Raw genomic sequence first — 115,343 nt, forward strand, 5'->3', positions numbered from 1 at the left:
ATGAAATTGAAGAAATTAGTCTTAAGTTTATTATCTTTGTCAATGATGATGATCATGACAGGGTGTTCAAAAAAATATGAATTAATGAGTCATTATATTACAGGACCTTTTGATACCATTACAACATATATGTCTTATGTCAGTGGTGAAGATGAGTTTAATGAACAATGTGATTATATTGAAGAACAGTTGAATTATTATGATCAGTTGTTTGATAAATATAATACATATAATGGTATGAATAATTTAAAGACAATTAATGATAATGCAGGAAAAAAAGCTATTGAAGTGGATCAACCTTTGATTGATTTATTAAATTTAAGTATTGAAAGAAATCGAAAGATTTCTTCTAAAGTGAATATTGCTTTTGGAAGTGTCATTAATATCTGGCATGATTATCGTGAAGAAGCAGAAAGTCATGATGGTGTTGGTACGGTGCCAAGTGATGAGGAATTAGAAGAAGCCAATCAGCATACAAGTATTGATAGTATTGAAATTGATGAAAAGAAGAAAACAGTTTATATCAATGATGCTTTGGCGTCTATTGATGTGGGTGCGACTGCTAAGGGTTATGCAATTGAACTCATTAAAGATGGATTGATTGAAATGGGTGTTGATAATTTCTTGTTAAGTGGTGGTGGCAATGTAGCCAGTCATGGTCAAAGAAAGATTCAAAAAGAGGGAGAGTTTTATCTGGATGATTGTGCAGATAAATTCTGTGTTGGTATTGAATCACCTCAAGATGGAAATTATGCAGCCAGTGCAGATGATCCAGATAGTGAAAATGAAGCTGTATTGGTTGTACAGGGTGAGTCCATTGTGACAAGTGGGGATTATCAACGTTTTTATCAAGATGTCAATGGTGTTAGATACCATCATTTGATTGATCCAGAAACATTATATCCAGCTGTTCATTTTAGAAGTGTCAGCATTATTACAGAAGATAGTGGTTTGGCTGATTTCTTGAGTTCGGCAGTTTTTTTAATGGAATATGAAGAAGGATTGAAGTTAGTGAATTCATTAGATGGTGTTGAGGCTATCTGGTTATTGGAAGATGGTAAAATCAAAATGTCAGATGGTCTTAAAGATAATGATAATGTTTATATTATTGAAAAATCTAGATTGAAATAAGGGAGGAAATATGATGCAAAGTTATAAGACAAAAGGAACTTGTTCAAGTCGTATTGATTTTGATGTTGTGGATGGAAAGGTCACAGGTGTGAAATTTATTGGGGGATGTTCTGGAAATACACAGGGTGTTGCTAGACTTGTAGAAGGCATGAGTAAGGAAGAAGCCATTGCCAGATTGGAAGGGATTCGCTGTGGTGCGAAACCAACATCTTGTCCAGATCAATTAGCCCAAGCATTAAAACAAGCACAGTAGAACAGAAAAGTTCTACTTTTTTTGTCTTTTCTAGACATTTTTATCATATGATAAATTAGGTGATGTCTATGATGATACGTAGAATGAAAAAAATGCAGTTATTATGTGGTGTGTTTTTGATATTGCAACTTGTCTGTTTTCAATGGATCATACCTTTTCATTTGTTGGCAGTTTCAGTGAGTATCATTATTATTATGAATCAAAGATGGTTTAAGGTGATTCAACTGCAATATCATTTTTATTTGATTGTGTTATATTTTTATCGTTTATGGATTTTAAGTATAGAAAGTTTTTATTTTTTAGATTTGATTTATGTTGTCTTTTGTTTGTATATTGCGATTATGTTGATTCTTTTCTCTTTTCATTGTATCTTATAATGATTTTTTTTGTTATAATGTAGCATAAAGAGGAGGCGATTGTATGTTTGGACATTTGCAGGTTTATAGTGGTTACAGTTTTCAACAAAGTACAATATTAATTAAAGATCTAGTTTTAGCTGCAAAAGAAAAACATTTAGATGCCTTAGCTCTAACAGATAAAAATAATATGTTTGGTGCGATGGAATTTAGTGAAGCCTGTCTTCAAAATGGGATTAAACCTATTTTAGGAATGGAAGCCAGTGTTCTTATAGATGGTCAGATTTATCCTTTTATTCTTTTAGCTATTGATGATCAAGGCTATTTCGATCTCGTGCATATTTGTTGTGAAGTGAATTTAAGTAGTGATCGTGCGATTGCTTTAGATCAACTGGCTTTATATCATGAACATCTCTATGTGATTTCGGGATTAGAAGATGGAATTGTAGAACGTCATGTGGCCAAGGAAATGGAAGATGAAGCGATTAAGTATATGCGTTTGTTTCAAAAGCTTTTTCATGATCATTATTATATTATGTTACAAAATCATCATTTGAAAATGCAGGAAAAAGGCAATGAAAGAATGATGTCTTTGGCACATTATGTCAAAGTCAAAGTGATTTGTTCTAATGAAGTGCGTTATTTAAAAAAACAGGATGCTTTAGCTGTGGATTTATTACAGGCTTCGGCTCAAGGAATCACACTGGACGCACAATATCAGCCTTTGACACAGGAAAAGTATTTAAAAGATGAAAAGGAAATGGAAAGATTGTTCCCTCCAGAAATCATTGAAGAAACAAGACATGTCTGTACGACATGTAAGGCGACAATTCCTTTAAACGAAAAATATTTACCAACTTATCCTGTCCCTCATCAGGGGAAAGCGGTAGATTATTTAAGAAGTTTATGCCATGTAGGATTAAAGAAACGTTTTCAAAATCAAGAAATTCCTGTGACATATCAAAAACGTTTACTCTATGAATTGAAAATTATTCATGAAATGGGTTTTGATGATTATTTTTTGATTGTCTGGGATTATGTACGCTGGGCAAAGGTTCAAAAAATACAAGTAGGACCGGGCAGAGGAAGTGCAGCTGGAAGTCTGGTTGCTTATGTTTTAGGAATTACCAATATTGATCCTTTACGTTATGATTTATTGTTTGAACGTTTCTTGAATCCAGAACGTGTATCTATGCCCGATATTGATATAGATTTTCAAGATGATCGTCGTGATGAAGTGATTCGTTATGTCATTGATAAATATGGTAAGGATCATGCGGCACAAATTGTCACATTCAATACATATGGTCCTCGTGTGGCGATGAAGGAAATGGGAAAGGTCATGGGTGTCCCTTTGCCTCGTCTGGAACTCATCGCAAAGATGATACCGACTTCACCAAAGAATAAAAAGACTATTACACAGATGTATCAGTCTTCTGCTCAATTTCAATCTTTGATTAATCAAGATCAGCGTTTAAAGAAAATTGTAGGAGCAACAAGCATTATTGAACATTTACCACGTAATATTTCTACCCATGCGGCAGGGGTTATTTTATCAAAGCGTATTTTACATGAAGTTGTCCCTTTGGTTGTTGGTCCAACTTCTACATTAATGTGTCAATATTCTAAGGATTATATTGAAACAGCTGGTTTTTTGAAAATGGATTTTTTAGCATTGAAAAACTTGACAATGCTTGATTATATTTGTAAGGATATTGAACATAATCAAAAGATAAAAATTGTTTTAAATGAGATGCCTTTAGATGATCAAAAAACTTATCGTTTGATTTCTAAAGCAGATACTTTTGGTGTTTTTCAATTAGAATCTTATGGTATGCGTCATTTATTAAGACAGATGAAACCCTATTGTTTTGATGATATTGTGGCAGCTATTGCCTTGTTTAGGCCAGGACCAATGGAAAATATCCCGACTTATTTAAAACGTCGTTCACATCAAGAAAAAGTTGTATATCCTTTAAAAGAATTAGAACCTATTTTAAAATCAACTTATGGGATTATGGTGTATCAGGAACAGATGATGCAGGTTGCCCAAAAAATGGCAGGTTTTTCACTTGCGAAAGCTGATATACTAAGGAAGGCAACTTCTAAAAAAGAAACAGAATTGATGCATTCTATGAAAGAAGAATTTATAGCAGGTTGTCTAAAAAATGGATTTTCTCAAGAAAAGGCTCAAGAAGTATTTGGATTAATAGAGAAGTTTGCAGATTATGGTTTTAATAAATCTCATAGTGTTGCCTATGCTTATGTGGCTTATCAGTTGGCTTATTTAAAAGCCAATTATCCTCTGTATTTCTTTGCATCGATTTTATCGAATGAATTATCAAGTGAAAATACAAAAGTGCATTGTATTCAAGAGTGTAAAGCTTATCATGTTCGTATCTTACCACCTTCTGTGAATCATTCACAGGCACGTTTTATGGTGGAAGAAGGGCATATTCGTTATTCTTTATTGGCTATTAAAAATGTGGGATATGCAGGGTATAAGGCCATTATTGAAGAACGTCAAAAAGGTTTGTTTAAAGATATTTATGATTTTATGATGCGTATGGAAAATTCACATCTTTCTAAAAAGATGTTAGAATCATTAGTGGATGCCGGAGCTTTGGATGAATTTGGTTTATCACGCCAGACGATTTTAAAGAATCTCGATGCGATTAGGGATTATGGTCATTTAAAAGAAAATCTGGGGATTGAAGAAAAACCTGTTTTAACGATTTATCAAGATCATCTTGAAGAGAAATTAAATCGTGAAAAGGCTGTATTGGGTGTTTATTTATCGATGCATCCTTTAGAGTTAAAAAAACAGAAAATCAAAGTGTCCTATGTTAATGTGTCCAGTTTAGATGAATATGTGCATAGGACAGTGAATGTTGTCGTACAATTACAACGTGTGAAAAATATAACAGATCGTAAAGGTCAGGAAATGTGTTTTATTGAAGCAATGGATGAAACAGGAAGTTTGGATGGTGTTGTTTTTGCTTCAAGGTATAAGGACATAGGAATGATGTTAAAGAAAGGAAATATTTGTCTTATTCAAGGAAAAGTGGATATGAAAGATAAATTGTCTTTCATTGTGGATAAGGCAAGGGTGATTGAATAGATATGGAAGAATTAGTTTTGATTGATGGAAATTCATTGTTGTTTAAGGCCTATTATGCCACAGCATCAATGGGAAATTTAATGGTGAATAAAGATGGAATTCCAACGAATGCTGTGTTTGGTTTTGCCAATATGTTACAAAAGATATTAGAGCGTGAAAGTGCTTATGTTGTGGTCGCTTTTGATTATGGAAAAAAGACTTTTAGAAATGATTTATTAGATCAGTATAAAGCCACACGAAAAGAAACACCGGATGAATTAAAATGTCAATTTGCGATGGTGCGTGAGTTTTTAGAAGCTTATCAGATTCCTTATTATGAAATGGAAGGATATGAGGGTGATGATTTGATTGGGACATTATCCAAATTAGGTGAAGAACAGGGATTAACAGTTTCTATTTTTACAGGGGATAAAGATGCTTTTCAGCTTGTTTCCAATCAGACAACGGTTTATCGTACGGTTAAAGGAGTGACGCAATTAGATGTGTATACTCCTGCCACATTGGATGAAAAATATGGTTTAAAGCCTGATCAGATTCGTGATTTTCTTGGCTTAATGGGTGATAGTGCTGATAATATTCCTGGTATTAAGGGGGTTGGTGAAAAGACCGCTTTAAAACTGCTTCATGAGTATGGAACAATTGAAAATTTAAAGGAACATATGAATGAAATCAAAGGAAAGATGGGAGAAAAAATTCGTGAAAATATTGACTTAGGTCTTCAATCAAAAAAGATTGCGACAATTCTTCGTGATATTCCTATGACACTCGATTTAAATCAAGCCAGATATAATGGTTATGATTTTGAAAAATTAAAAGCTTTTTATACTCATTATGATATGAATTCACTTTTGAAAAAGATTTCCGTAGAATCAAGAAAAGAACAAAAGACAGATTTTCAATATGAAGTGGTTCATACGATGCCATTGATTCAAGAAGACAGCAGTATATTAGGTGCTATCTATGATCAAAATTATCATAAATCTATTGTCTTAGGTTATGCCCTTTATAATGCTCATCAAGCTTATTTTATAAGTTATGAAGATGCTTTAAAAGATCAGCAATTCTTGGATTATTTAAAAAATCCTCAATATCATAAATATAGCTATAATATCAAAGCACAGATTTTATCAGCAAAATGGAATGGGATTGAAATTCAAGGTATGGATTTTGATTTACAGTTAGCTTCATATATTTTAAATCCAAGTCTAAAAGATGAGATGAAATATATTGGAGATTATTATGGTTATACATCTTTACAATATGAAGAAGAAGTCTTTGGTAAAAATACGAAGAAACATATTCCAGAGATGGATTTACTTGCGAAACATACCATCTCAAAAGCTAAAGCCATTTATGAGTTGAAAGATCAGGCTATTGAAAAATTAAAGCAGGAAGATCAATATGATTTGTATCAGAATTTAGAATTACCTGTCACTTATATATTGGCGGATATGGAATATGTTGGAGCGAAGGTTGATGTCAATGTTTTAAAGAAGCTGGAACAGACTTTTGATGCTCAAATTAAAGAGATTGAAGAAGATATTTATACTTTGGCAGATGAAAAATTTAATATTGCTTCACCTAAACAGTTAGGAGATATTTTATTTGGTAAACTGGGTTTACCAAATGGTAAAAAAACTAAGAGTGGTTATTCCACATCACAGGATATTTTAGAAAAGATTGAAGATTTACATCCCATTGTTCCTTTGATTCAGCAATATCGTATGTTAACAAAATTATCATCTACTTATGTTAAAGGTTTACAGGAACAGGTTTTTGCGGATGGAAAAATACATACAATTTTTAATCAGGCTTTAACACAGACGGGTCGTTTATCTTCTATTGATCCAAATTTACAAAATATTCCTGTACGTCAGGAAGAAGGTAAACTGATTCGACAGGCTTTTGTTGCTAGTCATGATTATTTGGTTTCCTTTGATTATTCACAAATTGAGTTACGTATTTTAGCTCATCTGGCGAAGGTTAAATCATTGATTGAAGCTTTCCATCAAAATAAAGATATTCATACCCATACGGCAGCTTTGGTATTTAAAGTGAAAGATGAAGATGTGACACCACAAATGCGTCGTCAGGCAAAAGCTGTGAATTTTGGTATTATTTATGGTATGGGTGAATTTAGATTATCTAAGCAAATTGGTGTGACACTCAGTGAAGCGAGAGAATTTATTCGTCGTTATTTTGAAGAATATCCAGAAATCAAACAATATATGGAACGTGTTGTAGAAGACTGTAAACGTGATGGTTATGTTTCCACAGTTTTAAATCGTAAACGTTATATTCCTACAATTCATGATAAAAACTTTATGGTGCGTGAACAGGCGAAGCGTTTTGCGATGAATTCACCGATTCAAGGAAGTGGTGCTGATATTTTAAAACTGGCGATGATTCAAGTCGATCGTTTAATGAAAGAAAAACATATGAAATCTCAGATGATTTTACAGGTTCACGATGAATTGATCTTTGATGTATATAAAGATGAATTAGAAGATATGATGACAATGATTAAAACAGCAATGGAAAATGCTTTTCAAATGGAAGTCCCTTTAAAAGTCGATGGAGCCTATGCATCCAATTGGTATGATTTAAAATAGGTGACTTATGCCAGAACTACCAGAAGTTGAAACTGTCAGACGAACGTTAAAAAATTTTATTATAGGACGTCCAATTCTTGGAATAGATGTTTATTACTCACGTATAATAGTGGGCGATGTCAAACAATTTATTGAAGCTTTCACAGGGGAAGTTTTTTGTGATATTGACCGTGTTGGAAAGTATCTGATCTTTCAATGTCAAGAACATGCCTTTGTTTCCCATTTACGTATGGAAGGAAAGTTTCATATCGTTGATTCGGATGAACCAGTTAATAAACATACCCATGTTGTGTTTCATATGGATCATCATCAAGATTTAAGATATATTGATACCAGAAAATTTGGTCGTATGGAATGCGTTGATTTGCATCATTATCGTGAACAGATGCCTTTAAAGAAATTAGGTCCAGAACCTTTTGACATTACAGTTGAAGATTTGTATCAACGTTTACATCATTGTTCCTTACCTATCAAAACAGCTTTATTAGATCAAAGTATTATGTGTGGTATTGGAAACATTTATGCTAATGAGATTTGTTTTTATATGCATATGGATCCACGTACACGTGCTTCACGCTTATCGAAAAAAAGAGTCGCCGAATTAAAAGAGGTGGCTATCAATGTTTTAAATGATGCCATTCGTCAAGGAGGAACAACAATTCATTCCTTTGATGCTAATGGGATTCATGGACTATTTCAAGTTCAATTAAAGGTACATGGACAAAAAGAATGTTCTGTTTGTCATCATCCTATTAAGAAAGTGATGGTACATCAGCGAGGAACTTATTTTTGTCCCCATTGTCAAAAGAAACGTTATTAGAGGTGTTATTAATGAGTCGAGTTATTGGAATTACAGGGTCTATTGCAGTTGGAAAAAGTACAGTGACACAATATTTAAAAACACATGGTTATTGTGTCTTGGATGCTGATGAGATTTCTCATCAGGCTTTAGAAAAAGAAAGTCACTGTTATCATAAAATTGTAGAATGTTTTGATTGTCTGGATGACAATCAAAATATTTCTCGTCAAAAATTAGGACAAATTGTTTTTCATGATCCTCAACAAAAAGCCTTATTAGAAAGTATTATTCATCCCTATGTTCAAGAAATGTTAAAAAAAGGAATCGAACAATGTCAAGAACCGCTTGTTTTTTTAGATGTTCCTTTGTTATATGAAACACATATGGATACGATGTGTGATGATGTGATGGTTGTTTATGTTGATGAAAAAACACAGTTAAAGCGTTTAATGAAACGTAATCAGATAGATGAAAAACAGGCAAGATTGTTGATGAGTCAACAGATTTCAATTGAAAAGAAAAAAGAGATGGGGGATTATATTATTGATAATCGTCAGAATTTTGAAGATTTATATGTTCAAATAGAAAGAGTTTTAGAGGTTTTAAAAAATGAAATTGTACGTCACTGATCTTTATCGTGTAGAAATGCGTTATCCATTGGATGAAGTCCAAATAGATACACTTTATTATTTGTATCAGCCTTTCATTGGTTCAACAGCCTTGCAGGTTTATATGATGCTGGTGATGGAAGGAAAACGTATGCGACGTTTTATTGCACCATGTCCTCTTTCTCGCTTACTATCTTTTGTATCTATCAATATTATGGAACTGGAAAAAGCTTTGCGTTCACTTGAAGCGATTGGCTTATTAAAAAGCTATGTTAAACATGAACAGGATATCACCCAATATATATATCGTATCTATGCTCCTTTATCATTGAAGGCTTTCTTTAAGAATCAGATTTTATCATCATTGCTTCAGTTTTCATTATCACAAGAAGATTTTCAAAAAACATTACAATATTTTAAAATATCTTTAGAAAATTTAGAGGGTTATGAAGATGTGACAGCTAAATTTCAAGATGTGTTTACAATTGAACATCTCCATAAAGGAACACGTTTATTAAAGTATCAAGAAGAATTTGTACAACAGGAATCACAAAATGTAAAAGTTCAATATGATCGTGATTTGTTGTATCAAAGTTTAGCAGATTATCAGGTTAATCGTTCTTTATTAAGTCAAGAAGATTTGGACTATGCTGTAGAATTAGGATATGTTTATAGTGTGGATGCTTTGACTCTGGCTGGTTTGATAAAAGATGCAATGGAATCACAGGGATTGAATCGTCAACGCATAAAACAATCTATACAAAAGTACTTTGATATCCAACAATCATCTTCGTTACAGGAAATCTATCATAAACAACCCTTGCAGTTTCAAACACAGGAAGCCAGTGTTTCACCTCTCATCTTACATATGAAATATCTGGATACGATTACACCTTATGAATTGTTGAAGGAAAAACAGGGTGGAAAAGAGCCAGTCTATCATGATTTAATGATTGTGGAAACATTGATGGTGCAGTTGGGTTTAAAACCAGCAGTTGTTAATGTCTTGATTGAGTATGTATTAGGGAAAAATAATAATCGTTTATCAAAGCGTTATTGTGAGGCGATTGGAGCTTCATGGGCCCGTAAAAAAATTATGACAGCTATGGATGCTTATCGTGAATTAATGGATGCACCAGATGAAGAAGTAGTGGAAGATAAAAAAGAACCTGCAAGACAAGTATCTTCTGAGGAATTACAGGACTTATTGAATCAATTGAAGGAGGGACAATTATGAAAAGCGTAGCAGATATGATTTTTCAAAATGATGATATTCAAAAAATCAAATCAGAAAGTCAATATGCTTTACTCAAAGAAAAAAATATTCAGCATTTCTTAAAACAGAACCATTTAGATGCTTCAGTGATGGAAGATTACTGGGTGGAGTTTTTAGATTACAATGATGATTTTCATATTTGCCAATCCTGTCAGGGATTAGACTATTGTCCTAAAGAAACAATAGGTATGCAAAAGATGCTTTCTTACAATGATGGACAAATCATTTTAGAATTACAGAGCTGTCCTTATGGAAAAGCGATTGAAGCCAAAAGACAACTGTTAGATCATTTTGTGATGAGCAATGTTTCTCAGGAGTTGATGTTGACGGATTTATCTTCTTTAAAGCTGGTTCAAGATACACAGCATCTTACACCAGCCTGTCAAGATGCTTTGGTACAAATCTTAAAATATTCGCAAACACCAACTTCACAAGGTTTGTTTTTACATGGACCTATGGGAAGTGGGAAAACAACATTATTGGCTGGATTAATGAATTCATTAGCTAAAAAGGATAAACAGATTGGATTTATTCATTTTCCAACTTATCTGATTGATTTAAAGGCGAGTTTTTCTTCGGGGGATAATGCTTATGCGATGGATAAATTATTGAAAGTGGATTATTTATTGCTGGATGAAATTGGTGAAGAAAATATTACAGCGTGGTCTAGAGATGAAATTTTATTAACGATTTTATCATATCGTTTATTGAATCATTTGCCTACTTTTTTTACAAGTTTATATGGTTATAACGAACTAAAAAAGGTGTATACTTTAAAAAAAGGTGATGAAATTCGTGCAAATACAATTATTTCAAAATTGAAAGCGTTAAGCATTGAAATAATGCTTGACTGAACGAATTTGACGATATAGAATGTACTCGAAAGTGTAGAACACAACACCATTTTATGATAAAATAATAAGTAATAAAGCGAGAGGAGAAAAGTTATGGTTAAATGCATTGGAGTATTAACTTCTGGTGGAGATGCACCAGGAATGAACGCAGCGATTCGTGCTGTCACAAGAACTTGTTTAAACAGAGGAATTAAAATTTATGGAGTTAGACTTGGATATAAAGGACTTCATGATGGGGAATTTATTGAATTTGATAGTCATAGTACACGTAATATTATTAATATTGGTGGAACATTCTTAAAATCTGCTCGTTTCCCAGAATTTAAAGACCCTAAAGTCAGAGAAGAAGCCATTGAACAAATGAAAAAAGTTGGAATGGAAGCTTTGGTTGTTATTGGGGGAGATGGAAGCTATAATGGTGCTTTGAAATTAACAGAAATGGGAATTAACTGTATTGGTATTCCTGGAACAATAGATAATGATATCCCTGATACTGATTTTACAATTGGTTTTGATACAGCTTTAAATACAATTGTTGATGCATTGGATAAACTAAGAGATACATCTAGTTCTCATCAAAGATGTACAATCTTGGAAGTTATGGGAAGAAGATGTGGTGATTTAGCTGTTCATGCTGGACTTGCATGTGGTGCTGAAATGATTGTCACAAGTGAAAGTGGTTTTGATGAAGAAGAAGTCATTGAAACATTAAAACGTTCTAAAGCTTCTGATAAAAAACATGCGTTGGTTGTTATTACTGAACATATTACAGATGTTCATGAACTTGCAAAACGTGTTGAAGAAGCCACAGGATTTGAAACACGTGCCAATGTTTTAGGACATATGCAAAGAGGTGGACGTCCATCTGCCAGAGATCGTGTTTTAGCTACTCGTATGGGAATCAAAGCTGTTGAATTATTAGAAGAAGGTAAAGGTGGTCTTTGCATTAGTGATGTTAAAGGTGAAATTGTTGGACTACCAATTCAAGAAGTCTTAGGACATAAGCGTCAAGTCAATCAAGGTATTTACGAAGATGTATTAAAACTTCGTTAAATATAAACTAAGCTATAGGAGATTAATTGAGAATGAAAGATAAGATGAAGAAAACAAAGATTATTTGTACAATTGGACCTGCATCTGAAGATCCAAAAATGTTGAAAAAATTAGTTTTAGCAGGTATGAATGTTATGCGTTGTAACTTCTCTCATGGAGATCATGAAGAACATGGTAAAAAGATGCAGACAATGCGTGATGTCAATGCTGAACTTGGAACAAATTGTGCTATTTTATTAGACACAAAAGGTCCAGAAATCAGAACTGGTGATTTTGAAGGTGGATTTACTGAATTTAAAAAAGGACAAGTGTCTACAATCTGTGTAGAAGATATTGTAGGGACTGCTGATCGTTTTACAATCACATATAAAGATTTGTATAAAGATGTTAAACCTGGTGGATTTATCTTAGTTAATGATGGTCAAGTGGAATTATTAGTTGATCATGTTGAAGGTACTGACATTGTGTGTGTTTGTGCAAATGATGGTAAAGTTAAAAATAAACGTGGAATCAATGTTCCTGGTATTGAACTTGGATTTGATTTCATTTCTGAAAAAGATAGAGCTGACTTGGAATTTGGATGTCAACAAAATGTTGACTACATTGCTGCATCATTTGTACGTCGTCCTCAAGACGTATTAGATGTAAAAAAAGTTTTAGTTGAAAATGGAAAACCTGATATTCAAATCATCGCTAAAATTGAAAATAGCGAAGGTGTTGAAAAAATGGATGACATTATCAAAGTTGCTGATGGAATCATGGTTGCTCGTGGGGATTTAGGTGTTGAAGTTCCTGCTGAAGATGTTCCATTAATTCAAAAAGAATTAATCAGAAAATGTAAAGCAGCTGGTAAAGTTGTTATTACAGCAACACAAATGCTTGAATCTATGCAAGAAAACCCAAGACCAACTCGTGCTGAAGTGAGTGACGTTGCCAATGCCATCTATGATGGAACAGATGCTATTATGTTATCTGGTGAATCTGCACAAGGTAAATATCCAGAAGAAGCTGTTATGGTTATGAACAAAATTGCAATTAAAACAGAATCTACATTAGATTATGCTTCATTACATAGAAAAGCTGTCAGAACTGCATCTGATGATTCTTCTGAAGCTATCTGTATGTCAGTAGCTGAAATTGCAACAAAATTCAATGTTGCTGCCATCGTTGCATTTACAGAATCTGGATTTACAGCAAAGAAAATGTCTAGATATAGACCAGAATGTCCAATCATTGCGGCAACTCCATATGAAAAAACAACTAAGAAATTAGCAATTAACTGGGGTGTTAAATCAGTAACATGTAAACACATGGATACGACTGAAGGTTTATTAAACTTAGCTGAAGTGATTGCTAAAGAAAATGGTGTAAATGCTGGGGAAACAATTCTTGTGACAGGAGGAACTCCTGGTGTAGAAGGAACAACAAGTTATTTACAATTAATCACAGTTAAATAAATTTTCAATCAATTTCTATTGAAAGTATCACTTTGAAAGTGATACTTTTTTTCAAAATATAAAAATAGTCATCATTTATACACAATTTTATGCTATTTTAAATATTGAGGAAAGAATATTTTCTTTTTGAGAAAAAAGATATTTTTTCTTCAAAAGAAAGGTATGATAATCATGTTTCATGATGTTGGAAAAAAATTAAAGATTTGTGCTTATATATTCATCGTTTTTTATGTTTTTAAATCCATATGTTTTCAATTCCAGTTTATGTGGTCATTACAAAGTATGATGGTTTTGTTTATTGATTTTATTTTTGCTGTAGTGATTGCTTTGGTTATTTATGGCTGTGGATTGGTTATTCAGTTATTTGAAAATCGAAAGGTTTTATAAAAGTGTCAAAATTGACGGGGAGGGGGGTAAAAACCGTGACTTGTAAAGTATCTAAAATTTTGAAAATATGTGCTTATGTTTTTTTGATTGGAAGTATTGTACAACAAGGATATTCTATAGCAGCAAATACATCTTATTTAAATACAGGACAATTGATGGGAGTTCAATCAATGTTAATGATGTTGTGGTCTTGTTTTATCTCTCTATTGCTTTCGTTTGTTATTTATGGATTTGCTGAAATTGTAGAATATTATGAACTCATGAAAACAAAAGAAACAGATGTCTTGACAAATCAGAATAATGATGTAAAATAATTTTACAAGCGATGATTTAGGATATGTTTTTATAAGTGATTGGTTAGAGAGAAGATGGCTGGTGAAAATCTTGGATAGCTTATAAAAATACTCCCTAATAGCTACACTCGAAAGAGATTGTCGTATAACTGCGTTAAAGTTTTGAGGTTATCTACGGATAATGAATAAAGGTGGTACCACGAGATTTCGTCCTTTGGATGAAATCTCTTTTTTATGAGGAGATGACAACATGATAAAAGAATATTTGGAATTTCCTGCCATCAAACATGAAGCATCTATGAGGGCTTTCATTCAAGCTATGAAAGATGAAAATAATCCCTTTGGTATCAATGGTGCCGGTTCTTATAGAACGGAGAACACTTATCAACAATGGATTGCCAGAGAGAAAAAGAATCATTTAGGGATTGAACTGCAAAATGGTTATGTCCCGGCAACAGAGTTTCTTTATATTGTTGATGATGTTGTGGTGGGATGTATCAATATTCGGCATTGTTTAAATGAAGAACTCTTGCGTCATGGAGGGCATATTGGTTACTCCATTCATCCTTCTTATCGCCGTCAAGGACATGCGACAAGGATGTTGCAGGAAGCTTTAAAGTATTGTAAGCAATGGGATATTTTCCCAGTTTTAGTCACCTGCCATAAAGATAACATAGCATCTCGAAAAACAATTGAAAAATGTGGTGGAAAGTTTGAAAATCAGTGTGATGATATATTAAGATTTTGGATTGGAGGAAAAGAAAATGAGAGATTTTAAAAACGAAGAAGCACTCAATACATTAAATCACTCTTGTGCTCATGTTTTAGCACAGGCTGTGAAGCATTTATACCCACAGGCAAAATTCTGGGTAGGTCCAGTTGTGAGTGAAGGATTTTATTATGATATGGATTTAGGAGATCAGGTGATTACGGATGAAGATTTACCTAAAATTGAAAAAGAAATGAAAAAAATCTGTAAAGACGGAAAAAGAATTGTCAGAGAAGACATTTCTAAAGCTGAAGCTTTAGAAATGTTTAAAGATGATCCTTATAAATTAGATCTTATTGAAGGATTAGAAGATGGACAAATTAGCTGTTATCGTCAAGGAGATTTTGTTGACTTATGTAGAGGACCACATGTAGAAACAGTGAAGCTTTGTAAGAATTTTAAATTATTAAAACATTCTGGAGCTTATTGGAAAGGTGACAAGAATAACAAAGTCTTACAAAGAATTTATGGTGTTTGTTTCCCTACTGCTGAAGAATTACAGGAACATCTGGATTTCTTAGAAGAAGCGAAAAAAAGAGATCATAAAAAATTAGGAAAAGAACTTGATTTATTTATGATGAGTGAATATGCTCCTGGAATGCCATTTTTCTTACCACATGGTATGTTATTAAGAAATACATTGGAACAGTACTGGTATGAAGAACATGCCAAAGAAGGATATCAGTTCATTAAAACCCCAATCATGATGTCAAGAGAATTATGGGAAGTTTCTGGACATTGGGATAACTATAAAGAAAACATGTATACAAGTGAAGTTGATGAACGTGAATTTGCGATTAAACCAATGAACTGTCCAGGAAGTATGCTTGTTTATAAAAATAGTTTACATTCGTATAAAGATTTACCATTACGTATGGGAGAACTTGGACAGGTGCATAGACATGAAGCCAGTGGAGCTTTAAATGGTTTATTTAGAGTGCGTACATTTACACAAGATGATGCCCATATCTTTATGACACCTGATCAGATTGAAAGTGAAGTCGTACGTTTGATTTCATTTATTGATCGTGTTTATTCAAATTTAGGCTTACCATATGATATTGAATTATCAACTCGTCCAGAAGAAAAATATATTGGAGATTTAGAAATCTGGGAAAAGAGTGAAGCTGCTTTAGCAGCTGCCTGTAAAGCAGCTGGGAAAGATTTTAAAGTTAATCCTGGAGATGGAGCTTTCTATGGTCCAAAACTTGATTTCCATGTCAGAGATTCTTTAGGTAGAGTCTGGCAATGTGGAACAATTCAATTGGATATGAACTTACCAGAAAGGTTCGATTTAACTTATGTTGATCATCATGGTGAAAAAGTCAGACCAGTTATGTTGCACCGTGTGATCTTTGGATCTATTGAAAGATTTATTGGTATTTTAATTGAACACTTTGCCGGAGCATTCCCATTATGGTTAGCACCTACACAAGTTAAAGTGATTCCAGTTAAAAATGAATATCATTTAGATTATGCAAAAGAAGTTTATCAACTTCTAGAAGCGAAAGGTATTCGTGTGGAATTAGATGATCGTGAAGAAAAATTGGGTTATCGTATTCGTGAAGCACAAATGAAAAAGATTCCATATCAGTTAGTATTGGGAAATAATGAACGTGATGAAAGAACAGTGACTTATCGTCAGTATGGAGAACAAAAACAGACAACTGTATCATTGGATGAATTTGTTGATATGGTTTTAAAACAAATTGAAGAAAAATCAAGATAAGCGAGTGGAATGACTCGCTTTTTGATTGAAAAGAAAAAGTTATTTCATGACAATGAAATAACTTTCATTTTTTATTCATATAAAGCTGTTGATAAATAACGATCGCCACCATCAGGTAATAAAATAACAATATTTTTATCTTTGTTTTGAGGTTCTTTTGCAAGTTTTTGTGCTGCAAATAAAGCTGCACCAGAAGAAATACCTGTAAGTATACCTTCTTTTTTTGCGAGTTGACGAGCAGCTTGAAAAGCTTCATCAGTAGATACTGTGATAATTTGGTCATAAATATGCGTATCTAATGTTTCTGGAACAAAATTAGCTCCAATACCTTGAATCTGGTGAGGTCCAGCTTGTCCTTTGGAAAGAAGTGGGGAATCAGCCGGTTCTACAGCAACAATCTGAACTTGAGGATATTTTTCTTTTAAATAGTGACCAACACCACTGATTGTACCACCAGTTCCTATACCTGCCACAAAGATATCAATCTGACCTTCCATCTGCTGATCGATTTCTGGACCAGTAGAAAGATAATGGGCTTTAGGATTGCTTAAATTGGTAAATTGGCTTGGAATAAAACTGTGAGGAATATCTTTTGCTAATGCTTCAGCCTTCGCAATCGCCCCACTCATTCCCTCTTTACCCGGTGTTAAAACAAGCTTTGCTCCATAAGCTTTCATTAATTTTCTTCTTTCTTCACTCATGGTATCAGGCATAACGATGATCACTTTTAAACCTAAAGCACTACCAATAGCGCATAAACCAATGCCTGTATTTCCACTTGTAGGCTCAATAATTGTTGAGTCTAAATGAATTTGACCCGCTTCTAACGCATCCAATAACATTCTTTTAGCAACACGATCTTTCACACTGCCGGCTGGATTATAATATTCTAGTTTTGCGAAAAGATGAGCCTGTGTATCTTCTAACTTTTCAATATGATGTAATTGTAAGATAGGTGTTTGTCCAACCATATCTTGAATACTATGATAAATTTTCATGAGATCACTCCTTTATTTTGTTTCATTATAAAAAGTATAGTCAAAAAAAGCAAAGAATATGATAAAAGTTTTATCATGGAAAATGGAATATTCTTTACCAAAAGAGATTATTCTATGTTATAATGAAAAAACATAGAGGGAGGAATAAAAATGATTTGTTATGATAAAAATGATATCAAGGATTTAAGAAATCATGAAGATCAATACTACATGCCAAGTGCATTATTTGATACAATGCAGTATAAAATGGTACGTTTAGAAGTAAAATGGGCTTATGTTGCCTGTTTAAATGTCATGTTGAAAAGTCCATTATATGATAATAATGGAAATGCTTATATTCGTGATGATCATCCTCAAGTTATTGAAGTTTTAAAAGATTTGGCACATAAAAATGTTGATCAAGCCAAAATTGATGGATATCTTCAAGAATTAGAAGATTGTGGATTGCTTCAAAAAGAAGGTAAAAATATTTATTTGAAAAAAATTTCAAACATTTTCTAGGAGGTTGTTATGTTTCAGTTGATAGTGAAAAAAACGATTCCTAATTATCAATCAACACAAACACCAGAAGTTAGAGAAAAATATGGAACACTTTGCAGTGTTCTTTCTATTATATGTAACTGTATTATGGTTATCTTTAAATTATTGTTTGGCTGGATAACACATTCGGTGGCCATTCAGGCTGATGGATTGAATAATCTTTCTGATATGGGAAGTAATTTAGCGACGTTATTTGGTTTTAAACTGGCAGGAAAACACCCAGATAGTGACCATCCTTATGGACATGGACGTTATGAATATATTGCGGGTTTAATTATTTCTTTTTTGATTCTTTTAGTGGCTTTTTCTTCCTTGAAAGAATCTGTGATGAAAATTTTTGAACCAGAAACATTGTCTTTTACATGGGGTGCAGTGATTGTTTTGATTGTATCTATCATGATGAAATTATGGATGGCAAGCTTTAATAAAAAAGCGGGACATTTGATTGATTCAACATCATTAAAAGCTGCTTCTCAAGATAGTTTAAATGATGTATGTGCTACACTCGCTACATTGATTTCATTATGTTTAAGCTTAGTCACTGATTTACCTGTGGATGGTGTGATTGGTGTCATTGTTTCAGTGGTTGTGTTTAAATCTGGAATTGAAATCTTTAAAGATACGGTTGATCCTTTGCTTGGAAAGGCACCGGATAAGGATTTAGTTGATGATATTTATCAATATGTTTTGTCTTTTGATAAGGTTTTAGGTATTCATGATTTTATGTTACATGATTATGGCCCTGGTCGTCAATATATGACTTTTCATGCTGAAGTGGATAGTCATGAAAATATGATGGAAGTTCATGATCAAATTGATGTGATTGAAAGATCTTTATTAGAGAAGTACAATATTTTAACAACAATCCATATGGATCCTATTGATACTCATGATGCTTTAACGAATGATTTAAAACAACAGGTAGAAAAGATTGTAAAAAATATCAATGAACAATATAGTATTCATGATTTTCGTCTAGTGAAAGGACCAACACATATCAATCTTATTTTTGATGTGTTATTACCAGCTGATGATGAGGTTTCACATCATGATATTAAAAAGCAGATTATTGAAGCTGTGCAAAAAATGAATAAACATTATTTTTGTGTAATTCAAATTGATCATGCATTTTTATAAAAAATATTTGACAAATCTTTATAAACACGATAAGATATTATTAACAACAGTGAAAAGAAGAGTAGTTTATGATGATTCAATAGAGAGTTCTTGGCTGGTGGAAAAGAATGATGAGGCATAAATGAAGATGGTCTTGGAGTTTCATTAGTGAATCGTTAGCTAATGGCGGGTGTACCCGTTATCGTACTAGAGTATGTTGGTACTCGAAAAGGTTGTTGTAGTGATATAACAATGAATTAAGGTGGTAACACGGGTTATAACTCGTCCTTAGTAGGACGAGTTTTTTTGTTGATAGGAGGGATTGGATGATTGAATTAAGACATATACAAAAAGTTTTCCATACACCTAAAGGAGATATTCATGCCTGTCAGGATGTGAATTTAACCATTCAAACAGGGGAAATCTTTGGTGTCATTGGTTATAGTGGAGCAGGAAAATCAACACTTGTTCGTATAATCAATCAGCTTGAAAAGCAGACAAGTGGTGAAGTGATGATTGATGGAGAAGATATTTCTTTATTGAATCCAAAGGATTTAAGAAAGAAAAGAACAAAGATGGGAATGATTTTTCAGCATTTTAATTTATTGTGGTCAAGAACTGTTCAAAAGAATATTGAATTGCCATTAGAAATTGCTGGTGTTGATAAAGAGATTAGAAAAAAGAAAACGAGAGAATTGATTGAACTGGTTGGTTTACAGGGACGTGAAAATGCATATCCAAGTGAATTGTCTGGAGGACAGAAACAACGTGTAGGTATTGCCAGAGCTTTGGCTAACGATCCAAGTATTCTATTATGTGATGAAGCAACGAGTGCATTAGATCCGGATACAACGGAACAGATTTTAGATTTATTAAAAGATATTAATCGAAAGCTGGGAATTACGATTGTGATGATTACCCACCAAATGGAAGTTGTTCAAAAAATCTGTCATCGTGTCGCTGTGATGAGTGAAGGAAAAGTTGTTGAAGTAGGACGTGTGAAAGATATCTTTGAGCATCCTCAACATACTGTGACAAAACGTTTTGTGAGAGATATATCAAGTAAGATTGATGATGATAAACAAAATGAAAACTTAAAAAAGATTTATCCAAATGGTATTTTATTAAGATTAACATTTGATGAAGATATTTCTAGACAGCCGATTGTTTCTCGTGTGATGAAAGAAACAACATTAGATATCAGTATTGTTTCTGGAAATCTCACCAATACAATTGATAGTTCTTTTGGCGTATTGATTGTCAATGTTTTAGGAGGAACAAAACAGGATTATGAAAACATTATTCAAAAATTTCAAGACTATCATGTGATTGTGGAGGTGATATAAGATGAGTGAATTTTTCAGCCAAATTGATTGGGAGGCTATGCTTGTTGCGATTCAAGAAACATTCATCATGACTATTATTTCTTTGGTCATTGCAGTTATATTAGGTTTTATATTAGGAATTATTCTCTATATCACAAAAGAAGATGGACTTTATCCTCAAAAAATTGTACATCGTATCCTTGATTTTATTGTCAATTTATTTAGAGCAATACCATTCATTATTCTGATTTTCTTGCTTTTGGAAATCACTTTGATGACAATGGGAACAATGTTAGGTGTGAAAGGGGCTTTACCTGCATTGATTGTTTCCAGTGCCCCATTCTATGCCAGAATGTGTATGATTGCCTTAAGTGAAATTGATAAAGGAACCATTGAAGCCAGTAAAGCTATGGGAGCCAGTAACTGGCAGATTATTATAAAAGTCTTAATTCCTGAAGCTAAACCTGCTTTGGTATCAAGTATTACAGTAATGGGAATATCACTGGTTGGTTATACCGCTATGGCAGGATGTATAGGAGCTGGAGGACTTGGAAACTTAGCCTATATGTATGGTTATGTCAGACAGAATATGCCAGTTATGTATACGGCAACATTCTTTGTTTTGGTAATTGTTTTTATGATTCAGATTATTGGTGATTTAATTGTGAAAAAAATAGATAAGAGATAGGGAGGAAAACACATGAAAAAATTATTCACAGGAATTTTCGCATTATTTTTAGCTATTGGATTAACAGGTTGTGGATCAACAGAGAGTGAAAATACTTTAACTGTTTCAGCTACATTAGATCCTCATTCTAAAATTCTAGAGGAAGCAAAACCCATTTTAAAAGAAAAATATGATATTGATTTAGAAATTAAAGTATTGGATGATTATTATATTTTTAATAAATCACTAGATGCAGGAGAAGTAGATGCCAACTATTTCCAACATCGTCCTTTCTTTGAAGGAGAAGTTGAAGAACATGGCTATAAAATTGTAGAAGCTGCAGGTATTCATTTAGAACCATTTGGATTCTATTCAAAGACAATTGATAGTATTCAAAATATTCCAGACAATGCAGAAGTCATTATTTCTAATTCTGTTGCTGATCATGGAAGAATTTTAGGTATCTTAGAAGATGCTGGAGTGATTGAATTAAGCAAGGATGTAGATCGTCTTGAAGCCACAACAAAAGATATTGTTTCTAATCCTAAGAATTTAAAATTTACAGAAATTAAACCAGAATTATTAGGAACAACTTTCCAAAATGGCGAAGGAGATTTGGTTGCGATTAATGGGAATTATGCCCTTCAAGCTGGATTAAATCCAATGAATGATGCTTTAATTATTGAAGAAGTTGATGCAAGTAATCCATATGTCAATATTGTTGCTGTTCAAGAAGGACATGAAAAGGATGAAAAGATTCAAGCCTTAATTGAAGTCTTAAAATCTGATGAAATTAAACAATTTGTAGAAGATGAATATAAAGGTGCTGTTGTGATGGTAGATTAATAGTGGAGAAATCTCATTTCATAGCATAAATTTAAGATATAATCTTAGGTTTATGCTTTTTTTAATTATTGAATATTTTAGGTGAAATTATCATTAAGATATGCAATGAAATCCATAAAAATGTATATAATAAAGTTGACAGTATATTATTTATGTAGTACAATGTATTACGAAAGAGGTGGTTTTATGAGTTTTTCAATCAGACTTAATGCAGAGGAAGAGAAACTGTTTAAGAACTATGCTAATTTTCATGGAATTTCTTTAAGTGAAGCAATGAAAACTGCATTATTAGAAAAAATTGAGGAAGAATATGATATAGTGATTGCCCAGCAGGCACATGAGGAATATTTAAAAGATCCTGAAACAATATCACATGAAAATTTCATGAAGGAACTTGGTTTATGAGCTACAAAGTTGAATATTCAAAAGCTGCTCAAAAGCAAATTAAGAAAATGGATCGATATACGCAAGTCATGATTATGAGGTGGATAACAAAAAATCTTGTTGGCTGCACTGATCCACGAGTACATGGAAAGGGGTTAAAAGGAAATCTAAAAAACCAATGGAGATATAGAGTAGGTCATTATCGTATTTTATGTGACATAGAAGATGATAAGCTTATTATTCTTGTTATTAATGTTGGACATAGAAGAGAGATTTACAAATAGAATCTCTCTTTTGTTTTGATTAAAAAAAATCAAAAGAGATAGAGGAAAATTAAAAGGAGCATAACAAAAGCCGAACATAAAATAGATTAACGTAGAAATCTATCAGTTAGTAGTGGAAAAAGTAAATTATTACATATTATAGCTGTTTTAATGATACCTGAAAAAGTTATTTACAAGAAGGTTATTATAGGATATGAATGATAAATGCTTAATACTTTTAAGAAGATGGTAGGTGAAAAGTATGTCAATGATATTATTGATATGTTAGGTTTAACATGCCTTGACATGGCCAACCTATATTACTGATTTTATTACTCGTTATAATTGTATATAAAAAACTATTCATCTGATAGGTAAATAGAAAAAGAATGAATAAAAGAAGAAAGTATCCATAACATAAAGATATTTCATGATTATATTACAAGCTCATACATAATTAGAGATGAAATATATTTATAAACTATATAATAACATTTTCTTGTTTTCTGGTATATTTCATAAGATGATGATCATATTATGAAGTGTAGATATGATCTACAATATATTGTTAATCATTTATTGACAAAATTGGATACCTAATGTAAAGTTTTAGTAGAAAGAGAAATATATCTCTTGAAGAGTTGTCTAGAACAACACCTAGTGATCATACATTAAGTATGATTACTGCTTGAAGTGGTCACATTCTGCAAATATAAATCATATTTGATATGATTTACGAAGACATGGATACAAAGGTATCCTTTTTTTATGGGAAGAAATGTATTGTGAATAAAATAAGAAATGGGGGTATTTATTTAATTGATTTAAAAGGTAATGTTAATCCTGAATTTGGAATGAAATATTATTGTGTTTTAGTAAATACTATTGATAAAGATTTATTTTTAGCTTTTCCAACAACAATCTCTATAAAGTGAAGAAAAGAAGCTGGGACTTATATTTTAAAAATAGAATTATTGGTGAGTCAGATATAAATGAAAAAACAGATAATCATGACGTTGAGGGTTAATGATAAAAAATATATAAAACATAATTTGATTATTGAAATGATATCATAGAGTTAATTCATTTTAAAGATTGTTTTTTTAGAAAGGATGATTTTTATATCGGACTTTGATTAACTTGATTGAAATAACCTAAAAAATTTAGCTTACAGTGTCATAATTGGAATATTTAAGCAATCTTCTTGTATCATGGAAAGAAATGGAATCTAGTTAAAAAAAGAGATTGCACTTTTTAAAAGCAGAAAGAAGTAAGATATTGTCACTATCATAGGAAATGTCGTCACCGTTAAAATTTATGGTATCAAAATTGAAAATAGATAGTAGCACATTAGTGCTCATTGTATTATAGTTTGAACACCTATATTATACAGGAGCTTTTATTGTATATAAAAAACGATTCACTCAATGGGTAAATAAGACAAGAAAATGTCCATGAAATAAAGAAATTTCATAATTATATTATAAACTCATGAATAATTGAGATTATATAATAATAAAAAAGTTCTTATTATAGTTATATTATGTTAAATAAAGTAAGAATTTAAATAATAAAGAGAAATACATTGATGAAAGTCTTAGAAAAATGGTTATTGATAGAACAATCATAAAATGATGCAGATGATCTTTTAAATGAGAAAAAACACAACAATTTTTATGTCTTGAGTTGTATAGGAGGCGATAACGATGAATAACATAACTCATTTATCAAAGATGTTTGAATCAAATATAAGATTACAAATTATTGCTAGTTTATATCAAGGAGATCTTTCCTATAAAAAATTAAAAGAAATTTGTCATTGTACTGATGGAAATATGGCAACACATTTAAATAAACTTATTCAAAATCAATTTATTTTAAAGCATAAAGTCATATATAATGACAAACCTTTAACGACATATCATTTAACTAATTTTGGTAAAGATGAGTTTCAAAAATATGTTGCTGTATTGCAAAAAGCTATTGAACCAGTGACGGAAGAAGAGAATACCAACCATGATTAGTGAGCTGCTAATCCATTTTCAATTTAATGATTTTTTGTCAATAAAAAGAGGCTGTAACCTCTATAGAGTGAAATGACTCTATTTTGGTTGATGCCTCTTTCTTTATTGAATAGGTTCAAAATCTACAACACCATGTTTACATAATGGACAAATGAAATCTTCTGGAAGAACATCACCTTCGTAGACATAACCACAGATTTTACATACATAACCTTTTTTACCTTCTATTTGAGGTTTTGGTTTGACATGATTTTGATAATATGTATAAGTCATTGTATCTAAATCAGAAATCACACGGGCTTCAGTGACTTTACAAATGAACATACCATGTGTTTGTAAATCTACATAATCTTCAACTTCTAAAGACATAAATGCATTAATATAACGAGGTAAGAATGCAAGACCATTATCAGAATGTAATGGTTCAAAACCTTCAAATTTATTAACAGTACGACCACTTTGGAAACCAAATCTTTCAAAGATACTAAATGGAGCATCTACTGATAGACAGTTCACATTTAATTTTCCTGTTTGTTTAATGACATGATGAGAATAGTTTTGTTTATTGATATTGACCGCAACTCTATTTGGATTATCTGTTAATTGTGTCACAGTATTGACAATTAAACCATTATCTTGTTTTCCATCATTGCTTGTCACAACATATAAGCCATAACCAATCTTAAATAAAGCAGTCATGTCATGTTTATTTGCTTTATCATTAGATTTCGCAATGTAATCACGACATAATTCATCGCTTAATTTTTCAATTGCTTCACTGCTTTCACTATTTAATGCAGATTTAACAGTGATATGATTTTCTGCCCAAGTGATATTCTTACAATTTTCTAACATGGCTTTCATAACTTTACAAGCCATTGGTGCCCATGAACCATTTTCCATTAAAGCCACAGTACGATTCTGGAAGTTTCTTTCTGTTAAATGATGAATAAAGTCTTTCATGAATGGGAAAACATCAGCATTATATGTGACAGAAGCTAAAACAAGTTTACCATAGCGAAAAGCATCACTGACACATAATGCCATATCCTCACGTGCTAAATCATGAACAACAACTTTTGGACATCCTTTTTCAGTTAATTTTGATGCCAGTAAATCAACAGCTTTTTTGGTATGACCATAAATAGAACTGTAAGCAATCATAATACCATCAGTTTCTACACTATATGATGACCAAGTCTGGTATAAGTTGATATAATGTGAAAGATTATCTTTAAGAACAGGTCCATGTAATGGACAAATCGTTTGAATGTCTAAACCAGCAGCTTTTTTAAGCACTGCCTGTACCTGTGCCCCATATTTTCCAACAATACCAATATAATAACGACGTGCTTCATCATCCCAATCTTCATTTACATCATTAGCCCCAAATTTACCAAAACCATCAGCAGAGAACAAAACTTTTTCTTTTTGATCATAAGTCATCATGACTTCTGGCCAGTGTACCATTGGAGCAAATACAAATGATAAAGTATGTTTTCCTAAACATAGTTCTTCACCATTTTTGACAACTAATCGTTGATAATTTGAATCTAAAGAGAAAAACTGATCCATCATCATAAATGTTTTTGCATTACCGACAATTGTTGTTTGAGGATAAACTTTCATGAAGTTTAAAATATTTGCTGAATGATCAGGTTCCATATGTTGAATAATTAAGTAGTCTGGTTGTTTTCCATCTAACACTTCAGCAATCTGATCTAACCATTCATGAGTAAAATGAATATCAACTGTATCCATAACTGCAATCTTTTCATCTAAAATGACATATGAGTTATAAGACATACCATGAGGGACATGATATTGTCCTTCAAATAAATCAACTTGATGATCATTGACACCAACGTATTTGATATCGTTTGTTATTAACATTTTTTATTCCTCCATTTCCTTTATCATTATAGACATATCTCTATAAAAAATCAATCTAATGACTTCAACATAAAATGGTTTATTTTCAAGTCAAAAAAGTGTAAAATAAATATATGAAGCTCATGTAAAGAAAACCTTAAGTTTTTGTAAAACAAAGAAAATAGTCTTGATAATCTATACAAGACATATTATTTTTTTAGTAATAAATAGAGGAGGTCAATATGAAAGGTTGTAGAGAAAATAGAGAGTTATCGTGGTTAAAGTTTAATGATCGTGTTTTAATGCAGGCAAAGGATAAAAAAGTACCGTTAGGAGAACAGTTGAATTTTGTGTCTATCTTTCAATCAAATATGGATGAATTCTTTATGGTCCGTATTGGAACATTGTATGATCAAATGTTATTTTATCCATCATCTAAAGATAATAAAACACAAATGACAGGAGAAGAACAATTAAAAGCCTGTTTAATGAGAGTGGGATTTTTAAATCGTAAAAAAGATCGTATTTATGCACGTATTATGGATGATTTAAAAGAATACGGTTGGGGTATTGTGAAATATCATCAATTAAAAAATAAAGAAGATCGTAAGTATTTTGAAAAATACTTTGATTCAGAAATCTTACCATTGATTTCACCACAGGTGGTATCTAAAAGACAGCCATTTCCTTTTTTGAATAATAAGGAGTTATACATTATTGTTCAATTAGAATCAAAAAAAGGAAAACGCAAAATGGGGATTGTTTCTTGTGGGAATGCGATTGATGAAAGAATGCTGGCAGTACCAAGTATGCAGGGACAATTTATTTTGGTTGAAGATATTATTTTACATTTTGTATCAAAAGTGTTTAGTAAGTATACGATTAAAAATAAAGGATTTATTCGTGTGACAAGAAGTGCTGATATTGATGAAGATGATCATTCTTTAGAAGGGCATGAAGATTATCGTGAAATGATGGAAACATTAATTAAGCAACGTCGTAAATTATGTCCAATCCGTCTGGAAATATCTGAAGGGTTGGAAGAACTGGAAATTATGATGTTGATGAATTTCTTGAATTTGAAGAAAAATCAAGTGTTCTTATCTCAAGCACCATTGGATTTAGGATTCATTGGAACTTTGCGTGATCATTTACGTATGTTACATCCACAGTTATTTTATAAGAAATTAGAGCCAAGAAATAGTCCAATGGTAGAAAATGCTGTGCCAATGATTAAACAAATCAGTAAAAAAGATATTTTACTGGCTTATCCTTTTGAATCTATGTCACCATTTTTAAGACTTTTAGATGAAGCCAGTCGTGATCCTCATGTGGCTAGTATCAAGATGACACTTTATCGTGTAGCTAAAAATTCAAAGATTGTCAAATCATTAATTAGAGCTGCCGATAATGGTAAAGAAGTTGTCGTTTTAGTGGAATTAAGAGCTCGTTTTGATGAGGAAAATAATATTGACTGGTCAAAACGTTTAGAGGCTGCTGGATGTCGTGTGATTTATGGATTGGATGGTTATAAGGTTCATTCTAAATTGTGTTTAATTACTTATAAAAATAATCAAGGTGTTCAATATGTTTCGCAGATTGGAACAGGAAATTATAATGAAAACACGGCGAAGCTTTATACAGATTTATCTTTAATGACACATAATCATGAATTAGGTGAAGAAATTAATGATGTTTTTAATCATTTGAGTTTAGGTGAAACAATGTCACATACTGAGCATTTAATGGTTGCACCACATTGTATGTTATCAAAGATATGCGAATATATTGATGAACAGATTGCTTTAGCTAAACAAGGGAAAGAAGCTTATGTTGGATTTAAGTGTAATTCTGTGACATCAAAAACAATGATTAATAAACTGATTGAAGCTAGTCAGGCTGGAGTCAAGATTGATATGATTGTTAGAGGTATTTGTTGTATTATTCCTCATGTTGAAGGTTATACTGATAATATTCGAGTAATTTCTATTGTTGGACGTTATCTGGAACACTCACGTATTTATATTTTTGGAACAGGTGAAGATAAAAAGGTTTATATTTCTTCAGCTGATTTAATGACAAGAAATTTGGAAAGACGTGTTGAAGTAGCAACGCCTATCTATGATAAGAAGATTCAAAGAATTATTTGTTCAATGTTCCATACGATGTTGAATGATAATGTTAAGGCTTGTGAATTATTAGGTGATGGAAGTTACAAGCGTATTAAAAATAAACAGACACCTATGAATAGTCAGGAATATTTCTTCAAAAAGGGAATTGATGTAAAGGAGTGAGATTGTGAGGGTTGGTTTTTTAACAAGTGGAGGTGATTGTCAGGCATTGAATGCGACAATGCGTGGAATTGCGAAAACACTCTATCAACAGAAAAAAGATATTGAAATTATTGGTTTTTTAGATGGGTATAAAGGTCTTATGTATGAAAACTATCGTATTATGAAACCTGAAGATTTTGAAGATATATTGAATCTTGGTGGTACTATTTTAGGGACTTCAAGATGTCCATTTAATAAAATGCGTGTGATTGAAAATGGTTTTGATAAAGTGGCTGCTATGAAAAAAACATATCAAAAATTAAAATTAGACTGTTTAGCCATTCTTGGTGGTAATGGATCATTAAAAACTGCCAATCTGTTATCACAGGAAGGATTGAATGTTATTGGGTTGCCTAAAACCATTGATAATGATACATGGGGAACAGATTATACATTTGGTTTTCAGTCAGCTATTGACATCGCAACAAGATATTTAGATGAAATTCAAACAACTGCTGCCAGTCATAGCCGTGTGTTTGTTGTGGAAATCATGGGACATAAAGTCGGACATATCTGCTTATCAGCTGGAATTGCCGCTGGTGCTGATATTATTCTATTACCTGAAATCCCTTATGACATCGAAGTTGTTGCAGGAGAGATTGAAAAGAAAGTGAAAGCAGGAAAAAAACATATTGTGATTGCCTGTGCAGAAGGGGCTATTTCTAAAGAAGAATCACTGCTTTCAAAGAAACAATATAAATTGAAAGTCGCAACGCGAGAAGGACATTCTGTTGTTTATGAAATCGCCAATAAGTTATCACATTATATTGATAAAGAAATACGTGTATCTTGTGCCGGACATGCTCAACGCGGTGGACAGCCTTGTGCATATGATCGAGAAATATCAACATTATTTGGTATAGAAGGTGCCAAACTGATTATGAATAAGGATTTTGGAAAACTGGTTGTTTTTGTCAATCATCGTCTTGATGCTATTCCATTAGAAGAAACTGCTGGAAAATTAAAATATGTTGATGTACAAGGTGATACTGTCAAAAATGCTAAACTGATGGGAATTTCTTTTGGTGATGAGATGACTTTGTCAAAGTGAAGATCATTAAGAATCAGACTTATTTAACAGGTCTGATTTTTTTGTTAATGTTTTTAACATTTTACTATTGATAGAGAATTGTTTTATAATAGAGTAAAAGAATAATGAAAGAGGAAGGATTTTGTTATGTTTAGAAACATGAGAAGAGTGAAAAATGAGATTTCTGTAGAAGAAGCTAAAGAGTTATTAAAAAAGAATAGAAGAGCAGCATTATCAGTTCATGGAGATGGTGGTTATCCATATACAATTCCTATTAATTTTTATTATGATGAAGATGAAAATAAAATTTATTTTCACAGTGCAAAAGCTGGACATAAGATTGATGCAATAAAAAACAATGATAAAATATGTTTGACAACATGGGATGATGGTTATCTGGTAGAGGGAGATTGGGCTTTTTATGTATCCTCTTGTGTTATCTTTGGGCGTGCCAAATTGATTGAAGATCGTCAAGTCACAGAAGATAAAGTGAGAATATTAGCTTTAAAATATTTCCCAACAGTAGAAGAAGTGGAATATGTCATTAAAAAGAGTATTGATCGTGTTCAACTGGTTGCTATTGAAATTGAACATATTTCAGGTAAGAAGATTCATGAAAAATAAAGGGGGTGTCTAAATCATGATCGGCTTTGATTTATTTTAATTAGAAAAATAAGTCAAAATACAAAATATTTAGAAAATATTAAGAATTTGTACATTATTTTATTCTTTTTTTGGGGTTATACTTTTATTGAGGTGGAAAGTATGACTTTAAAATCAACGAAATGGTTAACAGTAGCAGGAACTGTTGCATTATGTCTATTTCTTGTTTATTTGGGACAATCCCATTATTTGTCTCATCCAGAAAGTCTACAGTTATATTTAAAAAGAACAGGGGTTATCGCACCTGTTATATTCATACTTATTCAAATTGTACAGGTCATTATTCCAATTATCCCTGGTGGTGTCAGTAGTGGGATAGGTGTTATTGTATTTGGAGCTGTTGAAGGCTTTCTATATAATTATGTAGGATTGCTTATTGGTTCTTATATTGTTTTTCGATTAGTGAAAAAATATGGCCAAAATTTTATATTGAAAGTCACTGATCAAAAAACATATGATAAATATATTGGATGGCTTGATAAAGGTCAAAAATTTGAAATCTTTTTTTCTTTAGCAATTTTGCTGCCCGGTTTTCCAGATGATTTATTATGTATGATTGCTGGTCTTACCAGTATGTCAACAAGAAAATTTATGATGATTAATATTCTTTGTAAACCAATAGGATTGTTTTTCTATTCTTATGGAATAAAAGAGCTGTTAGGCATTTTAGGACAGTTCTTTTAAATGTTGAGCTTTGCCGTACAGGTTAATACATATAAAAATGATTTGATTAAAGTGATGTTATATTGATATATCAAAAGAAGCCAATCGTTATGATTGACTTCTTTTTTTGAAATGAAACTTTTATAAAGTACACAAGAATTACACAAAATTTCCATAGTAATTTCATAACAATTTTATATGATGAATTTTGTAAAAAAGAAGTGAAAAATAAGATTGATAAGGAATGATTTTATGGCTTTTAATACATTGGTTTTTTTATTGTTTTTCCTATTTGTTTTAGTAGGAAGCTTTCTTGTTCCCGCAAAGTGGAAGTGGATTTTTCTGCTGCTTTCCAGTTACTTTTTTTATTGTTATGCAAGTGTGAAGTTCTTGATATTTATTTTGTTGACGACACTGAGTTCTTATATGGCCACTCTGTATATGGGCAAGCAATATCAGATGGAAAGGAGTCAAACATCAACAAAAGAATATAAAAAGAAATGTCATTTGAAAAGAAAAAGAGTACTGATTCTCACATTAGTATTGAATTTTGGAATTTTATTATTTTTAAAATATTTTAATTTCTTTTCAGAAAATATGAATCATTTATTAGAAACATTGTCTTTGGGAAGTCAGATACCAACACTTCATCTGATCCTACCATTGGGAATTTCTTTCTATACATTTCAGACCATGTCTTATGTTATTGATGTTTATTGGGGGAAAATTGAACCAGAACGCAATCTGGCAAAAGTGGCTTTATTTGTGTCTTTCTTTCCACAAATTCTTCAGGGACCTATTGGTAGATTTAAAGATCTGGCTCCCCAACTTTATGCACCCAAAAAGGCAAGTTATCGTGATTTGAAATTTGGCTTACAGTTAATGTTATGGGGTTATTTTAAGAAAATGATTATTGCTGATAGAGCTGCAGTCATAGCTGATTTTGTCTTTGAAAATTATATGAATGTCTCAGGTATGGGCGTTGCTTTAGGAGTCTTTATGTATGCTATTCAGGATTATACTGATTTTTCAGGCTGTATAGATATTGCACGTGGATGTGCACAGACAATGGGAATGACCATGGCAGAAAATTTTCGTCGTCCTTATTTCTCAAAGACTGTTTCAGAATTTTGGAGAAGATGGCATATGTCATTGGGAAGTTGGATGAAAGATTATGTTTTTTATCCATTCTCATTGACTCCCGGGGTTAGACAAATAGGAAAATTCGCAAAGAAGCGTTTTGGTAAACACATTGGTCGAACTTTACCTATCGCTTTAGGAAATTTACTAGTCTTCTTTTTGGTGGGTGTATGGCATGGAGCACAATGGAATTATATTATCTGGGGAATCTTTTATGGATTCTTAATAGCAATCAGTGGACTGATGAAACCAGTTTGGAATTATTTGAATCAAAAGCTACATATATCTGTTCAATCTCGTAGCTTTCAGCTCTTTCAGATATTGCGTACCTTTTGGATAACTTGTGTAGGATGTATTATTTTTAGAGCAGTGACACTTACAGATGGATGGCGTATTTTTCTTAAATGCTTTCATTTTTATGAATTTCCATTAGATATTAAAAAAGAGCTTGTTTCATTTGGATTGAATGGTAAAAATTATGTTGTTTTGTTGATAGGGTTGATTGTTTTATTGATTGTAGATATTCTTCAGGAGAAAAAAAGTGTTCGTGAACGTATTGAAAAAAGGTCTATCTGGATACGCTGGGGACTTTATCTTGTTGCATTTCTCATTATTTTATTGTTTGGCATGTATGGTCCAGGATATGATCAAACACAATTTGTATATATGCAGTTTTAAGGAGGAATTATATGACAAAATTTCAGAAATTCAAAATCTTTATTATGACAATCCTCATTGCAGGTCTGGTCTGTGGGATGAATTTTGTAATGTGTCGTCAGGCATATAGTTCTGATGCTGTACGTGTCAAAAACTTCTATAAGTTAGAAAACAATAGTCTTGATATGGTCATGATAGGAGCCAGTACAACATTTACGAATTATTCTGCTCCTCTAGCATTTAAAGAGTTTGGGTATACGAGTTATTCTCTTGGAACAAATGGTGCTCCTATGGGACTTGCAAAATCAATGCTGATTGAAGTTTTAAAGACTCAAAATCCTAAAGTGATTATTATTGATATTAATGGCATATTATATGATGATAAGTTTGAAAGCAAGGAAGGATCTTTGAGAGCATGGATTGATAATATGCCTTATTCTCAAAATAAGATAAAGACAATTCAAGAGCTGGTTCCTGAAGATGAACGGTTGTTTTACTATGTTCCATTTTTAAAATATCATTCCAACTGGGCAAAATTCAAAGATAATGTCAATGCCAGTATAGATGAATTAACGCATCATGATGATATTCATTTATCTTCAATGGGTATTCAAGGAACAGCTCAAATTACACCACAAAAATCTCCTATTCCTATTAAAACACATACGCAAGAAAGACCCATGTATCGTTTATCAGGACTGCATCTCAAAGAGTTATTAGACTATTGTCAAAATCATGGTTTAAAAAATATTTTATTTACCAATATGCCACGTTATTATTCAAAAAAAATGATACCAGAACGTGAACGTAATAACGCTGCAAAAGCTTTGATACATCAATATGGTTATGAGTATATAGATATGGATGATTATGTTGATGAGATTGGCTTAAATCCACAGACAGATTTTTATAATCAGAATCATTTGAATATTTATGGTCAAAAGAAACTAACGATGTATTTAGGAAAACGATTGAATGAAAAGTATCATTTATCAGATACTCAACATGATGAGAAGATAATTCAACGTTATCAACAGGAAGTGACAGCTTATGAAAAAATATATAAATGGGTAGATGAGCAGATTCGTTTAGGAAAGAAGAGAAGATATAACTATAAAGAAGTTAAAGAAATTATAGAGAAACAGGAGATATAAAATGTATAATGTTTTAGATTATTTAAAAGAGAGTGCCAGAAAATATCCTGATAAGGTTGCTTTTGCAGATATAGATCAATCAATAACATATGAAGAGCTATACAGAAAAGCACAGGAGATTGGTAGTGCATTAGCTTCAAAGATTTCAATAGGGCAGCCAGTTCCTATTTTTATGGAAAAGAGTGTAGATACGATTTGTCTGTTTTTTGGTGTCGTTTATGCTGGTGGATTTTATGTTTTGCTGGATATGAAACAACCCCAAACAAGATTAAATCATATTATGAAGACGTTAGATTCAAAAATGATAGTGACATCTCAAAAATATATAGAGGCACTCAAAAAGAAACAAATGGAAAGTGATGTTATCTTATTAGAAGATTTATACGGACATGTTAATCTAAAAAAGTTAGATAGTATTGCGAGTCAGCATACGGATACAATGCCGTTATATACAATTTTTACATCAGGTTCTACCGGTATTCCTAAAGGTGTATGTGTCGCACATCGTAGTGTGATTGATTTTATCGAAACATTTACCAAAACATTTCATATTAATGAAAATGATGTTATTGGGAATCAGGCTCCCTGGGACTTTGATGTCTCCGTCAAAGATATTTATTCAACAATCAAAACGGGAGCAACTATGCAAATTATACCAAGGCAATATTTTTCAATACCAACTCAATTGTTAGATTTTTTATGTGAAAGAGAAGTCACAACAATTATTTGGGCTGTATCAGCTGTTTGCATTATTTCAACTTTGAAAGGGTTTGAATATAAAGTACCTCATAAGATATCTAAAGTAATGTTTAGTGGTGAAGTCATGCCAATGAAACAGCTTCGTATCTGGCAGTCTTATTTACCAGATACAATGTATGTTAATTTATATGGGCCAACAGAAATCACATGTAATTGTGCTTATCATATAATAAGTCAAATGGATCAGGATGATGTCATTCCTATTGGAAAAGCATTTCAAAATGAAAAAGTCTTTCTTTTGGATGAACACAATCAGGAAGTGATAATACCAGATGTCTTGGGTGAAATCTGTGTCAGTGGAACTGCCGTCAGTCTAGGATACTACAACAATCCACAACAGACACACCAGGCTTTTTGTCAAAATCCTCTGAATCCTTATTATCGAGAAATCATTTATCGTACTGGTGATTTAGGTTATTACAACAAACAAGGTGAATTATGTTTTGCCTCACGTAAAGATTTTCAGATTAAACATATGGGACATAGAATTGAGCTGGGTGAAATTGAAAAGGCCATGCAACATGTTGAAACGATTCAAAGAGCTTGTTGCCTTTATGAAAATCATAAAATCATTGCTTTCTATGATGGTGATATTGAACGTCGTGAATTGACACGTGTTTTAAAAAAAGAATTACCTGCCTTTATGATTCCTAATATTTTTTATAAGGTTCATGGGTTCCCTCTCACAAAAAATGGAAAGATTGATAGACAGAAATTAAAATCAATGATGAAGGAGGATTGCAATGTTTAAACCACAGTATCAGGATGTTATCACAGATTTAGCAACACCAGCATATGTATTTGACATAGATGTTTTACAAGAAAGAATAGAGTTTATTCAAGGCATATTAGGAAAGAATATACAGTTATGTTATGCTATGAAAGCTAATCCCTTTGTGATTAAAAGTATTGAGGGGATCATTGATTGTTATGAAGTCTGTTCTCATGGTGAATTTGAAATTTGTAAAAGGGCAGGCATACCTATGGAAAAAGTCGTCTTATCGGGTGTATATAAAAACGCTGATGATATTTTAAAGGTTATGAAGACATATCGTGATTGTCTTGTTTATACAAGTGAATCTGTACATCAGTTTACTATGATACATGAAATAGCTAAAAAACTAGATTGTCAGGTACCATTATTACTGAGAATAACAACAGGAAATCAGTTTGGTATGTCAGAAAAAGAGATATGTCATCTCATTGAGTCTCGCCAACAATATCCTCATGTTGAAATTGTTGGAATCCAACATTTTTCTGGAACTCAAAGAAAAAAATTAAAGCTATATGAACAAGAACTCAAATATGTTGATACACTTTTACAGCGATTAGAAAAAGAGTATGGATATGTTGCAAAAAAATTGGAGTTTGGACCGGGCTTCTATGTGGAATATTTTCATGGAAGTCAGGTCTATGATGAAGTCGAACTTCTCCAAGGTTTTAAAGAACTTTTAGAGGGACTTCATTTTCAAGGACAGATTATTTTGGAATTAGGAAGATTTATTGCAGCTAATTGTGGACAATATTATACCGAGATTGTTGATTATAAAGTCAATCAGGTTCCCTATTGCATTGTTGATGGTGGGATGCATCAGATAACATATTATGGTCAGATGATGGCTATGAAAATTCCACATTATCGTCAAATCAAAAAAGAAAAAGGAAATGGTCAAATTATTCAATGTCATGTGTCCGGGTCTTTGTGTACAATCAATGATAATCTGGTTAAGGCTTTACCTTTAGAGAATCCACAGATTGGAGATATTTTAGAATTTCAACGAGTAGGTGCATATGCAATGTGTGAAGGTATATCGCTCTTTTTAAGTCGTGATTTACCAAGTATTTATCTTTATTCAAAACAGAATGGATTATGTTTACAACGTAGTCGTTTTGAAACAAATATATTAAATTACAAAGGAGAATAAGAAAATGGAAAAATTATTAGAATTATTAGAAGAAATTGATGGTGATATTGATTTTAGAGAATGTCAGACATTGATTGATGATGGTGAATTGGATTCATTTGCAATCTTAGAAATTGTAGCTGAAATCAATGATACGTTTGATGTTCAGATTGGAGCTTCAGATATCGTTCCAGAAAACTTTAATTCTGCAGAAGCTATGTGGAAAATGATACAAAGATTAAAAGATGAATAGAAAACATGAATATATTTATAAAAAAAAGAATGAAAGCAACAGCAATTATAATGCTTATTATTGGCATTTTATATGGAATGTATATATCTAGAACCACTTATCAGATTGAGGTTCCTCAACTAAAAAAATAAAAAGTATCGTTTTAATTCAAAAAAAGACCATTCAGGAATTGACCGATCAAGATGCAATAGCTGATATTGCTACTCTCTTGAAAGGGAAAAAAACTCAACAAGAGAGTATTAATAATACTCCTTTCAATGTTAGTCAAAAGATTAGACTTGAGTTTCATTCAAAATATGGTGACATAACTTTTATCTATCTTTATAAGAAAGATAATCAATATTATATAGAGGAACCTTACAATGGTATTTATCAGATGAGTGAGGATGAATATAACAGTATTACTCGTTATCTTAGATAAGAGTAGTGTGTATGTTAGAGGCATGAGTGCCTCTTTTTGTATGGATTGATTTATTTTATAGTGGGAGAAAGATTAGTTTTCATTCTTGTTTTGTTGTATAATAGAAAAAAGGGGTGGAAAGGATGGAAATATTAATATCACGTATTTTAAAATATTTAAATGGCTGCTTAAATGATGATCATATGTATCGTATTGGTAGCTTTGTGGTTAAACATTATAATGAAATCTGTCAATATGATTTAGAACAATTTATCAAATCATCAAAGTGTTCTCAAGAAGAAGTGCAAGACTTTTTTTATCATCTTGGATTTCATTCTTATGAAGAGTTTCATCAACAGCTTATCATTGATAAACAAATTCGTTTGGATCAGATCAATGCCAGAATGTTACATACTTCTGTAGATAAGTTTTTATCACATTTAAATATTAAATTTTCTAAAGAAGAGTTTTTACATACCATTGATCAGATTTGTGATTTGATTTTTCATGCAAAAAGAGTTGTTATTGTGGGAGCACTATATCCAAGCAGTATTGCGGTTGATTTTCAGACCGATTTGATTACATTGGGAAAAGAAGTAATCGAATATCATCATTTTGATAAACGTTTTGCATTTTCTGATGATGATGTTGTCATTTTTATCACAGCAACAGGACGTACAATGGAACAAAATGCGAAAAAAATGGTCAATCAGCATCTATGTGATGCCTATGTTGTGCTGATGACTCAAAATATGAAATATGTTCAATTCGAAAATGTCTGTCCTGATTACGTTGTTCATGTTTTAGGAACATTTGATGGTTTGGAATTTAGCTATCAGACAATGATGATTTTAGATTTATTAAGAATCAGATATTATCAAAAATTTTATGAGGAAGAATAAGTGGGAGTTATGAAAAAAAGAGTACAGTATTTTTTAGCATTGACAACTATTTTGATGATGACAGCTTGTCAAAGTCAACAACAGACATCACAAGTTGATGAAGAAAAGCAAGTAGAGATTCAAGAACCAGAAGTGAAGAAGACAGAAATAACTTTATCATTTGTTGGTGATATCACTTTAGGAAATTATATTGGACAGGGTTATGAAGGATCTTTTGATCAGGAATATGAAAAACAGAATCAAGATAGTGCTTATTATCTCAAGAATGTTAAAGATGTTTTTGAAAAAGATGATTTAACGATTGCCAATCTAGAAGGTCCACTCACAACAAGCCAAGATTATGCTGAGAAAACTTTTGTTTTTCAGGGGAAACCTGAATATGTTGAGATATTGACTGATGGTAATATTGAGGCTGTGACATTAGCTAATAATCATTCTAAAGATCATTTTGAACAAGGTATGACAGATACTAAGGCAATTTTGGATGAAAAAGGAATCAGGCATTTTGGCTATGATGAAAGTTGTATGATTGATGTGAAAGGAATTCAAGTGGGATTTTTAGGTTATGCTTTTCCATATGAACTCACTGCTGAAATGAAAAAAGCAATAAGTGATTTAAAAGCTCAATGTGATATTGTGGTTGTTTATTATCATTGGGGTATTGAACGTGATAAGGCACCAATGGAATCACAACGCAGTTTAGCTAAACAGACAATTGATGCTGGAGCGGATTTAATTATTGGTTCTCATCCTCATGTCTTACAGGGAATTGAAACATATAAGGGTAAGAAGATTGTTTATAGTTTAGGGAATTTTTGTTTTGGTGGGAATAAAAATCCTAGTGATAAAGATACAGTGATTTATCAGCATACATTCTCATTTGAAAATAATGAATTGGTTCAAGAAGAACATGAAGTGATTCCATGTATGATATCATCTGTATCATCACGTAATAATTATCAGCCAACAATTGTAGAGGGTGAGGATGCCAGTCGTGTTTTAGAAAAAGTGAATGAAATCAAATAGCATGAATTCATGCTATTTTTTGTTTAAGGGTTTTATTTGATAATGGTGAATGATACAATATGATTAACAAATATCAAAGTGAGGAAAATATATGGATACTGAGAAAAAGGAATTGGATTTTGATTTTCAATCATGGATTAAAGAACAATATAATGATGATTATCAGATTGTAGAAGATAATGAATCTTTAATCAGATTAGTTACGGATTATGGAGAGGCTTCTATTCGTTTTACTGTTATTGAACAAAGCACAATTGTAGAGTTCTCTATTGTTTCTAAAAAAGATGATTCAGTGAAATTCTATCTTCATTTTGAGTTGAATGATGAAAATCATGCAAAACAATTATTTGATGAAATGGTAGAAACATTAGTTGGCTTAAAAAATGAAAAAACTTTACAAGTTCTTGTATCATGCTCATCTGGTTTGACAACGTCTATGTTTGCAGAGAACTTAAATAGTGTGGCAGGAATGTTAGGGTTGGATTATCATTTTGATGCTGTTTCTTATTTAAGTATTTATGAAGAAGTTGAAAAATATGATGTGGTTTTGATTGCACCACAGATTGGTTATATGTTGAATCGTTTAAAAGAAAGTTTAACAGATAAATTAGTCCTTCAGATTCCCACAACTGTTTTTGCTTCATATGATGCGCCAGGGGCTTTAAGATTTCTACAAAATGAACTTGAAGAGTATTATACTAACAAAACACAGGAAGCTCAAAAACATCATACGCATTGTATAGAATATGAAAATCGTATTTTATCTATTGTGATTTCTAATAATAAGGCACAAACAAGAATTTATTATCGTTTGAGTGATCATTGTGAAATTATTGATCATAATATGATTATCAAACCTTCTTTAAATGTTTATGATCTTTATGATATTATTGATACTGTTTTATTAAAACATCAATATGTAGATATGATTGGTATTGCAACACCAGGAATTGTTAAAGATGATCAACAGTTAAGAAATTCACCTGATGAAAAAATTCTGGATATAAAAAATGAATTTGAAAAGAAATATGGAATTAAAGTTTTAGTATGTAATAATGCTAATGCTGCAGTTGTGGGATTTTCTTTGGAACATCCTGAATATCAAAATATTATCTTTCACTCACAACCATTTGGTTTTGGTGTAGGAGGACAAGGTATTATTTCTCATGGTCAGATTGTGACAGGAAGAAATGGGGTTGCTGGAGAAGTTCGTTATTTTATTCATCGTATGCAATTTTCTGATGAATGTGCAAAACTGGCATGGACGCAAGAAGGTGTATTAGAGCTTGTAACAAAATCATTATTACCTTCAATATGTATTATGGGACCTGAAGCAATTGCTGTGTACTCACCTATGACAAATGATATGAATGAAGTCAGAAATAAACTCTTATCATTTATTCCTGAAGATTATATGCCAGAGCTTTATTCAATTAAAGAAATGAGTCCATATATGCTAGATGGTCTTACAAAACTATGTGTCAATGATTTAAAAAAGAATTAAAAAGATTGTATAAAATGGAAAAATAGCCTAATATTATAAGATAGTGAAAGTGAGTGAATGAAATGAGAGAAAGAATTGTATTTATGGGAACAGCATCATTTTCGTTGGCTGTTTTGAAAATGCTGATAGAAGAGGATTACAATATTGTTGGTGTTGTCACTCAGCCTGATCGTTATGTGGGTAGAAAAAAAGTTTTGACAATGCCAGATGTAAAAGTAGAAGCTTTAAAATATGATATTCCTGTTATTCAACCCGCACGTATTAAAGAGGATTATCAGGCGATTGTTGATTTAAAGCCAGATTTAATCATCACTGCGGCATATGGTCAGATTGTACCACAGGCTGTTTTGGATATTCCTCGTTTAGGATGTATCAATGTTCATGCATCATTGTTACCATTATATCGTGGGGGTGCACCAGTACATCAGGCTATTATTGATGGACAAGAGAAAACAGGTGTCACAATTATGTATATGGTCAAAAAAATGGATGCTGGAGATATGATTGCCCAAAAAGAAACACCTATCTTAGAAGAAGATACAGTGGGTATTTTATATGATCGTTTAAGTGATTTAGGTGCAGAATTATTAAAAGAAACATTACCAGATATTTTAAAGGGAACAAATCAACGTATACCTCAAGATGAAAATCTAGTGACTTATGCGCCCACTCTTTCTAGAGAAGATGAACGTCTTGACTGGAATATGTCTGCTCGACAAGTTTATAATAAAGTTCGTGGAACAAATCCATGGCCAGGAAGTTATACAACTTATCAGGGAAAGACTGTTAAAATCTGGGCAGGACAGGTTCATCAATGTGAAAATGCGATGAAACATCATGCTCATCAGGATAATGGAACGATTGTCAAGATTTTTAAAGATGCTATTGGAGTTAAAGTGAATGATGGCGTTTATCTGATTACAGAATTACAATTAGAAGGTAAAAAAAGAATGTCTGTTAAAGATTATTTAAATGGACATTGCATTTTTGAAGTCGATACAAAGTTTGAATAAAACTTTGTATTTTCTTTATAAAGAGCTTGTATATTAATAAGAATCATAAAAAGGAAATGGAGATTATTTTGATTTAAAATATATCCATATGTAGATTTTTCATAGCTGTGTGATTCAATAGTAGTAAACTTTTTAAATCAATAGTGAACTTTCTATTTTTTATTCCATTTTTATGATATTCTATTTTTAAGAGAAGTTATTGCATAAGAAAGCAACAATGTTTTAACAATGATCATTCAAGGAGGAAACATATGGATTATAAAATAGTTCAAAAAGAAGCATTTCGTTTTGTAGGAGTCAGTAAACGTGTATCACTTCAATTTGAAGGTGTGAATAATGAAATTGTACAATTAGCAAGTGAAATAACAGAGGAACAAAAAAGAGAGTTGCATCAACTACAAAATATGGAACCGTATGAAATCGTGAATGTATCTTATGATTCTGATACTGATTTTCTGGAAGAAAAAGGACAACTGACACATATGATTGGTGTCTTAACGACATGCGTTGATATCAGTGATCAATTTGATCAACTTTCAGTTCCTTCGCTGACATGGGTAGTATTTCCAAATGAAGGACCATTCCCATCAACTTTACAAAACACAATGGCAAGCATTTATGCTAAGTGGCTTCCAACTTCTGATTATGAACTGGCATATTCGTTATCATTTTCTTTTACAAAAATGGATGAACATCAAGATCATTATGCCTACAGTGAGGTTTGGATTCCTGTTCAATTGAAAAAATAAGAAAATAGAAAAGTTTAAACAGTTTATTGGAATGATAAACTGCTTTTTATATGATTCTATTTTTACGTAGTGTTCTTTTTATCTCTTTTTCCAATAATGAAAGGTAAGCGTAAAATAAAAAAGCCCTATTATCAATCAACGACATTGATTATAATTAGAGCTGTAATAAATTGACAATTTATATATGTATGATTTACAGGACACGACTAAAAGATCATATCTCTACGATTTTTTAGTCAGATATGTATTATCAGGCAATTCTTTTGACCATGGCATATAATTATCAAGGGCTTCTTCATCATTGATATCTATTTCTGTCAATGATGACAAAAGATAGTTAAAATATTCATAGGGATTGAGATTGTTTAGCTTTGCAGTTTCTATAAGTGAATATAAGGCAGCGCTTGTCTGTTCTCCTTGAACCGTATTGGTAAACTGTTGAATGCCAAATTAAATAAAAAGAAAAATAAAGAAAAAGTCTTATCAAAGTGAATGAATAAGAAATAATCACTTTAAATGATAAGACTATTTTAGTATGATAATAGTTGGAAAGGAAAAGGATAAAGCCTCTCACGCCAATGCTAGCCTTTATCCTCTGTTCAAAGAACACTTATATGATAACCTATTACTCAAACACATTCAATCAAAACTTTTCTAAAATGCAAACATTTTATAATGAATGTCTTGAAGATCTTAATATCGCTTCTCTAGAATGTTCATGTCATCATAAAGGACATCTTATCAAGCATGGCTTTTATACGCGCAAAATAAAAACACCAGATGGCATCATTCCCCTTAAAATCCAAAGATTCAAATGTAAGCATTGTCATCATACACATGCATTTTTACTATCTATCATTATTCCTTATAGTCAAATTCTATTTCATGACACTCTATCCATTATTCGCTCAAATACTATGCAGGATTTAAATCAGCTTATGATTGAGAACCCAAATATAGATGAATCTTGATGCGATTTCTTGATCGGTTGGTAAAGATAAAAAGGCTGTGATCAAGGACATTCATCTGGAATTGGGAATGCACAATGAGTGTCAGCCCATCTATCGACTTGCGCATATCCACGAAATGCGTTGAAACGTAGATATTCTTGACTTCATCAGCGTTGATGATCATTTGAGAGCACCAATGATTCTGTCAAGAAGTGCAGGATCAAATTCAATACAATGACCATCAATGGTCATTGATACATTGGGGTGGGCATCATCCACAACCTCGACAGGAACAAATAAATCACTTTGAAGCTCATCATTTTCCAGTCGTCTTTTTGACTTATAGAAAGAAGACACACAGATATTGTTCTGTCTGCAGAATTCCTTGACAGTCAAAGTGCTTTCCTTTTGACTATTTATGATTTTTTTCCAATCATATTGCATATAGTAAGTACCTCCTTTTTTATTGTACTTACATTTTAAATGAATATCCGCAGTCTTGATAGTGCCTTTTCATTTGTCGCTTACAAAATAAATGAGAATACGTAAAAGATTGTGTAAGTAAATAACGACAAAGTATGACAACCATTTAAATTGTTATATGTTCTTTATATTATAATTGTACCCATATTATTTTTTGATTATACTATAATGTATTCAATTGTTTAATGAATTTGTTGAATGAGGGTAAGCGTAAGGTTGACTAAAAATTTAGTATCATGGAATTATGGAGCAATCCTATATACAAAGATGCGAATTGCATCTTTTTTGTCTGGTTATAATAATCTTTTTTTGCATTATTTGTTTTTTATTGTAAAACCTCTTTTTTACTTTCGTTTTTCTTTCCTTAAAGATATTGGATATTTTTTTAACAATACATAGTTTTGTTGCTCATTATGGAAGCATTTTTAAATCTATTAGCTACTTATAATATAATCTTAACTCTTGAATTTACTGACCAAATACTTCAATTATATTATAAATACCAACATAGAAATGTACCATATGTGTGTAAATATTTTTATTTGATAGGTGTGGTTCGATAAACTAAAGTGAATTTTTTTTGTCTGTTGGACTTAAAAGATACTTTTTCTTGAATGCTTTAGAAAAATAATTGGCATCATTAAAACCGCATTCAATAGCAATATCCTGTATAGTTTTATTTTTATCCTTTAACAACTCCATACTCTTTTTTAATCTATACTCCAAAAGAAATTGATGAACAGTAATTCCATATTTAGATTTAAAAGTGTTGATTAGAGTAGATTTGGAAACATAAAAATATTTACACAGCCAATCAATTGTTATATTTTGATTATAATTATTTACTAAGTATTTATGCACTTCTTCTGCTAGATTTTTTGATTTTGACTCAAGACGATTAGTCAAAGTTATATATTCTGCAACAATATTGACAACACCTGCAAAAGCTATGATTTGTTCTTGAGAGTGAAATGAAATGTGATCTATAGCTTCATCAATCACATCAGAATCTAACAAATATTCGATAGCTTTTCTTTTTATTAGATTTTTGTTATATTCAGTATCTGTTAATGTTTGTCCCATCATAAAAAATCCAGATAAAACACCATATGTATACAAAGGCACACAAGCTTCATACAGTCCAAAATGACATCTATAGATATAAATCTCTCCTGCATTTTTTACATGTTCAAATGCTTTTTTATCACAAGCATGACATAATTTTAATACTTCTGGTTTTGATTTTACCAGTTCACAAAAAGGAGAATTTTTTTCTGGGTAAGATGTCACTAAGTTACCATCTAAATCAAAAATAGATAAATTTAATCCAAATACAAGATATAAATCTTTTAACATGACTTGTAACTTATTCATAATATCCTCCAAAAGTATAAATTAACACTTTATTACCTATTATTATACTTTATTCCATTCGAAAAAGAATATTTTTTTTATAAAATAAATATAGAAATTATGGAGGATATAAAGATGAATATGAACAAAGAATGGATTAAAGATCCAAAGGTATTTCAAATAGGTAGATTAGATCCTAAAGCTTCTTTAAAAGTGTACAGAAACAAAGAAGAAATGGAACGCAATCAAAGCAGTTTATCGGTATTGTTGAATGGACAATGGAAATTTGAATATGCTGAAAGCATAGAAGAAACAAATGATAAATTCTTTGAAAAAGACTATGACTGTTCGAATTGGAAAAATATTCAAGTTCCAGGACATTTGCAGTTACAAGGATATGGAAAACCAATGTATGTGAATCAAACATATCCATGGTCTGCAAGTGAGCAAATTGTTCCTGGGGAGATTCCACACTATAATCAGGTAGGTAGCTATGTACGATATGTATCATTAAATAATGAACAGTTAACAAATAAAGTTCATATTAGATTTAATGGTGTTGAATCAGCGTTTGCATTATGGATTAATGGATATTTTGTGGGTTATAGCGAAGATAGTTTTACACCTTCTACATTTGATATTAGTGAATTTATTGTTGAGGGTATTAATAAGATTGCCGTACAAGTGTATAGATTTTGTAGTGGTAGTTGGTTAGAAGATCAGGACTTTTGGAGATTCTCAGGTATCTTTAGAGATGTTGAACTACTGTTTATACCAAAAACAAGTTTGGAAGATTTGAAGGTAGTGACTTTATTAAAAGAGAATTACACAAAGGCAACTGTAAATCTTGATTTTTCATTAGCAGGTAATTTAAATAATAGTGAAATCAAGGTGACTTTGTACAATGGGTTAGAAATTGTTAAACAAATTTCTTTAAAAGGTGAAAAAGAAGTACATGTATCATTTGATGTCAATAATCCAAAATTATGGAGTGCTGAATCAGCATATTTATATCAATTAGTAGTTGAAGTTTTATCAAATGGACAATTGAGTGAAATATGTAAACAAGCTATTGGTATAAGAGAATTTAGAATTATTAATGGTATTATGTGTATTAATGGAAAACGTATTGTGTTCCATGGAGTAAACAGGCATGAATTTTCACCTAAAACAGGACGTGTCATTTCATATGAAGAAACAAAAAGAGACCTTCAAATCATGAAAGAAAATAATATTAACGCTTTAAGAACATCACATTATCCAAATAATACATTTGTTTATGATTTGTGTGATGAACTAGGATTATATTGTATTGATGAAACTAACTTAGAAACACATGGAACATGGAGTGATAGTTTTGATCCTAGTCTATTCTTACCAGATAATAAAGAAGAACAATGGTTAGATAATGTTTTGGATCGTGCAAATTCAATGTATGAAAGAGATAAAAACCATCCTTCAATTATTATATGGTCATTAGGAAATGAATCTCGAGGAGGATCAGTTCTTCAAAAAGAAGCTGATTTCTTAAGAGAAAAAGATAATACAAGAGTTATCCACTATGAAGGATTATCTCATGATAGAAGATATCCAAATACAAGCGATATTGAAAGTCAAATGTATACATTTGCGATAGACTGTGAAAAGTTTATTGCAGAACATACTGAAAAACCATTTATCCTTTGCGAATATGCTCACTCTATGGGAAATAGTAATGGGGCATTATATAAATATATAGAATTAGAAAAGAAACTACCATTATATCAAGGCGGATTTATATGGGATTTTGCGGATCAAGCCTTATATGATGATGAAGGTGTTTTACGATATGGTGGAGATTTCAAAGAAAGACCATCAGATTATGATTTCTGTGGAAATGGAATTGTTTTCGCAGATAGAACAATAACACCAAAGATGCAAGAAATTAAATATTGTTATCAGTATATTGATTTTGATATTAATGAGAGAATCGTCACCATTACTAATCGTTATCTATTTACAAACTTAAATCAATTTAATTTTAGTATTGAATTATATTGTGATGGAAAATTAAAGGAACATGTACGTAAAGTAATTGAATTAAAACCTGATGAAACAACTGTAATTGATAATCCATTTAATAATATAGACAATCATCATAGATGTCACGTTGTAGTAAGAGTCTATGATGAAAAGAATCATGAAATAGCTCATGATCAATATTTATATCCATATCATCAACAAATGACACATGCACATTCAAAAGTATCTGTCATTGAAGATTATCTCAATATTGGTGTAGTAGGAAATGGGTTTGCGATTAAATTCGCTAAAAATAAAGGATTAACTTCTATGAAATATGATGATGAAGAAATGATCAGAGTTATGCCTAGACCTCAATTCTTTAGAGCTTCTACAAATAATGATGTAGAAAATAAATATGGTTATAGATATGCAGCGTGGTTACCAGCGAGTATGTTTGCAATAGTAAAATTTGTTAAAATTGTGAGAAATGAAGAGTCATGTGAGGTTCATTTTGATTATCAGTTACCTAATCTCGGAGAAGAAAATGTTCATGTTATCTATACAGTTTATGGTGATGGTGAAGTTGTTATTGATATGTCTTATATGCCATCAAGCAAATATATTGAAATGCCAGCATTTGGTATGATGTTTAATCTATATAGAGAATATGATCATGTGAAGTATTTAGGTTTTGGACCAGAGGAAAACTATATTGATAGAAATAAAGGGGCTTTATTAGGAGAATATGAATATGATGTTTTAGAAAATGTAACACCTTATTTATATCCTCAAGAATGTGGAAATAGAACAAAAGTCAATCATATTATCATAAGTAATGGTAAAAACGATTTCATAATTAAAGGAGAAGATTTAGAGTTTTCTGCTTTACCATATACTCCTTTTGAATTAGAAAATGTTAAACATCAAGATGAATTACCAGTACCTTATCAAACAGTTGTTTGTGTTTATGAAAAACAAATGGGTATTGCTGGTGATGATACTTGGGGAGCAAGAACACATGACGAATTCTTATTATCGAATAATGAAAAACATCACTTACGTTTATCTATTAAGGGAAAATAAAGAAAATGAAAAACAAATATACAGTACTTTTGTGCCAATATGGCTTTTGGTACTGTCATTTTAATATAAAAATCATTTAGTGTATAAAATAGAAAGTAATAAGTTTAATTTTATATAAAAAAGTCTAATTTCATTCAGTTTTTAATATTAGTGTATAACTTTTCTGGGTTTAACAGATCAATATAATGAAAACAATAATTTCATAATGGAAGATAGTATAAAAAAATATATTTTAGTCAATTTGATACAAAAAAACTATCAATGTATTATAAAAATGGATAGAAAAGGAGAAAGTCATGAAAACAAACAAAGAGAAAATTTTTGATTATATTGTTGATTATTCAAAAGAATTTAAAACTTTAGAAGATGATACTCCTAAGTTTGATACGAGATTTCTATCTGAAAAATTGAATATGCAAAGAACAAATATTTCTAGTGTATTGAATCAATTAGTAGAAGAGGGTAAATTATCAAAAACAAATGGGCGCCCTGTAATGTTTTATCTATCGGATGAACAAAACACTGAACTTGATAATCTATCTTTCAGTAACATCATTGGTTCAGATTTAAGTTTAAAAGAAACACTACAATTAACCAAAGCAGCGATTACGTATCCTATACGTATTCCTCATGTTTTGTATATTGGTGAAAAAGGTGTGGGGGTTAAAACGATAAGTGAAAAAGTATTTGACTTCGCATGTTCACAAAGAATTCTAAAAAAGAATTCTGCTTTTAAAGTGATTGACTGTTTACATTTTGATAAAAATCAAATGAATGAAAGGAGTTTTTGGCAAAAAAATTTTGAGAGTATCAAAGATGGATTACTACTTGTAAAGAATGCAGATAAAATATCAATAAACATGATTACAGATATTTCTAACATGTTAATAGAAAAAAAAGAATTGAAATTTATACTAATAGTCCATGTAAAAAATGCTGATTCAATAAGTATATTTAAAGATTATTTCAATTTTATTGTTAATATACCTCCCTTAGAAAAAAGAACGTTAGAAGAGCGTTATCAGTTTATTGAAAAATTTTTTAAAGAAGAAGCATTAAAATTAGAAAAAAATATTGAAGTAAACTATGGATTAATGCAATGTTTAATGCTTTATCCATGTATTGATAATCTCATTGAATTAAAAAGCAATATTCGATTTGGTGTTGCAAATGCATTGGTAAGATTTAAAAGAAATAAAACAATTGTACTTGAATTAAGTGATCTTCCAGCAAGTGTTAGAAAAGGTCTGTTATTAATTAGAGACAAAATTCACGAAATTGATCAAGTCCTAGAAAAAAATGTAAATTATATATTTACAAAAGAGCAAACATTACAATCTAGAAGTAAAAAAAATGATACAGACATATATCAAAAAATAGATTTTGATTATAAAGCTTTAGGTCAAATAACGGTTTTAAAGGATGCTGAGGAATTTGTGTTTGCAAATATTGAACATAATTTAAATGAATATTTGAATAAGATAACTGAAAATAGAGATGGTGAAAAAATCAAAACAATAGTTTCAGAAAAGCTTTATCAGATAACAAATGAGTTCATCCAAACAGCTAGCATAAAATTCAATAGAGTATATTCAAATAAAGCTTTCCTCGGAATATGCTTACATTTCAATAATGCAATCATTTCTAATAGAACGAAACAAAGAATATCTAATGAAAAAGTTATGAGTATTATCGAACAGTATGATGAGGAATACTTATATTCTAGAAAGTTTATAAAAAAGCTTCAAGATGAATTTAATGTAAAATTTTCGTTAGATGAAAGTGTTCTACTTACATTACTTATAGCCAATGACAAAAATCATATATCTAAAAATAGAGAAGTCATAACACTAATTATAATGCACGGAGATAATACAGCCACATCTATATCTAAAGTCGTAAAGAAATTAATGCCAATTAATAATTTACAGGCATTTGATTTATCGTTGGATGATGATATTGAAACATCTTATGAACTATTGAAAAAGAAAATAATAGATGTTAATCAGGGTAGTGGAATATTAGCTTTATATGATATGGGTTCCATACAAGTTATGTTGAATTCTATTAAAGATGAAACTGGAATTGATATCAAATCTATTGAAGTTCCTATTCCTTTACTCGCAATAAGTGCCTGTAAAAGTAGTGAAGAGGGAAAAAGTCTAGAAGATATATATCAGCATTTAGCTAATGAATATTCTGGATTTGCTTATTCGAGAATGCAAAGTAAAGATATCGTAATTGTTCTTTCATCAGTTCATGAGAATAATAGTGATAGTATAAAAAGGTATCTTCAAACACTAGAAGATTATCGTGATTATCAAATATTAGCTTTTAATATAACTGATAAACAAAATCTAATAGATAAAATAAATGAAGTTCAAATAAAAGGAAATGTTGTTGGAATCGTTGGTACATATAATCCAGATATATTTAATCTCAAATATGTTGATTATAGTCATCTACCAAATGTACATACAATCCATGAATTATTTGCAGAAACGAAAGATGATTTTGATGTGTTAGATTATCTTGTTGAACAATTTGATATATTTAAAAAAGATGAACTTAATCAAACTCTTATTCCGTTTATTGAATCTCTTCAAAAAATATTTCATATGTCATTTTCGGAGGATACAAGACTTGGATTATTAATACATATGGGGTGTTTGATAGATCGTCTTCAAAAAAAATATGCGTCAAGTGTAAATTTTAATATAAATACTATTAAAGAGAAATATTCAAAAGAATATGGATTAGTAAGTCAATCACTTTATCCATTAGAAGAAGGTTATAATGTTAAGCTTAGTGATGGTGATAAAGCCACAATTATAGAAATAATAATTAATTCAAAAAAGGAGAAATAATGATGACTAAAGAAGAAGCAACAATGATAGGTTTTGAAATCGTAGCATACTCTGGTGATGCAAGAAGCAAGTTATTATTAGCAATTGAAAAAGCTAAAACAAAACAATTCAATGAATGCCAAGCACTTATTGATCAAGCTAATGAGTGTTTAAATGATGCACATAGAGCTCAAACTGAGTTATTGCAATTAGAAGCACGAGGAGAAAGCATAGAAATAGGTTTTATTACTGTTCATGCACAGGATCATCTCATGACAACTATTTTATTAAAAGATATTGTCAAAAACTTAATGGATATTTACAAATAGGAGAGTAAAATGGAAACACTAATATTAAAAATTGAAAAATTCAAACCTATGTTTGAAAAAGTATCTAGAAATAAATATTTAAAAGCAATTCGTGATGGGTTCATGTCTGCCATGCCTGTTGTACTTTTCTCAAGTATTTTCATGTTATTAGCTTACGTACCTAATATTTTTGGATTCTACTGGTCTAAAGAAATAGAAGCAATGATTTTAAAACCATATAATTATTCAATGGGAATATTAGGGTTATTAGTAGCTGGAACAACTGCAAAAAATTTAACAGATAGTTTAAATAGAGATATGCCCGTTAATAGACAAATCAATAATATTTCAACTTTAATGGCAGGAATTGTTGGATTCTTAGTTGTTGGAGTTGATTCAATAGAAGGTGGTTTTTCTAGTGGGTATATGGGATCTAAAGGTTTATTAACAGCCTTTGTAGTCGCATTCTTTGTTTGTAATGTTTATAAGTTCTGTGTGAAACGTAACATTACAATTCATATGCCAGAAGAAGTACCTCCAAACATTTCTCAAACTTTTGCTGACGTTATTCCATTTGGAGTTTCAATTATACTGTTAGCGTTATTTGATATTGTTTTTAGAAATATTGCTGGAATGTGCTTTGCACAAGCAGTTATTGAAGTTTTTAAACCATTATTTACTGCAGCAGACGGTTATATTGGATTAGCAATTATTTATGGAGCAATGTCTTTATTCTGGTTTGTAGGTATTCAAGGACCTTCAATCGTAGAACCAGCAGTTGCTGCTATCTATTATGTGAATATTGCAAATAATCTAGAATTAGTACAAGCTGGAAAACATGCTGCAAATATCTTAACTCCAGGTGTTCAACAATTCGTTGCAACATTAGGTGGAACAGGAGCAACTTTAATCGTCACATTAATGTTTGCGTTTATGGCAAAATCTAAAGAATTAAGAGCAGTAGGTAAAGCAAGTTCAATTCCTGTCTTATTTGGTGTTAATGAACCAATTTTATTTGGTGCTCCTTTAATCTTAAATCCAATCTTCTTTATACCATTTATTGCAGCACCAATCTTAAATATATGGATGTTTAAAGCATTTGTAGATTTCTTAGGTATGAATAGTTTCCAATACATTTTACCATGGACAACACCTGCTCCTTTAGGAATTGTATTAGGTTGTGGAATTTCATTATTATCTATCATTTTTGCAGTATTAGTTTTAGTTGTGGACTTTGTTTTATATTATCCATTTTTTATGGTCTATGATAAACAAAAATGTGAAGAAGAAGCTTTAAAAGGTGGTTATGTAAAAGAAGAATTAGAATCTGTTGATGTAGAATCAGATGTTGTTAATGAAAAGCGTGTGCTTGTTTTATGCGCTGGTGGTGGAACTAGTGGTTTATTAGCTAATGCTCTATTAAAAGGAGCAGAAGAAAAAGGTATCAAAATGATTACTGCTGCAGGATCTTACGGTGCTCATTATGATATGCTAAAAGATTATGATTTGGTTATATTAGCTCCTCAAGTTGCAAACTATTATGAAGATTTAAAGAAAGATACAGATCGTTTAGGAATAAAATCAGCTGCTTGTGAAGGTAAAAAATATATTGAATTAACACGTAATCCACAAAAAGCGTTAGAATTTGTATTCTCAATTTTAGATGAAAATAATGAGTAAGAGAGGAATTTATTATGAAATTTAGTGAAGATTTTGTATTTGGTGCGGCAACAGCTGCCTACCAATGTGAAGGATGTACTCAAAGTCATGGTAAAGGAAAAGTAGCTTGGGATGATTATCTAGAAAAGCAAGGCCGTTTTTCTCCTGAACCAGCTAGTGATTTTTATCATAAATATCCAGTTGACTTAAAATTATGTAATCAATTTGGTATTAATGGTATTCGCATTTCTATTGCTTGGTCAAGAATCTTTCCTGAAGGAAAAGGTAAAATTAATGATGAAGGTGTTCAATTCTATCATAAATTATTTCAAGAGTGTCATAAAAATGGTGTTGAACCTTATGTTACATTACATCATTTTGATACACCAGATGCTTTACACAAGGAAGGAGATTTCATAAATAGAAATACAATAGAAGCTTTTGTTGAATATGCAAAATTCTGTTTTGAAGAATATAAAGATGAAGTTTCTTATTGGTTTACATTTAATGAAGTATGGCCTATAGCTACAAATCAATATATTGAAGGAACTTTTCCTCCATGCATAACTTTTGATATAACAAAAGCAGTAGCTTCAATGCATGGAATGATGGTTGCTCATGCTAAAGCTGTAAATATCTATAAAGAAAAAGGATATTCTGGAAAAATTGGAATTATTCATTCTTTGGATACAAAGTATCCACTTGATGAAAATGATGAAAGAGATATTTTGGCAGCTAAAAAAGATGATGTATTAGCTAATCAATTCTTATTAGATGCAACATTTTTAGGTTATTATAGCAATGAAACCTTAGATATTATTCAAGAACTTGTTGAATTAAACGGTGGAACTTTTAACTATGATCAAAAAGACATTGAAGAAATGAAGAAAGCAGCTAGTCAAATTGATTATTTAGGAATGAATAATTATCAAAGCAATTTCGTTAGACATTATGAAGGAGAAAATGAAATTCATCATAATGGAACAGGGGAAAAAGGAACGAAAAAATTTAAATTAAAAGGTGTTGGAGAAAGAGTCATTAAAGAAGGGATTCCTACAACAGATTGGGATTGGTTGATTATTCCTGAAGGTATGTATGATATGGTTAAACGTATCAAAAATCAATATCCAAATTATAAAGCAATTTATATAACTGAAAATGGTATGGGTTATAAAGATACATTTGAAGAAAATAATGTGATTGATGATGAACCTAGAATTGATTATATTAAACAACATTTGCAATGGCTATTAAAAGCAATTGAAGAAGGTGTTAATGTAAAAGGTTATTTTGTTTGGTCATTAATGGATATGTTTTCTTGGTCAAATGGTTACAACAAGAGATATGGATTATTCTATGTCGATTATGAAACTCAAGAACGTTTTCCTAAAGCATCAGCATATTGGTATAAAAGAGTTATTAAACATAGAGAGGTATAGAAATGAAATACAAAGGAGTTATCTTTGATTTTAATGGCACATTATTTTTTGATAATGACAAGCACATTAAAGCATGGGGTGCGATATCTCAATTAATAAGAGGTTATGGTATAAGTGATCAAGAACTTCATGAGCATTTTAATGGTGTTCCTAATAAAGAAATCATTCAATATTTATTTAATGGAGAATGTGATGATGAAATGATTAATAAATACTCTTTATTGAAAGAAGAATATTATCGTAAATATTGTCAGGAAGATGTTGAATCTTTCCATCTTGTAGAGGGTGTTGAACAATATTTTAATGATTTAAGCAAAAGAAACATTCCTTTTACTATTGCAAGTGCATCCATTAAAGAAAACATTGACTTTTTTGTAGAATCATTTCATCTAGATAATTGGATTAATCCTAAAAATATTGTTTATGATGATGGAACTTATAAAAATAAAATAGCAATGTTTGAAAAGGCATCAGAAATTTTAAATATTGAATTAAAAGAATGTTTAATTTTTGAAGATTCTATTAGTGGAATCAAAAATGCTTATCGTGCAGGATGTCCTCATATTATTGTTATAGACTCTGCGAATAAAAAAGAAGAATATCAAGATTTACCTGGTGTCATTAAAGTAATAGATAATTTTGTAGAATTAGAATCTTTATAGACCTCATCGTTAAAGTTCATTTAAAGTCATCTATATGAATAAGCATTCATTGATGACTTTTTATACATAAAATATGTTTTAAAGGAGAAAGAGAATGAATACTAAAATAAATCAATTAATCAATTATGGTTTGGAAAATCAAATGATTTCTTTATATGACGTGGATTATTCAATAAATATGTTACTTGATTTGTTTAAACTAGATTGTTTTGAAAGAACAACAGTCGAAAAAATTGATTATTATTTACTAATTGAAGATATGCTTGATTATGCTGTAAAAGTAGGATTGATAGAAGATAATATCACAGAAAGAGATTTGTTTGATACAAAAATAATGAATTGTATTATGCCAAGACCTAGTGAAGTTGTTAATAAGTTTTATCAGATATATGATGAGAACAAACAAAAAGCGACACAATATTTTTATGATTTATCAATTCATTCAAATTATATTAGAAAAGCGAGAACTGATAAAAATATTAAATTTTCCCATTATTACAAATATGGAGATATTCAGATATCAATTAACTTATCAAAACCCGAAAAAGATCCTAAAGAAATAGCAAAAGCTAAACTTGCGAAAAGTACAGGATATCCTAAATGTTTATTGTGTAAAGAGAATGTTGGATATGCAGGGAATATGAATCATCCCGCTAGACAAACACATAGAATAATACCTCTTGATTTGAATGGAAAAACGTATAATTTTCAATACTCACCTTATGTTTATTATAATGAGCATTGTATTATTTTTAATAATGAACATGTTCCAATGGTCATAAACAGACAAACATTTGAGAATTTATTTACTTTCATTGAAAAATTTCCTCATTATATGATAGGAAGTAATGCGGATTTACCTATTGTAGGAGGTTCTATACTTACTCATGATCATTATCAAGGTGGTAGACATAGATTCCCAATGCAGGATGCATCGGTTATTAAGGAAATTGAAATTAAAGGATATGAAAATATAAAAGTACAAATGTTGAATTGGCCTTTATCTACATTAAGACTTACAGCTGATGACAAAGAAGTTCTTGTTGATCTATCAGACAAGATATTAAATTATTGGATAAATTATGATGATGTTTCATGTGATATTCTTTCACATACAAATGATGTAAGACATAATACAGTAACACCAATTGCAAGAATGGATAATAATCGTTATCAAATAGATATTGTATTAAGAAATAATCGAACAAACGATGAACATCCTTTGGGTATATTTCATCCACATGCTAAGCACCATCATATTAAGAAAGAAAATATTGGTTTAATTGAAGTCATGGGATTAGCTGTTTTACCTGCTAGATTAAAAGATGAATTAGAATGTTTGAAATTATGTTTGTTAAAAAAGAAATGTATTGATGATTTGGAGAGTTTAAAAAAGCATAAAGAATGGTTTGAATATTTACAAACTTTAGAATTTGATGAGCAATCTATAGATGAGTTTATTGAAAAAGAAGTTACAAAAAAATTTGTTAGTGTATTAGAAAATGTAGGAGTTTATAAGATGAATCAGAAAGGAATAGAAGGATTTACTCGTTTTGTAGATTCTTTGAGTAAATAGTATGATTGAGATTATAGAGAATGTATCTAGAGGTATAGACATTATCTCAATGAGAAATGAAAATATTGAAATACAAGTGACTAATTATGGTTGCACGATATTAAAAATGATTGTCAAAGATAAACATGGAGAAAAAAGAGATGTCGTATTAGGATTCCCTAGTATTGATGATTATAAAAAAAAGACGGCAGTTATCTAGGTGCTTTAGTTGGTAGAGTGGCAAATCGTATAGGAAATGGGAAATTTACATTGAATAATGAGATATTCTCTTTAGAAAAAAATAACGGTTCAAATACATTACATGGGGGAATTGAAGGATTTTCATATAAAACATTCACATATGAGATAAGAGAAAATGAAATTGTTTTTCATTATTTCTCTCAAGATGGAGAAGAAGGATTCCCTGGTAATTTAAACTTTCATGCAACATATATTCTTTTAAATAATGGATTAAAAATTAAATATCATGCAACCACTGATAAAGATACGATTATTAATATTACTAATCATTCCTATTTTAATTTAAGTGGAGAGCCATGTAATATTGATGAACATGAGTTAATGATTAAAGCTGATAAAATGGCATGTATAGATGATGAAGGTTTGTATAATGGTGAAATGAGAAGTGTATGCGGTACGCCATTTAACTTTAATGCGCCTACATTGATAAAGAATAGTATATATCAAGATAATGATCAATTAAAGATAGGAAAAGGATATAATCATCCTTTTATATTTAGTACAAATAAAGATCAAGTCAAATTATATTATAAAGAAACAGGAATTGAACTAACTGTATCAACATCATTACCTCAAACACAAGTTTACACTGTCAATTATCTTTCTGGACAATTAGGTAAGTATGGTAAGTGTATGCATCAAAGAGATGCAATATGTATAGAAACACAAAATATGCCAGATAGTATAAATAAAGAAGAAAATCCAACGGTAATTTTAAGGAAAGGAGAAATGTATGATGAAGTGACTTCATATACATTTAAAATAAAATGATGAAAGCAAGTGAAATTAAGGAAAACTTATTAAATAATAGATATGATAATATGTTTATTGATTTATATGAAGATGAATCATTGATTACTTATCAAAATAATAGATATACAAAAGCAATTGAAGAGTTTATAAAATTATATGATGATCAAGATATTGAAATATATAGCGTAGCTGGAAGAAGTGAAGTGGGAGGAAATCATACTGACCATCAGCATGGTTGTGTATTAGCAACTTCAATTAATTTAGATGCTATAGCAATGGTAACGCCACAAAAAGATATTGTTAAAATTGTTTCTGATGATCTAGATATAGATGAAATTAATATTAACGATTTATCAAAAAGAGATGATGAAGAAGGAACTTCAGAATCTTTAATTAGAGGAGTTTTATCAAAACTTAAAGAAATGGGTTATAAAATAGGTGGATTTAAAGCATTTGTAACAAGCGATGTTTTAATGGGAGCTGGATTATCATCATCAGCAGCTTTTGAAGGATTGATTGGTACTATTGTTTCTGGGTTATATAATGCTATGGAAATAGATATGGTAACAATTGCTAAAGTAGGACAATATGCAGAAAATGTTTATTTTGGTAAACCATGTGGATTAATGGATCAATGTGCTTGTGCAGTAGGTGGATTAATTAGTATTGACTTTAATGATACAGCAAATCCAATTGTTAATCATGTTGATGTTGATTTTTCTAAATTTAATCATAGTTTATGTATTGTTGATACAAAAGGATCTCATGCTGATTTAACTGATGAATACGCAGCTATACCAATTGAAATGAAAAAAGTAGCTAAATTTTTTGATAAAGAAGTTCTAAGAGAAGTTGATGAAAATGAGTTTTATGAAAATATTTCTGATATTAGAGAGGCATGTGGAGATAGAGCAGTATTACGTGCACTACATTTCTTTAATGAAAATAAACGTGTTGAAAAATTAGTGAATGCTTTAACGGATAATGATTTTGATATGTTTAAAAAATATATTAAAGAATCAGGAGATTCAAGTTATAAGTATCTTCAAAATGTATATTCAAATAAAGATCCACATAATCAAGCAGTTTCATTAGCGTTGGCTGTGTCTGAAGTGGTTTTGAAAAATCATGGAGTTTGTAGAGTTCATGGTGGTGGATTTGCTGGTACGATTCAAGCATTTGTTGAAGATAATTATGTTGAAAAATACAAAAATGAAATTGAAAAGATTTTTGGTAAAGGGTCTTGTCATGTATTAAAAATAAGAAAATATGGTGGAACAAAAGTATTAGGATAAAAGGAGAATATAAAATGAATGTATTAGTTACTGGTGGTGCAGGATATATTGGCAGTCATATTTGTGTTGAGTTACTTCAAGCAGGGCATGATGTGGTTGTTATTGATGATTTTTCTAATTCTAAACCAGAAGTATTAAATTATATTAAACAGCTAACAGGTAAAAAAGTTAAGTTTTATGAGTTTAATGTTCTTGATGAAGAAAAAATGGATGATGTATTTGTAAATAATAAAATTGATTCAATTATTCATTGTGCAGCTTTTAAAGCTGTAGGAGAATCAATGGTAAAACCTATAGAATATTATACTAATAATCTCATGTCTACATTGGTAGTTGCAAAAATGATGAAAAAGTACAATGTTAATAATATTGTATTTTCTTCAAGTGCTACTGTATACGGAGATCCTGAAATAGTACCACTCACTGAAGATTGTCAATTAGGAGAGACAACAAATCCTTATGGCACAAGTAAGGCTATGATGGAAAGAATATTGACTGATGTTCAAAAGGCATGCCCTCATATGTCTGTAACTTTATTAAGATACTTTAATCCTATTGGGGCACATGAAAGTGGTTTATTAGGGGAGGATCCTAAAGGGATTCCTAATAATCTAATGCCATATATAATGAAAGTAGCAACAGGAGAATTAAAATGTTTAGGAGTATTTGGTAATGATTATGATACTCCAGATGGAACAGGTGTACGTGATTATATTCATGTTGTTGATTTAGCGAAAGGGCACGTATTAGCAATCGAAAAATATGCGAAACCTGGTGTCCATATTTGTAATTTAGGAACTGGAAAAGGGTATAGTGTATTAGAAATAGTTGGAGCATTCGAAAGAGTAAATGGGGTCAAAATCCCATATGTAATTAAAGATAGAAGACCTGGAGATATAGCAACATGTTATGCTGATCCATCAAGAGCAAAGGAACAACTTGGCTGGGTTGCTACTCGAGGGATAGATGAAATGTGTAGAGATTCTTGGAATTATGCAAAAAAGCATATTAAATAATTAAATTGCTTGTGATAAAAATAAATTAGAAACGAAAAATGAGATTGGTAAAAATTTATTGAGAATTATCCTTCAATCATGAGAGTACTCTGTATTCAATCATAATCTAACAATGTATGGTTCATAATGGTAAGTTAAGCGATTTATATGATATTTTTGGGAACAAAAAAGTGATTAGCTAATTCAGCTTATCAATTAGTTGATATAAACTAATACTTTAATAATCTGTGTAGTAAAAATACTATCAATGTCAGTAAGAACTGATATCGATAGTATTTTTAGATAAATATTTTTATACTATTCAAAAAATTCTGTAAGCGTAAAATGAAAAAGCCCTATTATCAATCAACGACATTGATTATAATTAGAGCTGTAATAAATTGACAATTTATATATGTATGATTTACAGGACACGACTAAAAGATCGTATCTCTACGATTTTTTAGTCAGATATGTATTATCAGGCAATTCTTTTGACCATGGCATATAATTATCAAGGGCTTCTTCATCATTGATATCTATTTCTGTCAATGATGACAAAAGATAGTTAAAATATTCATAGGGATTGAGATTGTTTAGCTTTGCAGTTTCTATAAGTGAATATAAGGCAGCGCTTGTCTGTGCTCCCTGAACCGTATTGGTAAACAGCCAGTTGCGTCTGTTATGTGCTACAGAGCATAACGTCTGCCTACACAGAATGGGCGTATCGCATTTTCTGCTCGGTTGTTTGATATCTCTATTCTCCCATCTTCAAGGTAGACTCTTAGTTTTTCTTCCTGGTTGATGCTGTATTTTAGTGCTTCACTTAACTTTGTTTTATCCACTGCAACTTTTGCACATTCCTTGACTGTTTAGCAGTCAATGTTTCCAAAGCTAATAGCACGATTGCTTTTAAAAACGGTTTTAGTTTGGATAAGACCTATGATACAAAAGCAGTAGCTGTCAGTGTGGATGATCTAGAAATTACTGGAAGTAAAGGAAAAATCAGCTTTACCTATGAGAAAAAAGTCGGCAATACATGGGAAGCAATGCAGGAAGCACCAACTGGCGCAGGAACATACCGTGTAACAGCTTCATTAGCTGGGGATAATAATTATAAATCTGCTGTTTCTCAGCCGTTGGAATTTACGATTGATAAAGCAGATACTGTTCTGGAATTTACAGTAAATGATTTAGATAAGGTCTATGATGGTAAAACGATGGTTGCTCCAACAAATCAGGTGGGTAACAGTCACGTCAGAGTATTGAGCTGGTATCAGTTGAGTGAAGATGGACAATGGGCAAAGCTTGAAAAAGCACCAGTAGATGCAGGAAGCTATAAAGTCGTTGCCAGTGTAGAAGCAGATGATAATTATAATGGTGCAGAAATAGAAATGGAATTTGAAATCACGAAAGCTCAACCATCTCATACATTGCCAACGGATTTGGTTATTAAACAAGGAGAATCTTTATCAACTCTTGGTCTTCCAGATGGATTCACATGGAAAGATGATACACAAACAGCGAATACATTAGGAACTCAAACATTCAAAGCAGTATTCACACCGGAAGATACAACAAATTATCAGACAGTCGAAGTTGATATTAATGTAGATGTTGTTCCTACTTTTATATTAGTCAATCATGTACCAACTATCAGTGCAGATGATAAAGTGGTCACTGTGGGTGATAAATTTGAGCTTATGAAAGATGTAACAGCTTTTGATAAAGAGGATGGAGATCTTACGAATAAAGTAAAAGTTATCAACAGTCATGTAGATACTTCTAAGGCTGGCACATATGAAGTGACTTACAAAGTCGTAGATAGTCAAGGGGCAAGCGCTACAAAGACGATTACTGTGACAGTTAAGGAAAAGACAGATTCGCAGACATCAAATAATGGAAGTAGTGGAACAGATCAAACAAATCAGAATGATAAGACACAGACAGCAATTCAAACTGATGATTATACAAATATTTATGTAAGGTCTGTATTGTCAATCTTATCAGCTTTAGGCATTGTATGGACCGTCATATTTAAGCGAAGAAAAAAAGACAATAAAACAATTTAATAAATTTGATTTATAGCCTGTACGATGATGTCGATACAGGCTATTGTTATGTATAAAGTTAAGTTTTGATATAGTATAGATGTTATTGATAAAATGAATTATAAAATAAAGAGATGATGGGAAACCATAATACATTCAAGAAATTCATTAATAGTCTAAAGCATTGTATTTTGAGACATTATTAGAAATTTTAGTCTCTTTTTATATGCTTGTATCTTTATGTGGCACTTGGATTTGGAATGGCTAATGTTGGAAGAACATTTGAGTCCATTTGCGAATATGTGTGATTTATCATATGGGTATTGGGTGGCTTGTTATCTGATGTTTAAAAGAAAGAAATTAGGATATGCTTTTGATGTTATGTGAAATCATATTGATTTTTGGATAAATAGTGCATTCACAATCTGGGGAGTGTATAATGGAGATATAAGATTTCGTAATCTTTTAAAAAAGAAAAGTGAGGAATAAAATATGCGAATGGTTGATTTGATTGAAAAGAAAAAAGATGGATTCAAACATACTCCAGAAGAGATTCACTTTATTGTAGCAGGTTATACAAAAGGTGATATACCTGATTATCAGATGAGTGCATGGTTGATGGCCGTTTGTTTTCAAGGCTTAGATAAAGAAGAAACAGCTATTTTAACCAAAGAAATGATGCATAGTGGTGATGTCATTGATTTAAGTCGTATTCAAGGAATCAAAGTTGATAAACATAGCACTGGCGGTGTTGGTGATAAAACATCTTTGGTTTTAGGACCGATTGTGGCAGCCTGTGGAGTACCAGTAGCTAAAATGAGCGGAAGAGGATTAGGACATACTGGTGGAACATTGGATAAATTAGAATCTATACCGGGACTTCATATTATGATTGATGAAGAAGATTTTGTGAAGCAGGTTAATGATTGTGGATTGGCTATTATTGGACAGAGTGGGCATTTGGATCCTGCCGATAAAAAAATGTATGCCTTACGTGATGTTACCGCAACTGTTTCCTGTATTCCATTAATTGCATCTTCTATCATGTCAAAAAAACTGGCGGCCGGCAGTGATGCGATATTGTTAGATGTCAAATATGGTGATGGTGCCTTTATGAATACCATTGAAGAAGCTAAAGAATTGGCACGTACAATGATTGAAATTGGTGATTCGCTAGGCAAAGATACCAGAGCAACCATTTCTAATATGAGTCAGCCGTTAGGTTATGCTATTGGAAATAGTCTGGAAGTCAAAGAAGCTATTGATACTTTAAATGGCCATGGACCAGAAGATTTATTAGAGCTTTGTTTGCAGGCCGGAAGTCATATGTTAATTCAGGCTCAAAAAACTGATTCTCTCATTACTGCAAGAAAAATGCTTGAAGATGCTATTGAAAGTAAAAAAGCACTTCGTACATTATGTGCTATGGTCAAAGCTCAAGGTGGCGATGATGCCTTTATCAGACATCCAGAAATGTTTCCTAAAGCAAAAGAAGTGATTCCTGTTTATAGTCAGATAACAGGATATGTTAAGGATTTAAAGGCAAAACCACTAGGAATTGTCAGCATGAAACTAGGTGGTGGACGTGAAACAACGGACGATGAGATTGATTATAGCGTTGGCTTGATCTTGCATAAAAAAATAGGTGATTTTGTCAAAAAAGGGGATGTATTAGTGGAAGTTCATACAAATACTGGACTTTCTAAAGAATTACAAAAAGATATTTTGGATGCCTATGAGTTTTCAAATGAATTTGTAAATAAACCTATATTGATTGATGAAGTTTTATCATAATTATTTTCAAAAAATGATATTTTTATATCTGATATCAAAATTTGATGTATAATGATAATCGGTGGTGAAATTATGGGAAAATTTTTATTTTTTGATATTGATGGGACATTAGTAGGCAAATCTAAAATGGTCACAGAGAAAACAAAATGGGCTATTCAACAGGCAAGACAAAATGGACATCGTGCATTTTTATGTACGGGTCGTGCTCCTACTTCTATTGTAGGAGATATCAAGAATATTAAGTTTGATGGGGCAATTTGTAGTGCTGGTGGATTTGTGATTGTTGATGGTGAGTATATATTTGAAAATTTTATGAATCAGTATATCTTATCAGAAGTCATGACTTTATTTATCAATAATCATATTTTGTTTACATTGGAAACGAAAAAAGCTTTATATCAGACACCTGGTGTCAATGAGTTCTTTGATCAAAAACATCAAAAAGACTGTGAAAATAACTTAGAATTAATGCGTTTTTTCCAGTTAAGACGTATGGGGGAAAATCGTTTACCTATCAAAGATTTTAATATTTTAACTACAGGTGTTACAAAGGTTTGTTTTATTGCACCAAATAAACAAAGCTTTTATGATTGTGTACCATTTTTAGAAGAATTCTTTAATATTGTGACTTTTTCTAAAGAAGAAGATGATTTTATTAATGGAGAAATTATATTAAAATATTGTACAAAAGCAGATGGTATTTTAAAAGTGGTTAATCATTTTCATGGTCAAATGAAAGATACTGTTGGTTTTGGTGATAGTATGAATGATTATCAGATGCTTCAAGAAGTCGAAACAGGTGTTGTTTATGAAGGAGCATCAGATAATTTAAAAGCGTTAGGAAAATATTTCTTTACTGATCCAGATCAAGATGGTATTTATAAGGTTATGAAAGAAATGGATTTAATAGGATAATACAATATCAGGCTTGAATGGAATCAAGCCTTTTTCAATGAAAAAAATTTGTCATTTTTTTCTTTGAAATAAGCTTTTTTATGATAAAAATGATTTAATCCTTAGAAAAATAAGTATTTCATCATTATTTTTGATACAATCATTATGTCTTCTATCTATTTGAGAAAAAAACACGTTTTTTGATAAAAAAGGATTATAATAAAATTATCAAATAAGGAGGCTTCTTTATGGACATTGTTTTATCAAGAATTTTAAAATATTTAAATGGTTGTTTAGATGATGATCATATGTATCGTATTGGATTGTTTATTGTTCATCATTATGTTGAGATGGAAGATTATTCTTTACAAAGAGTGATGGATGAAGGTGGTTTTCAAGAAGATGAGATTTTAGATTTTTGTCGACATTTAGGTTTTCAGACTTATGAAGAATTTCAAAGTGAATTAGTAGCCGATTATATGTTACGTGTATCACAGATTCGTGCACGTATGTTAGGTGTTTCTGCTTCACAGTTGATTGGACAATTAGATGCTTCTTATGATAAAGATGCATTTATCAAAGAACTTGAGCAAATTTGTGAATTGATTTTCAAAAAGAAACGTGTCATTATCATTGGTGCATTATATCCAACAAGTATTGCGGTTGAATTTCAAACAGACTTTATTACTTTTGGTAAAGAAGTGATTCAATATCATCATTTTGTGAAAGATTTTCAATTTCAAAAAGATGATGTTGTGATTTTTATTAGTGCAACAGGAAGAACTTTGCATGATTATTTAAAAGAAAGTGCCGATCAAAACATTCATGATGCTAAGATTGTTTTATTAACACAGAATGTGAAATATAAAAAGAAAAATGATTTAGGGGCAGATTATGTGGTACAGGTACCGGGACGTTTTGATGGAATTCAGTTTAATTATCAGATCATGATGATTTTTGATATTTTACGTATTTATTATTATACAAAATATTATATTTAAGGAGTATGCAAATGGATGTAAAAGCAATTATGTGTGATGTTGATGGAACATTATTAAATAGTCAAGGAATTGTTTCACCAATGACAGTAGAAATGATTAAAAAAGCAAGAGAAAAAGGAATTTTATTTGGTTTATCCACAGGTAGAGATGTGCATAGTGTCAAAACCCTTTTAAAATCATGGGGAATTGATGGATTGGTTGATGCAATTGTAGGAACTGGTGGAGCAGAAATTTATGATTATACATTGCAGGTTGAAAAATCAAGCTTTCCATTAGATGGTGCTTTGATTCAAGATGTGATTCGTCATTTTGAAGATATGAATGTCAATTTTGCGATTCCTGATCAAGGAATTTTATATGCTCCTAAAGATGATGAACATATTCAAATGTTATCAAAGGCAGATAAAGTCCCTTATCAAGTGGCCAATTTTGATGAATTTTTAAAAGAACCACGCGCAAAATTAATTATTATTTGTCATCCTGAAGATATGGATTCAGTTGTAGAAAGAAGTCAGACTTTTTCTAATGAAAAATATAAATCAGCTTCTTTGAAAACATCCAGTGAACTGTTTGAATATATGGATCCAAGAGTTACAAAAACACATGGCTTACAGGAAGTCATGGATATGCATGGCATTGATATGAAACAGCTTTGTACATTTGGTGATGCTGATAATGATTATGATATGACCCTTCATGCAGGTATTGGTGTTGTGATGGCTAATGGTAGTGAAAAAACAAAGAGTGTGGCTGATTATATTACAGATGATCATGACCATGATGGTATTGGAAAATTTATTGAAAAATATATTTTGTAAGCTTTCATTTTGATGAGAGCTTTTTTTCATGTATAATAAAACAAAGGAGTGATGGATATGAATATAGCTTTGATAGCTCATGATTCTAAAAAACAGGAAATGATTGCTTTTGTGAAAAAGCATGAAGATTTTTTTAAACAACATACGTTGTTTGCGACAGGGACAACAGGATTAAGAATTATGGAAAATACCGATTTGATGATTCATCGTTGTTTGTCTGGACCTTATGGTGGTGATCAGCAGATAGGGGGATATGTTGGTGAGGGAAAAATGGATTTTGTGATTTTTTTTAGAGATCCTTTGACAGCTCAACCCCATGAGCCTGATATTAATGCTTTGATGCGTGTTTGTGATGTCCATCAAGTTCCTCTAGCATCACACCAAAAAACAGCAGAGCTGATTATTAAAACTTTAGAAAGTGAGGGAAAATAAAATGAGGTATGAAATTCAAGGAACACCTTTTCCAGTTGTCATTTGTGAATTGGAGAAAGGTGAAAAAATGGTGAGTGATAGTGGCACAATGGCTTGGATGGATCCATGTATGACGATGGAAACAACAAGTGGTGGTATTGGTAAAGCCTTTGGAAGAATGTTTTCAGGAGAAACAATGTTTTTAAATGTCTATCAGGCAAAAGAAGCTGGTAAAATTGCTTTTGGTTCTTCATTTCCTGGTGAAATCAAAAAATATGATATAGCACCTGGTAAGGAAATTGTTGTTCAAAAATCATCTGTTTTAGCTTGTGAAGAAACGGTTGAAAGAAGTGTTTTCTTTCATAAAAAGATATCAACAGGACTTTTTGGTGGTGAAGGTTTTGTCATGAGCCGTTTATCTGGACATGGTGTTGCTTTTATTGAAATTGATGGTGCAACTGTGGAATATCAGCTAGAAGCTGGGCAAAAGCTCATTGTTGATTCAGGTAATTTGGCTTTAATGGATGCGACTTGTCAATTGACAACACAAAGTGTGCCAGGTATGAAGAATAAATTATTAGGTGGCGAAGGTTTATTTCATACAGTCATTACAGGACCAGGTCGTGTTGTTTTACAAACGATGCCGATTTCAACAATTGCTCAAAGTATTATTCCTTTTATTCCAACAGGAAAATAAATTATGATCTTCAATATCAGTGGCCGTAGCGATATCGTTGCTTTTTATAGTGACTGGTTTTTTCATCGTTTAAAAGAAGGATATGTCTATGTCAGAAATCCTTATTATCCGACACAGATTACCAAATACTTGATCAATGAAGATGTTGTAGATTGTTTTGTATTCTGTACAAAGAATCCTCGTCCCATATTATCACGTTTAGATGAATTGAAGCCTTATCCGTCTTTTTTCTATGTGACTATAACACCCTATGGTCGTCACATAGAACCTTATGTTCCTGCTTATCAAAATGTTATATCAGATATCCAAAAGCTGTCTTTACAATTAGGTAAACAAGCTGTAGGAATCAGATATGATCCTATTTTTCTCAATCAGGAATATACAATAGAAAAACATCTTTATTATTTTGAAGATATATTATCTCAATTACATGGATATTCTCATCGTTGTGTCATAAGTTTTATCGACTTATATAATAAAACCAAAAGAAATTTCCCGGGTATTCAAGAAGTATCTTTACAAGATCAAAAGACAATCGTTTCAGCTTTTGTGGAGATTGCTAAAAAGTATCAGTTTCAAATTCAAATGTGTGGCGAACCTTATGATTTTTCAATGTATGGTGTATCTTCACAAAGTTGTCTGAATGCTCCACTACTTCAAGATGTGATTGGCTATGATGTGATGCAACCTTCATCAAAACCTTTAAGGAAGCATTGTCACTGTTTTCCAAGTCGAGATATTGGAGAATATAATACTTGCCCTCATGGCTGTTTATATTGTTATGCCAATGAAAATAAGAAAAAAGTATGGCAAAATTATCATAAACATGATCCATTGTCACCCTTATTGATAGGACATGTTCATCAGAATGATGTCATTAAAGAGGCTAAACAAAAAAGTTATAAAAATAGACAATTGTCTTTGGATATATAAATCAAAAAATGCAAGATTATACCATCTTGCATTTTTAGGATAAGAGCTAATCAATAAGGAATAAAGATTTAATCTCCTCATACGATTGAATATAGCTTCTATCCATTAATAAAATGATATTTTTCGACATATAAGTTTGATACTTAGATATCGTTTATTTAAAATCTCTGACTTTGTTGATATCAGTATCAACAATCTTTGTAAAAATGGACTGTTTTTTTCTTTTTTTCATATAATAATTTGAGGTGTTTTGATGATAAAAAAAGGGTTCATTTGTTTATGTGTCTTTTTGATGTGTTTAGTAACACCGGTCTATGGTGAAGAATTAAAACTGGCACCCAATGCTGGAGCTTCTTTATTGATGGAAGCATCTTCCAGACAGGTTTTGTATGCAACCAATGAAAAAGAAAAGTTGTTTCCAGCTTCAACCACAAAAATTATGACAATGATTTTATTGTTTGAAGCAATTGAAAGAGGAAGTTTAAAATGGGATGAACAATTAACATGTAGTGCCTATGCTGCTAGTATGGGTGGAAGTCAGATTTATCTTGAAGAAGGAGAAAAGATGAGTGTGACGGACTTATTTAAAGCCATCAGCATTGCTTCAGCGAATGATGCTTGTGTTATGATAGGAGAACGTATTGCTGGGACAAATGACAATTTTGTAAAAATGATGAATGAAAAAGCGAAAGAACTGAAACTGATCAATACGCATTTTATGAATCCAACGGGTTTACATGATGATCAACATTATACATGTGCTTTGGATTTAGGAACAATGGCTGCGTATCTGATTGAAATAGGAGGAGAACGTTTATTTCAGACAACGTCGTTATATGATAGTTATATCCGTGAAGATACAGCTCATAAGTTCTGGCTGGTTAATACGAATAAACTCTTAAAATCGTATCAAGGGGCTGATGGACTAAAAACGGGTTATACAAAAGAAGCAGGTTATTGTATTGTCACAACAGCTAAACGTAATGGATTAAGATTAATTGGTATTGTGTTAAAGGAAAGTGAACCAAAAATAAGAAATCAGGAAGTTTCACAATTATTGGATTATGGTTTTTCATTATATGAAAGTGTGACGTTATTTCAAAAAAATGAAGTTATTGAAAAGATAAAGATTGACAATGCGAAAGTACCGTTAGTTGATGTTATTGCTAAAGAAGATATTCAATATATTCAAGATAAAAATAATCAAACAAAAGTGACTTATCAAATCAATTATACGAATCTTGTTCCACCTCTTAAAAAAGGTGAAACAATTGGTCATTTATTGTTGATGAGGGATCATATCAATATAGCTTCATTTGATGTGATAGTTTCTAAAGATGTTGAAGCTTTATCTTTTGTGGAAAAATGGATTAATCAATTAAAAATCTTTGTTTAAAAATCTATCTTGGGATGGATTTTTATTTTGCATAAAAATTCTAGTTTTGTTGAATAAGTTCTAGTTTTATCGAAACGATTTTTTTTCATTTTGAATTGGTATATGATAGCTAAAAAGGAGGAAAGACAATGGATAATCATATCGAAATTGAAAAAGCACATCATCTGCTAATCATTCATTTTTATGGTGAAATAGATAGTGTGATGGCACCGGTATATCGTGGACAATTGAGTGATTTGATAGATGAAAGTGAAGAAGATGTTATTTTTGATTTTGAAAAGACGTCTTTTATAGATAGTTCAGGAATTGGATTGGTACTGGGGCGATATAATCAACTGCGATTTGAGCACCGTACATTGATTTTAACAGGATTAAATCCTGTGGCTTATCGCTTATTTGAATTAACAGGGATGTTTCAAATCATGCCTTATTATGAATCTATTGAACGTTTAAAGGAGGGAACGTTATGAATCAGATGGAAGTCAGTTTCAGTGCTTTGCTGGATAATGAAAACTTTGCCAGAACAGCTGTTGCAGCCTTTTTAACGCCTTTAAATCCAACAATAGATGAAATTATTGAATGGAAAACAATTGTTTCAGAAGCGGTTAGTAATGCGATTATTCATGGCTACAATCAAAACAAAGAATGTTTTGTCGTTATGAAGATGAAAGTTGATGGACGACAAGTACAACTGATTGTACAAGATTATGGTAAGGGAATTGATAATTTAGAGGAAGTCAAGGCTCCTTTTTATACTACCGCAAAAGACTTAGAACATGCCGGAATGGGATTAACAATCATTGAAACATTAGCGGATCGCTTAGAAATTGAAAGTGTTATCAATATAGGAACAAAACTTATCATCACAAAAAGTTTAAAAAATCATGACACCATCTAAAACATTAGATCTTTTAGAAAAAGTCCGTTTAGGGGATGAACAGGCAAAAGAAGAAATTGTTAAAGAGAATTTAGGTTTAGTATGGTCAATTGTGCATCGCTTTAAAAACAGTTATTATGATAAAGAAGATTTATTCCAGATTGGCTGTATTGGTTTAATGAAAGCTATTAATCATTTTGATACATCTTATCAAGTTCAGTTTTCTACTTATGCTGTACCAATTATTATGGGTGAAATTAAACGTTATTTTCGTGATGATGGAACGATTAAGGTATCACGTTCTTTAAAAGAATTAAATATCAAAATCACCAAAGCTAAAGAATATTTACAGACCCAAAATAATCAAGAGCCAACAATTGAAGATGTAGCAGCATATCTTCATGTAGAACCTCAGGAAGTTGTGGAAGCCATTGATGCTTCTTATTATCCGACTTCATTAAACGAACCAATTTATGAAAAAGATGGTTCAACGATTAGTGTGGAAGATCGTTTAATTGATAAAAGCAATCATATGTGGTTTGAAAAAATGGCTTTAGAAATGGAACTGGAAAAGCTTGATGATAAAGAAAAGATGATTATTTATATGCGTTATCATTTGGATTATAATCAAGATAAGATTGCCAAATACTTGGGGATTTCACAGGTTCAAGTTTCAAGATTAGAAAAGAAAATTGTCACAAAATTAAGAACACGCTTAAAAGATGGAAAATAGTATGCTATAATACATCAGAGGCGAGAAAAATGGAAAAAAATGATTTTAAAAAATCTTTATTTGAATATATCAAAGTCATTATTATTACAGTTGTTTTAACACTGGGAGTTCTTTATTTTGTACAGATTTCTAGAGTTGTAGGGTCTTCTATGGAACCAACATATCATAATGGAGATATTATTCTGGTTGATAAATTCTTTTATAAACGAGGACAACCGGCTTATAATGATATTGTTGTGGTGAAATATCATGTGGCTGAAGGTGAAGATCAGATTATCAAAAGAATTGTTGGTTTACCCGGTGATCATCTGGAAATGAAGGATAATCAGCTTTATCGTAATGGTCAGTTATTGAATGAAGATTATATCAATGAAGCCATGATTCAAAATGAGGATTTTTCTTATGATATTCCTGAAGGGAAAATCTTTGTGATGGGTGATAATCGTAATCATAGTGTTGATTCTAGAAATTTGGGATATATTGATTTTGATGAACAGGTTGTTGGTCGTGTTTTTTGGAAGGTCTTTTGATAAGACCTTTTTCTTTTGGGAGGGTTTATGAAAAAGTTAAGATATAAACGTGTTATCCTTGTAATTATGATTTTTGTTTTATTTGTCAGTATTGTGGGTTATATGTATTTACAGAGAAGTCAATATTTTGAATATAAAGGGCCTATCACAACTTTTACAGCAACATATCAACAAGATGAAAAGATTTATATGTTTGATTTAAAAGGTTTTCAAAAAGATGAACAGTATTATTTATCTTTAAATGATTTATATAACTGGTTTGTGATTCAAGATTCAAAAAACAAAGTTTATGTTGATTATGGAAAACATACAATGGTTTATCAGTTGGATAATGAGGTCTATTATATTGATTTTGGCAGGGATGAAATAAAATACAAGAATGATTGTATAAATATCAATAAAAATGGTAGTCATATTTATATTTCTCATAAAAATATATATTTATCTGTCTATTTTATAGAAAAAATATTATTAAAAAATGATAAAAAGATAAAAATTGAAAATAAAAACGCTATCATTTCATAAATTTTATGATTTTTGTAGTCAAGATGGTATTTTTTTGATAGAATTGTTTCATATTTGAAAGATGAAAAACATCTCTCAAAGGAAAGGGTGAAAATATGGCATATAAATTTAATATTACTCGTGGTAATGCAATTTTAAATTTTTCTGAAGAATTCTGTCAAAGTCGTTGTCAATTAATTGAAAGTGAGTCTTTTGCGAAAGTTTTAGAAAAATATATTAAACATATTAAAAGAACTGATACAACTATTTACGAATATTTACATGCTATTGAAGAAGATGATGTTGACTTATTAAGAGATTTAAGAGATGTTTTTAAATTATTATTAGTCATGTCAGTAGAAGAAGTTTGTGCTATGCGTTCTCAGGCAAAAGCATATTTTAAAGATCGTGATATGTTTATTGCTTTGGTTGAAGATATTTATTTATTCTGGCGTCGTTTACAAAGATATGCAATTGTTTTTAATGAAACAAAAAGAGCAGGTTATCAAAATGTTCAGTTTGCTGATGCACAAAGTGAATTTGAAGAATTGGTATTAGAAGTTTATCGTTCTATTCAATCAGCGATTGGAAAGAAAGATAAAGTTTTACGTCAGATTACTGCAGGGGTAAATGCTGGTTTAGCTGTAACGCATATGCGACCATTTTTACCATATGAATATCGTAATTTAGATGAAATTCCATTTATTGAATCTGTTGTTATTCATCCACCATTTATTGCTTATTCTAAACGTAATAAACGTGATGGAGTCTTTCCAGAAATCAAAACAAATCCTATTGAAGATAAAAAGTTTGATGCAGAATCATGGTTATGTTATCCTGCAAAAGTAGGAGATTTGTTATGTTTTGTTTACTTTAACGTAAAATTTATGGCACAAGGTGTAACATTATGTAACTTGTTTGATTTGGCTGATGAATCTGAATATCGTAATCGTAAACCAGATTTAATTTATGTTTATGGTTATGAAGATGGTGAAATGAATCAGGCTTTCTATCAGGATGAATCTAATGATATGATTGTTGCTTTATTATCAGCAAGTGATGATTTTGATTATTTTGGATATATGAAAAAAATGTGTTTAACATTGCATAATGTTCAAAAAATTAATCATCGTGAATTACCAATCCATGGAGCTATGGTTAAAATGACACTTCATAATGGTGAAACAAAAAATATCGTTGTTATGGGTGATAGTGGAGCTGGTAAGAGTGAAACAATTGAACAGATTAAAGTGATTGGAGCTGCTTATATTACAGACTTAAAGACAATCTATGATGATATGGGGGTACTTTCACTTGGTGATAAAGGAAAAGTGAAGACTTCAGGAACTGAAATTGGGGCTTTTGTCAGATTAGATGACTTGGATGCAGGATATAGCTTTAAAGAATTAGACCGTTCAGTCTTTATGAATCCAGATAAAGTCAATGCACGTATTGTCATTCCAATTACAGACTATAAAGATGTTGTGGCAAAACATGATGTTGATTTGTTCTTATATGCAAATAACTATGATGAAGATGGTGAAGCATTAAGTTTCTTTGATACACCAGAAGAAGCTTTAGAAGTCTTCAGAGCAGGAAATCGTATGGCAAAAGGAACAACAACAGAATATGGACTTGTAGGAAGCTATTTTGCGAATCCATTTGGACCAGTTCAAAGAAGAGAACAGACTGAACCTATTTTACAGGATTATTTTAAAAGAATGTTTAAGCAAGGTGTAAAAGTTGGTCAGTTGCGTACACGTTTAGGTATTAAAGGAAACGAACATCAAGGACCAAAAGATGCAGCTATTGCCATTTTAAAATATGTAACAGGTGAGGAAGAATTAAAAGAATTACCTGTTGAAGAATAATAGGAAACAGCAATGTTTCCTATTTTTTAAAAGGAGGAAAAATATATGTGGATTATATTTGGAATATTAACTCTTATCATGACTTTATTGAATTTGTATATGTATAACGCTGGTAAAAATTATCATATTTTTATGGTTCTTTCCTTATTCTTGATGGCATTGACACTTTGCGCTCAGTATCAAATGATAGCGTCTTGGAGTTTAGCAGGGGATTGGAGTGCTATTGCAGATGTTGCACCAACATTATCTATGATGCTATGGGGATTTGTAATAGGTTCTTTTGTGGTGAATGTCATACCATTATTGTTAAGTTATCGTAAGAATCGTTAATAAGTATGATGCTTTATTTATGAAAATAAAAAAGATTGTCTAAATATCAATTAAAGTGTACCCTATGTCAAGGACAATTAAATAAAAAGGTATATTTTTAACGAATATTATCTTATATGATTGTGTCAAGGAGGAATGACACAGTCTTAAGCCACTGGTCAAGATCAGTGGCTTTGTGTTTAAGATGATTATGTATATTTTTAATGATTCTAAAAAGTTTAAACTTGTTTGTGTCAAGTATGACAACTGTATTGAATTTAAGGTCAACAGAAATGGTAATGTTATTGAAGGAATCCTTTCTAAAGGTGTCTATTATAACTGGATTGCTTTTCCTTCACTTAACACGTCCTGTCAACTCGCCGATTTCTCAGATTCCTTTTGGAACGAGGAACAGCTTTTCAATGTTTTCCACAATGATTTCGATGTGTCAACTGTGCTTATGACCATTAGTGAGCTTAAGGATCTTTTCAGTCAGGACTATCAGTCCTACACTGATGGTTATAAGTTCATGTCCACTCGCGAATATATCTTCTGGCTTGAAAATCAATGTGAAGTCTTATCCTATCAGATGATTGATATGCAGACCCGTTTTGAATCTCAGCTTAATATTGACCTTGAAGAAGAACTCTTGGATGAAAGAAACCAATATCATGATATGATGCGTTTTCAATATGATGATACTATTTTTGAATAGTATCATTTTTTTATATCTATTGGATATATATCTGACAGCCAGTACTGATAATATTCTGAAGGTGACAGTTTTGCCAGGTCCCACTGATACCTTTCGTTATTGTAGTAATCTATATAATCATCTATAACTGCTTTAAGGTCATTGAAAGTGTTGCACCTGCTTATATCTATTTCATCTTTCATATGACCAAAAAAGGATTCCTGTGGTGCATTATCCCAGCAGTTGCCCTTCTTGACATTGATTGCCTCAATCCTTTGTCCTTGAGCAGCTTTTGAAAATCTATACTGGTGTAATGAATGCCCTGGTCGCTATGGCATATCGTCTTGTTTGTTTTGATTGTCGCTCCATGCTTTTCAAACAGTTGTTTTACAGTCATTAACACAAAGTCAATCTCCAATGATTCGCTGACAACATATGATAGTATCTCATTGGTAAATGCATCCTTCATGACCGATAGATATGCTTTTCTTTTTTCTTTCCCATAAAAGAGATATGTAATATCGGTTAATATGACTATTCTTGGCTCCTGTATGAAATCACGATTGACAACATTGGGGGCAATATTATTTGTTTTTATTGCTTTTGCCATTCTTCTATATGGATTGGCTTTTCTTATTTTGCAGAAAAGTCCATATTTTTCATGAGCCTCCTTATTTTTTTGATATTCATCCTTACTCCCATGTGCAGCAGATGCATGTGAATGCTTCTTGCTCCTTTATCATATCCTCTGTACTGATATGCCTTCAATATGAGTTCAAAATCGTTCTTGTCCCGCTGTTCTTTCTGCTGACGCTTATTGCAGTTATTTTTCCAGTTGTAGAAGCCACTTCTGGAAACTTCTGCAATTTCACATAATCTGGTAATGTTGAGAAGATTGTCATCTCGAGAAATCATTTCTTCGATGATTTTGTATTTTTCTTCTGCAGTTTCCAATAGGCTTCCCTCTCCAGTGATCTTATTTTTTTTAGAAACTCTATTTCCTGTTTTTGATAGGCAATCTTATGTTCAAGATAAGCAATCTTTTCTTCGGGGGACATGTCTCTTGTTCTAGGGCGACCTGCATTGTGTTTTCTGGTATCTTCAAATCCTTCTAAGCGTTCTGCTTCCTTCTTTATTCGTTGAACAATATTACTTATGCGTTTTGGTCCAAGAATATGTGGATCAATATCAAAGGAAGAAAGTATGGAAGAAGGGGCTTCTCCTTGTGAATAGCGTGACCAGAACTCCATTTTAAACTTTTGGGAGTATTTAATGCTTTTGTAAGATATTTTTTCAATATATGGATTATCCTTGAGTATTTTAATTTGTTCATCAGTAAAATAGTTTACACCCATTCCAATCAATCCTTTCATCAAATCATATTATAAGCAAAATAAAAGACCCTGTAAAACAGAGTCGGTTAAATATTCAGCATCACATTTTAGAGTGATACCTTTTTATTTAACTGTCCATTTTACAGGGTACAGTTTAAATGATATCTTGACAATCTTTTTTTATTAATAGATTCCTTGAGAAATCATAGCAGCTACAACCTTTTCAAATCCAGCAATATTTGCTCCTTTAATTAAGTCATATCCTAAACCATATTTTTGAGCAGCTTTCACTGATGATTCATGAATATTAACCATAATATCATGTAATTTTTGATCAACTTCTTCAGCAGTCCAGCTATAACGCATAGAGTTTTGAGCCATTTCTAATGCAGATACAGCCACTCCACCAGCATTAGCTGCTTTTGCAGGACCTAATGTTCCACCATTTTCTAAAAAGTAAGCAATGGCTTCAGGATTAGTAGGCATATTAGCACCTTCAATAATATATTTCACTCCATTAGCAACCAACTGTTTCGCTTCTTCTAAACCAATTTCATTTTGTGTCGCACATGGGAAAGCCATATCCACTTTTAATCCCCATGGTTTTTCACCAGCATGGAATTCACATCCAAACTTTTCAGCGTAATCTTTAAGTTTTACATCATTTGAACTTCTGATTTTTAATAAGAAATCAATTTTTTCATCAGTAGTAATACCGTCAGGATCATAAACATATCCATCTCTACCAGAAATAGAAACAACTTTTGCTCCATATTCTCTCGCTTTTAAACAAACACCCCAAGCGACATTTCCATAACCAGAACATGCAATTGTTTTTCCTTCATAAGTATCATTAAAGTGTTTTAACACTTCTTTACCATAATAAACAGCACCAAATCCTGTTGCTTCTGGACGAATTAAAGAACCACCATATGGCAATGGTTTACCAGTTAAGACGCCATTTTCATAAGCTCCTCTAATTCTTTTATATTGTCCATACATATATCCAATTTCTCTGGCACCAGTTCCAATATCCCCGGCAGGTACGTCAACGTCTGGTCCAATATGACGATATAATTCAGTCATAAATGATTGACAGAAACGCATCACTTCATTGTCAGATTTTCCTTGTGGATCAAAATCAGAACCACCTTTGGCACCACCAATAGGAAGTGTTGTTAATGAATTTTTAAAGATTTGTTCAAAACCTAAGAATTTAATAATTCCTAAATTGACAGATGGATGTAATCTTAAACCACCTTTATATGGTCCAATCGCATTTGAGAATTGAACACGATATCCTCTATTGACATGAACTTTTCCCTGATCATCTTGCCAAGGCACTTTAAACATAATTGTTCTATCTGGTTCTACCAGTCTTTCTAAGATAGCCATATCCTCATATTCTGGATGAGCTTCAATAACAGGCTCTAAACTTTCTAAAACTTCTTCGACAGCTTGAATAAATTCTGGCTGATCAGTATTTTTTGCTTTTACATCTTCTAATACTCTCTCAATATATTTCATTGTTTGAATCCTCCTTGAATTTATTATATACAATGATAAATAAAAAACAAGCATTTTAATAAAAAATTATTATAATTTTTGAAATTTAGATAAAAATAATGTTTATTTTTCGCTAAAATAGAATTCAAAAGTCTTATTTCTTCATAAATGATAAATTTTTATAATATAGGGAATAAAGTTTTCATTCTTCCTTAAATATGATAAACTACAATAGGTGATAAAAAATGATGAAAAAATTTAAAGAATATAGAACATTTCTATTATGTCTGATTTTATTTGTTTTCTTTATGATCTTTGGTATCTATGCTTATATGCAAAAGAATGTTCCACAGTCTATCGGTAGCTTTTTACTGGGATTGATTGCATTCGTGTTAATGAGTGCCAGATATAAGATTGTTTTATTTGAAAATGAAATGATGATTTATGAATGGAAGATTGCTGCATTTTTACCTGTTTTGATTCCTTATCAAAATATTCAATCTATTCAAAGGAAATCAAAACATCATGTTATTATTCAACATCAAAAAACAAGTCATGTTTATGTATTGAATAGTGATCAATTTATAAATGCTTATCAAAAAATATCAAAGGAGATTTCAACTCATGAAAATCAATAAACAATGTTTACCATGTTTAATGAATCAAGTTGTTAAAATTGCAAAAATGACAGATTGTTTAGAACAAGATGAATTATTTCATCAAGTCTTTCATTATATGAGTCAAGTGGATTTTCATAAAACGAATCCTGAAATTATCGGTGAAGTCTTTGCCTTAGTTAAAGATTATTTAGATTGTGAAGATCCTTATTATCAGATTCGATATGATTATAATCAGTTATTTTTAAAACAATTATCTCAAATTGAGCAACAGATTGATTCGTTTGAACAAGCTGTTTTATATGCTATTGTGGGAAATGTCATAGATTTTAGTCCTATCCATCAAAATGTACAAAAAGATATGATGACTTATTTTCAAAATATGGATCAATTATCTTTAACTATTAATCATGTTGAAAGATTAAAAGAAGATTTAATGAATGCTTCTTCTTTAGTCTATTTAGGAGATAATTGTGGTGAAATATGTCTTGATTTATTGTTGATTAAAAGAATAAAAGCAATGAATCCTCAACTCAAAATTTATTTTGTGACAAGAGGGAAACCGGTTGTTAATGATTCTATATTAGAAGATGCTTATGAAGTTGGTATGGACCAATATGCAACAATTATCTCTAATGGGGATGAATCACTGGGCACGATTCTTTCTCGTGTCAGTCAAGAGTTTTTAGATGTTTATCATCAGGCCGATCTCATCATTGCGAAAGGTCAAGCTAATTTTGAAAGTTTAAGTGAGGAAGATAAGAATATTTATTTCTTATTGATGGTAAAATGTGATGTCATCAGCCGATATATAGGTGTGAAGCAAAAATCATTTGTCTGTCTATCTCAGAAAATGAGGTGAGAAAGTGGAATTATCAATTTATAAAGTTGTTGATAAGAAAATATATCAGAAAATAAAAAAAGATACTTATTTTTTCATTGATTGTGTTTTTTGGATGTTATTGTATTGGAAATGTTTTAATAACATATCATTTTCTTGCTTTAGGTGTTATTTTCTTATGTATATTTTTGATTGGAATCATCGTGCTTTTGATTCAAAATTTAAATAGAGTTATTACATATGAAAAAGCTTCATTGGAAATTGTTCATGTTGATGACAATCAATGTTTTCTTTTTCAAAATCAATCTTTTGATTTTCATGATTTAAAACATATTGGTGGAAATCGTTTCATCTTTGCTTTAGAATTTGAAAATCAAATAGTTTTAGTGAAAAGACAAAAAGATTTGTATTACTATTTGAAAACCTATTATGCTTCACTCATATCACCACAAGTGACAAATACTGGTTTTATATCATCCATATTGGTGGGATGGAATATAATAGTAATCAGTATCATTGTCATGAAAATCATCTTTGGTTTCATTTATTGCCTATATACATCTTCAACGATTATAGATTTAACTCGTTTGTTTGCAGATTTTGGCACAATTGTTTTGACTTTAGGAGCCATTCTTTTAACAAAAATATGGAAAAAATATCATCTCTTGTTTTATAGTCTTTCCTTTATAGGAGTAATAGGATTGATGACTTATCCTTTGGATTCTATCACTACATTATATAAAGATAATGAAACAATAGGATATCATCAAGATGTGAAAGGATTGACTATGTATCGTGATGTTGCTTATGTTTTTGGTAAAGAGTTAGGATGGGTGAATGGAACTTCATATAGTCACATAGGTGTTTTTTACGATGTAGCTTATGTTAAAAATAAGGGGCAATATTTATTTTATAATTTAGACCCAATAACAGATACATTAGATGATTTTTATCAAGAATATGATGGTTGTTCATATAATGCATATAATGTAAATCAATTGAAAATAAATATCCGTAATAAAAAGTTACAAATTAATGATAATACTTATCTGCCACATATGGTAGGAAATCATATATTATATATTCAAGTGGATAATCCATATCTTATCCGTTTTCAACAAGGAAAATGTGAAGTATATGAATTGAATAATGAAAAGACTATTGTTTTAAATCAAAAAAATTCTTTTTATGTTGATGATGAAGATACAGCAAATCAAGAAGATGAGTCTGGTTCTTTAAATTCCCAAGAGCCAGATGAAGAAAAAAGACAAGAAGTACTAGAGCCAGAAGTTGATCCTTATTATGAAGAAATTGAAAAAGAAAGAGAAAAAAGAGATCAAGAGAATCATTTAGCGTATCAAAAAGCTATTAAACAAAATGATATATCTTCTTTTCAGTCTAATCAGAATGTTGTAAAGATTCATGAAGAAAGTCAAGATATATATCAAGTTATTAAGGCATTAGATAGAGAATATACACGTATTAATAATGATAAAGATACGATATTAGATATACAAATCTTATCCATGATGGTTTATCATGAGTACGAAAATCAATACGGTATCTATATTACAAGAAGGGTGGATTCTTCAAAGGCGGAAAGTCAAACATTTGATGAAGTGATTGTGATGAAAAAGTATGATCATGATTATATTGGAACACGATATTATAACCGTACTTATATGCCTAAGAATCATTTGACGAACAATGGGAGTTATGATACACGACAAACAACAGAATTTTTATATCGTATTAAAGGTAATCAAATTGTAGATAATGCATGGTAAAGTTCGATAGAAAGGTTTTACTGACCTTTCTTTTTTTATATAAGTCTTTAAAAGTTGATTTTTAAGTTATGAATATGATAGATTGGAATACTTATAAAGTTTTTATAAAAAATTCTTTTTTTTATCTTTTAAATGTGTTAGAATGATAAAAAATGAGGTGATATTTATGAAAAAGACAATTTTAAATCAACAATTTCATCACCATCATCATTGGAACACTTAGGGTTATATCTTAGAAAGATACAGCCCGTTTTGCATATATTTATAAATGGGTGTATCTAATGACTTAGAAAGAATGGACGAGTCATTATGACTCGTCTTTTTTGTTAAGGAGGACTTTATGGAAGAATTTAAATATTTGATACCAGAAGAAAGTATTGATGCCATTATGGATAATGTTTCTGTACTCAGAGATATTGAAAAGGATCTAAGACATCTCTTTGTTGAACGTGGGTACTTGGAAGTTTTAATGCCTTCTTTTGAATATGTTGATCTTTATAATGATATGGATATTGGAATTGATGAAGAAAAGATGTTTCAATATGTCAATTATGAAGGAAAAAGAGTCGCTTTAAGAGTGGATTTTACAGTTCCACTTGCAAGATTATATTGTTCACAAAATGAAAATGGTGAAAAACGATATTGTTATTTTGGGAAGGTTTATCGAAAAGAAAAAAGGCATAAAGGAAGAAGCAGTGAGTTTTTTCAAGCAGGAGTTGAACTGATTGGGAAGGGAGGATTTGCTGGTGATTTGGAATGTCTGGAACTTGTTTTAAAGACAATGACATGCTTAAAATTAAAGCATATACGTATTGAGATGGGATCAGCTAAGTTTTATCATCGTTTGGTCGAGATTGTTGATGATGAACAATTTATAGATATTTTGAAAAGACGTGATTTAAGTGCTATGAAATCATTTGTAGAAAGTCATCACTTTGATCAAAGTATACAGACATTATTAATGACTTTACCTCAAGCATTTGGAGATGTTCAAGTGTTATATGATATGAAAAATAGGATTGAAGATACATTGTTGAAAGAAGCCATTGAAGAATTGATTGAACTATATGAAAAGATTCCTGATAGAGAATTTTTGACTTTTGATTTGGCGATGACACCAATGATGAAATATTATACAGGAATTATGTTGAAAGGATATTCTCCTTATAGCGCACAACCAATTATGAATGGGGGACGTTATGATCATTTGATGAATCATTTTGATCGAGAGGTTCCAGCCATTGGCTTTAGTTATGAGTTAAGTCATATTTTAAAGGCCTTAGAAAAGGAGGAGGAAGCATGATTAAAATAGCAATCACAAAAGGTCGTATTGAAAAACAGGTTTGTCAGTTATTGGCTGAAAAGGGCTTTGATATGGAGCCTATTATTCATAAAGATCGTGAATTGATGATTGAAACAAGTGATGGTTTATCTATGATTTTTGCAAAGGCAAATGATGTTTTAACCTTTTTAGAACATGGTATTGTGGATGTTGGTTTTGTTGGTAAAGATACTTTAGAAGATAGTGATTTTCAAGATTATTATGAGATGTTGGATTTGGATATTGGAAAATGTTATTTTGCTTTAGCGGCATATCCAGAATATCGTGATAAGATTTTTAAACGTCGTCAGCGTATTGCTTCCAAATATACGAAGGTAGCTAAAGATTACTTTCATCAAAAACAACAGGATGTTGAAATTATTAAATTAGAAGGTTCGGTAGAATTAGGGCCGGTTGTGGGATTAAGTGATGCGATTGTGGATATTGTAGAAACTGGTTCAACTTTGAAGGCAAATGGTTTAGAAATTATTGAAAAAATTAGTGATGTATCAACAAAGATGATTGTAAATAAAGTGAGTTTGAAGTTTAAAAAAGATGAAATCTTTGATTTGATAGAAAAGTTAAAGGGGGAATAAAGATGTTGAAGACATATGATTTACAAGGACAATTCAAAGATGTGGTGAAGAAGTTTTCTTCACGTAAAACAGAAATTTCGCAACAGGTTAATGAAACTGTGATGCAGATGATTGAAGATATAGAAAAAAATGGTGATCAGGCCATCATGAAATATTGTTATGAATTGGATGGATATAGGATGGAAGGACCACAAGATTTTATTGTTTCTAAACAAGAAATTTTAGATGGTGTGACAAGTGTTGGAAAAGATTTTATGCGTATATTGGAACGTACAAAAGAACAACTGATTGATTTTCATCAACATCAAGTTGATCGTTCATGGTCTATTTATAAGGAAAATGGAGTGATGATGGGACAGATTGTACGTGGCTTAGAAAAAGTTGCTTTATACGTACCAGGTGGAACTGCCACATATCCTTCAACGGTCATGATGAATGCGATTCCTGCCAAACTGGCTGGTGTCAAAGAATTGATAATCATCACACCTGTGAAGGCTGATGGAAAAGTGAATCCTTCTATTTTAGCAGCTGCTTATGTCTGTGGCATTGAACGTATTTATAAAGTAGGAGGAGCACATGGTGTTGCCGGTGTAGCTATCGGAACAAATATGTTACCAAAGGTAGATAAGATTGTTGGTCCCGGAAATATTTATGTTGCGACAGCTAAAAAATGTTGTTATGGGCGTGTGGATATTGATATGATTGCCGGTCCTAGTGAAGTCTTGATTGTTGCTGATGAAAAAGCCAATCCACAATACATTGCAGCTGATTTAATGAGTCAGGCAGAACATGATAAATTGGCGAGTGCTATTTTAGTGACAACATCTCAATCATTGATTGAACAGGTAAACGTTGAGCTTCAAAAACAGATGCCATTTTTATCAAGAGCTGATATTATTGAATCATCATTGACAAATTATGGTGGTGCCTTTTTGGTGGATTCTATTGAGGAGGCTTTTCAGGTATCTAATGAATTTGCTCCAGAACATTTAGAAGTTTTAGTGGAAAATCCTATGAATACTTTACCTTTGATTCATAATGCTGGTTCTATCTTTTTAGGAGAATATACACCAGAACCATTAGGGGATTATATGTCTGGAACAAATCATGTCTTACCAACAGGAGGAACAGCTAAATTTTATAGTGCTTTAGGTGTTTATGATTTCGTGAAGTATTCATCTTATAGTTATTATCCAAAACAAGTTTTACAGACTTTTAAAGATGATGTGATGACTTTTGCAAACAAAGAAGGATTGGATGGACATGCAAATAGTATTGCAGTGAGATTTAAGGAGGATGAATCATGCGACAAAGTCAAATCAAAAGAATAACAAAGGAAACATCTATTGAAATGTCCCTTTGCTTAGAAGGAACAGGTCAAGCTCAAGTAGATACGGGCATTGGATTTATGGATCATATGTTTGAGTTATTAGCTTTTCATAGTGGAATAGATTGTATTGTCAAATGTCAGGGTGATTTAAAAGTAGATAGTCATCATACAGTAGAAGATTTAGGAATTGTTTTTGGTGAATGTTTAAAAGAAGCATTGGGAGATAAAAAAGGAATTTATCGTTATGGTCAAATGGCCATTCCTATGGATGAAGCTCTAGTCACAACGACACTGGATTTAAGTGGACGCCCTTATCTTGTTTATCAAGCTCAATTACCTTGCCAGCATTTAGGAAATTATGAAACAGAAATGACAAAAGAATTTTTTAAAGCCGTCAGTGATCATGCTTTGATGACATTACATATTGTAGAGAACTATGGAGAAAATACACATCATATTATTGAAGCTATGTTTAAGAGTTTTGCCAGAGCTTTAAAACAAGCTATTTGTATTGATGAAAAGAATAAGGAACAAATTGTTTCTTCTAAAGGAGTCTTGTAAGATGATTGTGATTATTGATTATCATGTAGGTAATCTCATGAGTGTTCAAAATGCTTTTTTAAAACTAGGTATGGATGTTGTTGTGAGTCGTGACCATGATGTCATTCGTCAGGCCAAAGGGATTGTTTTGCCGGGAGTCGGAACTTTTCCAGTGGCGATGGAACATTTAAAACAATATGATTTGATTGATATTTTAAATGAAAGACAACAGGCCGGTATTCCCATTTTAGGGATTTGTTTAGGAATGCAAGTCTTATTTGAAAAAGGATATGAAGTTTGTCCAACACAAGGTTTAGGCTTTTTAAAGGGAGAAGTTCGACGCATGGAAGTTCAGGCAAAGATTCCTCATATGGGATGGAATGATTTAATAATGCAACAAAAACATCCTCTCATGCAATATGTTCATCAAGGAGATTATGTCTATTTTGTTCATTCTTATATGGCATATCCTACTGATGATGAGTTGATTGCTTATTGTGAGTATGGACAAGAAAAGATTACAGCTGTTGTTGCCAAAGACAATGTCATGGGATGTCAGTTTCATCCTGAAAAAAGTGGAAAAGTTGGTCAAAAAATATTATTAGCGTTTAAGGAGATGGTAAAATGATAATCATTCCAGCAATTGATTTAAAAAATGGGGAAGCTGTTCGTTTATATAAGGGCGATTATCAACAAAAAACAGTCTATTCTTCATCACCAGAAATGCTGGCTCAAGCCTTTGAAAACATGGGAGCAATGTATCTTCATGTTGTGGATTTGGACGGGGCTAAAGATGGCATGACAACCAATATAGAAACTATTAAAAAAATACGTAATACGATCTCTATCCCTATTGAAGTGGGTGGAGGTATACGTGATGCCAGAACGGTTTCTTTATATTTAGATGAAATTGGTATCAATCGTGTTATTCTTGGGACTGCAGCTATTCAGAATCCAGATTTTCTAAAAGCAATGTTAAAACAATATGGGGCACAAAAGATTGTTGTAGGGGTAGATATCAAAGATGGGTATGTTTCGACTTCAGGATGGTTAGTACAAACACAAGTTCATTATTTAGATTTTTTAAAAACATTAGAGAAGATGGGTGTTCAATACGTTATTTGTACAGATATATCGAAAGATGGAACTTTACAAGGGCCTTCATTTGATATTTATCAACAAATCAAAGATACAACATCTTTACGCTGTATTGTATCAGGTGGTGTCAAAGATAGAAATGATGTTTTAGAAGCTTATCGTCAAGGTTATGAAGGCTGCATTGTAGGTAAGGCTTATTATGAAGGAAAAATTGATTTAAAAGAGGTGATAGAATGCTTGCCAAAAGAATCATCCCCTGTTTAGATATTAAAGATGGAAAAGTTGTAAAAGGTGTCAATTTTGTTGGCTTAAAAGATATTGGTGATCCAGTAGAGATTGCCAAACGCTATGATGAACAATGTGCAGATGAAGTTGTTTTTCTTGATATTACAGCGACTTATGAAAATCGAGATATTCTTAAAGATGTCATTCAAAGAGCTGCCTGTGAATTATCCATTCCTTTAACTGTTGGGGGTGGTATTCGTACATTGGATGACTTTCGTATGATTTTATCCAGTGGAGCAGATAAAGTATCTATTAATTCGGCAGCTATCTTAAATCCTCAACTTATCAAACAGGCATCCGATGAATTTGGTGTGCAATGTGTTGTTGTGGCTATTGATGCGAAAAAGCGAGAAGATCAATCGGGTTATGATGTCTATATAGCCGGTGGTAGAAAAAATACAGGCTTAGATTTATTAACATGGGCCAAACAATGTGAAGATTTAGGAGCTGGTGAAATCTTATTAACATCAATGGATCGTGATGGAACAAGAGATGGTTTTGATATTGATATGTTGAATGCACTGATGCGTGTTGTGTCGATTCCTGTGATTGCCAGTGGTGGCTGTGGAGGGCAGGAAGATATTGTAGAAGTATTTGAAAAAACAAATTGTGATGGGGCTTTGGCGGCTTCTTTGTTTCATTATCAGGAAGCAACCATTGAAGATGTTAAGGCATTGTGTGCCAAACATCATATCCCCGTAAGGAGGGAATTATGAAACCAGATTTTGAAAAAGGGAATGGCTTAGTACCAGCCATTGTACAAGATGCAAAAACAAAGTCCGTTTTAATGTTGGCTTATGTGAATGAAGAAGCATATGATAAAATGTTAGAAACAGGTGAAACTTATTTTTATTCACGCTCACGTCAGGAACTGTGGCATAAGGGTGAAACATCAGGACATTTCCAATATATTCAAGGCATATATCTGGATTGTGATGATGATACTTTACTGATTATTGTTGATCAAGTAGGAGCAGCTTGTCATACTGGTTCCTATTCATGTTTCTTTCAAGAGATAATCCCTTATGTTTTTGAAAAAACAATCTTTCATGAAGTTTATGATGTGATTGCTGATCGTCATATTCACCCTGTTGAAAAATCTTATACAAATTATCTATTGGATCAAGGTGTTGATAAGATTTGTAAAAAGGTTGGAGAAGAAGCGAGTGAAACCATTATTGCTGCAAAAAACAATAATAAAGAGGAATTAATTGGAGAAATCAGTGATTTATTTTATCATGTGCTTGTTTTGATGTATCAACAAGGTATTCAGGTTGAGGATATCGAAAAGAAACTTCAGGAAAGACATCAAATCAGTGGAAATAAAAAAGAATTTCATCAAAGAGGAGATTATTGATTCATTCATTTAAAACCTGCCTATATAGATAAAACACAATAAAAATGTGATACTATATACAATGAAAGGACTGATTGATAAATCTGTTGCTTTAAAAAGATTGAAATATAAAAGACCTAATATGCAAGAATTATCTTATTGCTTATGAATAGAAATCATTGGGATATAAAAAAGCAATGAATATCTTTTATATATCACAAATCTATCAATTGATGAGAAATGGAATTTCTGATATGCATTGTCGAAGTGATTTGTATTTAGCTAAAGAAATAGAAGATGAAAAAAAGTTAAATCTTTGTAAGGGAAATCAAGAATGAGATTTCTCTTTTTTTATATATTGATAAGGATATATTAAAAGTCCTTTTGTTTACTGAAAATAAATTTAAAGCGTTTACAAACTATGATATAATGAATTTATAAATAGGAAAGGAGTATGTTTATGGGAGGTTTGAAACAAGAGTATTTAGATAAGATTGATGCGATTGTTGATCAGCATAAGGATCAAAAAGGACCTATGAAATTAATGCTTCATGATATTCAAGATGAGCTTGGCTATATCCCTTTTGAGGCAATGGTAAAAATAGCTGATGCTTTGAATGTTCCTGTTTCTAAGGTTTATGGTGTTGTGACTTTTTATTCACAGTTTACAACCGAACCAAAGGGAAAGCATGTCATTTCAGTTTGTCTTGGAACAGCCTGTTATGTCAATGGAGCACAGACGATTTTAGATTTGCTTTGTGAAATGACGGAGTGTGAAGTGAATTCTACCAGTGAAAATGGATTGTTTTCAATTGATGCCACACGTTGTGTGGGAGCTTGTGGATTGGCTCCAGTTGTCAGTGTGGATGGGACAGTTTTTGGATGTCAGAAACAACTGGAAGATCTGAAAATGCTGATTCTTGATTATTTGAAGGAAGAAGAACCATGTTAGTTCAAGATATCGTGGCTCTTTTAAAAGCAAGAGAAATCTATATTGCACAAGATAATATTTATCAAAAAAATTATGATAAAGGTTTTGCGACTGATTTAATGTCGGATGCTTTAGCTTTGTTGAAGGATGAAACAGAAGATGTTTTATTTTTAACAGGATTAGCCAATGTACAATCTTTACGTACAGCAGAGGTTTTGGATTTAGATACAGTGATTTTGGTGAGAGGAAAACCATTGGATCAACAGATGATAGAAACAGCGAAAGATTTACACATTAATCTTTTTCAAACTGATCAAACGATGTTTGAAGCCTGTGGGCTTTTATATGGAAAAGGAATGAGATAATGAAATATGTTTATCAAGTAGAAAAAGAAAATTATGAGGATGCAGGGAAAGCCTCTACAGATATTAAAAGAACTTTAAAAACAATTGGCATTGATCGTCGTGTTCTTAAGGCTGTAGCGATAGCATGTTATGAAGCTGAAATAAATATTGTGATTCATTCCAATGGTGGAACTGTGACTTTTGAAATGGATGATGATGGTGTTATCACATTATCTTTTGACGATGTTGGACCGGGTATAGAAGATCTGGAATTAGCACAAACACCGGGTTATTCGACTGCCTCTACAAAAGCACGTTCTTTAGGTTTTGGAGCTGGAATGGGATTGTCTAATATGAAAAGTGTTGCGTCTTCATTTCAGATTACATCTTCGCCAGAGGGAACACATATTCAAATGACATTTCAATGAAACCAGTTATTCATTTTTTAGGGGATCACTGCAAAAACTGTATTAAGTGTGTCAAATCTTGTCCTACAGAAGCGATTTCTATTATGCATGGTCAAGTGATGATCGATGATTCAAGCTGTATCAATTGCCATGTCTGTGTGCAATCCTGTGATTATAAACAATTAAAAATTAAAGAAGTGAATCTTACAAAAGCCTTTGAAAAACATGAATATAATATTGCTTTGATTCCAACATCTTTATTATCTGATTTTAAAAGTTTTGATGAATTAAAAGCTTTTATTCATGCTATTAAAGCTTTTCATTTTGATGAGGTTGTGCAATATAGTGATATTGAAGGATATCTTTACCAACAGGCTATTGAAACCAGTTTTCAATCAGATCGTCTGATGTTGACATCTTTTTGTCCAAGTATTAATCGTTTGATTAAACAGGAATATCCTACATTAATAGATCATCTATTACCTTATGATTATCCTGTAGAAATTGCAGCCAGACGTTTAAGAAAGAAATATCAAGGTAAAGATATTGGTATTTTTTCACTCTGTGAATGTGTTGGAAAACTCACTTTAGCGAAAGAACCTTTAGGTAAAGACAATTCACAGATTGATTATGCTTTAAGTATTTCACGTATGTTTCCACATTTTAATAAACGAAAAAGCCAACAAAAAGATGATATTGATATATACCGTGATGGTGTGAAAAGTATTGTCAGTGATTTATTTGGTAAAGATCATTTACAAGTGATGAGTGTGGAAGGTTTACCACAAATTCGCATGGTTTTAGATTTGATTGAATTTGATCGTTTAAAGGATATTCGTTTGATTGCTTTGTATCATTGTTATCAGGGATGTATTGGTGGTTATTATTTATGGAATAATCCCTTTGAAGGACGTTTTCATATTGAAAGTATGTTGAATGATTGTTTAGACAATCATCTGATATTAAGTGAAGATGAATATCTTAAAAAACGTCAGATCAATGTTCAAAAACAATCCATTCAAGAGCGTATGAAATGGTTTCAAAAAGTGAATGCGATTTTGGATACTTTACCTCAATATGATTGTGGAAGTTGTGGTTTTGCCAATTGTCGTGGTCTGGCTATGAAAATAGCGAGTGGTGAAGTAGATGATTCACTTTGTCGAATCAAAAGAAGGTGAGAATATGCAGGTCAAACAAATATTACAGTTACCTTTGGAACTCATCAATGATGTCAGTTGTAAGCAGGAAATCAAAGATGTTTATATAGGTGACTTATTGAGTGTTGTGATGGCACATGGAAAAGAAGGAACGTTATGGTTGACAGTTCAAAAACATTTAAATGTGGTGGCCGTTGCACAGTTGCTTGATTTTGCAGGGATTGTCTTTATACAGGGATCATATCCTGATGAAGAAACAATTCAAAAGGCAACAGAGTTGCAGATTCCTTTGCTGGTCAGCCCCAAAGATGCTTTTGCACTTGTCAAAGATTTGATAACGTTAGGTTTATAATATGTATTATGATTTACACATTCATTCTGCTTTATCACCTTGTAGTGATGATACCATGACCATTTATAATATCTTTCATATGGCTTATATCAAAGGTTTGGATTTGATTGCTATTACAGATCATAATTCTTTAAAACAACAACATCACTTAGAAAAAGTTATTCAAAGTCCTATTTTAAAAGGAAAGATTGATTTTATATATGGAGTAGAGTTACAAAGTTGTGAAAATATTCATGTTTTGGCTTATTTTCAAAGAGGAACATATTTACAGCCTATTCAACAATGGATAGATCAGCATCTTATGAAAACAATTAATCAAAAAGATTACTATGGAAATCAATATATATTCGATGAAAATGATCAAATTATAGATGAAGAAGTTTATCTTCTTTTAAATGCATTAGATTTAACATTAAATCAAATCATTGCCAAGATTCATCAGTTTCAAGGAATAGCTGTTTTAGCTCATGTTTTCCAAAAAAAATATGGTGTTTATGAATTGTATCAAGATATACCAGAATCTTTGGATTATGATGGTATTGAAGTGAGCAGTTTAAAACAGTTAGCTGATTTAAAGAAACTTTGTCCTCATTGTAGGGATAATCTTGTTTTGATCAATAGTGATGCTCATCAATTAGAAGATATCCAAGAACCACTTTATCAGATTGATTTTCAACAGTTAGAAAAGATATGGAGAAAAAGATAATGCAGGAAATAGCAATGACAATTTTGGATATGATTCAAAATTCTTTACGTGCTCAAGCTTTACAGATCCATTTATGGATTAAAGATAGTATCAAGGATAATATGATTCATATTGAAATATGTGATAATGGTTGTGGTATGAGTTTAGAAACTTTACAACAAGTCACGAATCCCTTTTTTACGACACGAACCACACGTTCTATTGGTTTAGGTATTCCTTTGTTTAAAGAAAGTGTAGAAGCGACGGGCGGTTATTTTCAAATAGATTCTTGTTTACAAAAAGGAACAAAAATCATAGGTGAATATGTAAAAAATCATATTGATACACCTCCAATGGGAAATTTAGTTGATACTATGATCACTTGTATTCAATATGATGAAAAAGTGAATTATTGTTTTCATTATCAAAATGATGATTGGGTATTTGATATGAATACAGAAGATATAAAAGCTCTTTTGGATGATGTGCCAATCAATCAGCCGGAAATCATACTATGGTTAAAAGATTATATAAAGGAGGGTATGCATCAATGAAGTCATTGGATGAATTGAAGAAAATTAGGTATCAGGCAAAAGAAAGAATGGCCATGCGTGGTCAAGATGGACAGGATTATCGTGTTGTGGTAGGAATGGCAACCTGTGGTATTGCAGCAGGAGCTCGTCCTGTATTGAACACCTTTGTCGAAGAAGTGGCTAAAGCTCATTTACCTGTTGCAGTCATGCAAACAGGATGTATTGGCATGTGTGCTTTAGAACCCATTGTAGAAATTTTTGATAAAGATAATCAAAAAACCACATATGTATTAGTTGATGAAAAGAAAGCAAAAGATATTGTTTTACGTCATTTGATACATGGTGAAGTGATTGATGAATATACTGTCGGACATTATTCAAAATAGGAGGTGCAAAGATGCCATATAAGAGAACACAAGTCTTAGTTTGTGCTGGAACAGGATGTACAATTGGAAATTCTGGTGCATTAATAGAAGAATTTGAAAAAGAAATCAAGTCGATGGGGCTTGATAAAGAAATTGAGGTTTTAAGAACAGGTTGTTTAGGGTTATGTGGGGCTGGACCTAATATTTCTATTTATCCTGATAATATTATTTACAAAGGTGTCAAAAAAGAAGATGTGAAAGAAATTGTACAGGAACATCTTTATAAAGGACGTCCTGTTGAACGTTTGATGTTGAATGAATCTGATCAAGAAACAAAGGAAATTCATGATATTAGTCATACACGTTTTTATCAAAAGCAAAAGCGTGTGGCTTTGCATAACTGTGGAATCATTGATCCTGAAAACATTGAAGAATATATTGGACAGGATGGGTATTTTGCTTTAGGTCAGGTTCTATCACAGATGACCCCTCAAGAAGTTATTGATATCATTAAAGAGAGTGGTTTAAGAGGTCGTGGTGGAGGAGGTTTTCCAACTGGACTAAAATGGCAGTTTGCCTATAATGAACCGGGTGATGAAAAATATGTGATTTGTAATGCTGATGAGGGGGATCCGGGTGCCTTTATGGATCGTTCTATTCTCGAAGGAAATCCTCATAGTGTCATTGAAGCAATGGTCATTGCTGGTTATGCGATTGGGGCTCACTATGGATATATTTATATTCGTGCCGAATATCCTATTGCGGTGGAACGTTTAAAAACAGCGATTGCTCAAGCAAAAGAATTGGGATTATTAGGAACAAATATTTTTGATTCTGGTTTTGATTTTGATTTGGAAATTCGTTTAGGCGCTGGTGCTTTTGTCTGTGGAGAGGAAACAGCGTTGATTCAATCTATTGAAGGTGAACGAGGAATGCCTGTTTCAAAACCACCATTTCCAGCCCATAAAGGGGTATGGGGAAAACCAACGATTATTAACAATGTTGAAACCTATGCGAATGTGGCTCAAATTATTTTAAATGGAGCAAATTGGTTCCGTTCTATTGGAACTGAGTCATCACCGGGAACGAAAGTTTTTGCTTTAGGAGGTAAAATTACCAATACAGGACTTGTTGAAGTCCCGATGGGAACAACACTTCGTGAAGTCATTTATGAAATTGGTGGCGGTTGTCCAAATCATAAACAGTTCAAAGCTGTTCAGACAGGTGGACCATCAGGTGGATGTTTGACAGAAGAACAATTAGATACGCCTATTGGTTTTGATGAACTGGTGAAATTAGGTTCAATGATGGGGTCAGGTGGTATGATTGTTTTAGATGAAGATAATTGTATGGTTGATGTGGCTAGATTTTATATGGATTTTATCGTTGATGAATCATGTGGAAAATGTACATCATGTCGTGTTGGAACAAAGCGTATGCTGGAATTGTTGGAACAGATTTGTGATGGACAAGGTACAATGGAAACATTGGATGAACTGGAAACATTGGCTATGACAATTAAAGATACAGCTTTGTGTGGATTAGGTCAATCTGCGCCAAATCCTGTTCTTTCAACAATTCATCAATTTAGAGATGAATATCTGGCACATATCATTGATAAAAGATGTCCAGCGGGAGTCTGTAAAAAATTATTACGTTATGAAATCAATAAAGATGAATGTCGTAAATGTGGTCTTTGTGCAAGACAATGTCCTGTGGGAGCCATTAGTGGAAAGATTGGAAAAGAAGCCTTTCAGATTGATCCTGACAAATGTATTCGCTGTGGTTTATGTATGAAAGCATGTCACTTTAAAGTGGTAGAAAGAAAGTAGGTGTAGAAGATGTCAAAAATAAAAATTACCATTAATAATCGAGAAGTGGAAGCCTATGAAGGACAGACTGTTCTAGAAGCTGCCAAGAATAATGGCATTCATATTCCTACTTTATGCTATCTTAAAGATGTCACTGGAACGGGTGCCTGTCGTGTCTGTCAAGTCGAAGTCGAGGGTGCTAAAACTTTATGTGCAGCGTGTGTTTATCCAGTCAGAGAAGGCATGGTTATTAAGACCAATTCACAAAGAGCATTGGATGCCAGACGTAGAGTGGTGGAATTGATTGTTTCCAATCATTCTAAAGATTGTTTATCTTGTATTCGTAATACGAATTGTGAATTACAGCGTTTATGTCAGGAATTAGGTGTTCGTGAAGATGCTTTTGCTGGTGAAAAGAGTGAACCAACATTTGACACAGTTTCACCAGGTATTGTGCGTAATACATCAAAATGCGTTTTATGTGGACGTTGTGTGGAAACATGCCAAAAAGTTCAAGGATTAGGAATTTTAGGTTATATGAATCGTGGCTATAAAACGAAGGTTGGACCGATTTATGATAAAAGCTTTGATGATGTCAATTGTATGCAATGTGGGCAATGTATTAACGTTTGTCCAGTGGGTGCTTTACATGAAAAAGAAGAAATACATTATGTGATTGAGGCTTTAAATAATCCAACAAAGCATGTTGTTGTGCAAACAGCACCAGCTGTTCGTGGGGCTTTAGGTGAAGAATTTGGTATGCCTATTGGCACAAGAGTTACAGGAAAGATGGTTCATGCTTTAAAGCTAGTTGGTTTTGATAAGGTTTATGATACCAATTTTGGTGCTGATTTAACAATTATGGAAGAAGGTTATGAGTTTTTAGGACGTTTGAAAAATCAGGGGACTTTGCCAATGATTACATCATGTAGTCCGGGCTGGGTGAATTATATTGAACATGAATATCCTGATTTATTAGATCATCTGTCTACTTGTAAATCCCCTCATATGATGTTAGGGGCGATGGTGAAATCTGTCTATGCACAATCTAAAGGGATTGATCCAAAAGATATTTATGTTGTTTCGATTATGCCTTGTGTCGCTAAAAAGGGTGAAAAAATACGTCCTGAAAATAAAACAACGCATTATCAGGATGTTGATGCTGTTTTAACAACACGAGAATTAGCCAAACTGATTAAGATGTTTGGAATTAATTTTAGAGATTTAAAAGATGATGATTTTGATCAGGATTTATTTGGTGAATATAGTGGAGCTGGTGTTATTTTTGGTGCCAGTGGTGGCGTGATGGAAGCAGCCTTAAGAACTGTCGCTGATGTTTTGGCTCATGAAGACTTGACGATGATTGATTATCATGCGATTAGAGGTGTTGAAGGGGTGAAAGAGTCAACCATTAAAATTGGTGATCAGACATTAAAGGTTGCGGTTGCTCAAAGTATGTCACTGGCCAAACCATTGTTAGATGATATTCGTCAAGGTATTTCGCCTTATCATTTTATTGAAATCATGGGATGTCCGGGTGGATGCATTAATGGTGGTGGACAGCCATATGTTAATGCAACTATAAGAAATAGCGGATTTAATTTTAAAGCTGCCCGAGCCAAAGCTTTGTATGATGAGGATGTGTCTTTACCAGTACGTAAATCTCATAAAAACTCTCAAATACAAGATCTCTATCGCAATTATTTAGATCATCCTAATAGTGAAAAAGCACATCAGTTGTTGCATACACATTATAGTCAAAAAGCAAAGTTTAAGTGATTTGGGAGGTTTTTATGAAGAAGTTTATACAAATAGGTTTATGTTGTTTGATGATGGGTCTTCTCATGGGGTGTCAAAAAGAAGAAACTGTGCGTATTTTATGTCCAACGGGTGCTCCTGCATTAGCTTTAGTTGGAGAATATGATAACATTAGTAAAAATGGTGAAATTCAATTCGTTGATGGGACAGATCAGCTGATTGCTCAGCTATCAAAAGCCGATAGTGAGTATGATATTATCATTGCACCTATTAATATTGGTGCCCAACTGATCGCAAAAAATCAGACATCATATCGTTTAAAAAGTATTTTAACATGGGGAAATCTTTACCTTGTTGGAACATCACAGGATGCTTTGAATGAAACAGGTGAACTGGCTTTGTTTGGTGAAGGGGCTGTTCCTCAAAAGATTATAGAAACTGTTGATTTGTCTATACGTCTTGAACCGCATTATTATTCTTCAGCAACACTCGTTCAACAAAGATTATTATCTGGGCAGGTAGATGTCGGTATGCTTGCAGAACCACTTGCCAGTGCAACGATTGCTAAAGCGAAACAATCCAATGTGGATTTGTCCATTGTGGCGGATTTACAAAAAGAATATGGTGGGTCTGGTTATCCACAGGCAGCCATGTTTGTAAGGGAAGATTATCAAAATGATGATTTATTTGAATCTATTGCACATTTTACTGAAAATGGTTATCCAGATTTAAAAGAAAAACTAGAAAATATTGGTATTGAGCAGTTAGGACTACCAAGTGTAGATATGACTGTTGCTTCAATAGAACGTCAAAATGTTCATTATGTAGAGGCTAGTCAATGTGAAGATGATATCAAACAATTTCTTCAGCTTTTCAACATCACTTATGATTCAGATATGATTTTATCATGAAAAGAAAACTGATTCTTATTTTTGCTATTTTGGTTTTATGGCAGATGGCTTCTGGAATGATTCAAAAAGAAGTCATCTTGCCTTATCCCGGTGATGTTTTACAGCAAATGGTTGCACATTTGTTTCAACAGAGTTTTTATATTGCGGTCATATCTACAATCATACGGGTGATGAGCGGTTTCTTTTTGGCTTTGATTATAGGTGTATTTTTAGGAATCCTGAGTGGTCTTTTTTCAGACTTTCGTCAATATATACAACCACTGATGACATTTTTTCAAACGATTCCACAAATTGGATATATTTTAATATTACTTGTCTGGTTTTCCAGTCACATAGCCTTGTTGATTATTATTTTTTTGATGCTGGTACCTACCTTCTATTTCAATACATTACAAGGAATGTTACATATTGATTCAGATTTGCAGGATATTATTCAACTCTATCATCATTCTTTTCTTTATAATTTACGTTATGCCTATTTACCTTTGATTCAAGGCTATATACTTTCAGCTATTCAAACAACATTACCATTAGGTTTAAAAGTTGGAGTGATGACAGAAATCTTTGTGTCTACACAATATGGAATAGGGAAACAATTATATTTAGCAAGAGTTCAGATTGATATGACAAGTATTTTTGCATGGGTTTTATGGATGGTGCTGATGGCTTTTTTGATGATCAAGTTATCAGATATTTTGATTCAATTTATTCAAAAGAAAAATCATTCTCTTTAAAAAAGACGAATGATTTTTAAAAATAAGTCCATACTCTTAACGAGGTGAGAATATGGATTTTCAAAATAGTCAAACAAAAGATAATTTAATGCGTGCTTTTGCAGGTGAATCACAGGCGAGAAATCGTTATACATTTGCAGGTGCTATAGCAGCCAAAAAAGGACATCATATGCTGGCAGATGTTTTCTATTTTACAGCTAATCAGGAAAAAGAACATGCTGAGATTTTTTATAACCATTTAAAAGAGCTGACAGGAAAAAGTATTATGGTTGATGGGAGTTATCCGGTGGATACCTATGATGATGTCTTATCACTTTTAAAGAGTGCCAGATATAATGAATATGAAGAATATGAAGATGTCTATCCACATTTTGGTACAATTGCCAGAGAAGAGGGTTTTCATAAGATTGCACAGGATTTTTTCAATATTGCTGAAATTGAAAAAACACATGGTCGTCGTTTTGAAAAGATGGCAACACTCTTGGAAAACGGACAGCTTTATGCATCTCAACAACCTTGTTGCTGGATATGCTTAAATTGTGGTTTTGTTTTTGAAGGAACACAGGCACCTCAGCAATGCCCTGTCTGTTTACATGATCAAGGTTATTTTATACGTCTAAAAGACGCTCCATTTAGTTGTGAAAATGATAATTTGTAGCGTTTAAGAATATCTGATTAGGATATTCTTTTTATTTAACATGTCTATACGCTTGTCAAAATTTAGTGTATAATAAGATTTATACTGTATGAAGGGAGGACCTATATGAAGCTAATATTACATTATCTGAAAAGATATAAAAAATTAGTATTATTAAATATTGTATCTGTTTTTGGTTTTGCACTAGTTGAACTAGGTCTACCAACAATTATTGCAGATATGATTGATCATGGGGTGACTTATCAAAATGAAAGTTATCTTTATTCGATGTGGTTTTTAGCTATTGTGATTTCGGTGATTGGGGTAGCTGGAACGATTGTGCTAGGTTATTGTTGTGCGAGAATTTCTACTTCTATTACAAGAGATATGCGTAACGATATTTTTACACACATTCAAACATTTTCACCCCATGAATTTAACCGTTTTGGTATTTCATCATTAATTACACGAACAAACAATGATGCTTTTCAAATTCAATTATTTGTAAATGTCTTATTAAGAACAGCTTTATTGACACCAGTTATGGTCATTATTAGTGTTTTTATGACAATGCGTACATCACTTGAATTATCTCTTATTATTGCAGCGACATTACCGGTGATTGTTGTAGGGGTTATTATTATCGCAAAGGTTTCTGAGCCTTTATCACAAAAACAACAATTATCATTGGATGTATTAAATCGTATTACAAGAGAAAATCTTTCAGGGTTAAAGGTGATTAGAGCTTTTAATAATGATGCTTATGAACAAGCTCGTTTTAATAAGACAAATGAAGAATTTACGGGTTATACAAGAAAAATCTTTAAATTAATGCTTTTAACACAACCTGTCTTTTATTTTTTCTTGAATTTAGTTACATTGGTTATTTTTTATGTAGCCAGTCATATGATTGATGCTGGAACTTTACAGGTAGGAAAACTGATCGCCTTTCAGGAATATCTTTTTCATGCTATGTTTTCTATGATGCTATTTTGTAATGTCTTTGTCATGTATCCTCGTGCAGCCGTTTCTGCAAGACGTATTAATGATGTTTTATCTACCAAATGTGATATTCAAGATCATGTGACACAAACAAAGATGTCTAGAGTTAATAAACATCATTTATCATTTCAAAATGTCACTTTTGCCTATCCTGATGGTGAGGAAGCTGTTTTAAAAAATATCTCTTTTGAAGCGACTGAGGGAGAAACAATTGCCTTTATTGGAAGTACAGGTTCTGGTAAGAGTACATTAATTAATTTGATTCCACGTTTTTATGATGTCAGCAATGGGAAAATTGAAATTGATGGTGTTGATATTCAAGATTATCGTATTGATGATTTAAGAAATAAAATTGGTTTTATTCCTCAAAAGGCGATGTTGTTTACGGGTACCATTGCAGAAAATCTCAGATATGGAAAAGTTGATGCAACTTTAGAAGAATTGGAACACGCTGCTAAAGTTTCACAAAGCTATGATTTTATTATGGAAAAACCTCTAGGTTTTGATGAAATGATTACAGAAAGTGCGACGAATGTATCAGGAGGACAAAGACAGCGTTTAAGCATTGCCAGAGCGTTGATTAGAAAACCAGAAATTTATATTTTTGATGATTCTTTTTCAGCTTTGGATTATAAAACAGATGCGATTTTAAGACATGCTTTGAAAGATGAAACAAAACATTCTATTGTTTTGATTGTTGCTCAAAGAATTTCAACGATTAAAGATGCTGATCAAATTATTGTCTTAGATGAAGGACGTATTGTTGGACATGGAAAGCATCGAGACCTTTTAAAGAATTGTCCTATATATCATGAGATTGCTTCATCTCAGCTCAGTGAGGAGGAGTTAGATTATGAATAAAAAATGGCAGGTATTAAAAAACTCTTTACAACAGATGGCTCCTTTTTTCTTGCTTTATAAATGGGGATTTGTGATTGCTTTATTAATGATTGTTGTGACATGTTTTTCATTATCTATTTCTCCAATGATTGAAGGTATGATGACATCATTATTAATGGAAAATGCTATGGATATGTTACATCATATTCCTGGTGCACATGTTGAATATGATCGTGTCATGGAAATTATTGTGATGTTGTTAGGCATTTATTTATTAAAAACTGTATCACAGTCCATAACGATTGTGACATTAACAAATTCAATTCAAAAGATGATGCATGATTTAAGAAATGCTTTGCAGGAAAAGATCAGAAAGTTACCAGTCAGCTATTTTGATCAGCACCAATATGGTGATGTATTAAGCCGTATTACAAATGATGTTGATACATTGTCCAATGCTTTACAGCAGACATTAACAGAAATGATGAGAGGTCTTTTAATGTTAATGTTGGCTATTTTCATGATGTTTCGTATTCATGTCTTGATGACATGTATTGTTTTGCTGATTATTCCTGCTGCTTTACTGATTACACGATTTATTGTGAAACGTTCACAAAAAAAGTTTCAGGCACAACAGGATGCATTAGGAAACTTAAATGGTGCAATTACTGAAATCTATGGTGGATATCGTGAAATTTTACTTTTTAATAAACAAAAAGATGCTATTGAAAAGTTTAAGAATATTAACCAGACACTTTATCATAATGCTTTTCAGGCACAGTTTATGTCATCCATTATTTCACCATGTGTTTCACTTGTGACTTATATGATTATTGGAACAATCGGCTTTATAGGAAGTCTTTCTGTTTTAAATGGAACACTACTAGTTGGTGAATTACAGGCTTTTGTTCGTTATATCTGGCAGGTCAATGATCCGGTTTCTCAAGTAAGCAATTTATCTTCTCAAATTCAAGCAGCTTTTGCAGCTTTACATAGAATATCAGATATTTTAAATGAATCTGAAGAAAAACTAGTTGAAAATCCACGAGTTTTAACAAATGCAAAAGGCCATGTTGAATTTAAACATCTATGTTTTGGTTATCATGAAAAAGAAGTTCTTCATGATATTGATGTGAATATTCAAAGTGGTCAAATGGTTGCAATTGTTGGTCCAACCGGTTCAGGAAAAACAACTTTGATTAGTCTATTGTTACGTTTTTATGATGTGACTTCTGGAAGTATTTGTATAGATGGTGTAGACATTAGACAAATTCCACGTGAACAATTACGTTCTATGTTTGGTATGGTTTTACAAGATACATGGCTGTTTCATGGAAGTATCTATGAAAATATTCATTATGGACGTTTAGATGCAAGAAAAGATGAAGTCATTGAGGCAGCTAGACAGGCTAATGTTGATCATTTTATTCGTACATTACCAGATGGGTATGATATGATTGTCAATGAAGAAGCCAATAATATTTCACAAGGTGAAAAGCAATTATTAACAATTGCCAGAGCTATGTTGAAAGACCCTCAGATTATGATTTTGGATGAAGCAACATCTTCTGTGGATACACGATTAGAAAAGAGATTACAGGATGCTATGCAAAGAGTCATGAAAGGACGTACAAGTTTTGTTATAGCGCATCGTTTATCAACAATCAAGAATGCTGACTTGATACTTGTTATTAAAAATGGTTATCTTGTTGAACAGGGAACACATGAAGAACTGTTAGAAAAAAATGGTTTTTACAGTCAGCTCTATAATGCACAGTTTCAAGAAATGTCATAATATGTGATATTATGTGAAATGACAATAAAAAAAGAAAAATGCCCTCAAACTTTCGTATAGAAAAGTAGGAGGGCATTTTTTATGAAAAAAAGAAGAACAAAAATTGTAGACTTTAAAAATGATGTTTTGTTTAAATTTACTTTAAGAGATGACCAAGACCCTGATTGTTTGTATCTTTTAAAGTTGATTATTGAAAATATTGCAGGTATTGAATGTCATTCTTTAAAGGTTCAAAATCCTGAATTGAATCCCCAGCATGTAGAAGATAAGGATATGATTCTTGATATTAGAGTTATGAATGAAAATGGTGAAATTTGTGATGTAGAAATGCAAAATTCATCATTGGATAGAGAACAATATCAAAGATTTCAAATCTATGGAGCCAAATTACTTGCTGAACAACAAAAAAGAGGTGATGATTATATTGAACATATTCACCCTGTGTTTCAATTGATTTTCATTGATGATTTAGATACTGATAATTTGATGTTAATAGATAAATATATGACGAGAAATGATTTGGGTAAAGTAGAAAGATATTGTTTAATAACGAGAATTTATATATATTTACCGTACATAAACATTTTGAAAAAAGAAAAACAAATAGGTAACTTTGATGAACTGGAAACAGCTATCTATATATTTAAAAATGGGTTGGATGATGATATAATAAAAACAGGTAAAAAGGTGGTGAAGATCATGGAAAAGAAAGTTGAAAAGTTTAATGAAGATATGATTTTACAGGATATGGCATTTCATCGTGACTTAAACAAATGGGCAAGTCATGCAAGAATTCAGAGAGTACGTGAAGAAAGTTTAAGAGAAGGGAAGCAAGAAGGTTTAAGAGAGGGGAAACAAGAAGGTTTAAGAGAAGGAAAACAAGAAGGTTTAAAATATTCTGTATTGAAATTATTTCAAAAAAGATTTTCTGAAGTTGAAACAGCTTTTCTGGATGATTTATCAGCTGAACAGTATGAAAAAATTCTTGATCTTCTCCTGGAAGGAGCTACTCTTGAAGATATTTATCGTTTTGTTAATAAAGAAGTAAGTGGTTGATTTTGAGGAAGTTTGACCTGATTCTTGAAGGAATCAGGTTTTTATATCTTGAAAATTGTTTGCCTTTTACTTTTAAGAATAAGTTGTGTATAATAGTAAAAACAAAGAGGGGCTGAAATCGTGAATATCAAAGACATTAAAAATCATGCAAATAAAATTTATTTAGAATATCGAAAACAGATCATACCTGAATTTTTTTACGTGGGTTATGTCGGTGTCTTGGCTCAATATTTAAGAAGTGGTATCTTTTCTTTTTTTGTATCACTGTTTTTATGCTCTATTAGTCATGGCTATGTGAAATGTGCAATGAAGTTAGTTGATTTTCCTAAACCGGTATTGGATTATCATGATTCACTGAATGGAATCATCTGTTTTCCAAAAGTAGCTCCTGCTTATTTAATGAGAAAAGCAGTACTTGTTGTGTGCACACTTATCTGTTTGCTTCCTTCTTTTTTTACCATTCAAAGTTTAATACCTGAATTTTCAATAGAATGGTTTTCATCATTAGGCAATACGCTGATTCAAACAGAATATTTTATTCCTAAATTTCAATACTTATCATTGATTATGGAAAATACATTTTTAGTAGGAAATATTATACTATGTATCCTAGTCTATCTTTTTTTGACAGCTTTATTTATGCCGGTGCCTTATGTAATGGAATTAGAAGAATTTTCTTGGAGTGAATGTTTAAGCTATTCCATGCGTCTGATGAAGAAAAAACTCTTTTCATTTGCTTATCTTTATTGTTTTTATATGTTTAGACATGCTTTATATTGGATTGTGACAGGATGTGTTGTTTTATGGATTGGTCGTTTAAATGAAATTTTGATGTTGTTTTGTATGATTACATCATTGTTTTTATATATTGAGGTCTTTAAAGGAAGATTTGAAATTGCTAAATATTTATTTTATAAAGAAATGAGTGAAGAATATCATGAGAAAAATTGAAAATATAAAACGAATCATTATTAAAATAGGTTCTTCATCATTGTGTCATTCAAATGGTTATATTGATCAACAGAAAGTATTATATTTTGTTATGCAGATAGCACAATTTATTGAACAAGGAAAAACAGTTGTCATTGTTTCTTCAGGGGCGATTAGTGCAGGGATGGGGGCTATGGAACTTTCATGTAAGCCAGAAACATTGCCTCAAAAACAGGCACTTGCAGCCATTGGACAGGCAAAACTTATGCAAATTTATGAAGAAATCTTTCAACTTTTTCATTTGAAATGTGCACAAGTTTTACTGAATCATGGGGATTTTGATGATCGTCAACGTTTGATGAATCTTTCTCATACTATGAATGCTTTGATTGATTATGGCGTGATACCTATTGTCAATGAAAATGATGCTTTGGCTGTAGAAGAAATTAAGGTTGGGGATAATGATACGCTTTCAGCTTTGCTGGTTCCTGTGATTGATGCAGATTTGCTTATTTTGGTTAGTGATATAGATGGACTTTATACGGATAATCCTCATGTCAATCCTCAAGCACAACTTTTAAAATATGTAGAAAGAATTGATGAAAGAATTGAAAAGATGGCGTCAGGATCTTCATCAAAGTTAGGAACTGGGGGTATGGCAACCAAAATCAAAGCAGCTAAGATTGTCAACGATTATGGAAAAGATATGGTCATTGTGAGTGGTCAAAAACAAAATGCTCTTTTGCATATTTTTGATGAATATGAAGAAGGAACATGGTTTAGTGGACAAAGTGGAAAGAATTTGAATGCAAGAGATCATTGGTTGACTTATCGTAGTCATTCTAAAGGAAAAATTATTGTTGATAAGGGAGCTAAACAGGCACTAAAGGAACATAAAAGTTTATTGCCTTCAGGGATTATTGATGTCAAAGGATCGTTTTTATCAGGACAGGTTGTGGATATTGTAGATCAAGATGAGCAAGTCATTGCAAAAGGGATTGTTCAATATTCAAGTTTGGAAATTATGTTGGTCAAAGGACATCAAAGTTTTGAAATGAAAAAGATTTTGGGAAATTATGATTATGATGAAATTATTCATGCGAATAATATGGTTATATTAGGAGGAAAATCCAATGAATAAAAATCTTCTGGAACAATTGGTTCAAGCCAGACAGGCTCAGCGTCAAATGATGAATATGTCAACAGATAACAAAAATAAGGCTTTGCAAAATATTGCGAAAACATTAAAAGAGCATATTCCTGATATTATCGTAGAAAACCAAAAAGACATTGAAAATGCGAAAAAAACAGGGATGTCAAAAGCAATGATGGATCGTTTATTCTTAAATGAAGAACGTATTTTGAGTATTTGTGATGATGTTTTAAAGTTAATTCATTTAAAAGATCCTGTTGGAGAAATTGTAAGAGAAATCAAACGACCTAATGGATTGTTGATTCAACAAGTTCGTATTCCAATTGGTGTCTTTGGTATTGTTTATGAAGCACGACCTAATGTCACTATTGATATTGCCTGTTTATGTATCAAATCCGGAAATGTCTGCTTATTAAAGGGTGGTAAAGAGGCCTTTCATTCTAATCGTATACTTGTGTATTACATGCAAAAAGCTTTGCAAGATTTACTTCCTGTAACATCTGTTCAATTGATAGATTATGGTGGACGTGAAATGGTTGATGAATTGATTCGTGCCTATGGTTATGTGGATGTTGTGGTTCCACGTGGAGGAGCAGGATTGATTCAACATGTTGTGCAAAATGCAACAGTTCCAGTGATTGAAACAGGAGCAGGAAATTGTCATTTATATATCGACAAAGAAGCAGATATGGAAAAAGCAATAGATATTAGTGTGAATGCGAAAATTCAAAGACCATCTGTTTGTAATGCGATTGAAACAATTCTTGTTCATCAAGATATTGCAGAAAAATATTTACCATTATTATATGAGCAGTTTCAAAACTGTGTAGAAATACGAGGAGATCAAAGTGTTCAAAAATATATTCCTTGTCATCAGGTGACAAGAGAGGATTATGCAACAGAATATGATGATTATATTGTCGCAATCAAAGTTGTTCAAGATGTCAAAGAAGCTGTGGGACACATTGCTCAATATTCGACGAAACATTCAGAAGCTATTATTACAGAAAATATCCAAACAGCAGACTATTTCTTGAGTCATGTGGATTCAGCCTGTGTTTATCATAACGCCTCAACTCGTTTTAGTGATGGTGGTGAATTTGGCTTTGGAGCAGAACTAGGAATTAGTACCCAAAAGCTACATGCTAGAGGACCATTAGGCTTACAGGAAATGACATCTTATCAATATAAAATATATGGAAATGGACAAGTCCGTGAATAAGGGATAAAAATTTTATTTTTTGTCCTTTTTGTTTATTTAATTGAATTATGAGATTCACTTTTTATATTGACATTAATTAGTCGACTAAGTATAATGATTAGCGTACTAAGTAATAGGAGGGAAAGTATGGAATATCAATGTTTTAGTGAAATGATGGAAGAAATGAGAGAGATTCATAAAATGATTCAAAAATTAACAGCTCAAAAATGTCATCATTTAACAATGGAACAAGTGAAGCTCATTTTTTTGATTGCTCATGCACAAATGAATCAAAAGGAGATTGCCCAAAAACTTCGTATTACTGAGGCAACACTTTCAGTAAGAATCAAAAGATTGGTTGATATGGGGTTTATTGAAAGGAAATTAAATGAAGATGATAAAAGACATTATTATATTGTTTTGTCTTCTCAAGGTAAAGCAGTCATTGAAGAAATGAAAAGAGATTTTCATTATGTTCATCAAGTTGTTTGTAAAGATTTAACTGATGAAGATTATCAATCTGTTTTAAAAGTTGTCAAAAAAATAAAAAGGAATTTAAAGGAGGAGATTGAGTGATTAAGTTACGTAAATTTGCCTATAAGTTTTGGCTGCCAATTATTTTGTGTATTGGTTTTGTTTTTATTCAATCACAATCAGAATTGGCATTACCAGACTATATGAGTGATATAGTGACAAATGGGATACAAGCTGGTGGATTTGATACATCAATAGGTGAAGTTTATAGTCAAGATACTTTTGAACATCTCTTGATTTTTGCAGATGAAAAGCAAAAAGATATCATTGAATCAAGCTATACGTATGTTTCATATGAAGATTTATCTGATGATATCAAAAAAGAGTTTCCACATTTGCAAGATGCTTATGTTCATAACAGTATGACTCAAGAACAGAATCAAAAGCTGGAAAATGCATTGATAAAGCCAATGCTTATGGTTTCAGCCATTGATTCAATGGACCCTAACTCAAAAGAATATCAACAATTATTTCAAAATGCACCAGAAGGTATGGATATTTATCAGGTTTTTTCAATGATGGATGAACAGGCCAAAAGTCAAATGACCGCAAAAATTGATGCTCAAATTGAAACAATGGGTGAATCAACGATGTTAGTTGCGGCTGGAAATGGTGTCAAAAATGAGTATATGGCACTAGGAGCAGATGTTGATCAAATGCAGACAGAGTATATCTTTATGTCTGGATTGAAGATGTTAGGTATTGCTTTACTTGGTTCATTGGCAGCAATGGCATCAGCATTCCTTTCTTCACGAGTAGGGGCTGGATTTGCTAGAGATTTAAGACGTGCCGTTTTTAAGAAGGTCGAAAGCTTTTCTAATAGTGAATTTAATAAGTTTTCAACAGCATCACTCATCACACGTACAACAAACGATATTACACAAGTCCAAATGTTGATGATTATGTTGCTTCGTATTGTTTTATTTGCACCTATGATGGGTGTTGGAGCATTGATTAAAGCTTTTACCCATTCATCATCTATGACATGGATTATTTTGATGATTTTATTTGTCATTACACTTGTCATTGTGATTTTGATGAAAGTTGTTTTACCAAAATTTAAAATTATTCAATCATTAATTGACAGATTAAACTTAACTATGCGTGAAAATTTAACAGGTGTTCTTGTGATTAGAGCTTTTGGTAATGAAAAACATAGTGAAGAACGTTTCGATAAGGCCAATAATGATTTAACAACAGTCAACTTATTTGTCAATCGTGCGATGGCTACATTAATGCCAATCATGATGTTTATTATGAACTTTGCAACTGTTCTGGTTGTTTGGGTTGGTTCACAACAATTAGATTTAGGACATATTGCGATTGGAGAAATGATGGCTTTTATTCAATATGCTATGCAGATTATTATGTCATTCTTGTTTATTGCGATGATATTTATTATGATTCCTCGTGCCAGTGTAGCTGCTGATCGTGTTTATGAAGTTTTATCAACAGAATTAACCATTCAAGATCCACAACAACCTGTTGATTTTGATCCAAAACAACAAGGGGTTGTGGAATTTAAAGATGTGTCTTTCCAATATTCGGGTGCTCATGAACCTGTTTTAAGTCATATTACTTTTACAGCAAAACCGGGACAAACAACAGCGTTTATTGGTTCGACAGGTTCTGGAAAGAGCACCTTAATAAATTTGATTCCACGTTTCTATGATGTCAGTGCTGGTGAAGTCATTGTGGATGGTGTCAATGTTAAAGATGTGAAGCAACATGATTTAAGAGAACGTATAGGTGTTGTTCCACAAAAAGGTGTTTTATTCTCTGGAACGATTCGTTCTAACTTACAATATGGGGCTCATGATGCCACTGATGAAGAATTGAATGAAGTGATTCGTGTAGCACAGGCAAAAGAGTTTGTGGATGCCAAACCGGATGGTTTAGATGAAGCTATTTCACAAGGTGGAACAAATGTTTCTGGTGGACAAAAACAACGTTTAGCAATTGCAAGAGCTCTTGCAAAAAATCCAGATATTTTGATTTTTGATGATAGTTTTTCAGCATTGGACTTTAAGACAGATGCGATTTTAAGAAAAGAATTAAATCAGTTAATGGAAAAGAATCATAATACTGTATTGATTGTTGGACAAAGAATAGCTTCTATTATGGATGCTGATCAGATTATTGTTTTAGATGATGGAAAAATTGTTGGAAAAGGAACTCATGAAGAATTGATGAAATCTTGTCAAGTTTATCAGGAGATTGCTTATTCACAACTTTCAAAGGAGGAATTAGCCAATGCCTAGAGGACACATGGGTGGTAGACAGATGTCTAATGAAAAAGCTAAGGACTTTAAGGGAACGATTCAAAAATTATTTGCACATTTACGTCCCTATTATGTGAAATTTATATTTATCTTTATATTTGCTGCTGGATCAACAATCTTTTCTATTTTTGGACCGAAAGTATTGGCTCAGGCAACAGATAAATTAAGTGAAGGAATAATGGCTAAGGTTTCACATACAGGTGGTATTGATTTTGATGCAATCTTTCAAATTCTTATTTTCCTTGTCTGTATTTATTTGTTCAGTGCTTTATTAAATTATATTCAAGGATTTTTAACTTCAGGTATATCTCAAAAAGTTGCTTATGATTTTAGAAAAGAAATTTCAGAAAAAATGGATCGTTTGCCATTGAGTTATTTTGATACACATTCAAGTGGGGATACCTTATCACGTGTAACCAATGATGTTGATTTGATTGCGCAATCATTGAATCAGAGTTTAACACAGGTGGTGACATCTTCCGTTACAGTTATTGGAATTTTAATTATGATGCTGACAATCAGTATTCCAATGACATTATTAGCGTTATGTGTGTTACCTATTTCAATGTTTTTAATGACTAAAATCATGAAAAGAACACAAAAGTACTTTATTTCACAACAAACAAGTTTAGGAAATGTGAATGGTCACATTGAAGAAATGTATGGTGCTCATCAAGTGGTAAAAGCATTTAATGGCGAAGAAGATTCGGTCGCACGTTTTGAAGACTATAATGATGATTTATATAACTCTGCATGGAAATCACAGTTCTTTTCTGGCTTGATGCAACCACTTACAACATTTGTTGGAAATATTGGTTATGTGGGTGTGTGTTTGTTAGGTGGATTTTTAGCCAGTGGACAAATGATTTCGATTGGGGATATTCAGGCATTTATTCAATATGTGCGTCAATTTAACCAACCGATTACTCAACTTGCTCAAATTATGAATCAATTACAATCGACTGCAGCTGCTGCAGAACGTGTGTTTGAATTTTTAGATGAACCAGAGATGGAAGAAGAACATGCTTTGGTCACTAGTGACCAAGTCCATAACATGCAAGGAAGTGTTACATTCAACCATGTTCAATTTGGCTATACGCCAGAAAAAACAATCATTCACGACTTTTCTATGCATGTTCATGCTGGACAAAGTGTTGCAATTGTTGGACCAACAGGTGCGGGGAAAACAACGATTGTCAAATTGTTAATGCGTTTTTATGAATTGAATGGTGGGCATATCTTAATTGATGGAAAAGATATTACACAATTTGCCAGAAGTGATTTAAGAAGTTTGTTTGGTATGGTTTTACAAGATACATGGTTATTTGGTGGAACGATTCGTGAAAACTTAAAATATGGAAAATTAGATGCAACAGATGAAGAAATGTATGAAGCCTGTCGATTGGCATATGCTGATCATTTTATTAATACTTTAGAAGATGGTTATGATACAATCATTAATGAAGAATCTAATAATATTTCACAGGGACAAAAACAATTATTAACTATAGCTAGAGCTTTTCTTGCGAATCCTAAAATCTTGATTTTAGATGAAGCAACTTCATCTGTTGATACAAGAACAGAAGTATTGATACAAAGAGGTATGGATAAATTGATGGAAGGAAGAACAAGCTTTATTATTGCTCATCGACTTTCTACGATTAAGGATGCTAATACGATTATTGTCATGAAAGATGGCGATATTGTAGAATTAGGAAACCATGAGTCATTACTTGCAAAAAATGGATTCTATGCCGAATTGTATCAATCACAATTTGAATCAAGTCATGAATAACTTACTCATTTTGAGTGAGTTATTTTTATTTTTTAGATACATTTAAAAATTTATATAAAATTTTTTAAATAAATTAATGAAAATCTATTTACAAATCAAAAAAAGAGGTGTATAGTAACATTACTTCAAAAATTTGAAGTAAGAACATAAAAAATTTTAAGTAAAACATAGGAGGACATATCATGTTTGAACAAGTTAAAGACGCATTAGTAGAATCTTTAAATATTGATGGAGAAGGAATTACACCAGAATCAAGATTAAAAGAAGATTTAGAAATTGATTCTTTAGCAGCTGTTGAATTATCTTTAGATTTAGAAACAGAATTTGATGTTGAAATTTCTGATGAAGAATTAGCTGCATTAGTAACTGTAGAAGATATTGTGAAATTAATTGAATCTAAACAATAAGCTAAGGTTTCACTTAGCTTATTTTTCTAAGGAGGAATGGATATGGATACTGAAAAAATTAAATCAATTATGCAGATGTTTGAAGAAAGCCAAATATCTAAGATGGATTTAACTGATGGTGATTTGCATATCACATTAGAAAAAGATGTTGAAGTTAAACAGGTTGTGACACCAGTTGAGGGACAATCTGTTCAAGAAGAAAAAACTGAAGAAAAAACAGGAACACCTATAAAAAGTCCAATTGTTGGAACATATTATCAATCAAGTGGTGCTGGAAAAGAACCTTATGTTAAAGTAGGAGATACGATTCAAGAAGGAGATACAATTTGTATTATTGAAGCAATGAAAGTCATGAATGAAATTAAAGCAACTGTTTCTGGTAAAGTTTTATCTATTGAAGTTCAAGATGGTGAAACTGTTGAATATGATCAGACTTTAATGATGATAGGGTAAGGTGATTGTATGATTGAAAAATTATTAATCGCTAATCGTGGTGAAATTGCTGTAAGGATTATTCGTACATGTAAAGAAATGGGAATACAGACAGTCGCAGTTTATTCAACGGCTGATAGACAATCTTTACATGTGCAACTGGCAGATGAATCCGTATGTATTGGAGGACCTTTAGCTAATGATTCTTATTTGAATATGAATGCGATTATTCAGGCAGCATGTAATACAGGATGTGATGCCATTCATCCGGGATTTGGGTTTTTAAGTGAAAACAGTCAGTTTGCCAGATTGGTTATTCAGTGTGGACTCATTTGGGTTGGGCCTTCACCAGATATTATTGATATGCTGGGAAATAAGTCAGCAGCCAGAAAAATGATGAAAGAAGCTGGCGTTCCCGTTATTCCGGGTTCTAAAGAAGTTGTGGAAACTGTTGAACAAGGAAAAGACATTGCCAGTCGTATTGGTTATCCAGTGATGATTAAGGCAAGTAATGGTGGTGGTGGACGTGGTATGCGTGTTGTTTGTAATGAAGAAGAATTTGAAACACAATACACAAATGCAAAAGCAGAAGCCAAAGCCTGTTTTGGAGATGATGATGTCTATTTAGAAAAATTGATTGAAAATCCAAAACATATTGAAGTGCAGGTCATTGGAGATCAACATGGAAATGTGATTCATTTATTTGAAAGAGATTGTTCATTTCAAAGACGTCATCAAAAGATGATTGAAGAAGCACCATGTCATATTTTAAAGAAAGATGTTCGTCAACATTTATTTGAAGATGCTTTAAAAGCTTGTCGTCATGTAGGTTATAACAGTGTGGGAACGATAGAGTTTTTATTAGATAAACATGGAAATTATTATTTTATGGAAATGAATACACGTATTCAGGTAGAACATCCTATTACAGAGATGATTTGTGGTGTTGATTTGATTAAATTACAGTTAAAAGTCGCAGAAGGATTAAAGCTTCCTTATCGCCAAGAAGATATTCATCAAAATGGTTATGCTTTAGAGTGTCGTATTAATGCCGAAGATATGAATCGTGATTTTGCTCCAACACCTGGAAAAATAACTTTTATGCATTTGCCGGGTGGACGTGGTGTACGTGTTGATAGTGCGATGTATAGTGGATGTGAAATTTCACCTTATTATGATTCTATGATTTTAAAACTCATTACATTTGCACCGACACGACTAGAATGTATTAAAAAGATGCGTGCAGCTTTAAGTGAAGTCATTATTGATGGCATTTCAACCAATACAAAATTTCATTACTATGTTCTTCATTCTAAAGAATTTATTGAAGGAAGATATGATACAAGTTTTTGTGAAACATTTATAAAGGAGTTGAAAGATAATGGATCAATTGTTTAAAAAGCGAAATGAAGAATTGAAAGAATTCTCATCATGGCTCAAAAGACATAAGGTCAAAGAAAAAAAAGAAATTCCAGAAAATATTTTTAAACAATGTGATCATTGTCATGAGTCAATTCCTTATTTTTCTCTTATTGAAAATGATTATGTATGTCCTAAATGTGGTTATCATATGAAAATTAGTGCCAGACAACGTATTCGTGATTTGATTGATGATGGTTCATGGCGTGAATATTTTGAAAAAGATCATACAGAAAATATAGAAAACTTTCCGGGTTATGATGCTAAATTAAAAAAGGCACAAATGTCAACAGGAATGAATGAAGCAGTTATTTGTGGGATTGGCAAAATCAACCAAAATCGTCTTGTTTTATGTGTCATGGATTCTCGTTTTATGATGGGAAGCATGGGAAAAGTTGTGGGCGAAAAAATCTGCAAAGCTGTTGAATTAGCAACACGTAAAAAACTTCCTTTAGTCATTAGCTGTACAAGTGGAGGAGCCAGAATGCAGGAAGGAATTGATTCTTTAATGCAGATGGCTAAGATCAGTGCGGCTTTAAAACGCTTTTCCAATCAAGGTGGATTATATATTGCTTTATTGACGCATCCAACAACGGGTGGTGTCAGTGCTAGTTTTGCGATGTTAGGTGATATTATTATTGCTGAACCACAAGCCATGATTGGATTTGCTGGAAAACGTGTCATTCAAGATACCATAAAACAAGAATTACCAGAAGGTTTTCAAACAGCTGAATTTTTACTTGAAAAAGGTTTTATTGATATGATTGTTCAAAGACATGATTTAAAAAATGTTATTTCAGATTTATTAAAGTTACATGGAGGAAAATTATGAGCCTCATAGATAATGAAAATAAAATAAAAGAGTTACAAGCCAAAAGAGCTATGACTCAAGATCAAAAAGAATTTGATGAATTATCTTTACAGATAGATCATTTGACTAAAGAAACATATCAGAATTTAACGGCTTGGGATCGTGTGTCTATCGCCAGACATCCATCACGACCAAAAGCTAGTGATTTTATTGAAGGATTGTTTGATCATTTTTATGAACTTCATGGGGATAGACGTTTTGGAGATGATCAGGCGATTATTGGGGGAATTGGTTATTTTCATTCAATGCCAGTGACAGTGATTGCTCAAGCAAAAGGAAAAACTTTACAGGAAAACTTAGATCGACATTTTGGAATGTGTAATCCAGAAGGTTATCGTAAGGCCTTAAGACTTGCCAGACAGGCAGAA

At 31.8% G+C, this 115,343-nt stretch carries 115 protein-coding genes and 1 other annotated feature (1 of these 116 running past the window's edge); of the genes, 107 read left to right on the forward strand and 8 right to left on the reverse strand.

What is annotated here, in order from left to right; all coding sequences use genetic code 11:
* The first annotated feature begins 6 nt into the window (after window positions 1–6).
* The 15 genes from KEC48_RS00005 (at window position 7) to thrS (ending at window position 16,698) form a co-directional block, all read left to right on the forward strand.
* Window positions 7–1,131 carry an FAD:protein FMN transferase gene (locus KEC48_RS00005; protein WP_211963609.1) on the forward strand — a complete coding sequence of 375 codons (1,125 nt, stop codon included), beginning with the start codon at window positions 7–9 and terminating at the stop codon, window positions 1,129–1,131.
* A gap of 13 nt (window positions 1,132–1,144) precedes the next feature.
* On the forward strand, window positions 1,145–1,384 hold the full coding sequence (locus KEC48_RS00010; RefSeq protein ID WP_205089601.1) for a TIGR03905 family TSCPD domain-containing protein: 240 nt from the start codon (window positions 1,145–1,147) through the stop codon (window positions 1,382–1,384).
* A 68-nt stretch (window positions 1,385–1,452) separates the two neighbouring features.
* Entirely contained in the window at window positions 1,453–1,761 is a 309-nt protein-coding gene (locus tag KEC48_RS00015) for a hypothetical protein (RefSeq protein ID WP_211963610.1), read from the forward strand.
* Between the two features lie 43 nt (window positions 1,762–1,804).
* Window positions 1,805–4,861, forward strand: a complete 3,057-nt coding sequence (gene dnaE, locus KEC48_RS00020) for a DNA polymerase III subunit alpha (RefSeq protein WP_211963611.1) — start codon at window positions 1,805–1,807, stop codon at window positions 4,859–4,861.
* A 2-nt stretch (window positions 4,862–4,863) separates the two neighbouring features.
* Window positions 4,864–7,473, forward strand: coding sequence for a DNA polymerase I (polA, locus tag KEC48_RS00025; RefSeq protein WP_211963612.1), 2,610 nt, complete (start codon window positions 4,864–4,866; stop codon window positions 7,471–7,473).
* Window positions 7,474–7,480: 7 nt separating this feature from the next.
* Window positions 7,481–8,293: a bifunctional DNA-formamidopyrimidine glycosylase/DNA-(apurinic or apyrimidinic site) lyase gene (gene mutM, locus KEC48_RS00030; protein ID WP_087357211.1), complete on the forward strand. Its 813-nt coding sequence runs from the start codon at window positions 7,481–7,483 to the stop codon at window positions 8,291–8,293.
* Between the two features lie 11 nt (window positions 8,294–8,304).
* A complete protein-coding gene (gene coaE / locus KEC48_RS00035) occupies window positions 8,305–8,901 on the forward strand; it encodes a dephospho-CoA kinase (RefSeq protein WP_205089597.1) in 597 nt (198 codons plus the stop codon).
* The gene (locus tag KEC48_RS00040; protein ID WP_087357209.1) at window positions 8,882–10,117 is read left to right on the forward strand and encodes a DnaD domain protein; all 1,236 of its coding nucleotides are present in this window, start codon (window positions 8,882–8,884) and stop codon (window positions 10,115–10,117) included. Before coaE ends, KEC48_RS00040 begins: the two co-directional genes overlap by 20 nt.
* Window positions 10,114–11,010 (forward strand): ATP-binding protein, encoded by an 897-nt coding sequence (locus KEC48_RS00045; protein WP_087357208.1) that lies wholly within the window; start codon window positions 10,114–10,116, stop codon window positions 11,008–11,010. Before KEC48_RS00040 ends, KEC48_RS00045 begins: the two co-directional genes overlap by 4 nt.
* 93 nt (window positions 11,011–11,103) lie before the next feature.
* Entirely contained in the window at window positions 11,104–12,063 is a 960-nt protein-coding gene (pfkA, locus tag KEC48_RS00050) for a 6-phosphofructokinase (protein ID WP_087357207.1), read from the forward strand.
* 44 nt (window positions 12,064–12,107) lie between these two features.
* Window positions 12,108–13,520, forward strand: a complete 1,413-nt coding sequence (gene pyk / locus KEC48_RS00055) for a pyruvate kinase (RefSeq protein WP_349291066.1) — start codon at window positions 12,108–12,110, stop codon at window positions 13,518–13,520.
* 162 nt (window positions 13,521–13,682) lie between these two features.
* Complete coding sequence (locus tag KEC48_RS00060) at window positions 13,683–13,907, forward strand: hypothetical protein (RefSeq protein WP_211963614.1); 225 nt, start codon at window positions 13,683–13,685, stop codon at window positions 13,905–13,907.
* A 35-nt stretch (window positions 13,908–13,942) separates the two neighbouring features.
* Window positions 13,943–14,221, forward strand: coding sequence for a hypothetical protein (locus tag KEC48_RS00065; protein ID WP_205089593.1), 279 nt, complete (start codon window positions 13,943–13,945; stop codon window positions 14,219–14,221).
* A 229-nt stretch (window positions 14,222–14,450) separates the two neighbouring features.
* On the forward strand, window positions 14,451–14,978 hold the full coding sequence (locus tag KEC48_RS00070) for a GNAT family N-acetyltransferase (protein ID WP_211963615.1): 528 nt from the start codon (window positions 14,451–14,453) through the stop codon (window positions 14,976–14,978).
* Window positions 14,965–16,698: a threonine--tRNA ligase gene (thrS, locus tag KEC48_RS00075; protein ID WP_211963616.1), complete on the forward strand. Its 1,734-nt coding sequence runs from the start codon at window positions 14,965–14,967 to the stop codon at window positions 16,696–16,698. Before KEC48_RS00070 ends, thrS begins: the two co-directional genes overlap by 14 nt.
* Before the next feature lie 71 nt (window positions 16,699–16,769).
* Here thrS and cysK read toward each other — a convergent pair whose 3' ends face one another.
* A complete protein-coding gene (cysK, locus tag KEC48_RS00080) occupies window positions 16,770–17,696 on the reverse strand; it encodes a cysteine synthase A (protein ID WP_211963626.1) in 927 nt (308 codons plus the stop codon).
* A 150-nt stretch (window positions 17,697–17,846) separates the two neighbouring features.
* Here cysK and KEC48_RS00085 point away from each other — a divergent pair, with 150 nt between their 5' ends.
* The 9 genes from KEC48_RS00085 to KEC48_RS00125 all read left to right on the forward strand — a co-directional run bounded on the left by KEC48_RS00085 (window position 17,847) and on the right by KEC48_RS00125 (window position 24,861).
* Window positions 17,847–18,197 carry a hypothetical protein gene (locus KEC48_RS00085; protein WP_087357200.1) on the forward strand — a complete coding sequence of 117 codons (351 nt, stop codon included), beginning with the start codon at window positions 17,847–17,849 and terminating at the stop codon, window positions 18,195–18,197.
* A gap of 9 nt (window positions 18,198–18,206) precedes the next feature.
* On the forward strand, window positions 18,207–19,373 hold the full coding sequence (locus KEC48_RS00090) for a cation diffusion facilitator family transporter (protein WP_087357199.1): 1,167 nt from the start codon (window positions 18,207–18,209) through the stop codon (window positions 19,371–19,373).
* 40 nt (window positions 19,374–19,413) lie between these two features.
* Window positions 19,414–19,645 (forward strand) — a binding site (T-box leader).
* A 33-nt stretch (window positions 19,646–19,678) separates the two neighbouring features.
* The gene (locus KEC48_RS00095) at window positions 19,679–20,698 is read left to right on the forward strand and encodes an ATP-binding cassette domain-containing protein (protein ID WP_211963627.1); all 1,020 of its coding nucleotides are present in this window, start codon (window positions 19,679–19,681) and stop codon (window positions 20,696–20,698) included.
* A gap of 1 nt (window position 20,699) precedes the next feature.
* Window positions 20,700–21,365 (forward strand): methionine ABC transporter permease, encoded by a 666-nt coding sequence (locus tag KEC48_RS00100; RefSeq protein ID WP_211963629.1) that lies wholly within the window; start codon window positions 20,700–20,702, stop codon window positions 21,363–21,365.
* A 12-nt stretch (window positions 21,366–21,377) separates the two neighbouring features.
* Window positions 21,378–22,190, forward strand: coding sequence for a MetQ/NlpA family ABC transporter substrate-binding protein (locus KEC48_RS00105; RefSeq protein WP_211963631.1), 813 nt, complete (start codon window positions 21,378–21,380; stop codon window positions 22,188–22,190).
* 186 nt (window positions 22,191–22,376) lie between these two features.
* A complete protein-coding gene (locus KEC48_RS00110) occupies window positions 22,377–22,595 on the forward strand; it encodes a type II toxin-antitoxin system RelB family antitoxin (protein WP_087357195.1) in 219 nt (72 codons plus the stop codon).
* Complete coding sequence (locus KEC48_RS00115; RefSeq protein WP_087357194.1) at window positions 22,592–22,858, forward strand: type II toxin-antitoxin system RelE/ParE family toxin; 267 nt, start codon at window positions 22,592–22,594, stop codon at window positions 22,856–22,858. The genes KEC48_RS00110 and KEC48_RS00115 overlap by 4 nt, the downstream gene beginning before the upstream one ends.
* Window positions 22,859–23,565: 707 nt before the next feature.
* The gene (locus tag KEC48_RS00120) at window positions 23,566–23,772 is read left to right on the forward strand and encodes a hypothetical protein (protein ID WP_087357193.1); all 207 of its coding nucleotides are present in this window, start codon (window positions 23,566–23,568) and stop codon (window positions 23,770–23,772) included.
* 771 nt (window positions 23,773–24,543) lie between these two features.
* Window positions 24,544–24,861: a transcriptional regulator gene (locus KEC48_RS00125; protein WP_211963633.1), complete on the forward strand. Its 318-nt coding sequence runs from the start codon at window positions 24,544–24,546 to the stop codon at window positions 24,859–24,861.
* 102 nt (window positions 24,862–24,963) lie between these two features.
* On the opposite strand, the gene KEC48_RS00130 is transcribed toward KEC48_RS00125, so the two are convergent.
* Window positions 24,964–26,754, reverse strand: coding sequence for a flavin reductase (locus KEC48_RS00130; protein WP_211963635.1), 1,791 nt, complete (start codon window positions 26,752–26,754; stop codon window positions 24,964–24,966).
* Window positions 26,755–26,975: 221 nt separating this feature from the next.
* Between KEC48_RS00130 and ppk1 the strand changes: the two genes are divergently transcribed.
* From ppk1 to KEC48_RS00205, 15 genes are all read left to right on the forward strand, one after another.
* The gene (gene ppk1, locus KEC48_RS00135; RefSeq protein WP_211963637.1) at window positions 26,976–29,027 is read left to right on the forward strand and encodes a polyphosphate kinase 1; all 2,052 of its coding nucleotides are present in this window, start codon (window positions 26,976–26,978) and stop codon (window positions 29,025–29,027) included.
* 1 nt (window position 29,028) lies between these two features.
* On the forward strand, window positions 29,029–30,117 hold the full coding sequence (locus KEC48_RS00140; RefSeq protein ID WP_211965332.1) for a 6-phosphofructokinase: 1,089 nt from the start codon (window positions 29,029–29,031) through the stop codon (window positions 30,115–30,117).
* Between the two features lie 126 nt (window positions 30,118–30,243).
* A complete protein-coding gene (locus tag KEC48_RS00145) occupies window positions 30,244–30,720 on the forward strand; it encodes a pyridoxamine 5'-phosphate oxidase family protein (RefSeq protein WP_211963639.1) in 477 nt (158 codons plus the stop codon).
* 141 nt (window positions 30,721–30,861) lie between these two features.
* Complete coding sequence (locus tag KEC48_RS00150; RefSeq protein ID WP_191492640.1) at window positions 30,862–31,443, forward strand: VTT domain-containing protein; 582 nt, start codon at window positions 30,862–30,864, stop codon at window positions 31,441–31,443.
* A 420-nt stretch (window positions 31,444–31,863) separates the two neighbouring features.
* Window positions 31,864–33,240 carry an MBOAT family protein gene (locus KEC48_RS00155; RefSeq protein ID WP_211963641.1) on the forward strand — a complete coding sequence of 459 codons (1,377 nt, stop codon included), beginning with the start codon at window positions 31,864–31,866 and terminating at the stop codon, window positions 33,238–33,240.
* 11 nt (window positions 33,241–33,251) lie between these two features.
* On the forward strand, window positions 33,252–34,373 hold the full coding sequence (locus KEC48_RS00160) for a hypothetical protein (protein ID WP_211963643.1): 1,122 nt from the start codon (window positions 33,252–33,254) through the stop codon (window positions 34,371–34,373).
* 1 nt (window position 34,374) lies between these two features.
* The gene (locus KEC48_RS00165; protein WP_191341939.1) at window positions 34,375–35,883 is read left to right on the forward strand and encodes an amino acid adenylation domain-containing protein; all 1,509 of its coding nucleotides are present in this window, start codon (window positions 34,375–34,377) and stop codon (window positions 35,881–35,883) included.
* Window positions 35,876–37,057 (forward strand): alanine racemase, encoded by a 1,182-nt coding sequence (locus KEC48_RS00170; RefSeq protein ID WP_129737522.1) that lies wholly within the window; start codon window positions 35,876–35,878, stop codon window positions 37,055–37,057. The genes KEC48_RS00165 and KEC48_RS00170 overlap by 8 nt, the downstream gene beginning before the upstream one ends.
* 4 nt (window positions 37,058–37,061) lie before the next feature.
* A complete protein-coding gene (locus tag KEC48_RS00175; protein WP_087297983.1) occupies window positions 37,062–37,289 on the forward strand; it encodes a phosphopantetheine-binding protein in 228 nt (75 codons plus the stop codon).
* Between the two features lie 169 nt (window positions 37,290–37,458).
* A complete protein-coding gene (locus tag KEC48_RS00180; RefSeq protein ID WP_249191383.1) occupies window positions 37,459–37,710 on the forward strand; it encodes a DUF5301 domain-containing protein in 252 nt (83 codons plus the stop codon).
* 122 nt (window positions 37,711–37,832) lie between these two features.
* On the forward strand, window positions 37,833–38,591 hold the full coding sequence (locus tag KEC48_RS00185; RefSeq protein WP_211963644.1) for a MurR/RpiR family transcriptional regulator: 759 nt from the start codon (window positions 37,833–37,835) through the stop codon (window positions 38,589–38,591).
* A 9-nt stretch (window positions 38,592–38,600) separates the two neighbouring features.
* On the forward strand, window positions 38,601–39,617 hold the full coding sequence (locus tag KEC48_RS00190; protein ID WP_211963645.1) for a CapA family protein: 1,017 nt from the start codon (window positions 38,601–38,603) through the stop codon (window positions 39,615–39,617).
* A gap of 91 nt (window positions 39,618–39,708) precedes the next feature.
* Entirely contained in the window at window positions 39,709–41,121 is a 1,413-nt protein-coding gene (locus KEC48_RS00195; protein ID WP_211963646.1) for an ROK family protein, read from the forward strand.
* Window positions 41,122–41,183: 62 nt separating this feature from the next.
* Window positions 41,184–42,134: a methionyl-tRNA formyltransferase gene (gene fmt, locus KEC48_RS00200; protein WP_249191424.1), complete on the forward strand. Its 951-nt coding sequence runs from the start codon at window positions 41,184–41,186 to the stop codon at window positions 42,132–42,134.
* A gap of 251 nt (window positions 42,135–42,385) precedes the next feature.
* Window positions 42,386–42,883 carry a GyrI-like domain-containing protein gene (locus KEC48_RS00205; RefSeq protein ID WP_211963649.1) on the forward strand — a complete coding sequence of 166 codons (498 nt, stop codon included), beginning with the start codon at window positions 42,386–42,388 and terminating at the stop codon, window positions 42,881–42,883.
* A gap of 1,130 nt (window positions 42,884–44,013) precedes the next feature.
* Here KEC48_RS00205 and KEC48_RS00220 read toward each other — a convergent pair.
* Both KEC48_RS00220 and KEC48_RS16105 read right to left on the reverse strand, forming a co-directional pair.
* Window positions 44,014–44,277: a hypothetical protein gene (locus KEC48_RS00220; protein ID WP_087256085.1), complete on the reverse strand. Its 264-nt coding sequence runs from the start codon at window positions 44,275–44,277 to the stop codon at window positions 44,014–44,016.
* Between the two features lie 603 nt (window positions 44,278–44,880).
* Entirely contained in the window at window positions 44,881–45,690 is an 810-nt protein-coding gene (locus tag KEC48_RS16105; protein ID WP_249191384.1) for a PocR ligand-binding domain-containing protein, read from the reverse strand.
* Window positions 45,691–45,804: 114 nt separating this feature from the next.
* Between KEC48_RS16105 and KEC48_RS00230 the strand changes: the two genes are divergently transcribed.
* The 29 genes from KEC48_RS00230 (at window position 45,805) to KEC48_RS00370 (ending at window position 76,063) form a co-directional block, all read left to right on the forward strand.
* The gene (locus KEC48_RS00230; RefSeq protein WP_211963653.1) at window positions 45,805–48,756 is read left to right on the forward strand and encodes a glycoside hydrolase family 2 TIM barrel-domain containing protein; all 2,952 of its coding nucleotides are present in this window, start codon (window positions 45,805–45,807) and stop codon (window positions 48,754–48,756) included.
* A 296-nt stretch (window positions 48,757–49,052) separates the two neighbouring features.
* Window positions 49,053–51,623, forward strand: a complete 2,571-nt coding sequence (locus KEC48_RS00235) for a PRD domain-containing protein (protein WP_211963654.1) — start codon at window positions 49,053–49,055, stop codon at window positions 51,621–51,623.
* A gap of 2 nt (window positions 51,624–51,625) precedes the next feature.
* Window positions 51,626–51,931 carry a PTS lactose/cellobiose transporter subunit IIA gene (locus tag KEC48_RS00240; RefSeq protein ID WP_129737030.1) on the forward strand — a complete coding sequence of 102 codons (306 nt, stop codon included), beginning with the start codon at window positions 51,626–51,628 and terminating at the stop codon, window positions 51,929–51,931.
* A gap of 9 nt (window positions 51,932–51,940) precedes the next feature.
* Window positions 51,941–53,590 carry a PTS lactose transporter subunit IIBC gene (locus KEC48_RS00245; protein ID WP_211963655.1) on the forward strand — a complete coding sequence of 550 codons (1,650 nt, stop codon included), beginning with the start codon at window positions 51,941–51,943 and terminating at the stop codon, window positions 53,588–53,590.
* A gap of 11 nt (window positions 53,591–53,601) precedes the next feature.
* Window positions 53,602–55,008 (forward strand): 6-phospho-beta-galactosidase, encoded by a 1,407-nt coding sequence (lacG, locus tag KEC48_RS00250; RefSeq protein WP_211965340.1) that lies wholly within the window; start codon window positions 53,602–53,604, stop codon window positions 55,006–55,008.
* Window positions 55,009–55,010: 2 nt separating this feature from the next.
* Complete coding sequence (locus tag KEC48_RS00255) at window positions 55,011–55,670, forward strand: HAD family phosphatase (protein WP_129737036.1); 660 nt, start codon at window positions 55,011–55,013, stop codon at window positions 55,668–55,670.
* 94 nt (window positions 55,671–55,764) lie between these two features.
* Window positions 55,765–57,246 (forward strand): UDP-glucose--hexose-1-phosphate uridylyltransferase, encoded by a 1,482-nt coding sequence (locus tag KEC48_RS00260; protein ID WP_211963656.1) that lies wholly within the window; start codon window positions 55,765–55,767, stop codon window positions 57,244–57,246.
* Between the two features lies 1 nt (window position 57,247).
* Entirely contained in the window at window positions 57,248–57,445 is a 198-nt protein-coding gene (locus KEC48_RS16285) for a hypothetical protein (protein WP_255456812.1), read from the forward strand.
* 17 nt (window positions 57,446–57,462) lie between these two features.
* On the forward strand, window positions 57,463–58,257 hold the full coding sequence (locus tag KEC48_RS00265; RefSeq protein ID WP_283092202.1) for an aldose epimerase family protein: 795 nt from the start codon (window positions 57,463–57,465) through the stop codon (window positions 58,255–58,257).
* Window positions 58,257–59,534 (forward strand): galactokinase family protein, encoded by a 1,278-nt coding sequence (locus KEC48_RS00270; RefSeq protein ID WP_349291041.1) that lies wholly within the window; start codon window positions 58,257–58,259, stop codon window positions 59,532–59,534. Before KEC48_RS00265 ends, KEC48_RS00270 begins: the two co-directional genes overlap by 1 nt.
* A 14-nt stretch (window positions 59,535–59,548) precedes the next feature.
* Window positions 59,549–60,550: a UDP-glucose 4-epimerase GalE gene (gene galE / locus KEC48_RS00275; protein WP_168081448.1), complete on the forward strand. Its 1,002-nt coding sequence runs from the start codon at window positions 59,549–59,551 to the stop codon at window positions 60,548–60,550.
* A gap of 908 nt (window positions 60,551–61,458) precedes the next feature.
* Window positions 61,459–62,601: an immunoglobulin-like domain-containing protein gene (locus KEC48_RS16110; protein WP_249191385.1), complete on the forward strand. Its 1,143-nt coding sequence runs from the start codon at window positions 61,459–61,461 to the stop codon at window positions 62,599–62,601.
* Between the two features lie 234 nt (window positions 62,602–62,835).
* Window positions 62,836–62,967 (forward strand): hypothetical protein, encoded by a 132-nt coding sequence (locus KEC48_RS16290; protein ID WP_283092203.1) that lies wholly within the window; start codon window positions 62,836–62,838, stop codon window positions 62,965–62,967.
* Between the two features lie 105 nt (window positions 62,968–63,072).
* Complete coding sequence (locus tag KEC48_RS00295) at window positions 63,073–64,374, forward strand: pyrimidine-nucleoside phosphorylase (RefSeq protein WP_211963660.1); 1,302 nt, start codon at window positions 63,073–63,075, stop codon at window positions 64,372–64,374.
* A 72-nt stretch (window positions 64,375–64,446) separates the two neighbouring features.
* A complete protein-coding gene (locus KEC48_RS00300; protein WP_211963662.1) occupies window positions 64,447–65,289 on the forward strand; it encodes an HAD family hydrolase in 843 nt (280 codons plus the stop codon).
* A gap of 227 nt (window positions 65,290–65,516) precedes the next feature.
* A complete protein-coding gene (locus KEC48_RS00305) occupies window positions 65,517–66,269 on the forward strand; it encodes a MurR/RpiR family transcriptional regulator (RefSeq protein ID WP_211963664.1) in 753 nt (250 codons plus the stop codon).
* A gap of 11 nt (window positions 66,270–66,280) precedes the next feature.
* A complete protein-coding gene (locus KEC48_RS00310; RefSeq protein ID WP_249191386.1) occupies window positions 66,281–67,087 on the forward strand; it encodes a Cof-type HAD-IIB family hydrolase in 807 nt (268 codons plus the stop codon).
* Between the two features lie 57 nt (window positions 67,088–67,144).
* Window positions 67,145–67,519, forward strand: a complete 375-nt coding sequence (gene mgsA / locus KEC48_RS00315; RefSeq protein ID WP_211963668.1) for a methylglyoxal synthase — start codon at window positions 67,145–67,147, stop codon at window positions 67,517–67,519.
* Window position 67,520: 1 nt separating this feature from the next.
* Window positions 67,521–68,195, forward strand: coding sequence for a TIGR00266 family protein (locus KEC48_RS00320; protein ID WP_211963669.1), 675 nt, complete (start codon window positions 67,521–67,523; stop codon window positions 68,193–68,195).
* A 3-nt stretch (window positions 68,196–68,198) separates the two neighbouring features.
* Window positions 68,199–69,128 (forward strand): DUF1848 domain-containing protein, encoded by a 930-nt coding sequence (locus KEC48_RS00325; RefSeq protein WP_211963670.1) that lies wholly within the window; start codon window positions 68,199–68,201, stop codon window positions 69,126–69,128.
* A 253-nt stretch (window positions 69,129–69,381) separates the two neighbouring features.
* Window positions 69,382–70,524 (forward strand): D-alanyl-D-alanine carboxypeptidase family protein, encoded by a 1,143-nt coding sequence (locus KEC48_RS00330; RefSeq protein ID WP_211963671.1) that lies wholly within the window; start codon window positions 69,382–69,384, stop codon window positions 70,522–70,524.
* 128 nt (window positions 70,525–70,652) lie between these two features.
* On the forward strand, window positions 70,653–70,994 hold the full coding sequence (locus KEC48_RS00335; protein WP_211963672.1) for an STAS domain-containing protein: 342 nt from the start codon (window positions 70,653–70,655) through the stop codon (window positions 70,992–70,994).
* Window positions 70,991–71,422, forward strand: coding sequence for an anti-sigma F factor (spoIIAB, locus tag KEC48_RS00340; RefSeq protein WP_087360341.1), 432 nt, complete (start codon window positions 70,991–70,993; stop codon window positions 71,420–71,422). Before KEC48_RS00335 ends, spoIIAB begins: the two co-directional genes overlap by 4 nt.
* On the forward strand, window positions 71,409–72,134 hold the full coding sequence (locus KEC48_RS00345; RefSeq protein ID WP_211963673.1) for a SigB/SigF/SigG family RNA polymerase sigma factor: 726 nt from the start codon (window positions 71,409–71,411) through the stop codon (window positions 72,132–72,134). Before spoIIAB ends, KEC48_RS00345 begins: the two co-directional genes overlap by 14 nt.
* A gap of 29 nt (window positions 72,135–72,163) precedes the next feature.
* Window positions 72,164–72,664, forward strand: coding sequence for a signal peptidase I (gene lepB / locus KEC48_RS00350; protein WP_211963674.1), 501 nt, complete (start codon window positions 72,164–72,166; stop codon window positions 72,662–72,664).
* Window positions 72,665–72,691: 27 nt separating this feature from the next.
* On the forward strand, window positions 72,692–73,189 hold the full coding sequence (locus KEC48_RS00355) for a hypothetical protein (RefSeq protein WP_211963675.1): 498 nt from the start codon (window positions 72,692–72,694) through the stop codon (window positions 73,187–73,189).
* Between the two features lie 95 nt (window positions 73,190–73,284).
* The gene (locus KEC48_RS00360; RefSeq protein ID WP_087360354.1) at window positions 73,285–75,039 is read left to right on the forward strand and encodes a phosphoenolpyruvate carboxykinase; all 1,755 of its coding nucleotides are present in this window, start codon (window positions 73,285–73,287) and stop codon (window positions 75,037–75,039) included.
* Between the two features lie 45 nt (window positions 75,040–75,084).
* Complete coding sequence (locus tag KEC48_RS00365) at window positions 75,085–75,369, forward strand: hypothetical protein (protein ID WP_211963676.1); 285 nt, start codon at window positions 75,085–75,087, stop codon at window positions 75,367–75,369.
* Between the two features lie 190 nt (window positions 75,370–75,559).
* Window positions 75,560–76,063, forward strand: coding sequence for a hypothetical protein (locus KEC48_RS00370; RefSeq protein ID WP_211961963.1), 504 nt, complete (start codon window positions 75,560–75,562; stop codon window positions 76,061–76,063).
* A 178-nt stretch (window positions 76,064–76,241) separates the two neighbouring features.
* Here the strand turns inward: KEC48_RS00370 and KEC48_RS00380 are convergent, their stop codons facing one another.
* The 4 genes from KEC48_RS00380 to gdhA form a co-directional block, all read right to left on the reverse strand.
* Complete coding sequence (locus KEC48_RS00380) at window positions 76,242–76,652, reverse strand: DDE-type integrase/transposase/recombinase (protein WP_211963678.1); 411 nt, start codon at window positions 76,650–76,652, stop codon at window positions 76,242–76,244.
* 23 nt (window positions 76,653–76,675) lie between these two features.
* A complete protein-coding gene (locus KEC48_RS00385) occupies window positions 76,676–76,996 on the reverse strand; it encodes an IS3 family transposase (protein ID WP_211963680.1) in 321 nt (106 codons plus the stop codon).
* Window positions 76,954–77,397 carry an HTH domain-containing protein gene (locus KEC48_RS00390; protein WP_087357186.1) on the reverse strand — a complete coding sequence of 148 codons (444 nt, stop codon included), beginning with the start codon at window positions 77,395–77,397 and terminating at the stop codon, window positions 76,954–76,956. The genes KEC48_RS00385 and KEC48_RS00390 overlap by 43 nt, the downstream gene beginning before the upstream one ends.
* A gap of 162 nt (window positions 77,398–77,559) precedes the next feature.
* Complete coding sequence (gdhA, locus tag KEC48_RS00395) at window positions 77,560–78,903, reverse strand: NADP-specific glutamate dehydrogenase (RefSeq protein WP_211963682.1); 1,344 nt, start codon at window positions 78,901–78,903, stop codon at window positions 77,560–77,562.
* Between the two features lie 227 nt (window positions 78,904–79,130).
* Between gdhA and KEC48_RS00400 the strand changes: the two genes are divergently transcribed.
* The 39 genes from KEC48_RS00400 to KEC48_RS00590 all read left to right on the forward strand — a co-directional run.
* A complete protein-coding gene (locus tag KEC48_RS00400; RefSeq protein WP_211963684.1) occupies window positions 79,131–79,520 on the forward strand; it encodes a hypothetical protein in 390 nt (129 codons plus the stop codon).
* Entirely contained in the window at window positions 79,507–80,361 is an 855-nt protein-coding gene (locus KEC48_RS00405; protein WP_211963686.1) for an ARMT1-like domain-containing protein, read from the forward strand. The genes KEC48_RS00400 and KEC48_RS00405 overlap by 14 nt, the downstream gene beginning before the upstream one ends.
* 83 nt (window positions 80,362–80,444) lie before the next feature.
* Window positions 80,445–82,127 carry a hypothetical protein gene (locus KEC48_RS00410; RefSeq protein ID WP_211963688.1) on the forward strand — a complete coding sequence of 561 codons (1,683 nt, stop codon included), beginning with the start codon at window positions 80,445–80,447 and terminating at the stop codon, window positions 82,125–82,127.
* 340 nt (window positions 82,128–82,467) lie between these two features.
* Window positions 82,468–83,430 carry an ATP phosphoribosyltransferase regulatory subunit gene (locus KEC48_RS00415; RefSeq protein WP_211963690.1) on the forward strand — a complete coding sequence of 321 codons (963 nt, stop codon included), beginning with the start codon at window positions 82,468–82,470 and terminating at the stop codon, window positions 83,428–83,430.
* On the forward strand, window positions 83,427–84,044 hold the full coding sequence (gene hisG / locus KEC48_RS00420; RefSeq protein WP_211963692.1) for an ATP phosphoribosyltransferase: 618 nt from the start codon (window positions 83,427–83,429) through the stop codon (window positions 84,042–84,044). The genes KEC48_RS00415 and hisG overlap by 4 nt, the downstream gene beginning before the upstream one ends.
* Before the next feature lie 2 nt (window positions 84,045–84,046).
* Window positions 84,047–85,375, forward strand: a complete 1,329-nt coding sequence (gene hisD / locus KEC48_RS00425) for a histidinol dehydrogenase (RefSeq protein WP_087358022.1) — start codon at window positions 84,047–84,049, stop codon at window positions 85,373–85,375.
* Window positions 85,345–85,935: an imidazoleglycerol-phosphate dehydratase HisB gene (gene hisB, locus KEC48_RS00430; protein ID WP_283092231.1), complete on the forward strand. Its 591-nt coding sequence runs from the start codon at window positions 85,345–85,347 to the stop codon at window positions 85,933–85,935. Before hisD ends, hisB begins: the two co-directional genes overlap by 31 nt.
* A gap of 1 nt (window position 85,936) precedes the next feature.
* Complete coding sequence (hisH, locus tag KEC48_RS00435; RefSeq protein WP_087358024.1) at window positions 85,937–86,542, forward strand: imidazole glycerol phosphate synthase subunit HisH; 606 nt, start codon at window positions 85,937–85,939, stop codon at window positions 86,540–86,542.
* Window positions 86,539–87,276, forward strand: coding sequence for a 1-(5-phosphoribosyl)-5-[(5-phosphoribosylamino)methylideneamino]imidazole-4-carboxamide isomerase (gene hisA / locus KEC48_RS00440; RefSeq protein WP_211963696.1), 738 nt, complete (start codon window positions 86,539–86,541; stop codon window positions 87,274–87,276). The genes hisH and hisA overlap by 4 nt, the downstream gene beginning before the upstream one ends.
* Window positions 87,246–88,013, forward strand: a complete 768-nt coding sequence (hisF, locus tag KEC48_RS00445) for an imidazole glycerol phosphate synthase subunit HisF (protein ID WP_087358026.1) — start codon at window positions 87,246–87,248, stop codon at window positions 88,011–88,013. The genes hisA and hisF overlap by 31 nt, the downstream gene beginning before the upstream one ends.
* On the forward strand, window positions 88,010–88,654 hold the full coding sequence (gene hisIE, locus KEC48_RS00450; RefSeq protein ID WP_211963698.1) for a bifunctional phosphoribosyl-AMP cyclohydrolase/phosphoribosyl-ATP diphosphatase HisIE: 645 nt from the start codon (window positions 88,010–88,012) through the stop codon (window positions 88,652–88,654). The genes hisF and hisIE overlap by 4 nt, the downstream gene beginning before the upstream one ends.
* 158 nt (window positions 88,655–88,812) lie before the next feature.
* Window positions 88,813–88,971, forward strand: a complete 159-nt coding sequence (locus KEC48_RS00455; RefSeq protein WP_249191387.1) for a hypothetical protein — start codon at window positions 88,813–88,815, stop codon at window positions 88,969–88,971.
* A 122-nt stretch (window positions 88,972–89,093) separates the two neighbouring features.
* On the forward strand, window positions 89,094–89,585 hold the full coding sequence (locus tag KEC48_RS00460) for an NAD(P)H-dependent oxidoreductase subunit E (protein WP_087358028.1): 492 nt from the start codon (window positions 89,094–89,096) through the stop codon (window positions 89,583–89,585).
* Entirely contained in the window at window positions 89,579–89,929 is a 351-nt protein-coding gene (locus tag KEC48_RS00465; protein ID WP_087358029.1) for a hypothetical protein, read from the forward strand. Before KEC48_RS00460 ends, KEC48_RS00465 begins: the two co-directional genes overlap by 7 nt.
* Window positions 89,929–90,336, forward strand: a complete 408-nt coding sequence (locus tag KEC48_RS00470) for an ATP-binding protein (protein ID WP_087358030.1) — start codon at window positions 89,929–89,931, stop codon at window positions 90,334–90,336. Before KEC48_RS00465 ends, KEC48_RS00470 begins: the two co-directional genes overlap by 1 nt.
* Window positions 90,333–91,493, forward strand: a complete 1,161-nt coding sequence (locus KEC48_RS00475; RefSeq protein WP_211965348.1) for a [Fe-Fe] hydrogenase large subunit C-terminal domain-containing protein — start codon at window positions 90,333–90,335, stop codon at window positions 91,491–91,493. The genes KEC48_RS00470 and KEC48_RS00475 overlap by 4 nt, the downstream gene beginning before the upstream one ends.
* Before the next feature lie 4 nt (window positions 91,494–91,497).
* Window positions 91,498–91,824: a serine kinase gene (locus KEC48_RS00480; RefSeq protein ID WP_211963702.1), complete on the forward strand. Its 327-nt coding sequence runs from the start codon at window positions 91,498–91,500 to the stop codon at window positions 91,822–91,824.
* Window position 91,825: 1 nt separating this feature from the next.
* A complete protein-coding gene (locus tag KEC48_RS00485) occupies window positions 91,826–92,530 on the forward strand; it encodes a PHP domain-containing protein (RefSeq protein WP_211963704.1) in 705 nt (234 codons plus the stop codon).
* Window positions 92,530–93,063 (forward strand): ATP-binding protein, encoded by a 534-nt coding sequence (locus tag KEC48_RS00490; protein ID WP_211963706.1) that lies wholly within the window; start codon window positions 92,530–92,532, stop codon window positions 93,061–93,063. Before KEC48_RS00485 ends, KEC48_RS00490 begins: the two co-directional genes overlap by 1 nt.
* Entirely contained in the window at window positions 93,060–93,428 is a 369-nt protein-coding gene (locus KEC48_RS00495; protein ID WP_087358034.1) for a (2Fe-2S) ferredoxin domain-containing protein, read from the forward strand. Before KEC48_RS00490 ends, KEC48_RS00495 begins: the two co-directional genes overlap by 4 nt.
* A gap of 11 nt (window positions 93,429–93,439) precedes the next feature.
* The gene (locus KEC48_RS00500) at window positions 93,440–95,239 is read left to right on the forward strand and encodes an NADH-quinone oxidoreductase subunit NuoF (RefSeq protein ID WP_211963714.1); all 1,800 of its coding nucleotides are present in this window, start codon (window positions 93,440–93,442) and stop codon (window positions 95,237–95,239) included.
* A 9-nt stretch (window positions 95,240–95,248) separates the two neighbouring features.
* The gene (locus tag KEC48_RS00505) at window positions 95,249–96,997 is read left to right on the forward strand and encodes an NADH-dependent [FeFe] hydrogenase, group A6 (protein ID WP_211963716.1); all 1,749 of its coding nucleotides are present in this window, start codon (window positions 95,249–95,251) and stop codon (window positions 96,995–96,997) included.
* A gap of 14 nt (window positions 96,998–97,011) precedes the next feature.
* The gene (locus KEC48_RS00510) at window positions 97,012–97,887 is read left to right on the forward strand and encodes a hypothetical protein (RefSeq protein WP_087358037.1); all 876 of its coding nucleotides are present in this window, start codon (window positions 97,012–97,014) and stop codon (window positions 97,885–97,887) included.
* Window positions 97,884–98,621 carry an ABC transporter permease subunit gene (locus KEC48_RS00515; RefSeq protein WP_211963718.1) on the forward strand — a complete coding sequence of 246 codons (738 nt, stop codon included), beginning with the start codon at window positions 97,884–97,886 and terminating at the stop codon, window positions 98,619–98,621. Before KEC48_RS00510 ends, KEC48_RS00515 begins: the two co-directional genes overlap by 4 nt.
* A gap of 52 nt (window positions 98,622–98,673) precedes the next feature.
* Window positions 98,674–99,279: a rubrerythrin gene (rbr, locus tag KEC48_RS00520; RefSeq protein ID WP_087358039.1), complete on the forward strand. Its 606-nt coding sequence runs from the start codon at window positions 98,674–98,676 to the stop codon at window positions 99,277–99,279.
* Between the two features lie 105 nt (window positions 99,280–99,384).
* Window positions 99,385–101,121, forward strand: a complete 1,737-nt coding sequence (locus tag KEC48_RS00525; protein WP_087358040.1) for an ABC transporter ATP-binding protein — start codon at window positions 99,385–99,387, stop codon at window positions 101,119–101,121.
* Window positions 101,114–102,895, forward strand: coding sequence for an ABC transporter ATP-binding protein (locus KEC48_RS00530; protein WP_211963720.1), 1,782 nt, complete (start codon window positions 101,114–101,116; stop codon window positions 102,893–102,895). Before KEC48_RS00525 ends, KEC48_RS00530 begins: the two co-directional genes overlap by 8 nt.
* Window positions 102,896–102,976: 81 nt before the next feature.
* Window positions 102,977–103,951: an Rpn family recombination-promoting nuclease/putative transposase gene (locus tag KEC48_RS00535; protein WP_211963722.1), complete on the forward strand. Its 975-nt coding sequence runs from the start codon at window positions 102,977–102,979 to the stop codon at window positions 103,949–103,951.
* A 120-nt stretch (window positions 103,952–104,071) separates the two neighbouring features.
* On the forward strand, window positions 104,072–104,902 hold the full coding sequence (locus KEC48_RS00540) for a hypothetical protein (RefSeq protein WP_211963724.1): 831 nt from the start codon (window positions 104,072–104,074) through the stop codon (window positions 104,900–104,902).
* Complete coding sequence (proB, locus tag KEC48_RS00545) at window positions 104,889–106,022, forward strand: glutamate 5-kinase (RefSeq protein ID WP_211963727.1); 1,134 nt, start codon at window positions 104,889–104,891, stop codon at window positions 106,020–106,022. The genes KEC48_RS00540 and proB overlap by 14 nt, the downstream gene beginning before the upstream one ends.
* Window positions 106,015–107,256: a glutamate-5-semialdehyde dehydrogenase gene (locus KEC48_RS00550; protein WP_211963728.1), complete on the forward strand. Its 1,242-nt coding sequence runs from the start codon at window positions 106,015–106,017 to the stop codon at window positions 107,254–107,256. Before proB ends, KEC48_RS00550 begins: the two co-directional genes overlap by 8 nt.
* 126 nt (window positions 107,257–107,382) lie before the next feature.
* Window positions 107,383–107,811 (forward strand): MarR family transcriptional regulator, encoded by a 429-nt coding sequence (locus tag KEC48_RS00555; protein WP_211963730.1) that lies wholly within the window; start codon window positions 107,383–107,385, stop codon window positions 107,809–107,811.
* A complete protein-coding gene (locus KEC48_RS00560) occupies window positions 107,808–110,030 on the forward strand; it encodes an ABC transporter ATP-binding protein (protein WP_211963732.1) in 2,223 nt (740 codons plus the stop codon). The genes KEC48_RS00555 and KEC48_RS00560 overlap by 4 nt, the downstream gene beginning before the upstream one ends.
* Window positions 110,023–111,846: an ABC transporter ATP-binding protein gene (locus KEC48_RS00565; protein ID WP_087358049.1), complete on the forward strand. Its 1,824-nt coding sequence runs from the start codon at window positions 110,023–110,025 to the stop codon at window positions 111,844–111,846. Before KEC48_RS00560 ends, KEC48_RS00565 begins: the two co-directional genes overlap by 8 nt.
* A 182-nt stretch (window positions 111,847–112,028) precedes the next feature.
* The gene (locus KEC48_RS00570; RefSeq protein ID WP_087358050.1) at window positions 112,029–112,253 is read left to right on the forward strand and encodes an acyl carrier protein; all 225 of its coding nucleotides are present in this window, start codon (window positions 112,029–112,031) and stop codon (window positions 112,251–112,253) included.
* A gap of 42 nt (window positions 112,254–112,295) precedes the next feature.
* Window positions 112,296–112,706 carry an acetyl-CoA carboxylase biotin carboxyl carrier protein gene (accB, locus tag KEC48_RS00575; RefSeq protein WP_211963734.1) on the forward strand — a complete coding sequence of 137 codons (411 nt, stop codon included), beginning with the start codon at window positions 112,296–112,298 and terminating at the stop codon, window positions 112,704–112,706.
* A gap of 9 nt (window positions 112,707–112,715) precedes the next feature.
* The gene (accC, locus tag KEC48_RS00580; RefSeq protein ID WP_211963736.1) at window positions 112,716–114,083 is read left to right on the forward strand and encodes an acetyl-CoA carboxylase biotin carboxylase subunit; all 1,368 of its coding nucleotides are present in this window, start codon (window positions 112,716–112,718) and stop codon (window positions 114,081–114,083) included.
* Window positions 114,067–114,936 carry an acetyl-CoA carboxylase, carboxyltransferase subunit beta gene (gene accD, locus KEC48_RS00585; RefSeq protein ID WP_087358053.1) on the forward strand — a complete coding sequence of 290 codons (870 nt, stop codon included), beginning with the start codon at window positions 114,067–114,069 and terminating at the stop codon, window positions 114,934–114,936. The genes accC and accD overlap by 17 nt, the downstream gene beginning before the upstream one ends.
* Window positions 114,933–115,343 carry the 5' portion of an acetyl-CoA carboxylase carboxyltransferase subunit alpha gene (locus tag KEC48_RS00590; RefSeq protein WP_087358054.1) on the forward strand. Its footprint extends 510 nt past the window's final position, so 411 of the gene's 921 nt are visible here — the first part of the coding sequence; it begins with the start codon at window positions 114,933–114,935; its stop codon lies beyond the right edge, outside the window. The genes accD and KEC48_RS00590 overlap by 4 nt, the downstream gene beginning before the upstream one ends.

This window comes from Clostridium sp. C1 (genome assembly GCF_018223625.1).
Classification (GTDB): Bacteria; Bacillota_I; Bacilli_A; order Erysipelotrichales; family Coprobacillaceae; genus Allocoprobacillus.

What these genes read in the sequence shown, in the direction of transcription:
- KEC48_RS00010 (WP_205089601.1), top strand. Translation starts at nt 1,145, where the DNA reads ATGCAAAGTTATAAGACAAAAGGAACTTGTTCAAGTCGTATTGATTTT.
- KEC48_RS00015 (WP_211963610.1), top strand. Translation starts at nt 1,453, where the DNA reads ATGATGATACGTAGAATGAAAAAAATGCAGTTATTATGTGGTGTGTTT.
- dnaE (WP_211963611.1), top strand. Translation starts at nt 1,805, where the DNA reads ATGTTTGGACATTTGCAGGTTTATAGTGGTTACAGTTTTCAACAAAGT.
- polA (WP_211963612.1), top strand. Translation starts at nt 4,864, where the DNA reads ATGGAAGAATTAGTTTTGATTGATGGAAATTCATTGTTGTTTAAGGCC.
- mutM (WP_087357211.1), top strand. Translation starts at nt 7,481, where the DNA reads ATGCCAGAACTACCAGAAGTTGAAACTGTCAGACGAACGTTAAAAAAT.
- coaE (WP_205089597.1), top strand. Translation starts at nt 8,305, where the DNA reads ATGAGTCGAGTTATTGGAATTACAGGGTCTATTGCAGTTGGAAAAAGT.
- KEC48_RS00040 (WP_087357209.1), top strand. Translation starts at nt 8,882, where the DNA reads ATGAAATTGTACGTCACTGATCTTTATCGTGTAGAAATGCGTTATCCA.
- KEC48_RS00045 (WP_087357208.1), top strand. Translation starts at nt 10,114, where the DNA reads ATGAAAAGCGTAGCAGATATGATTTTTCAAAATGATGATATTCAAAAA.
- pfkA (WP_087357207.1), top strand. Translation starts at nt 11,104, where the DNA reads ATGGTTAAATGCATTGGAGTATTAACTTCTGGTGGAGATGCACCAGGA.
- pyk (WP_349291066.1), top strand. Translation starts at nt 12,108, where the DNA reads ATGAAGAAAACAAAGATTATTTGTACAATTGGACCTGCATCTGAAGAT.
- KEC48_RS00060 (WP_211963614.1), top strand. Translation starts at nt 13,683, where the DNA reads ATGATAATCATGTTTCATGATGTTGGAAAAAAATTAAAGATTTGTGCT.
- KEC48_RS00070 (WP_211963615.1), top strand. Translation starts at nt 14,451, where the DNA reads ATGATAAAAGAATATTTGGAATTTCCTGCCATCAAACATGAAGCATCT.
- thrS (WP_211963616.1), top strand. Translation starts at nt 14,965, where the DNA reads ATGAGAGATTTTAAAAACGAAGAAGCACTCAATACATTAAATCACTCT.
- cysK (WP_211963626.1), bottom strand. Translation starts at nt 17,696, where the DNA reads ATGAAAATTTATCATAGTATTCAAGATATGGTTGGACAAACACCTATC.
- KEC48_RS00085 (WP_087357200.1), top strand. Translation starts at nt 17,847, where the DNA reads ATGATTTGTTATGATAAAAATGATATCAAGGATTTAAGAAATCATGAA.
- KEC48_RS00090 (WP_087357199.1), top strand. Translation starts at nt 18,207, where the DNA reads ATGTTTCAGTTGATAGTGAAAAAAACGATTCCTAATTATCAATCAACA.
- KEC48_RS00095 (WP_211963627.1), top strand. Translation starts at nt 19,679, where the DNA reads ATGATTGAATTAAGACATATACAAAAAGTTTTCCATACACCTAAAGGA.
- KEC48_RS00100 (WP_211963629.1), top strand. Translation starts at nt 20,700, where the DNA reads ATGAGTGAATTTTTCAGCCAAATTGATTGGGAGGCTATGCTTGTTGCG.
- KEC48_RS00105 (WP_211963631.1), top strand. Translation starts at nt 21,378, where the DNA reads ATGAAAAAATTATTCACAGGAATTTTCGCATTATTTTTAGCTATTGGA.
- KEC48_RS00110 (WP_087357195.1), top strand. Translation starts at nt 22,377, where the DNA reads ATGAGTTTTTCAATCAGACTTAATGCAGAGGAAGAGAAACTGTTTAAG.
- KEC48_RS00115 (WP_087357194.1), top strand. Translation starts at nt 22,592, where the DNA reads ATGAGCTACAAAGTTGAATATTCAAAAGCTGCTCAAAAGCAAATTAAG.
- KEC48_RS00120 (WP_087357193.1), top strand. Translation starts at nt 23,566, where the DNA reads ATGATTTACGAAGACATGGATACAAAGGTATCCTTTTTTTATGGGAAG.
- KEC48_RS00125 (WP_211963633.1), top strand. Translation starts at nt 24,544, where the DNA reads ATGAATAACATAACTCATTTATCAAAGATGTTTGAATCAAATATAAGA.
- KEC48_RS00130 (WP_211963635.1), bottom strand. Translation starts at nt 26,754, where the DNA reads ATGTTAATAACAAACGATATCAAATACGTTGGTGTCAATGATCATCAA.
- ppk1 (WP_211963637.1), top strand. Translation starts at nt 26,976, where the DNA reads ATGAAAGGTTGTAGAGAAAATAGAGAGTTATCGTGGTTAAAGTTTAAT.
- KEC48_RS00145 (WP_211963639.1), top strand. Translation starts at nt 30,244, where the DNA reads ATGTTTAGAAACATGAGAAGAGTGAAAAATGAGATTTCTGTAGAAGAA.
- KEC48_RS00150 (WP_191492640.1), top strand. Translation starts at nt 30,862, where the DNA reads ATGACTTTAAAATCAACGAAATGGTTAACAGTAGCAGGAACTGTTGCA.
- KEC48_RS00155 (WP_211963641.1), top strand. Translation starts at nt 31,864, where the DNA reads ATGGGCAAGCAATATCAGATGGAAAGGAGTCAAACATCAACAAAAGAA.
- KEC48_RS00160 (WP_211963643.1), top strand. Translation starts at nt 33,252, where the DNA reads ATGACAAAATTTCAGAAATTCAAAATCTTTATTATGACAATCCTCATT.
- KEC48_RS00165 (WP_191341939.1), top strand. Translation starts at nt 34,375, where the DNA reads ATGTATAATGTTTTAGATTATTTAAAAGAGAGTGCCAGAAAATATCCT.
- KEC48_RS00170 (WP_129737522.1), top strand. Translation starts at nt 35,876, where the DNA reads ATGTTTAAACCACAGTATCAGGATGTTATCACAGATTTAGCAACACCA.
- KEC48_RS00175 (WP_087297983.1), top strand. Translation starts at nt 37,062, where the DNA reads ATGGAAAAATTATTAGAATTATTAGAAGAAATTGATGGTGATATTGAT.
- KEC48_RS00185 (WP_211963644.1), top strand. Translation starts at nt 37,833, where the DNA reads ATGGAAATATTAATATCACGTATTTTAAAATATTTAAATGGCTGCTTA.
- KEC48_RS00190 (WP_211963645.1), top strand. Translation starts at nt 38,601, where the DNA reads ATGAAAAAAAGAGTACAGTATTTTTTAGCATTGACAACTATTTTGATG.
- KEC48_RS00195 (WP_211963646.1), top strand. Translation starts at nt 39,709, where the DNA reads ATGGATACTGAGAAAAAGGAATTGGATTTTGATTTTCAATCATGGATT.
- fmt (WP_249191424.1), top strand. Translation starts at nt 41,184, where the DNA reads ATGAGAGAAAGAATTGTATTTATGGGAACAGCATCATTTTCGTTGGCT.
- KEC48_RS00205 (WP_211963649.1), top strand. Translation starts at nt 42,386, where the DNA reads ATGGATTATAAAATAGTTCAAAAAGAAGCATTTCGTTTTGTAGGAGTC.
- KEC48_RS00220 (WP_087256085.1), bottom strand. Translation starts at nt 44,277, where the DNA reads ATGCAATATGATTGGAAAAAAATCATAAATAGTCAAAAGGAAAGCACT.
- KEC48_RS16105 (WP_249191384.1), bottom strand. Translation starts at nt 45,690, where the DNA reads ATGAATAAGTTACAAGTCATGTTAAAAGATTTATATCTTGTATTTGGA.
- KEC48_RS00230 (WP_211963653.1), top strand. Translation starts at nt 45,805, where the DNA reads ATGAATATGAACAAAGAATGGATTAAAGATCCAAAGGTATTTCAAATA.
- KEC48_RS00235 (WP_211963654.1), top strand. Translation starts at nt 49,053, where the DNA reads ATGAAAACAAACAAAGAGAAAATTTTTGATTATATTGTTGATTATTCA.
- KEC48_RS00240 (WP_129737030.1), top strand. Translation starts at nt 51,626, where the DNA reads ATGACTAAAGAAGAAGCAACAATGATAGGTTTTGAAATCGTAGCATAC.
- KEC48_RS00245 (WP_211963655.1), top strand. Translation starts at nt 51,941, where the DNA reads ATGGAAACACTAATATTAAAAATTGAAAAATTCAAACCTATGTTTGAA.
- KEC48_RS00255 (WP_129737036.1), top strand. Translation starts at nt 55,011, where the DNA reads ATGAAATACAAAGGAGTTATCTTTGATTTTAATGGCACATTATTTTTT.
- KEC48_RS00260 (WP_211963656.1), top strand. Translation starts at nt 55,765, where the DNA reads ATGAATACTAAAATAAATCAATTAATCAATTATGGTTTGGAAAATCAA.
- KEC48_RS16285 (WP_255456812.1), top strand. Translation starts at nt 57,248, where the DNA reads ATGATTGAGATTATAGAGAATGTATCTAGAGGTATAGACATTATCTCA.
- KEC48_RS00270 (WP_349291041.1), top strand. Translation starts at nt 58,257, where the DNA reads ATGAAAGCAAGTGAAATTAAGGAAAACTTATTAAATAATAGATATGAT.
- galE (WP_168081448.1), top strand. Translation starts at nt 59,549, where the DNA reads ATGAATGTATTAGTTACTGGTGGTGCAGGATATATTGGCAGTCATATT.
- KEC48_RS00295 (WP_211963660.1), top strand. Translation starts at nt 63,073, where the DNA reads ATGCGAATGGTTGATTTGATTGAAAAGAAAAAAGATGGATTCAAACAT.
- KEC48_RS00300 (WP_211963662.1), top strand. Translation starts at nt 64,447, where the DNA reads ATGGGAAAATTTTTATTTTTTGATATTGATGGGACATTAGTAGGCAAA.
- KEC48_RS00305 (WP_211963664.1), top strand. Translation starts at nt 65,517, where the DNA reads ATGGACATTGTTTTATCAAGAATTTTAAAATATTTAAATGGTTGTTTA.
- KEC48_RS00310 (WP_249191386.1), top strand. Translation starts at nt 66,281, where the DNA reads ATGGATGTAAAAGCAATTATGTGTGATGTTGATGGAACATTATTAAAT.
- mgsA (WP_211963668.1), top strand. Translation starts at nt 67,145, where the DNA reads ATGAATATAGCTTTGATAGCTCATGATTCTAAAAAACAGGAAATGATT.
- KEC48_RS00320 (WP_211963669.1), top strand. Translation starts at nt 67,521, where the DNA reads ATGAGGTATGAAATTCAAGGAACACCTTTTCCAGTTGTCATTTGTGAA.
- KEC48_RS00325 (WP_211963670.1), top strand. Translation starts at nt 68,199, where the DNA reads ATGATCTTCAATATCAGTGGCCGTAGCGATATCGTTGCTTTTTATAGT.
- KEC48_RS00330 (WP_211963671.1), top strand. Translation starts at nt 69,382, where the DNA reads ATGATAAAAAAAGGGTTCATTTGTTTATGTGTCTTTTTGATGTGTTTA.
- KEC48_RS00335 (WP_211963672.1), top strand. Translation starts at nt 70,653, where the DNA reads ATGGATAATCATATCGAAATTGAAAAAGCACATCATCTGCTAATCATT.
- spoIIAB (WP_087360341.1), top strand. Translation starts at nt 70,991, where the DNA reads ATGAATCAGATGGAAGTCAGTTTCAGTGCTTTGCTGGATAATGAAAAC.
- KEC48_RS00345 (WP_211963673.1), top strand. Translation starts at nt 71,409, where the DNA reads ATGACACCATCTAAAACATTAGATCTTTTAGAAAAAGTCCGTTTAGGG.
- lepB (WP_211963674.1), top strand. Translation starts at nt 72,164, where the DNA reads ATGGAAAAAAATGATTTTAAAAAATCTTTATTTGAATATATCAAAGTC.
- KEC48_RS00355 (WP_211963675.1), top strand. Translation starts at nt 72,692, where the DNA reads ATGAAAAAGTTAAGATATAAACGTGTTATCCTTGTAATTATGATTTTT.
- KEC48_RS00360 (WP_087360354.1), top strand. Translation starts at nt 73,285, where the DNA reads ATGGCATATAAATTTAATATTACTCGTGGTAATGCAATTTTAAATTTT.
- KEC48_RS00365 (WP_211963676.1), top strand. Translation starts at nt 75,085, where the DNA reads ATGTGGATTATATTTGGAATATTAACTCTTATCATGACTTTATTGAAT.
- KEC48_RS00370 (WP_211961963.1), top strand. Translation starts at nt 75,560, where the DNA reads ATGTATATTTTTAATGATTCTAAAAAGTTTAAACTTGTTTGTGTCAAG.
- KEC48_RS00380 (WP_211963678.1), bottom strand. Translation starts at nt 76,652, where the DNA reads ATGGCAAAAGCAATAAAAACAAATAATATTGCCCCCAATGTTGTCAAT.
- KEC48_RS00390 (WP_087357186.1), bottom strand. Translation starts at nt 77,397, where the DNA reads ATGGGTGTAAACTATTTTACTGATGAACAAATTAAAATACTCAAGGAT.
- gdhA (WP_211963682.1), bottom strand. Translation starts at nt 78,903, where the DNA reads ATGAAATATATTGAGAGAGTATTAGAAGATGTAAAAGCAAAAAATACT.
- KEC48_RS00400 (WP_211963684.1), top strand. Translation starts at nt 79,131, where the DNA reads ATGAAAAAATTTAAAGAATATAGAACATTTCTATTATGTCTGATTTTA.
- KEC48_RS00405 (WP_211963686.1), top strand. Translation starts at nt 79,507, where the DNA reads ATGAAAATCAATAAACAATGTTTACCATGTTTAATGAATCAAGTTGTT.
- KEC48_RS00415 (WP_211963690.1), top strand. Translation starts at nt 82,468, where the DNA reads ATGGAAGAATTTAAATATTTGATACCAGAAGAAAGTATTGATGCCATT.
- hisG (WP_211963692.1), top strand. Translation starts at nt 83,427, where the DNA reads ATGATTAAAATAGCAATCACAAAAGGTCGTATTGAAAAACAGGTTTGT.
- hisD (WP_087358022.1), top strand. Translation starts at nt 84,047, where the DNA reads ATGTTGAAGACATATGATTTACAAGGACAATTCAAAGATGTGGTGAAG.
- hisH (WP_087358024.1), top strand. Translation starts at nt 85,937, where the DNA reads ATGATTGTGATTATTGATTATCATGTAGGTAATCTCATGAGTGTTCAA.
- hisA (WP_211963696.1), top strand. Translation starts at nt 86,539, where the DNA reads ATGATAATCATTCCAGCAATTGATTTAAAAAATGGGGAAGCTGTTCGT.
- hisF (WP_087358026.1), top strand. Translation starts at nt 87,246, where the DNA reads ATGCTTGCCAAAAGAATCATCCCCTGTTTAGATATTAAAGATGGAAAA.
- hisIE (WP_211963698.1), top strand. Translation starts at nt 88,010, where the DNA reads ATGAAACCAGATTTTGAAAAAGGGAATGGCTTAGTACCAGCCATTGTA.
- KEC48_RS00460 (WP_087358028.1), top strand. Translation starts at nt 89,094, where the DNA reads ATGGGAGGTTTGAAACAAGAGTATTTAGATAAGATTGATGCGATTGTT.
- KEC48_RS00465 (WP_087358029.1), top strand. Translation starts at nt 89,579, where the DNA reads ATGTTAGTTCAAGATATCGTGGCTCTTTTAAAAGCAAGAGAAATCTAT.
- KEC48_RS00470 (WP_087358030.1), top strand. Translation starts at nt 89,929, where the DNA reads ATGAAATATGTTTATCAAGTAGAAAAAGAAAATTATGAGGATGCAGGG.
- KEC48_RS00475 (WP_211965348.1), top strand. Translation starts at nt 90,333, where the DNA reads ATGAAACCAGTTATTCATTTTTTAGGGGATCACTGCAAAAACTGTATT.
- KEC48_RS00480 (WP_211963702.1), top strand. Translation starts at nt 91,498, where the DNA reads ATGCAGGTCAAACAAATATTACAGTTACCTTTGGAACTCATCAATGAT.
- KEC48_RS00485 (WP_211963704.1), top strand. Translation starts at nt 91,826, where the DNA reads ATGTATTATGATTTACACATTCATTCTGCTTTATCACCTTGTAGTGAT.
- KEC48_RS00490 (WP_211963706.1), top strand. Translation starts at nt 92,530, where the DNA reads ATGCAGGAAATAGCAATGACAATTTTGGATATGATTCAAAATTCTTTA.
- KEC48_RS00495 (WP_087358034.1), top strand. Translation starts at nt 93,060, where the DNA reads ATGAAGTCATTGGATGAATTGAAGAAAATTAGGTATCAGGCAAAAGAA.
- KEC48_RS00500 (WP_211963714.1), top strand. Translation starts at nt 93,440, where the DNA reads ATGCCATATAAGAGAACACAAGTCTTAGTTTGTGCTGGAACAGGATGT.
- KEC48_RS00505 (WP_211963716.1), top strand. Translation starts at nt 95,249, where the DNA reads ATGTCAAAAATAAAAATTACCATTAATAATCGAGAAGTGGAAGCCTAT.
- KEC48_RS00510 (WP_087358037.1), top strand. Translation starts at nt 97,012, where the DNA reads ATGAAGAAGTTTATACAAATAGGTTTATGTTGTTTGATGATGGGTCTT.
- KEC48_RS00515 (WP_211963718.1), top strand. Translation starts at nt 97,884, where the DNA reads ATGAAAAGAAAACTGATTCTTATTTTTGCTATTTTGGTTTTATGGCAG.
- rbr (WP_087358039.1), top strand. Translation starts at nt 98,674, where the DNA reads ATGGATTTTCAAAATAGTCAAACAAAAGATAATTTAATGCGTGCTTTT.
- KEC48_RS00525 (WP_087358040.1), top strand. Translation starts at nt 99,385, where the DNA reads ATGAAGCTAATATTACATTATCTGAAAAGATATAAAAAATTAGTATTA.
- KEC48_RS00530 (WP_211963720.1), top strand. Translation starts at nt 101,114, where the DNA reads ATGAATAAAAAATGGCAGGTATTAAAAAACTCTTTACAACAGATGGCT.
- KEC48_RS00535 (WP_211963722.1), top strand. Translation starts at nt 102,977, where the DNA reads ATGAAAAAAAGAAGAACAAAAATTGTAGACTTTAAAAATGATGTTTTG.
- proB (WP_211963727.1), top strand. Translation starts at nt 104,889, where the DNA reads ATGAGAAAAATTGAAAATATAAAACGAATCATTATTAAAATAGGTTCT.
- KEC48_RS00550 (WP_211963728.1), top strand. Translation starts at nt 106,015, where the DNA reads ATGAATAAAAATCTTCTGGAACAATTGGTTCAAGCCAGACAGGCTCAG.
- KEC48_RS00555 (WP_211963730.1), top strand. Translation starts at nt 107,383, where the DNA reads ATGGAATATCAATGTTTTAGTGAAATGATGGAAGAAATGAGAGAGATT.
- KEC48_RS00565 (WP_087358049.1), top strand. Translation starts at nt 110,023, where the DNA reads ATGCCTAGAGGACACATGGGTGGTAGACAGATGTCTAATGAAAAAGCT.
- KEC48_RS00570 (WP_087358050.1), top strand. Translation starts at nt 112,029, where the DNA reads ATGTTTGAACAAGTTAAAGACGCATTAGTAGAATCTTTAAATATTGAT.
- accB (WP_211963734.1), top strand. Translation starts at nt 112,296, where the DNA reads ATGGATACTGAAAAAATTAAATCAATTATGCAGATGTTTGAAGAAAGC.
- accC (WP_211963736.1), top strand. Translation starts at nt 112,716, where the DNA reads ATGATTGAAAAATTATTAATCGCTAATCGTGGTGAAATTGCTGTAAGG.
- accD (WP_087358053.1), top strand. Translation starts at nt 114,067, where the DNA reads ATGGATCAATTGTTTAAAAAGCGAAATGAAGAATTGAAAGAATTCTCA.